Raw genomic sequence first — 114,174 nt, 5'->3', positions numbered from 1 at the left:
CAATGTTAGTCCGTTTTCTTCTTCGACCAAATAACAGTTCACCGGAAATAATCGCGGCATAAAAGTGAGCTGATATAGATTGTGCTGTTTTTGTATACGCATGTATTATCACTCCAAACTAATGGTATTAGTTAAAATATAAACTAATAGGATTAGTTTTACAAGGATTTATTTTCCATCTCAACCGAATGTATGTTACGGTGTAACTAAATCTAAGGGAAAAAGGAGGAGGAAGATGTATCGTTCTGGACTTCAGCACTGGGGAGTAGGGTTGATTTTATTTGCTTCCTCACTGCTATTGTTGGGAACAGTGTTACAAACGCCTATCCTGTTTATCGTCGGGTTTTTAGTACAGGTAGTTTCTCTTGTTTTACTGGCCATGTGTGCAGGAGATAAACACGCTTAAGGAAAGATCGTTAATCGGTCTTTCTTTTTTATTACAAATGTTTACCATCTTATGTACACTTAAAGAAAAGGAATTACCAAGGAAAAGAGGCTAACTCACATGCGGACAGTAAGCTGGAAAATATTTTGTTTAGCTCTGTTTCTTAGTATTGCTTGGTTCTTTTTGATTGATCTCTTTACCATTAAAACCAACCATGTGAGCGGGAATGGAAATTTGGGATTGCCCTTTTATCCACTAGCTTGTTTTTTTCTATTTGCAGTAATGTATTTCTTATTCGTAATTTATATTAATAAGCTGGGAAGTTCTTCATACCTGCTGCATGCAATTACAGTTCTTCTCACCGGTGCATGCATTTATCTTAGCCTTACATTTGCTATAAAGAAGTATGAGCTGCGAATTGCGGAGCTAGAACGGACAATGGCTGTAAGTAAAACGTTTATACAGGATTATGGTTGGCTCGACATCCATTTGAACAACTTATACTTCAACGTATACACGTACATAGCTGCTGTTTCCCTGGCCCTACTACTAACCGGGATATATTGCATCGTCAGGAGGAAACTACAATGAAAAGACAGATTATCGCTCTTGGCGGCGGTGGGTTTTCAATGGAACCGGATAATTTAGCGCTTGATCGATATATACTTTCTCAGAGCTCTGAAGACGAGCCGCGTGTTTGTTTCATTCCCACAGCCAGTGGAGATAGTGAGGATTATATCCAACGTTTTTATAAGGCCTTTCATCAATTGCCATGCAAGCCTGGTCATCTATCTTTATTCGAGCCGTCGTTTCTAAGTCTGCGTGATTTTGTGATGGAGCAGGATATCCTGTATGTCGGAGGGGGAAGCACCCGAAATATGCTCGCACTTTGGCGTGAATGGAAGATGGATAATATATTAGCTGAAGCTTACCGGAATGGAGTCATCTTGGCAGGACTAAGCGCAGGGGCCAATTGCTGGTTTGAGGAGGGGCTCACCGATCCTTTGAACGGTCCGCTTTATGCAATAAATGGACTTGGTTTTCTATCAGGCAGTGTATGTCCTCATTTTGATGGAGAAGCGAAGCGCAGACCAAGTTACCTAGAAGCAGTCGGAGGAGGAAGTATGAAAGAAGGTTATGGAGTGGATGATTATGCTGCCTTGCATTTTGTGAATGAACAGCTGAGCCGTGCTGTTTGTTCTCGGAAAGGTGCTGCTGTGTATAAAATAAACAGGCAAGAAGACGGAAGTTCTGAAGAAGCAATTCCGACTGCTTACCTGAATTAGATTCAGCAGTTACATTTCAACAATAAACCAGTGAATATGGGAAGCGGTTTCGGAGATCAGCTGCTTTTTCATCAATTCGGCTTCTTCCAACGTATCGAATAACTTGCACATTGTACTGCCAGTCTCTTTCAGGCAGCGAATGTCATCCTTCTCTTCACGCATGATCACATACGCCAATATCCATCCCTCATTTTATAGTTTTCTAAGATGTGTTTTGTTTAGAAGATTATATATCGAAGAGGAACTGTTGTATAGCAGTTTTTTGTAAAAAATTGAAAAAACCAAGGAAAATTATACTAGGAAATAAAAAAACCTTACAGCTAAAATGCTGTAAGGTTTTTTTGCTTAGCGGAAGAAGGGAAGATCTGTTGCCCCGACTAAACGAGCATAAATGAACAACTGACCTTTGTGATGCAGTTCATGATCATACATAGCTTGAAGATAAAGTTCTTTCTTACCTTTCATACTCGGTATCTTCGCTTCGTTTTCTTGTGCTAGTTCATCATCAGTGATAGTATCAAAAGCTTGTGCTGTTTGGTCTGTAAATTGCTTGACAGCTTGCTTTAGATCTTCCATCGTATGTACTTCAGGGAGGTTTGGAGGTGTCATTGCTTCCGTTTTCACCATATTTACGAACATATTGCTTGAGCCAGCTACATGGAGAACCAGTTCGCGAAGCGTCATTGCATCTTCCCATGGTTTAAAATCCAGATGGCCATCTTCGATTTGGTCAATCAATTGGATCAATACATTGCGATGCTGAAGCCAAATTTCTTTCCAGTGCTTTGTTTTATTCATGATGAACGCTCCTTTTTGGTAGTTTCTTCTACACTATAAACAAAAAAGTTATATGTTGTCATTTCTTAGAGACTGGATAAATCTGAAGCCTTTTTTATTCACACGCATAATCATCCTTGTCCCGGTCAAATTTGCGTTGATAGGCAGGCTGAGTGCTTGGTACACCCTCTGGATATGTTTTTCTCAGTTCGGTGCAATTGGCATATTGTGTTGATTTATTTGATGAGCTGTCTACTGGTGTTTCGGAAGTGTCCTGACTAGTGGCACAGCCGTCGAATCCGCGATCTGTCACATAGCCATTTTGCTGCCAAACTGCTTCATCATCTTTTTTGGCAGTTGCTAGTGCTTTCTCGAAAGTATCAAGGTATCTTGTATTTGGCGGGTATACATAAGCTACACGTGCCAATCCTTCTTCCAGTAATGTCTGCTGCACGCTCACTCCATCAGCATATACATAGGCAAGCAAGCGACCATACTTGTCCGTTCTTGATTCAACATCGAATTCCAGCTTCAGCTTTTTCGCATCCGCCACTGGTTCTTCGTTGCGTTTGCTGTCATCCTTACTATAGGGCTGAACACATTTGTTCGGCGCTTTCGTCTCAGGAGTATCTACAAGCAAGTACCGGACTGTTTCTTCCTGTCCGTTATAGTTCACTTTTATTGTGTCGCCATCCACTATTCTGATTAGGGTAACTTCTATTTTGTCAGTTGTACCTGACGTGATCGTGGGTTCGGATTTCGTATCGGTCTGTTCTGTTTGGATTACACCACAGCCACTGATTAACAGTATTACAATGCCCATCCAAACAATAGGGTATATTTTTTCTCATGATGTACGATAACTCTTTCTAGCTGCATTATATTTATCATAAGAGGGAAGATATCGTTTCACAAGGGCAAAAAGCAGGGCATCGGATAGATGCCCTGCTTTTTTATTCTGGTATATAAGGAAGATCCAATGCATCGGGCATATTGATGACATGTGTTTCGGCGTATGCAAGCAAACCTTCTTTGCCATACTCGCGGCCAATACCGGATTGTTTTACGCCGCCAAATGGAAAGCGAACGTCCAAGCCTTGGATGGCAGCAGTATTGATCATCGTCGTTCCGGCTTGAATCCGCTTGGCTACTTTAATCGCATGCTCTTGCTTGCCCCAAACCGAGCTAGTCAGGCCATAGATGCTTTTATTGGCAAGATGAATCGCATGCTCATCATCCTTGAACGGTAAGATAGGGACAGTCGGACCAAACTGTTCTTGTTCGACAATCGGATCATCATAATCCGCACCAAGCACAAGCGTTGGCTGCATAAAGTATCCTTGTTTGAATAGATCTTCATCCATTATTTTACCCAGTTTGATGACTTCAGCCCCTTTTTGTTTACTGTCATCAATCAGCCCCTGGACAAATTCCATCTGCTTTTTGTTATTTACCGGACCAATCGTAACGTCTTCTGCGAAGGGGTCACCAACGCGAATCCACTTGTCAGCAGCTTCCCGATATTTTTCAATAAATGATTCGTAAATAGATTCATGTACGTAAACACGCTTGGCAATCATACAAATCTGGCCTGCCGTCAGGAAGTTCGAAATGACAATTCGGCGCATTGCTTTTTCATCATTCACATCAAAGTCATCCAGGACAACGGCAGCGTCATTGCCGCCGAGCTCCAATGTCATATGCTTGATTGTATCGGCCGCTGCTTTCATAATGTGCTTTGCTGTTTCTGTTCCGCCAGTGAATGCAATTTTAGCCACTTTAGGATTGGAAGTCAGTTCGACGCCAACTTCGGCTTCGCCATGCACGAGATTCAAAACGCCGGGCGGAAACTCTTCGGCAATTATCTCGGCAACTTTGCTGACTGCCAGCGGGGCAAGAGGGCTTGGCTTCAGGACCATCGTATTGCCTGCAAGTAAGGCAGGGGCAATCTTAATTGTGGAGAGTGAAATCGGATAGTTCCAAGGAGAAATGGCGCTGATTACCCCGATTGCATCACGAGCTATGATTGTTTTACCGCCATCATGCTCGTTTACTTCATCTTGAAGTACTTCCATGACATTATCACAGGCAAACTCCATCCACATCAGGGACACAGCGATTTCGCCCTTCGCATCATATAATGCTTTCCCGTGTTCCCGGGATAGGAGAGCGGCGATTTCTGACGTGTTATCTGTTATCTTTTGGATAGCTCGGCGCATACGCGTGATTCGATCCTCAAATGAAGACTGCCGCCACTCGGTGAACGCTTGATCAGCGGCATCGATTGCCTGGATAGTTTCGTCTTTCGTATTAAGCGGGGCATAGCCAACCACTTCTTTTGGATTGGCTGGATTTTCTCTAGGAGCTTGTTTTTCGGCTTTATGTTTTTTTCCATTAATGATGCTATCAATCACAATTGGTTCTGCAGACATGTCAAGCACTCCGTTTCTATTGAATTGGTTTTACTATACCCAAAAGAGAAGACAATAATTATAGGCGGTGGTTATGCGTCACAAAGAGAGGGAATGCTATAGTAGGTATGTTAGGAACAGGAGGTCTTTTATATGGATTTAAAGGGTAATAAAGTATTGATTACGGGCGGAGCATCCGGTATTGGCTTTGCTTTCGCAGAACGTTTTTTGCAGGCTGGCAATGAAGTGATAGTATGCGGCAGAAGAGAAAGTAAGCTGCAGGAGGCAAAAGACAAGCATCCGGAACTGATTACACGTGTATGTGATGTTACGGTTGAATCCGAGCGTACTGCGCTAGTTGAATGGGTAAAACAAGAGCATCCAAATGTAAATGTACTAGTCAATAATGCAGGAATCCAGCAGCGCTTCAATGTTTTAGAAGCAGATGCGGTAAATGACTGGGCATATTTCAATAAGGAAATATCCGCCAATATTGAAGCGCCATTCCATCTATCAATGCTGTTTGCTCCGTTCTTTGCTTCCAGCGGGAAGAAAGCAGCCATTATAAATGTGACCTCAGGACTTGCGTTCACACCAATGGCAATCGCACCAATCTATTCGGCAACAAAAGCCGCATTGCATTCATTCACGATGAGTCTCCGTTTGCAGCTTGCTGAAACGGAAGTAGAAGTGATTGAAGTTGCTCCGCCGGCTGTTAACACAGATCTGGGAGGAGCAGGCATCCATACATTTGGGACACCAGTTGATGAGTTTGCAGAAGGGATATTCAAAGGGCTGGCCGAAGGGAAGGAAGAAGTAGGTTACGGTACTTCCGCCAAGGCCTTGCGAATGTCACGTGATGAAATTGATGAAGCTGTAAAGAATATATACAGCAGAGTGAAGTAATGAGGAAAGAGCTGATCTCTTAAGATCAGCTCTTTTATTTATTTCAATTTTCCATATCCAAGATGATGCAAAGCATTTTTCAGATTCGAAATGGTAGTTATCGAGTTGAACTCGATGCCGAGTGATACCATCGTCTGTGCAATTTCCGGGCGGATACCCGTGATGATCGTTTTAATTCCGCTTACACGAAGGGATTGAACAATTTGGACAATCTGATTGGCTACCATTGTATCAATCATCAATACGCCAGAAACATCCAAGACAAGGTGATCCAATCCCAAGGCATTGCCTTGTGTCAATGCAGTCTCCATGATCAATTTGGCCCGATGTGTGTCGATCTCGCCGACAATAGGTATAACAGCCAATCCTTCGTAAATCGGCACTACCGGAACTGACAATTCTTCCAGCGCACTGTAGGCAATACTAACCATCTTCTTATTATGTCTCTCAAACTGTCTTCCAATTTCGAAGCTGACTACCTCCAGCATCGGATCGATGATTTTTGAAACATCCAGCATGGTAATTGCAGCAAAATGCCGCTCCTCCAGTTCAACCGTGAATATATCCCAAATAACACTGCGAAAGCTGGAAACGTATTGCAACGTAGCAGTCAAAGAAACATTCATCTCCGTAGCAGCTTGTCCAGCCCACGAACCCCAAGCTAAAAAGCTCTTTTCCACTTCTTCCTTGTTATCTTCAGCAAAAAGAATAGCCCCGATATTAGATACAAGTTTCGCATTGAATTTGGATAACTGCTCTTTCGGGAGAGATAAAATACGAAGCTCTTTATTTAATGTCGAATCGAGGTTTAAAAGTACAGATTCGGCAATGATGTCCTGGTTCTTCTGTATCTTCTCCCCTATATATCTCAATTCGTCTTTCATACTGATGTCCCCTTTTATTGTGTGTACTACTTTAAGAATAATCTAAGACCGAGTGGAATGGAAGTTAAAAGTGGTATAAATAATACTCCTTTTATTAGGGATTTGTGGCTAACTATCTTCATCTAAAATTATTATGTACATCTGTCATTCGTCTTATAAGGTTACAAAGAGGAAGTGGCTTAGTAGTAAGAAAAAATAATAAAAATGAACATATCCCAGTAATAACTAGAATACGTTCATTGATTAAAGAATTTATCCTGCATTAATAACTATTAAAAGGCTTTCCTTCTATAAATGAAGGTAGTAAGTCCCCAGGAGGTTCCATAAAATACAATACCAAGAACCAAGGCACTAGTATAGAAAATCGATACGGGCAGATTAACTAGGAAATCTGTGAGTGACGTCAACCTTTCCCCGAAGTAGGACACTATAGGAGGAACTATACCTGCTAAGACTAGGAAGCTGACTAACGCAAATGGAGAACTATAACCTGGTTTAATGATATATGACATCGGCAGGTAAAGAGATAACAGTAATAAGGCAATACTGCTGCCTATGGCAATGTCTGGGATTGAAAAAGGTCTATTGAAAATATACATTAAGGCACTCGTCACCCCTGTTGCCAAAATGATAAATACAATTGCGCCGAGAAAACGAGAGGCAATAATTTCGTTCCGTGTATAAGGCAGCGAATTCAATAGAATGTTTGTCTCTGGCTTTTCATCATAAGCAATCGTATTAACTGGAATTATGATGCTGGCAAGCAGAAATATAAAAGCTGGGTCATGTTTGCCCATTAAGACAAAAAATAATATTAATAATAGAAATACTAACAGTTGTCTTTTTAGTAGGATAAAGTCACGCTTGATTAAATTAAACATGCTGTATACCGCCTTTCAAATGAAACATGATATCTTCAAGTGAGGCCCGCTCAATTACAACACTATCTCCAAAAGTACTTTTCACAATATTAACGTTTTCCGTTAATGCTTCAAACCCAGTTGATAATCGGTTTATATGGACGAAAGCCTTCTCTGTATCGCTATCCAGATACTCTGTTCTTCCTTTAACAAGTGCGTAATTCTCCGTAATATCGTGTATGGAATCATTAAAAACTAATTCCCCGCCATTTATAAATGCTATGTAATCTGCGATGCGATTCAAGTCTGTGGTTATATGCGTGGAGAAGAAGATGGTACGATTGCCGTCTAGCATTAATTCTTGTAAGACTCCTAGCAGCTCACGTCTGAAAATAGGATCCAAACCTGCTGTCGGTTCGTCCATGATGATCAGTTCTGCATGGTGTGACAATGCGATTGCTAAGGATGCCTTCATTTGCATTCCTTTGGAGAAATGTTTAATCGACTTATTAAGCGGAAGCTCAAATTGTTCCGCATATTGGGAGAATAGAGCATTATCCCAATGTTTGTACGCTGGTGCGACAATACGTTTTATATCTTTTAAATTCAGATTTTCGAAATATACATTAGCATCGTAAACAAAACCAATTCGTTCTTTGATCGCTTTTTCATGTGTCTTATAGTCCAAGCCAAATTCCTTCACTTCACCAGCATCTGGCTGTAAAAGATTCATCATCAGCTTTATCGTTGTCGACTTACCAGCGCCATTGGCACCAATGAATCCATGCACAAAGCCCCGCTTTACTTGCAGGTTAATATTTTCTACAGAGAAATCTTTAAATTTCTTTGACACGCTTTTGAATGCTACTACGCTTTCCACTGTTTCACTCCTCATATAAAATCCTTATCAATTGCTGCAAGTCATCAAGGGATAAACCGATCTCCTTGCTGTTCGCAATGACTGCACTTAGCTGCTCTTCAATCACTTTCAGTTTTTTCTCTTTTATAAATTCTAAATCTTGTTCGGCAACAAATGAGCCTTTGCCGACAATAGAGTATATAAATCCGGCCTTTTCCAATTCCTCATAAGCCCGTTTCGTGGTGATAACGCTGATCTGTAAGTCCTGTGCGAGTTTGCGCATGGAAGGAATAGCATAGCCCTCCGGCAGTTCACCTGATAAAATGGACGATTTAATTTGATTTGTAATCTGCTCATAAATCGGCTCCTTTGAATTGTTGGAAATAATGATTTGCATGTGATCCCTCTTATTCTATTTTTTGGAGATAAGTCTCTCGATGATTTCTGAGATTGCCACAATAAGCAGTGCAACGGTGTGGACAGTCATGATCATATTGAAGTATGGGTAGGTGTAAGGTGTTATCCATTCGGAGAAAAGTGATGAGTCTAGGATACTTCTGAACATTCTTGGAATAAAGCTATCGCCATCGTTTATTCTCGGTTCCCAGGACGTACCATCAACCAGTATAAAAACTACCTGTACAAGTAGGAAGATACCGAGGATGGTTATCCAGCGCCGCAACGGAGTTAAAGTTGGGGCTTTTTCCGTGCCATTCATTTTAAAGTTGCCTCCTTTTAATATTTTGTAGAATACCTAATATTGTATATGTAATATGTATACAATATATACAAAGATGAGGATGGATGCAACCATTATTGTAAAAATAAGGATAATAATTAGAGGTTGATTTGTTCCATTGCGACTTATTAAAGAGCTCTTACAATCTTAAGCCTTTGGCACATAGGCTTCTCTATAATTGAATTAATAGATTTAATAGAGCTTTTAATAGAATGATAGGTAAGTTAAAATTTAATATATTCAGAAAAATTATCCTGTATAGTATGGATGAGAGAAGAAGTGAATCAATTCCTGATGGAGTATAAATAATTTTTGGTAGGGTGAATAAATCATGAAATCAGTTACGGTTTACCATTATGATGCATTTAGTAAAGAACCTAATAAGGGAAATCCTGCTGGTGTAGTGTTAAATGGAGATGAATTAACAGATGCTGAAATGCAAGAGGTTGCTAACAAAGTGGGTTTTAATGAAACTGCTTTTTTGATTGAATCTGATGCAGTTGACTTTAGGATACGTTTTTTCACACCGGTTAATCAAATTGGTATTTGAATAAGTATTCATATCGGTTCCACCAAAGTAAAAAAGCCCCCCAAGAGGGAGCTTTTTAATATTATTTTAGGTTATATAGGCCTGTTTTTGTTCCAAATATACCTTCTTGTACTTGTAATTGAAGCCCATCTGCTTCTGCAACTTCTGGTGCTACTTCAAATACAACTTTACCGCTGATCTCAGAATCAGGGTTTACTTCTTGTAGGAAGAAGGAGTTATCAATGCTGCCGTCTTCTGACTGGTTAGCAGACATTGAAGCTTCCGAGCTTGCTTCATATGTTTTGTCACCATTTTTAAGCTTTAGGTAACTGCTATCAAAAGTAACTGCTTCATTTCCGTTGTTTTTGAAAGTTACATCAAGAACGATAAATTGTTGATCAGTTTCGGTTGGTAGAACGGATGGTCCAACAGATTGTGTAGTCTCGAAATTATCCACTGTATAAGTTACTGCACCAACTTCAGCAGTATCACCAAGACTAAATGTTTCTTCTTCGTTACTGGCTTTTTTCTCACTATTATTAGAGCTATCAGATCCAGATGTTGAAGATGTATCATCTCCACCGCCACTTGCTACACCTATAATAATTCCTATAACTACAATGATACCAATAATTGATAGACAACCAATTCCAAACTTCTTCACGTTGTGTTACTCCTTTGTATGTGTATTGCGATACCAAATAACCAAACTATTGAACTTATATAGTGCCAAATATGTATGCGTAAGTTTAAGTGCTAACAAAGTTTGGTTAAATGTACTCAGCATAAAAGATTATATACTATACATAGATACAATGCACTATGTTTTTGATGAAATTGTATATTTATCTTTAATGTGGGATTCAATTTATATCTTAGAAAGTATTATGGCTCTTTAAATAAGCAGGCTAACCAATTATTGAAAGATTTGTAGTTGAATTATAGAGTATTTGGAATTAAAAGGTAATGTGTTGCATTGTAAGGCTGTCACCAACAATCGTTAACAATTCACGAATTCCGTTCACCCTCCGACTCTGGTTTACATAAGCTACATGGACTAAATAAATACCTGACGCAGCAACCCTGAAGAGAGCAAGGAGGGGTTAACTTTTGAAGGATAATGACTACAGGCCAAAACAATTACTCACCAAACGAGAAAAAGAAGTCTTTGAACTATTGGTTCAAGATAAGACAACCAAGGAAATCGCCCAAGATCTGTTTATATCAGAAAAAACAGTGCGGAACCACATATCGAATACGATGCAGAAACTGGGAGTAAAGGGACGGTCTCAGGCTGTAGTGGAGCTCCTTCGCATGGGGGAACTGAAGCTATAAACAGGCAAGAGCTCTGCCTGTTGATGCACATAGCTGTTGTAAGCAGATATAGAGTACCGGCTTGCTGTGACGGCTATTTTAAAACCGACTGTGATGGTCGGTTTTTTTGTTTCTGCAGAAAATGTTTAAGCCCTAAAACATTCACTAACTCATGCAAGAGTAAATCGCTTACAATGTAATTGTTAGATACATAAGCGAAGGAGATAATATGATGAATTACATAGAGAGAATACGCTATAGTGAAGTGCCTGCACCCGCTGAAACAGCTGCAGTGTTACCAGTGGATCTGAATGATGAAACGATGCGGCTTCATAAAGAGAAGATTGTTGCTCAGATGAAAGACGCCGGACTGGATGTTCTTCTTGTTTACGGAGATCGTGAACATGGTACAAACTTTGGTTATCTTACAGGTTTTGAGCCGAGATTCGAGGAAGCTGTATTGGTTTTGCATCGTAATGAGAAGGCTTACTTGTTATTAGGCAATGAGTCTCTTCGAATGCAACAATACAGCCGTATAGAAGCAGAAGCTATTCTTGTACCGTACTTTTCACTGCCGAATCAGCCGATGCCGACTGAAAAGACATTTGCAGAACTTATTGCATCCTCGGGTGTGAAAGAAGGTATGCGTGTCGGTATAGCAGGATGGAAAATGTTTACGAGTCCTTATGAAGACAATCATCAGCTGTTTGATACGCCGTATTTTATCGTCAGCGCTATAAAAGAGTTAGTGAAAGATTCCGGAAGTGTTTTAAATGCCACTTCATTATTCATTCATCCAGGTTCGGGGGCCCGTACTTTAATGAATGCAAACGAAATCGCTCATTATGAATTTGGCGCGTCACTTGCATCATCCCGAATTTTACGAGTGCTGGATAATATAGAGCCTGGAAAAACAGAGATGGAGCTCGCGGATGGACTGGCTGCCTATGGACAGCCGAATAATGTCCAGACGATTTGTGCTACGGGTGATCGTTTTACGAACGCAGTAGTGGCGCCAAGAGCGAAGAAAGTAGAGATTGGTGATAAGTTTTCAGTAACATTAGGCTACAGAGGAGGTCTTACTAACCGTTCAGCATATATTGTATCATCTGCGGAAGAGCTGCCAGCGGATGTGTCTGATTATATGGAGGCAGTTGCTAAGCCTTATTATGCAGCCAGTGTAGCTTGGTATGAAAATGTGAGGATCGGTATGACTGGCGGAGAGATGTATGAGTTAATAGAATCAGTCCTGCCTAAAACAGAATACGGATGGAAGCTTAATCCTGGTCATTTGACTGCTGGTGAAGAATGGATGTCTTCTCCTATATACCCCAATTCAGAAATGCCACTTGCCAGCGGCATGATGCTCCAAGTGGATATTATCCCTAGTATTCCAGGCTACGGCGGAGCGAATGCCGAAGATGGTATTGCTCTAGCGGATGAAAAACTACGTACAGAACTGTCCGATCAATACCCGGAATTATGGGAGAGAATCCAAAAACGCAGAGAGTATATGATCCACACGCTCGGTATTCAGCTTCGCCCAGAAGTGCTTCCAATGTCTACGATTAACGGTTATTACCGTCCTTATTTATTGAATAAAAAGCATGCTTTCACAGTAAAGAATCAGTAGTTAAATACAATTTTAGTCTTCTAAAAAGAACTTTCTAAAAAGGAAGTTCTTTTTAATTTGGATTTTATTGCTTATGACAAGATAGAATTATACATATCACTTTCTTAACTGTAGGGGTTAAAGAAAATAAATTTATGTTATCCTGTAAAAACAAGAAAATTTTATCTGGCAGAAAATGCTATTTATTTTTTAAAAGGAGTGAAGTAAGTACTAATGAATGAAATAACGATCAACAATAGTATTGCAATTAATATCTTTATAGGCGTAATTATTGTACTGATAGCAGCCGTAGTAATTGCTTTAATAGCGATCCGTAAGAAAAAGCGGGATGAAGATCAAGGTCACACGCAATCTAAAAATCACGCCCAATCCAAGAGTAAAACAGATAGTGATGGAAACTCGTCCTTATATACGCATACGCCATTGATGGGCGCAGATTCAGAAAATGATAGCAATCATAAACGATACCACGACACAGATTTAAGTTCCCAGTCCTATGATTCCGGTCCGAGCAGCCCTTCCTATGATGGTGGAGGTTCTGATGGCGGTGGGGGCGGCGGAGGAGAATAATTACATATTGTTTTCCCCTCTATATTAAAACCGGCTAACGAGCCGGTTTTTTTGATGGCGGCAGGTTTCTTCGTTATTTGTCGAAACTGTACAACAGATTGGCTAATTGTGGTAAAAGTGTAAAGGGAGAGGAGCAGAGCGTTTCGGAACAGTTACTGAGGAGGAATAATATGAATGAAAATAGGAAAGTGTTTCTCATAAATACTGTTATAAGTGGTTTCTTTGCTTTTTTCATTGCAGATTTTTGTGCTGCAGGTACGATCGGTGAAAATCCTACCGACCAAAAGTACGTAGCCCCAGAGTTCTTCGTAATCTTAGTGATATGGGGGATCGGTTTCTTATTTGGATTGATAACCTCACTTAAAATTCCATCTGAGCAATTCCATGTTTTCGCTCTTGTTATGATTTGGGTTTCCATACCGCTTGGCTTTGCAATTGGAATGCAATGGGCTTTATGGGCTAATGAATTGAGTGCAAATATTTTCGATTCAACAAGTTATAGTTGATAGACAATGTAACACGTTTTATTACGAATCCTAATTCAGATTATACTTGCAAAAGCAGGTATCCCTCCGAATCTGTCGAAACTGTACAGAAAAGGAGGGTTTTCCATGGAAATTGTGAAAAGTCCGTCTGTCGCTCCAGTCATTGCGTCGCTGCCGAGTTTGCAGCAGCAGATTTACAGGGATGTTCGAGAAGCTTTTGTGCGTGTTACTGAAGCAGGGGAATATTATATGGCCGATGAAGATGATGAGATTGTAATGATGCCGTTCGCTGAGATGCATCAGTTGTCGATCGCTGAAGTAGCTTCACATTATAGCGCAGCGGAGTGCACTATCGCACAATTCCAGGCAGCACATTTGGGAAGCTCTCCGCCGGCGGATTTTGAGAAGTGGGCGATGAAGAAGGGGAATACGGTTGTCAGCCGATTTGATGATGTACAGAAGTGCACCATGGTCAGCATCAATGGATGCAAAGCCATACCTTATCATGAACTGCCGGTGTCTTCTTTCTCTGAGTTGTTTCGATCCTATACATTCAGCGCTTTGTTTAAATAAAAGGTAGCGAATAGCCGACTCCGATGAGTCGGCGTTTTTTATACGTTGAGCTTTGGCGAGGGCGAATTACATGCAGTACAGCGTTTTTAACTGTATCATTAAGGATAGGATAGAAAAGTCAGATATCGATCGACACCTTGTAGGGGGATGTACATGCACGATTATATGGTAACGAATCAGTTCATTTTTCTCTTCGCGCTGCTGCTTATTGTAAGTGTAGTGGTGACGAAGTTTTCGACGAGGCTGGGTGTCCCGGCACTTGTCTTATTCATCGCGGTCGGAATGATTGTAGGAAGTGATGGGTTCGGTCTTGTTTATTTTGATAATGCGCATTTGGCGGAGGCAATTGGTATCTTCGCACTGATAGTCATTTTGTTTGAAGGCGGTCTTCATGCAAATTGGCATTCAATGAAGCCGGCGCTTGCCCCGGCAATCACCATGGCGACAGTAGGGGTGCTGCTGACAGCGGCAATCGTCGCTGTTGCTGCGCACTATATCTTCGATTTGGCATGGCTTGAATCTGTTTTGATTGGATCAATTGTCGGGTCGACAGATGCAGCTGCGGTGTTCTCTGTCTTGAAAGGACAGAATGTTAAAGAAAAGCTTGCAGCGACATTAGAGGCAGAATCCGGTACGAATGATCCGATGGCTATGTTCCTGACAATCACTTGTATTGAACTAATCAGCGGCCATGGCTCCAGTGTCCTTTCCATGATCGGCAGCTTTATATGGGAAATGGGAGCAGGCGCAGCAATGGGACTGCTGATCGGATTCATAGCTGTAACAGCAATCAATCGGATCAATCTCGATACGAGCGGTCTTTATCCGCTGTTCGCGCTCTCATTCGCTTTGGCAAGCTACGGTTTGACATCTGTTATCCATGCTTCCGGATTATTGGCTGTGTATGTGAGCGCCTTGTATATCGGGAATGCGGAAATCACTTACCGCCGTTCGATCATACGTTTCAATGAAGGCTTCGGCTGGCTGATGCAGATTTGCATGTTCGTCCTGCTTGGCTTGTTCGTTTTCCCTGGGGAGTTATTCACACCGAGCCTGATGATTAAAGGCTTCTTGCTGTCACTCGTATTGATCTTCCTGGCACGTCCATTAGCAACCTTCCTTTCCATGTTACCTTTCAAGTATACAGCCAAAGAGAAAGTGTTCATTTCCTGGGCAGGCCTGAAAGGTGCGGTCCCAATCGTGCTGGCACTCTTCCCGCTCATTGCGGGTATCGAAAATGCCCAGCTGATCTTTAATGCTGTTTTCTTCGTCGTCCTTTTATCGACTGTTCTGCAGGGCTCTACAGTCACAGCGCTTGCGTCGAAACTTAAATTGGTGGACCCACCGACAACGAATGAAATTGAGACACTCGAACTGATCAGTATAGGACGGAACAATCTTGAGATGGTAGAATATAAACCAACGGAACTGAATGAGATATCAGGCAAACGGCTGGAGGATCTCAGCTTCCCTGAGACGACGCTGATCAATGCCATTCTCCGCAGCGGCGAGATTATTTCACCGAACGGACAGACAGTCATCAAAGCAGGCGACACATTATATATAATGGTTGCCTTGCAATATAAGAAACAACTTGCAAAATATTTGCGCAGGAATAAATTAAAGGAAGAATAGCAGGAGGAATGAATGGTGCACGACACACTGACAGCCGAAAGAATTGCAGCGATTGAAAAGGAGCTGCGACATATTGCCGCAATCATCAAGCAAAAAGGACGGGAGATTCTCCTGCAGTATCCGATTACGGCACCGCAGTTCGTCGCGCTGCAATGGCTGGCGGACAAAGGGGATATGACGACTGGCGACCTTTCCCAAACAATCAGGCTTGCAATCAGTACGACGACTGATATCGTTGACAGGCTGGAGAAGAATGAGCTTGTGAAACGTGTGCGTGACGAAAAGGACCGGCGTATCGTACGTGTGCATATCCTGGAAAAGGGAGAGCTGATTATCTCCGAAGTGATCAAAAAGCGTCAAGCATATCTGCAAGAGCTGCTGGAAACTTTTTCTTTGGAAGAGGCAGACCAGCTGCAGTTGCTCTTACATAAATTACACGGTAAAATGAATGATTACGAACAGCTAGAGGCTAAAACAGAGAAGAAAAAGAGGAGATAAACGTGGATTATCCGATTGGTGTCATTGATTCAGGAGTAGGCGGCTTGACCGTTGCAAGGGAGCTGATGCGTCAGCTGCCAAAGGAAAATCTTATCTATGTCGGGGATACACTGCGCTGTCCATACGGTCCAAGACCGGAGGGAGAAGTAGTGGAATTTACATGGGACATGGTGAATTTCCTCCTGGAAAAGAACATCAAGATGCTTGTCATCGCCTGTAATACAGCGACAGCTTTTACATTGGAGGAGCTGAAGCAGAAGCTTGATATACCGGTTGTCGGTGTTATTGAGCCAGGTGCCCGTGCAGCAATTAAAACGACAAAAACAAATCACATCGGTGTACTCGGTACAGAAGGTACGACCCGCAGCCATGCGTACCGTAAAGCGCTTAAAAATATCAATAGTGAGCTAGAAATCGAAGGGCTCGCTTGTCCAACATTCGTTCCGATGGTGGAAAAAGGTGTTGTGTCCGGCCCATTGGCTCGACAGGTCGTCCAAGACGCATTGACTCCATTAAAGGATTGGAAAGAGATGGACACACTCATCCTTGGGTGCACGCATTATCCGATCATCAAACCAGTGATTGAAGAAGTGATTGGTGAATCGGTGGAAGTAATCAGTTCCGGAGATGAGACAGCCCGTGAAGTAAGTGCAATTCTAGGCTTCAAACGAAAGCTCTATGAAGGAGATCGTCCTGTCAATCATCAATTCTATGCATCAGGAGATACGCATCTGTTCATGAAGATCGCGAATATGTGGCTGCAGCGTCCAGTTAATGAAGTCGGACGTATCCAGCTCGGCAGCAAACAGTCTATTTGAAGAAATATGGTCTAAAACCTTTGATGGCTCGTATACATGATAGTACAAACCATCAAGGGGGAAGAAGTGCGTATGAACAAAAAGATTGCAGGTCTTTTCACTAGCGTAATAGGCCTTTCCATTTTATTGGCCGGATGCTCCTTGAAAGGAGAACAGGCTATCGACGAAGTGGATGTGCCGCAGGATACAACTTATGTGGACGAGCTGGAGGAAAATGCGCTTGAGCCTGGCGCAGCGGAAGCACCAGCCGAAGGTGAAGCACCGGCTGAAGGAGAGGCACCAGCAGAAGGTGAAGAGAAACAGCCTGAAGAGGGTGCGAAAGAAGGCGAATCCGCTACCGCAAAACGTCAGTTGTTCCTGATGGATGCCAATGGAATGGTTGTACCGATGACATTCGAATTGCCGCAAACAAATGAAGTAGCAAAAGAAACGCTGGAATACCTTGTGAAGGACGGTCCAGTAACGGACATGCTTCCAAATGGCTTCCAAGCCGTTTTACCGGCGGGAACAACGATCAATGGAATTGATGCGCAGGAAGACGGCACACTGATTGTCGACTTCTCGAAGGAATTCAATGAATATGAAGCAGCCAGTGAGAAGAAGATCCTTGAATCCATCACGTACACATTGACACAGTTTGAGAATGTGAAAAATGTGAGCATCCGCGTAGAGGGACAAGACCTGGCGAAAATGCCGGTTGATGGCACACCTATCGGGAAAAGTTATTCCCGTGCTGACGGTATCAACTTGATGGATAATGGCATCACTACGGTGAACAGCCAGTCAGTGACGCTCTACTTCCCGGCAGAAGCAGTAGATGGCACACCTTATGAAGTGCCAGTCACAGAGCGAATGAACAGCAATGCGGAAAACGACTACGAAGAAATCGTCAATGCATTGATTGACGGCCCAGCAATGGACAGCAATCTGTCCAACGTCTTCAATACAGGCTCTGCACTAGCTTCTGAGCCAACACTGAAGGATGGCGTCCTCAACCTGGAATTCAACACAGAAGTGTTGAGCAACGTGGATGAAGCGGCGATTACAGATCAGCTTATGGAAACACTCGTCATGAGCTTGACAGAGCTTGAAGAAGTCGAAGCTGTATCTGTTAAAGTAGAAGGCGTGGAAGAAGTGTTCAACGAGCATGGTGAAGCATACGCTGAGCCTGTCTCAAGAGAACAGTACGTTCCAGCTGAAAAATTGTAAAATGGGAAAGCCCGGTCATTTGACCGGGCTTTTTTATTGCAGGTAAAAGGATGCTTTCTGTTGATATCAGTTGGGAGGGGTGTATACATACTGATGACCGGATTATCCAAGAGGGAACAAACGATGTTCCATCAGAGAAAGTGGAGCAACTAAGAAGCTGGCTGGGTAATAGTACCATCCTGGCAGGGTGATTTCGAATCAATTGCTGGTTGCAAACATTGTCTATTTGGATGTTAATCATCTCATCGCGTTCAGGAAATCGATAAGCAGTTATTGTTTGACAGGTAAAGTCTAAGTAGTTATCATAGATACGTAAAGTCTATGATTGGAGTGCAGCAAATGAAATTCACCAAAGCGACGAATTACGCTCTGCATACGATGCTTTATTTAGCCAAAGAAGGAGCGAGTCAGCAGCCGATCGGAGTACAGCAGCTTGCCAATCATCAGCAGGTTTCACCGACTTATTTGTCTAAGATACTCACCAAGCTGGTGAAAGAAGGCCTTATTACATCTTCTTCGGGAGCAAATGGTGGATATAAGCTCAGAAACGGATGGCAGCAACTCTCCTTTTTTGATATTATCCAAGCGATAGAAGGGAAAGCCTCGATCTTTGAATGCAGCTTGCATGACGAGCCTGCTTGTGTCGTGAAGCGAGTAATGGAAAAAGCAGAAGAGCAGATGGAGCAGGAGCTACGTCAGACAACTATAGCTTCTTTGCTAGAGGGTAAAAGCAGCAAATAAAAGCTGTTTTTTCTTTCGTACAATCATAGACATTATAAGTCTTTTAAATCTGTGAAGGAGTGTGGACAATGGAAAAATGGGATTGCGGTATAGTTGGCGGCGGTGCAGCAGGGATGAGTGCAGCGCTTCAACTTGTGAGAGCCAGAAAGAATGTGATTATTTTTGATAATGATACCAACCGAAACCAGGTGACTCAAGAATCACATGGATTCTTAACGAGAGATGGTATCACACCAGCTCAATTCAGGGAAGAAGCCAGACGTGATCTGGCAAAATATCCGAATGTCACATTTATTTCAGCTGATGTGACTAATATAAAGCAAAATGATGCAGCTAGTTTTGTGATAGAAACACATGACAGCCCTTACTTAATAAAAAAGATCTTACTGGCGACCGGTATTAAAGAATCTTTCCCGGCAATCCCTTCCATTGCTTCATTTTATGGTAAGAGCATTTTCTCCTGCCCATATTGCGACGGGTATGAACGAAAAGATGAGCCGCTGATTCTGTTTGCTGAAACAGAGTCTGGTATTCGCCATATGGGGAAATTGCTGCTGAACTGGACAGGGGATCTTGTCATTGCATCAAATGGATATGAAATTGATCAAAATACTTTTTCTTTGTTCGAAAAGCATGGTGTAATAATCGAGGAGGCAAAGATAGTGGACCTTATTGGAGAGAATGGGATCCTAAAAGAAGTTGTCTTTGAAAACGATAATCGAATGAAAAGGACAGGTGGCTTTGTTGTCCCGGAATTCGTCCGCAAAGATAGACTGGCTGCCTGTTTGGGGTGCTCATTTGATGAACAAGGCAGACTGATGGTGAACGAACTCGGACAAACAAGCGTGCCGCATATCTATGCCGCTGGTGAATATGTAAATCAAGCACCTTCTTCTCTTTTGCTGGCAGCAGCTGACGGTGCAAGAGTGGCGGCAAATATGAATATGCACTTTGTTGAGTCCCGTTTTAGCTGATTTTTGAAAAACGTTGAAAGGCGAGCTATACTTTAATAGAAGCTCGCCTTTTTTCATACATATTAATATTTGGGTACTATCTAGGGTAATAGACATACATAAGATTTGAATGGAGTGATTACAATGGAAAAAATCATCATCGCGACAAAAAACGCAGGAAAACTGAAGGAATTCAAAGCCTTTTTCGGAGAATACGATATTACAGCTTACGGACTTGATGAATTATCAGAGCAATTCGATGATATCGAAGAAACAGGCACGACATTCGAGGAAAATGCCGCGTTAAAAGCAGAAACAATGGCTGGCCACTTGCAGGTTCCTGTACTTGCGGATGATTCCGGTCTGGAAATCGATGCACTTGAAGGTCGTCCGGGCGTCTACTCAGCTCGTTATGCCGGAGAAGAAAAAAGTGATCAAGCAAATATGGATAAAGTGCTGGAAGAGCTAAAAAGTGTACCGAAGGGGGAGCGTACGGCTCGATTCGTTTGTGTATTAGCACTTGCGCAGCCGGGGGAGGAAACATTCTATGCGAGAGGCCATGTGGAAGGTACGATCACGGAAGAACCAAGCGGCGAACATGGCTTTGGCTACGATCCCGTCTTTCAGCCAGAGGGCTATGATAAAACGATGGCCGAGCTAAAGCCGGAAGAGAAGAATCAAATCAGCCACCGGAAACAGGCAATGGTTCACTTGGAAAAATGGCTGAATGACCAAGCGAAATGAGGGCAGAGGATGAAGATACTGATAACGAGTGACAGCCACGGACTGACAGCAGAAGTAAACATGCTGAAGCAGCGACATGAAGATGACGTTGCCGCATTTATTCACTGTGGCGACTCTGAATTGCCTTTTGATGCGCCGGAAATGGAGGGCTATTACCGGGTCGCGGGGAATTGTGATTATGACCGAGCTTATCCGGAAGTGGAGGAGCTGACAGCATCTGAACTGCCGATCCTTATCACGCATGGTCATCTATATGGAGTGAAAGCTAGTCTCCGTCCTTTGGAAAAGCTGGCAGCTGAGAGAGACGCCAAGATTATTTGCTACGGCCATTCCCATGTGGCAAGAGCCGATGTAATCGACGGCAGGCTTTATATCAATCCAGGCAGCATCCGTTTGCCGAAGCAGTCACCATATCCGACCTATTGCATTCTGTCCTACGAAGACAAAATTGCAACGGTACGATACTATACTTTGGGTGGCGAAGAAGTGCCGGAATTGGAGAAATCCGTGACCTTTAAATAAGCCCGGACAAAAAATTGTAACGTTTTTATTGCCGAATCACCTCACACTTACGTTATACTAGTGTTTGAATGAATTGAGGTGATTTTGTATGAATGAAGCCGATTTCGGTTACAAACCAAACCATAAAAAACGCAATTATCGTCCGCTAGTTATTTGGCTGACCATCATCATTGATGGATTGGTTGTCGTACTGAGCGGCTTACCGCCAGTCGAAGGCTTTGACCTGTTCGACGTACACATCCTGCCAATGCTGAACGCTATCTTCAACAGCTTTACGTTCATCTTCCTATTGTTGGCACTGATCTTCATTATGAAGAAGAATATAATCTGGCATAAGCGCTTTATCTATTCGGCTTTTGTAACAACAACTCTATTCCTGATTTCTTATGTGGCTTATCACTATCTGTCAGGAGATACAAGCTTCGGAGGCGAAGGCATCATCCGTCCAATCTATTTCTTTATCCTGATTACGCACATCGTGCTGGCAGCTGTCATCGTACCGCTGGCTCTTGCATCGATTACACGTGCTTGGAATATGGACGTGCCTAAACACCGGAAGATCGCCCGCTGGACAATGCCATTATGGCTATATGTCAGCCTTACAGGCGTCATCGTTTACTTGATGATCCGCCCGTATTATTAAGGAGTATGCTCCGGGAAACCGGAGCAATTTCTTAATTTCAAAAAAACTGTTGACTATCCATTGATTATCATGTAGAATAAATCTTGTCCTTAAGAGAGGGCAGCATACATAAAAGAAACATGCGGGTGTAGTTTAGTGGTAAAACCTCAGCCTTCCAAGCTGATGTCGAGGGTTCGATTCCCTTCACCCGCTCCATGTCCCAATAGCTCAGCTGGATAGAGCAACAGCCTTCTAAGCTGTGGGTCGGGGGTTCGAATCCCTCTTGGGACGCTACTAAGTTAAATGAAAAGAGGAGTCACTCACAACATTGAGTGATTCCTCTTTTTTTATATGCCTGAAAGATTTAATTGCTAGAAAAATAATTAATATTGAAGGAAAAACAGATAATCCAGCGAGAAGTATTTAAATACAAGTCTCGAAGGGAAGTGAGAATACATGGAAGAAGTAATGACCTTTGCTTCTATTATCAGTCCCATTGTAATTGCATTAGTGCAGCTGATAAAAAAGACAGTGACAGTAAATAAAAGGTACTTGCCATTGATCAGCTTTCTCACCGGTCTTTTTGTAGGATTTCTTGCTTGGCCATTCACTGAACTAGACATTGTATTGCGATTATGGGCAGGAGGCTTCGCTGGTCTTGCTGCCTCTGGTTTGTACTCGTTAGGCAAGAAAACAATTTCGCATAATAATAATGATAAGGCAGCTTGAGGAGAGTAACGGGTTCGGTTGGTGAGGAGAAAAATGCTAATAGCAATAGAATTCGCAAACTTATTAGCGTGGAATTCAGCAATGAATCAGCATATTAAATAGCAAGCAAAAACGCTCAGAGAAAATCCGAGCGTTTTTGGTGATATATTATCATCCATATTTAACGTGTTTAGTTAAATAGCTTAGTTTTTTGTTTATTGTATGCCTTAATTATTGACCATAACATAGCAAACAGCACAAAGGTTGTTCCACCGACTAACAACGCCAATAATCCTAAAAATGAATAATCCTTTGAGTCAATAAATACACTATGCATTTCTGAACCTGTGAAATATGAACTGTATAATTTACTCATAAGAGGATTATCGTAAGTTGTGTATTCATATACGACCTCATTTCCATTTAAATAGTTTTTAACTACCACCGTCCCAACAGAAAAATTTGCATCCTCCAAAATTCCTTCTATCTCGATTTTATTTGCTTCAGACAACTGCCCATCTGTCGGAATGATTTCAAAAATATCGTTAACAATAGCAGTTTGTTCTTTGTGAATATCACTGACTGGAATTATTGTAATAATAAAGATGATGAAAGAAAGAACAAAAATACCTAATCCAGCATATAATAGTCTTTTTCCGAATTTTTTTTGTGTTTGAAATACCTGATTTATCAGTGATCGGAGTTCATTCTCTTTACCAAATCGTTCAATAGCGATATCAACTGCTTCATCTTCATTTTTTCCCTCGGATATTAATTCGTGAACAGATTCGAGTAAATGACTTTTCATTTCACTTTTTAAATCTTGAATTTCATCTTTGTTGCCTTTCGCATTCCGATAAACCTTGTTAACGTACTCTTCAACTTGTTTCAATTATTTGCTCCCCTTTCAAGAAACGAATCCATCATATTTTTTACAAATCCCCATTCTATGCGCTTTTGTTCAAATCCCTCTTCACCCGATGGAGTTAATCGATAATATTTCCGCCTTCCTCCTGGTCCTTGCTCATCTCCCCAATAGGACTCTATCCACATGTTTTTCTCTAGGCGCTTTAATGATAAATAAAGTGTTCCTTCTTTCAATTCGAATTGTTCTTCGCTCTTTTCTCGAACCAACTTGGCAATTTCATATCCGTACAAATCCTCATCGCTTAACAAGGAGAGAATGATAGTATCAATATGACCTTTTAAAACCTCTTTGTTTATTTTCAAATATACCACCTCTTAACCATACTATAAAAAACAATACCTAATAATGCAAGGTATTAACGGATAGTGGTACAAGGAACATTTCAAAATCCATTCATCTTATCAATTTCACTAAGATTAAAATTTTGAGAACTTCTTTTTTCTCCTTGAAACTCGATAAAAGAAATAATTAATTGCTGCAAAAGCTATTAAGTTGAACAGAACTACTATTAAATGAACACCCTGATCTGTGCTCGAGAGGCTAACAAACATTAGATAACCTGTAATAATATTGGAAGGCTGTTTCCGTCATTCATTATCTTTGTTAGACCTATTTTTCCTCATGTAATTACCCGGTGTTTGTTTTGAATATAACCTGACCATTTTTGAGGAATTATTTCTTTTCATCAAATAGTGTAGCGTTTACGTGTCTATGTTCATTCCAGAAATTTTATCTCCAGAAAAACTATCAGCTTTCATTCAATAATTCTTCCACTACTTTTTAAACAATCACCCCTGTTTTCTATATACCACTAATTCCCAAACCTCTGATAAAATCATAAATGTAATCGCTTACATTAAGTCTGGGGGGATTGGATATGAAAAGAAAATCGCTTCTTTTGGTTTTTGGAATGATTTTGGTCTTATTGCTTGCTGCTTGCAGCAGTGAGGGAAGCAGTTCAGGTTCAAATGATGGGAAGGTAAAGCTGCGGATTGCGTGGTGGGGCGATCAGCCGCGAAATGATTATACGACGAAGGTTATTGAGATGTATGAGGAACAAAATCCGGATGTGCAGATCGAGGCAGAGTATGCGAGCTGGGATGATTATTGGCAGAAGCTTTCTCCTCAAGCGGCAGCAAATGAATTGCCGGATATCGTCCAAATGGACGTTAGTTACCTTGCTCAATATGCACAAGGAAATAAATTGGCTGATTTGACTCCGTTTTTAGGGGAGCAAATCGACACGAGTAAAATGACAGAGGATTACGTGAATGGCGGAAAAATAGATGACGGTATCTATGGAATGAACACGGGAGTGAATGCGGTTGGATTCCATTACAATCCTGAGCTGTTAGAAGAGCTAGGTCTTGGTAGTGAAATTCCGGAAGACTGGACGTGGGATGATTATAAGAGCATGTCTGATAAAGCTGTTGCACAAGGCGTTTATTTCGATACACATCTAAGACCTGATGTCTTCTTCGATTATTACCTTCGCAGCCAAGGCTCACGTTTATACGCGGAGGATGGCGGCGGCTTAGGGTATGAGGACGATAAATTATTTGTGGATTATTGGAGCATGATCGCAGAGCAAGTGGAAAAAGGAGCTACACCGACGCCGGACACGCTTGCACAGATTACTGGGATTGAAGATGATCCAGTTGTAAAAGGAGAAGCAATCGGGATTTTCCAATGGTCCAATCAGTTTGTAGGATTGAAGCAGGTGGCTGAGAAGCCGCTTGAGATCGCACCGATGCCTGGCCCTGGAACCTCTGATGGACTTTATTTGAAGCCGGGTATGTTCTTCTCTATTTCACAAAACTCCGAGCAGAAAGAAGCTGCTGCTGACTTCCTGGATTTCTTTATGAACGATATTGAAGCGAATAAATTGATTCTCGGAGACCGTGGTGTACCAGGATCCTCTGAAGTAAAAGACGCGTTGAAAAATGAAGTATCCGAAGCACAGAAGCAAGTCTTTGAATATGTGGAATGGGCTGAAACAAACAGTTCTCCAATGGGAGCTCCAGATCCAGCTGGTGCCGGAGAGGTCATAGAATTACTAGAAACGTTAGCCGAACAAATCAGTTATGGTCAGCTTGCTCCTGAAGAAGCTGCTGAAAGCTTCAGAACGCAAGCAGAAGGCATGCTTGGACAATAGGAGATAAGATAATCAAAACGGCAGCTGAGCAGCTGTCGTTTTGATTACACCTGCAAAAGGAGAGGAGTAAAGTCATTGAGCTCACGTCTAAGAAGCAATTTGTGGGGATATCTTTTCATTGGACCGTTCATCATCGGCTTTTTAGCCTTTACGATCGTACCGATGCTAGCTTCCTTATATTTCTCATTTACGGAGTACGGTCTATTTGATGCCCCAAAGTGGATTGGCTTTGAGAACTATATAAAAATGTTCACGGAAGATCCTCGTTATATCAATTCATTGAAAGTCACCATCATCTATGTATTCGCTGGCGTCCCATTGCGCCTTGCTTTTGCTTTATTGGTGGCCATGCTGCTGAATGTCGGATCACGAGCTGTCGGCTGGTACCGGACGCTTTATTATTTGCCATCACTAATCGGCGGCAGTGTGGCAGTTGCAATCATGTGGCGTAATATTTTTGGTGATGATGGTATTGTTAATTTAGCTCTTAAGAGTATGGGGATTGATTCGATCCGTTGGTTTGGTGAACCGACAGCAGCATTGTGGATGCTGATTTTTCTTTCCATCTGGCAGTTTGGGTCATCGATGCTGATCTTCCTGGCTGGTTTGAAATCCATTCCTGCAAGCTTTTATGAAGCAGCCAGTGTGGATGGCGCAAACTTCTTCCAGAAATTCTTCCGCATCACTTTGCCGATGCTGAGCCCTGTTTTGCTGTTCAACATCATCATGCAGACAATCTCTGCTTTTATGACCTTTGTACCGGCCTTCATCATTTCAAAAGGGACTGGTGGTCCGCTGGACGGGACGCTTCTTTATTCTCTGTACTTGTTCAAGCAAGGGTTTGAGTACTTCAATATGGGCTATGCGTCGGCCATGGCTTGGGTCATGCTGCTTATTGTAGCCGTTTTGACAGGAATCATCTTCTTGACGTCCAAGTATTGGGTGCATTACGAGTCGGAGGGGAAGTAGAATGACTAAAAAACGACCTCGTTATTTTCTCTACCATATTCTTGTCGGAGGCTTTGCCATCCTGTTGCTTTACCCGGTCATTTGGCTGTTTGTCAGCTCTTTCAAAGAGAGCGGCGATATTTTTATTACCGCTGGATCGCTTATCCCGAATCCCTTTACGTTACTGAACTACGCGCAAGGGTGGGAAGGATTTGGCGGATACGGTTTTGGTACGTTCATTAAAAATACGCTTGTTTTTGTGATCTGGATGCTGCTTGGTCACTTGATTTCGTGTTCACTGATTGCATTTGGCTTTGCCAGACTGAAGTTCGTTGGCAGAGGGTTTTGGTTCATGATCATGCTTGTGACATTGATGCTGCCTTATGAAGTCGTCATGATTCCGCAGTACATCATCTTCTCTGAGCTTGGCTGGCTGAATTCACTGAAACCATTGGTTGTACCGGCATTCTTTGGACACCCATTCTTCATCTTCCTGCTTGTCCAGTTCATCCGAACCATACCGAGGGAGCTGGATGAGGCCGCGACAATTGATGGGGCGAATACGTTCCAAATCTTCTACAAGGTAATCTTGCCGCTTATCGTTCCTGCTCTAGCAACGACAGCGATTTTCACTTTCTATTGGACGTGGGATAACTTGCTTGGACCAGTTCTTTATTTGAACAGTCCGGAGAAATATACTGTCTCGATGGCATTGAACATGTTTCTGAGTAATGAAACAGTTTCAAATTGGGGAGCAATGTTCGCGATGTCGATTGTCACACTCGTACCAGTGTTCGTGATCTTCTTCATCTTCCAGCGCTATGTAGTGGAAGGTATCAGTACAACCGGTCTGAAGGGATAGAGAGGAGGATCTTTAATGGCTGCTATAAATAAAGGTCTGGAATGGATCACAAGAATGGCATATGTAAATATTCTTTGGCTCGTTTTCTTGCTGCCAGGGCTGGTGGTTTTCGGGTTCTTTCCCGCTACCACTGCCCTCTTGCATGTGATGAATCAATGGGTGCAAGGAAAAACAGACTTTCCTATTTTCCAGACTTTTTTACAAACGTATAAAAGAGAGTTCATAAACAGCAATAAGCTGGGATATATCTTCGTGCTGTTAGGATATATCCTCTATCTGGACTTCCTCTTCATCACTTCTGCTGCGAATGCTGCTTTGTACTTCACGATTCCGTACCTCATTGTCACATCTATTGCCTTTTCTGCAAGTTTATATGCGTTTCCGATGCTTGTGCATTATGATATGAAGCCGTTTCAAATCGTGAAGCGTTCTTTCTTCCTTATGATGCTGAATCCGAGCCAAACGTTTGTCATGCTCGTCGGAACGATCGGAGTAGGTTCGATTTTATGGTATTTCCAAGGTCTGGCGTTATTTTTCAGCTTCAGTATTCTTGCATTGATCGTTATGATGCCAGCTGCCAAAGCATTTGAGAGGACAGAAAAGAAATCATCAAAAATCCTGGCTAAAGAATTAAAGTCAGTCCCAGCAAACTAAGAGCATAATCAAGGGAGGTTCCTGCAGTGAAAAAGTATGTACTCGTTGGAACAGGCGGCCGGGCGGAATTTTATTATGGTGCAATGGCAAGGGATTTCAAAGACACCTGTACGCTAGCTGCTTTTTGTGACATCAACGAAACGAGAATGACTTATGCAAACAAGCTGCTGGAGGAAAGATATGAGCATACTGCTATCCCGACGTATCACGCAGCTGATTTTGAACAGATGATTCAACAGGAGAGGCCAGATATCGTCATTGTCACGACCATTGACCGGACACATCACACATACATCATCAGAGCATTGGAGCTTGGCTGTGATGTGGTCACGGAAAAACCGATGACGATGGATGAGACCAAGTGTCAGGAAATCTTGGATGCTATTGAAAGGACAGGAAGAGAAGTCCGTGTGACATTCAATTACCGATATGCCCCACATAACACTAAAATAAAGGAATTGATCAGCTCTGGTGTCATCGGAAAAGTGAATTCGGTGCATTTTGAATGGGCATTGGATACGACGCATGGTGCCGATTATTTCCGTCGATGGCATCGGGATAAACGAAATAGCGGCGGCTTACTCGTGCATAAATCCACGCATCATTTTGATTTGGTGAATTTTTGGCTGGATACGACGCCCCAGCGTGTGTATGCAACCGGTGATCTGCTTTTCTACGGAAGGGAAAATGCTGAACAGAGAGGGCAAACAAAATTCTATCAACGAGCATATCGAAACGAGCACGCAATAAACGATCCCTTCGCCCTTGATTTAGAAAGCAACGAACACCTGAAATCGATGTACTTGGATGCGGAGAAAGAAGATGGCTATCAAAGGGATCAAAGTGTTTTTGGCGATGGCATAAGTATTGAGGATACTTTAGGTGTGCTGGTGAACTATAAAAGTAATGCAATCCTGACATACAGCTTGAATGCTTACTTGCCATGGGAAGGTTTTATTGTCTCCTTTAATGGAACCAAAGGACGAATCGATGCGCGGATCGTAGAGAAGTCTTATGTGAATTCGGGAGGAAGCAAGGCCGAGGAAGGACAGCTGGAGCAATTATCGATCGTCGTAAGCCCTGTGTTCGATCAACCTTACAATGTAGAGGTGGAAAACGGAATAGGTGGACACGGTGGAGGCGATACAGCAATGCTGCAAGATTTATTCGGTAACCCGAAGCCTGATCCATTCAAACGTGCAGCTTCCCACATAGATGGAGCGATGTCCATTATGACTGGCATCGCAGGTAACCATTCCTTAAGAACAGGAAATGCGGTCAACATAAACGAATTAATAGATCTATAAAAACCGTTTGCTTGAATGGAGGATATCTTGGTGGAGAAAACGGCCATCATTTCTGGCGGAGCTTCTGGAATTGGGAAGGCAGCTGCACTGAAGCTTGCCGATGCCGGATTCCGGGTTTGCCTGCTGGATGTGAATGATACGAAATTGAAAGAAGTCAAAAAGGAAATGGAAGAAAAAGATTTCAAGGTAATGACAATCCCTTGTGATATGTCTGCATACGAACAAGTTGAGACGGCCGTGAACAACATGATGGAACAGTGGGGCAGGATCGATGTGGTGTTCGCCAATGCCGGTATAGTTGGTCAAGTTTCGTCCATCGAGTCGATGGGCATAGACAACTGGAAACAAGTTCTCAGCATCAATCTGGACGGAACCTTCTTCCTCGTAAAAGCAGCTATTGTTCATATGAAGCGCCAAGGCGGGAGCATCATCATTACAAGCTCTGTCAGCGGAAACAGAGTCTTTTCCCAAGCTGGATTCACCGCTTATTCCACGTCAAAAGCAGCGCAGGCAGCCTTCGCCAAAATGGCTGCATTGGAGCTGGCTAAATACCATATACGTGTAAATGTCATCTGCCCAGGCGGGATAGAAACCAATTTCAGTGAGTCGATTAAACGTTCCCCGGATTTGGAGGAAATCAAAGTACCTGTTGAATATCCGAAAGGAAGCAAACCTTTGGATAACCGATCAGGTAAGCCAGAGGAAGTGGCGGATCTTGTTAAGTTTCTGGCTTCTGATGCGTCCAGTCATATTACAGGAACGGAAATCTTTATAGATGGAGCGGAGTCCTTATTGATCGGATAAGTTTCTTGGGCTTTGTATGAACAAACACCATGATCACAGTCATGGTGTTTGTCTAGTCTCTAGTAAAGGAGAGCAGCTGAATGATTATAGACGCCCACCAGCATTTCTGGCATAAAAAGGATGACGTCGATCATGGCCCTGGCAGCAGAAGTCGTTCCTATTTACCTGACCAGTTAGAGCCCATCTTACATGAACGGAATATAAACAAAACAATCGCTGTGCAAGCATTACCGACATTGGAAGAAAATGATTTTTTATTGAATATTGCTAGTGACAGAGAAGAAGTTATCGGAGTTGTAGGCTGGGTGGAATTGGATGATTCACAGGCTATACAGATATTAGCTGCGTATAAGGAGGATCCTCATTTTGTAGGCATCCGGCCAATGATCCAAGACTTACCTTCAGAGTGGCTGTTAAAAAGTACAGTGCTCGACAATCTGAACAAGTTAGCGGATGACGGTTTTCCTATTGATTTACAAGCCAACCCAAGGCATTTACCTGTAATCATTGAGCTGTTAGAAAGAATACCCCATATACATTGTGTAATTGACCACATTGCAAAACCCTCTATTAATACTGGACAAATAGAGCCTTGGGCAAGTCATATGCGTAAAATTGCGGAATACCCTAATATCATGTGCAAGGTTTCTGGTCTAGTACCTGAAAAAGTCGGTGCCAGCTGGACAACGAAGAGCATCTATCCTTATGTGGAGCACGTATTAGATATCTTCGGATCAAAACGAATTATGTTCGGCAGCGACTGGCCGGTATGTTTAAAGTCTGCTTCTTATCCAGAGGTGGTTCAGCTGTTTGAGGATACAGTCACCAGTCAACTGTCTGAGAGGGAAGATGTTTTTTACAATAATGCAACGCGTTTTTATAGATTGGAAGATAAGCTATGAATGAAAGAGGATATTAATTCCATTACAGAGAAGTAAACGATGAGGAAGCTAAAAGTAAACGAGGGAGTGACAGCATGAGAAAACTCAAGAACTTATTTTCTAATTTAAAGCTGAAATATAAGTTGTTCAGTTTACTCTTACTCATTTTAGTTTCTTTTAGTATAGGCGGATTAGTCCTTCTGCAATATGTCCTCGTGACGTACAATGATGAAATCCACCGTCAGTCCGCGCAGTCACTGAAGGTATCGTCTGCTTTGATTGAAAACGAGATCGAAAAAATGAAAGGGTTTTCATATCGTTTGTCCACGGATCCTTACTTACAGTCTTATCTATACAATTTAAAAGAAACGGAAGATGATTATGAGGCATATTTAATCGGAGTCACCATAAAAAAGAGGCTTGTTGACTTGGGAGCCTTCGAAGATTCGATAGATTCCATTCAGCTATATGATACAACGGATCGAGGCTATAGTGCGGGGAATCGAGTCATCACCATCGGTAACGAACGGCTGCTTCAGTTTAAACAAGGAACGAGCCAAAAAGATGGGGGAGCTGCATGGTTTGCTCCTGATGAGCAAGATGGATCGTTTGTCGTTGCTCGGGAAGTAAATGCTTATCCCGATCTTTCATTCGAGAGACTGGGATTGATTGTCGTGCGTTTTGATATGCAGGATATAGTTTCTTCCTTCAAAAGTAGTCTGGATGAAAAAGAGATGCGATTGTTGATCGCAGATTCCGCTGGAGATATTATCTTCCCGCAGGAAACGACGAAAAAAGATGCGCTGCTTATGGCCAGTGTCCAAGGGGATGATGGATATCAGCTAGTAAATTATGATACGGAGAAATATTTCGTGACGTATTCTGCTGCTGCGTATACGAATTGGACGTATATGATTGCTTCTCCCTACAGCCAATTATTTCAGGCTGTTACATTGGTGAAAAGTACTGTTTTGACCATTTATGTTCTGTTATTTGTGATATTACTGATTCTTGGCATCCGTTTCATCAAGGGAATCACCAATCCGATTGAAGCATTGAACAGAAAGATGAAGAGAGTGCAAAAAGGGGAAGTCGAGGATTTTAAGGTGGAAAGTCACATCAGGTTCTCAAAGGATGAAGCGGGCCAAATGCATGAAAACTTCAATAAAATGATGAATCAGATTCATTCATTGATTGAAGAAAATTATAAAAAGCAGCTGGTGATCAAGGATGCCGAATTTAAAACGCTTCAAGCGCAGATTAATCCGCATTTTCTATATAACACATTGGAATCGATCAATTGGTCGGCGAAGCTTGGTAAACATCAGGAAACATCACGTATGGCAACGTCGCTTGGTTTTATTTTACGATCGTCATTGGAAACGAAAGAAGCTCTCATTCCGCTTGCTGACGAACTGGAAATTGTGCATCACTATATCACGATTCAAGCTTATCGTTTTCAGGAACGTCTAAGCTTCCATACTGATATCCCGGATTATCTGCTTTCTTGTAAGGTGCCTAAATTCAGTCTCCAGCCTCTCGTTGAAAATGCAATTAGATACGGACTGCAAGAGATTATTGGTGTATGTAAGATAAAGATTGAAGCCTTCCATGAAGGAGGGAATACGTTTATTGCGGTAACGGATGATGGCCCTGGAATGGATAAAGAATTTATCCATAAATTAGCGAGCGGTGATTATCGGCCGAAGGGCACGGGATTGGGTATCAGAAATATAGATAATCGACTAAAAATCCTGTTCGGACCTACTTTCGGAATCCAAGTGGTGAGTGAAACGGATGCAGGCACGAAAATCATGCTGACGATTCCTTATGAAGGAGGAAGTGAAAGTGTTCAAAGTTCTGCTGGTAGATGATGAGCCGATGCTTCTGGAAGGAATATCTTCTATTGTAGAATGGGAGCAGCAGGGAACTGTCTTACATGGTGTCGCCAGAAATGGACTGGAAGCTTTGGACTTCATTAAAGAACATACCCCTGATATCGTGATTACGGATATCACCATGCCGGGTCTGGATGGGATGGGATTGATTGAACAGGGAAGACAAGTAGCTCCATTGATCAAATGGATATTGCTTTCCGGATATAACGAATTTGAGTATGCCCAAAAAGCCATGCGATTTGGTGTGAAGCATTATTTACTGAAGCCTTCGAGTGAAGAAGACATCCATGAAGCGTTAGAAGAAGTCGTACTGGAACTTGGTCAAGAAAACAGAGAGAGAAGTATGGCTATACAGACAGAAGCGACGACACATTACTCCTCAGTCGTTAACAAGATAATCGATAGCATAAAAGATAATATCGAAAACCCGGATTTATCATTGCAGTGGATAGCCAATGAAATCTTATATATGAATACAGATTATTTAGGAAAATTATTCAAAAAAGAAGTAGGTGAGAAATTTTCTGCATATGTGATGAAAAGCAAGATTGATAAAGCAGTAGAAATTATGGGTAAGCAGAAGGATATCAAGGTTTTTGAGCTGGCAGAGCAATTAGGCTATGGAAATAACCCGCAATATTTCAGTCAAATTTTCAAAAAAAGTAAGGGATGCAGCCCTACTGACTGGATCAAAAACCGGTAGCGGCTATTATGAAGGAGGTATTCAGATGGGTCAAAGATGGGTTTTTATTGGAGACAGCATCACCGAATGCGGAAGATTTGAGGATCCACAGGATATCGGCGATGGTTATGTAAAAATGATCCAGGATGAACTAGCAAAGAAAAAAGATACTGTAATCATTAATAAGGGAGTAGGAGGAAACCGAGTCACCGATTTAGCGGAGAGGTGGGAGCAAGATGTGATCTCGTTACATCCTGACTTAGTATCTATTTCAATTGGAATCAATGATGTATGGCGACAACTGGATCAGCCTCAAATAGAACAGGTATATCCGGATGAATTCAAAGCAATCTTAGATAAGCTTTTGTCTGCTACACAACACACGGGCGCGACGCTTGTACTTATGGAGCCGACAATTATTGAGGAAGATAGTGCTTCGAAAGGAAATCAAATGCTAATCCCATATGTAGAGATTGTCAGAGAACTGGCTGCAAAGTATGATGCGACGCTCATTCCCACGCATAAAGTCTTTTTACAAACGACGCAAACGGATTTGACAACAGACGGGGTACACATGTCAGAAGCTGGTAATAGACTGATGGCTGATACGTGGCTGGAAGCATATCTTGCGGCAGGACACGATTGATTTGGACTTGGAAACAGAACGGGAAACCCTTCTTACAATGGGTTTCCCACACGCTTTACTGAACTGCTTTATTTTTTTCTGAAAATAGCTGTATTCTCAATGCGTATGGAATCAACTTCTCCGCACTCCAAGCAAAACGAATATATTTTATTTCCGCCACTCAAAGCCATTTTATTCGGTTTGATTGGCATGAAATCTGTACCTTCAGCAAATTCACTTGCACCGCATTTATGGCATTTTTTATTATCCATATTCGTACGACCTCATTTCAATTGAATGGTTTTTACTATTTCTGAGTTATTTCTTGACTCATTAATATATGTACTTCTATAAAACCCCGGTTTTTACCTTTGACTAAACCCTTCCTTCGAGAAATATATAATTTTGCATACATAGGACGGAGCCTTCCTTTAATACAATGACTTGAAAGAGAGCTTTATTTCATACGCTGTATTGGGGTGATAACATGGCAAGAGTACAATACAATAGTTCAGACATCGACTTGATGGCCAGAATGATGCGTGCGGAAGCTGAAGGGGAAGGACAGCTGGGAATGCTGTTTGTAGGGAATGTCATTGTAAATCGTGCTGTAGCCGACTGTTTGGATTTTGGAGACGTACGAACGATCAATGATGTCATTTTTCAAGTGCAGGGCGGGAACTTTTCATTTGAAGCTGTTCAAAAAGGAAATGTCTTTTATCAACGAGCTCGAGAACAGGAAAGAAGATTGGCAGAAAGAAATTTGAAGTCCTGGAGACAACAACCTGCTGCGTACGCGCTTTGGTATTTCAATCCATATGCACCATGCCCTCCGACTTGGTATGGCCAGCCTTTTGCAGGGCAATTTAAGGATCATTGCTTTTATGAGCCGCAGCCTGGGACATGTGACAGTGTTTATATGGGGTAGGTGAATCTCGCAAACACAAATCATCGTGGTTATAAGCATCTTGCCATTATCGGCTGGATGCTTACTTTTCTATTGAATAGTTCATTCACTTGGTTTTTAAATTATTGACCAATGACATTAAGTACCATATAGTAATAGTTAACAGAATATTCTCTTATCAAGAGAGGCGGAGGGACTGGCCCTATGAAGCTTCAGCAACAGACTGTATGTACTGTGCTAATTCCAGACTAGATAAGAACCGGACTACATAAAAGTAGCGAACCTCTTCTTATTTAGGAGAGGTTTTTTTGTTTTTTCCAAACTTGCTAATGAGGTGATTTGTTATGTCAAATGAGTTGAGTAAAGCATTGGAAGTGTTAAGAGAAAAGAAATGGGTGGATCTGACGCATACATTTGGTCCAGAGTCTCCGCACTTCTCGGCCTTCAATCCTGCAAAGTTCGAAACGCTATTTTCCCATGAAGATGGCTTCTTCGCCCAGAGCTTCACTTTCCCGGGACAATACGGAACGCATCTGGATGCGCCGATTCACTTTGTGCGGGATAGACGATACTTGGAGGAGCTCGAGCTGAAAGAATTGGTATTGCCGCTCGTTGTTATCGATAAATCCAAAGAGGCAGCTGCCGATCATGATTTCTCATTGTCTGTAGAAGATATTTTGGCGTTTGAGTCAGAGCATGGAAAAATCGAGCCTGACACCTTTGTAGCCTTACGGACGGACTGGAGCAAACGCTGGCCAGATCAGGTACAAATGGATAACAAAGATGAACAAGGAAACAGTCATTCTCCTGGCTGGTCGCTGGAAGGGTTAAAGTTCCTTTATGAGGAGCGGAATGTTAAGGCGGTAGGACACGAAACATTTGATACGGATGCAGCGGTCGATTTCCAAAAGAATGGTGCTTTGCTTGGTGAGTATTATGTGCTGGAACAGGATTCTTATCAAGTGGAGCTTCTGACGAATCTGGATCAGCTGCCAGCCAAAGGGGCTTTCATCTTTAATATCGTACCGAAAGCAGGAAAAGCGTCAGGTTTTCCTGTTCGATCATTCGCTGTCTTGCCATAAAAGTAACCCGATATGATTAAAGGCTCTCCAATTCGGTTAATGGGTAAAATACGCATTGATAGGAGGCCTCCAGGATGGATAATCAACGAAAATTATCAGCTGTATTCTGCCAATTGGCAGAAACGCTCCGTGACATTAGCCGTAATAGCAATCATTTAATCGAAGAGTTAAGTCCAGCGCATACGGTAGTAGCAACAGATCACCCACTGGTCAGAGCTGATGGAAGACATGATGATGCGAAAGGAATTCAGCAGCTTCTGAACTTGGCTGATCGCAAGAAGGGCATACATATTGTCTTTCCGCCAGGGCTTTACACGCTGCGCAGGCCACTGCGGCTCAAGCAAAACACCTTCCTTGAGGCGGATGGCAATTCCATTTTTCGAAAAATGCATCACGGACCGATGCTGCTTAATTTACGCCGATGGGACAGAATGCGTGCCTATCGCGGAAATGGCAATATAATCATTCGCGGAGGACAGTGGGATGCAAATTACCCAGCGTACCGGGGCGGTACAAGCTTTGTAATAGCACATGCGGAAAACGTGATCATCGAACAGCTGCAGCTGCTGGAGCATGGCGGGGGACATGCAATTGAACTGAATGCTATGCGAAATCTTGAAGTGCGAAACTGCAAGTTTCTGGGTTATGATGATCGGGGCGGAGAGCGCGCATACAGTGAAGCAATCCAGCTTGATTTAGCCAAAGCACGCAGGGTTTTTCCTTGGGGAGGCTCCGTATTCGACCATACTGCTTGTCAGGATATCTGGATCCATCATAATGATTTCGGTCCGTCTGACAAGAAGGGAAGCTGGGGAAGAGCAGTTGGATCGCACTCCGCTACCTCAGGCAGATGGCATGAACGCATTTTCGTGACAGACAATGTAATGAAGGAAACACTTCAATGGGCTGTGCGCGCTTATTCATGGCGGGATGTTGTTCTCTATAATAATCGAGTGGAATCATGCGGTGGTGGGATTGCGATACATCCAAATTATGTGGACGGCAGAAATGACACGGACAGCAAAAACCGTCCTACAGGGCGCAGTAACCCTATCAGGAATTTCCTTATCATAGGAAACAAAATCGTGGGCGGCGGAACTTATGCTTCAGCAATAAGGCTGAAGGGCGATGAGCAGTCGCCTATAACCGGAGCATACTTACGGACTAATCATGTGGAATCTTATCCGGGGAGAGGGATCCTTGTTACAGGTACAAAAACAGGCAAAGAAACCGCACTTTCTCGATAGGTCACCCCGATTATAGACTGCATGTTTAAGTAAATGTAAGTTTTCTGTATATTATGGAGAAAATATGCATATGGGTGTCGATACATGCTACACTTTTCTTGGAGGTGGCCTATGTATTTAGATGAGACGAAACGTTATCGATTCATTGGATCCGTTCCTTTCGGGAAATACTTCATGGTCCGCATCTTTGACCTTGAACTGCAGCAGGAATATACCATATCCGATCGGCTTTTGAGTCAATATACGGATAAGCCCCTGAAGGAGTTTTACCTTCAGATCAAGCGTAATATCTATGACTTGGAAGGTAATGAGAAAAGCATGGCCTCGGAGCTTGGGGATATGGAGCAGCGGTTGTTTGATTTTATTGATGAAGAAGAGGAAGATAGCGACGAAGCTCCTATCCCTATGGGAAATGTCGTGGCTTTTAGCAGACCACGGCCCGAGGATCCAAAAGAAAAGTAAGGAATAGAATCATGAGGCTGTGAATGGCATGGATTCACAGCTTTTTGCCATATAAAAGTTGCAATCTGCGTTTTCTTTGTTACATTTAAGGGTATAGCTGTTATCAGGTCTCAAACTGAAAATCTAATGAGGATGTTGCCGATGGATAAAGAGAATAATGTTGTCCTGTTCCCAGGTCTGAAGACGCGGCTGGAGCGGGAAGGGATGAAGGAGCTGCAGGAGAAGAATTACACAGATGCGATTAATAAGTTTGAACAGCTTCTGGATTATGGCTACCGTCAGCCGGAAATTCTGACTGGGCGCTTGATATGTTTAATGGAGCTGGGCAGGCATGAAGAGGCGGAAGAGATGTCCTTGCAGCTGCTGGCTGCCAGGGATAAGGATTATCTGCAATACTTACATATACATTTGACGCTGTTGTTCCAGCTTGGACGCTACGACGAAGTAGTCGAGCTGCTGGATGAGGTGTATGCTACGGAAACAATACCGACACCGCTTAAGACATCGTTTGACCAGCTGCAGAAGGTAAGCCGTAAAATGGCAGAGGATAAGAGCCAGACGACTGCAGATCAGCTTATACATAATTTTGAAAAAGCACGCCAAAGCAAGGATGCTGCCCTGCAATGGCAGCTCATACAGAAATGCCACTCGCTTGATATCAGTCCGCATGTACAAAAGATGGAAGCATTCCTGCTAGATGAAGAATCTGATCCTGTTGTACAAACAGCCGTACTGGAATGGCTCGTTAAGCAAGAAATCGAATTCCCAGTCACGATACATAAGATGAAAGAAACAATGACAGTTGTCCCGGAGAACCTGGCAACAGTTGATAAATCAGAAGGTATGGAACGGGTATTGCAGCATTTGCATCTTCTCGAGCAGCAAAATCCATCATTTTATGACCTGGTGTATAAGCTTTTGCATCGTTATATGTATGTAAGATATCCAATGGTGCCAACGGAAGAAGACGGTGCTGTCCTGGCTGCCGCGCTGCAGAAACTCGCAAGCAGCTATCTGCAAATCGATCAGCCTGCTGTCACCGAGGAGGAAGCGCAGAAAATCGCTTCCATGATGGAAGAAATCATCACATTGGAAGCGAAATATCTGACTGTCGCCGAGGAATGACGGACTTCGCATCGTTAGTGTTGAAAGCGACTATGAATATGTTATAATAAGATGGTTGTAAACCAGTACTAGTTAATAACTTATATTATGCTAGAATTGAGAACGATTAACATGTAACAAACGATAGATGTTGGAGGGAATATTATGTCAGCAAAATTCGAAAGAACAGAAGGCAAGAACGAGGGTATCTTAACAATCACCCTAGCTCCTGAGGAATTGGACGCAGCACTGGACAAAGCGTTTCAAAAAGTAGTTAAACAAGTTCAGGTACCAGGTTTCCGTAAAGGCAGAGTACCACGTAAAATCTTCGAACAACGCTTCGGTGTAGAATCTTTGTACCAAGATGCGATCGATATCGTTCTTCCAGAGGCTTACATGAACGCTGTTGAAGAAACTGGCATTGAGCCTGTTGCGCAGCCGGATGTAGATCTTGAGCAGATCGAACAAGGCAAAGAACTTATCTTCAAAGCTACTGTAACTGTTAAACCAGAAGTAGAGCTTGGCGACTACAAAGGTCTTGAAGTAGAAGCAGAAGATACTACTGTAACAGACGAAGATGTTGAAAAAGAAATCGACGCACTTCGCAACAGACAAGCTGAATTGGTTGTTAAAGAAGAAGGAACTGCAGCAGAAGGCGATACAGTCGTTATCGATTTCGAAGGTTTCGTTGATGGCGAAGCATTCGAAGGCGGCAAAGCAGAAAACCACTCTTTGGAAATCGGTTCTGGCAGCTTCATCCCTGGATTCGAAGAACAGCTAGTAGGTAAAGAATCCGGCAGTGAGTCCGATATCAACGTGACATTCCCTGAAGAATATCATGCTGCGGAGCTTGCAGGTAAAGAAGCAGTCTTCAAAGTTAAAATCCACGAAATCAAAGCGAAGGAACTACCTGAGCTTGATGATGAATTCGCAAAAGACGTAGACGAAGAAGTAGAATCTTTGGATGCACTTCGTGAAAAAACGAAAAACCGTCTGCAAGAAGAAAAAACGAACGCAGCTGAAAACAACAAGCGTGAGCAGTTGATCAACCTTGCTACAGACAACGCGAAAGTGGATGTTCCTGATGCAATGGTAGATACAGAGCTTGACCGCATGGTTCGTGAATTCGAACAACGTTTGCAAATGCAGGGTATGACTCTTGAAATGTACGCTCAGTTCTCCGGTCAGGACGAAGCTGCACTTCGCGAGCAAATGAAAGAAGATGCTGGCAAACGTGTGAAAACGAACTTGACACTTGAAGCGATCGCGCAAGCGGAAAACGTGGAAGTGACTGACGAGGACGTTAACACAGAGCTTGAAAAAATGGCTGAAATGTACCAAACAGACAAAGAGCAATTGACTCAAATGCTTGGCGGCAACACAGACGCTATCAAAGATGATCTGAAGTTCCAAAAAGCTATCGATGTATTGGTAGACAACAGCAAAACTGCATAAGACATAACGGAAAAACAAGGCAGCATTCACTGTGCCTTGTTTTTCTAAAAAATAAACGTATTTCCAGAAGGTATTGTCAGCCTCTCTGTGGAATTACGTGCATGAACGGCTTTTTCGTTTACATATACTACATACATATGATTTGACTTTTACAAAAAAAACTCCATAATAAAACGTACCTCTTTTTTCGCGTATGCAGGATTTGCCAATTTAAATAAGGGGAGAAATCTTCCTTTGCAGGGTTTACCTGCGTGTATTTGGCTAATACTGTTGGAAAAAGTGTTTTGCTTTTTAATACTGCTGTTATCTGATATGATTGGCTAAAGGAAGGCTGGGCGCATCCAGAATGTGTTTGATCTTTCGAGATATCATATATAGATATTACATTCGAGGGGTGAAATGATGTTTAAATTTAATGAAGAAAAAGGGCAGCTTAAATGCTCCTTCTGCGGCAAAAGCCAAGACCAAGTACGTAAATTAGTAGCCGGACCAGGCGTCTATATATGTGATGAGTGCATCGATTTGTGCACAGAAATCGTGGAAGAGGAACTTGGGAACGAAGAAGAAGTTGAGTTCAAAGAAATTCCGAAACCACAGGAAATCCGCGACATCCTAAATGATTACGTTATCGGTCAGGATAAAGCGAAGAAAAATCTTGCTGTAGCGGTTTACAACCACTATAAGCGTATCAACTCCGGTAAGGGCTCAGATGACGTAGAATTGTCTAAGAGTAATATTGCCATGATCGGACCGACTGGTAGTGGTAAGACATTGCTGGCTCAGACATTGGCACGTATCCTGAACGTACCATTCGCAATTGCGGACGCAACTTCTTTGACAGAAGCTGGTTACGTTGGGGAAGATGTTGAAAACATCTTGCTTAAATTGATTCAAGCTGCTGACTACGATGTAGAAAAAGCTGAAAAAGGTATCATTTACATCGATGAGATTGATAAAGTGGCACGTAAATCCGAGAACCCATCCATTACGCGTGATGTTTCCGGTGAAGGTGTGCAGCAGGCACTTCTTAAAATCCTGGAAGGTACTGTAGCAAGCGTTCCGCCACAAGGCGGCCGTAAGCATCCGCATCAGGAATTCATCCAGATTGATACGACTAACGTCCTATTCATCTGTGGTGGCGCATTCGACGGAATCGAGCAAATCATCAAACGCCGCCTTGGTAACAAAGTTATCGGCTTCGGTGCGAATGATGGCAACCAAACGCTTGATAAAGGCGAATATCTTTCCAAAGTACTACCGGAAGATCTATTGAAATTCGGTCTGATTCCAGAATTCATCGGCCGTCTGCCTGTTATCGGCAGCCTTGAGCCGCTTGATGAGGAAGCTTTGGTTGAAATCTTGACTAAACCTAAAAATGCATTGGTGAAACAATACCAGAAGCTCTTCCAGATGGACCAAGTAGAATTGGTTATCGAGGATGAAGCACTTAGCGAGATCGCTAAATTGGCAATCGAGCGTAAAACTGGTGCACGTGGCTTGCGTTCTATCATGGAAGGTATCATGCTTGACGTTATGTATGAGCTTCCATCCCGTGATGACATCAAACAATGCATCATAACAAAAGATACAGTACTGCTTGAAAATGGCCGTCCTAAGTTTGTACTGCATGATGGTACCGTAACAGATGAGAACCAGCAATCTCCAAAAGAGAGTGCATAATCTCTATCTGACAAGCAGATGATCATGTACAGCAAATCCCTTGTTACAGTTGGTGGCAAGGGATTTTTTTCTTGATTTTCACAAAGTATGGGTACAGTACTGAGGTTGTGTATATACTTTAAGAAAGACTGAAGAAGACAGACATTTGGAGGTGTCACGATGGAAAAAGAGAAGACACTGGTAACGCCTCTTTTACCCTTAAGGGGTTTGCTTATTTTTCCGACAATGGTGTTGCATTTGGATGTAGGCAGGGAAAAATCTGTTCATGCATTGGAGCGTGCGATGCTTGAAGGAGAAACAATCTTTCTGGCTGCACAAAAAGAAGTAGATTTGGATGAACCTAAGGAAGAGGAAATCCATCATATAGGTACGGTAGCAAAAGTCAATCAAATGATGAAGCTTCCGAATGGTACAATGCGTGTCTTGGTAGAAGGATTATACCGTGCAGAAATCATCCGCTTCCTGGAGGATGACAAGCAGTTCATGGTGGAAATCGAGGAAAGACCAGACAAGCATGGTACGAAAAATGAGGAAGAAGCATTGATGCGTGCGCTTTTGGAACAGTTTGAGCAATACATAAAGGTTTCAAAGAAAATTGGCCAAGAGACATTCGCGACTTTGACGGATATCACAGAGCCAGGACGCATGGCAGACATGATTACTTCTCATCTAACGCTGCGTTTGGATGATAAGCAGGAAATTCTTGAGATGCAGGATGTGAAAGAGCGTCTGCGTCATATCATCACGATCATTACGAATGAGCGGGAAGTACTTGATCTTGAGAAGAAAATCGGTCTCCGCGTCAAACAATCAGTCGAGAAGACGCAAAAGGAATATTATTTACGGGAGCAGATGAAGGCAATCCAGAAGGAGCTTGGTGATCGCGATGGCAAGTCTGGAGAGATAGAACAATTCCGGGCTGATATCGAAGCATCCGATATGACAGATCACATGAAGGAAGTTGCTGAAAAGGAATTACGCCGTTATGAGCGTGTACCTCAGAGTTCTGCAGAAAGCTCTGTTATCCGAAACTATCTTGAATGGCTGATCGCTTTGCCGTGGAAGAAGCAGACAGAAGATAATCTGGATATTCCGCATGCTGAAGAGACACTGAACGAAGACCATTATGGATTGGATAAAGTGAAAGAACGGATACTGGAATACTTGGCTGTTCAAAAACTGACCAATTCCTTGAAAGGTCCGATTCTCTGCCTTGCTGGACCTCCTGGAGTCGGAAAGACAAGTTTGGCAACAAGCATTGCCAAAGCAATCAATCGGAAATTTGTTCGGATTTCACTGGGCGGCGTACGTGATGAAGCGGAAATCCGCGGACATCGCCGCACTTACGTTGGGGCAATGCCTGGACGAATCATGCAGGGCATGCGCCGTGCAGGTACAACGAATCCAATTTTCCTGCTTGATGAAATCGATAAGATGTCCAATGACTTCCGAGGCGATCCGTCTTCAGCTATGCTCGAAGTGCTGGATCCGGAACAGAACAGTTCATTCAGTGATCATTTCATCGAAGAGACGTATGATCTTTCCAATGTCATGTTCATTGCGACGGCGAATAACTTAGGTTCCATTCCAGGACCACTACTTGACCGGATGGAAATCATCAGCATCGCAGGTTATACAGAAGTAGAAAAATTGCATATTGCCAAAGAGCATCTGCTGCCGAAGCAAATCAAAGAAAATGGTCTGAAGAAAGGCAACATTCTTGTGAAGGATGAGGCACTCGAACATATCGTGCGCCGATATACAAGAGAAGCGGGTGTACGCGGTCTGGAGCGGCAGCTGGCAGCAGTTTGCCGTAAAGTTGCACGTATCATTGTTTCCGAAGATAAGAAACGTGTGACAGTAAGCGCGAAGAAAGTGGAAGAATTGCTTGGACGCCCACGCTTCCGGTATGGTTTAATGGAAGAGGAGAATCAAGTTGGCGCAGCGACAGGTCTTGCTTATACGACTGCTGGCGGAGATACACTATCGATTGAAGTTTCCTTGTCTCCAGGGAAAGGAAAACTGACACTGACTGGTAAGCTCGGTGATGTAATGAAGGAATCAGCTCAGGCTGCATTCAGCTATATCCGTTCCAATGCCGAAGAACTAGGCGTTGATCCATCCTTCCATGAGCACTATGATATCCATATCCATGTGCCTGAAGGAGCAACACCGAAGGATGGTCCATCTGCAGGAATAACGATTGCCACCGCTTTGACGAGTGCACTGACTGGCAGACCGGTACGAAAGGAAGTCGGCATGACTGGTGAGATCACCCTTCGCGGACGTGTCCTGCCGATCGGCGGACTGAAGGAGAAAAGCTTGAGTGCGCACAGGGCAGGTATTACGACAATCCTCTTCCCAGCCGATAATGACAGGGATCTGGAGGAAATACCGGATACAATCAAGCAAGACATGACGTTTATAAAAGTCAGCCATCTTGATGAGGTATTAAAATACGCATTGGTGGAAGATAAACATGAAAGTAACTGAAGCAGAAATAGTAATTAGTGCGGTATCGAAAAAGCAATATCCGGAGACACATATGCCGGAGATTGCTTTAGCGGGCCGCTCGAATGTAGGGAAATCATCTTTTATCAATAAGATGATCAACCGGAAGAACTTGGTCCGCACATCCCAGAAGCCAGGGAAGACGCAGACATTGAACTTTTACAAGATCAATGACCGCTTCCATTTCGTCGATGTGCCGGGCTATGGATATGCCAAGGTCTCAAAGAAAGAACGAAATGCTTGGGGCAAAATGCTCGAGGAATACTTCACAGAGCGTGAAAATCTGAAGGCGGTTGTACTGCTTGTCGATATCCGGCACGAACCGACGAAAGACGACGTCACGATGTATGATTTCTTGAAGCATTATGAACTGCCTGTTGTTGTAGTAGCAACAAAGCTGGATAAGATTCCAAAAGGGAAACGTGTGCAGCATATCAAGCGCGCTGCAGATAAACTGCAGCTGGAACAAGAGGATATCATTCTTCCATTTTCCTCTGAAACAGGAGAAGGAAAAGAGGAAGCATGGGGAGTATTGAAACAATTCCTATAAAAAATAACCGTACAAGCTATAGCTTGTACGGTTATTTTTTTCGGAAAAGAAGGTATGCACCAGCTAAGATCAGCAAAACGGGCCAATAATTACTTATAAAGCCTGCAGCCCTGTCGAGCCAGCCGAACCAAGCAGGCTGCTGCGGTGCTGCAATGGCGAAGGCTCCAAGTGCCAGCAATAATATTGCCCATACATAGCCTTTTTTGGTTTTCAATGCGCTAATGAACAAAGCGGCACCAGCTAAAAATGGATACGCTCCCCAGCTATCGGTCCAGAAGCCATAATGTTTCAGTCCATGGAAATGGATACCCAAGCCAAGAATAAAATAGCCAGCGAATAAGTTTTTATGATCTTTCGCAAGATAAGCATGCAATAGTAGTGCGGCGCCAATGATAATTAATAAAGTCGGCCACGAATAGAAGTCGACAAACAAGGGAACACGTAACTGGCGTAATAGGAAATAAGCGCCGATTCCCAGCAGCAGGAACCCAACAAAAGCATTTTTCTTCGTCATAACATCTCTCCACATAATAATTATTATTAAATAAGATTAAATCGTTGATTATCATGACTAGCTGTGTTAACTTGTTATATGTACTTATGAAATCATTCACAAACATTTAAATAAACACACACTCTATCCTAACACAATTGTTTACGATTCTGTTCACAATTTTGAATAGGACAGAAATACCATAGTGTTATACTAGTTAGAGCGACATGTTTTCAAGGGGGAAAAGGGAATGTACATGTTAGTTGCTGGAATCAATTATCGCACAGCCCCGATTGAAATAAGAGAAAAACTAAGTTTCAAGGAAGAAGAGCTTGGCTTAGCGATGCAAGCACTCTCCAACCAGAAAAGCATGCTCGAAAACGTCATTGTTTCGACATGCAACCGTACGGAGATTTATGCAGTGGTCGACCAGATGCATACTGGCCGCTATTATATAAAGAAATTCTTGTCTGAATGGTTCGGTATCGAAAAAGACGAGATTGCATCTTATCTTACATTTCACGAGGATGAAAGAGCTGTGGAGCATCTGTTCAAGGTAGCAAGCGGACTGGACTCCATGGTTGTGGGAGAAACACAGATCCTTGGTCAGTTGAAACGCGCGTTCCAAAAAGCACAGGAGCTGCACACATCCGGAACGATCTATAATGAATTGTTCAAACAGGCTGTTACGGTAGCGAAGCGTGCACATACAGAGACTGGAATCGGAGAGAATGCTGTCTCTGTCAGCTACGCAGCGGTGGAATTGTCCAAAAAGATCTTCGGTGATATTTCTTCTAAACGAATCGTCATCCTAGGCGCTGGTAAAATGGGGGAACTGGCAGCGAAAAACCTGCATGGTTCAGGCGTCAAAGATGTTACGGTTGTCAATCGTACGAAAGAAAAAGCAGAACAGCTGGCCGCTTTGTTCAATGGCAAAGCAGCTGGATGGGATGAACTCGACAGTGCATTGCATGATGCAGATATTGTAATCAGTTCGACTGGTGCACCAGGATACGTACTGGATAAAGAAATGCTTCAAGCAGTTCATAAGGAACGCAAAGGCCAGCCATTATTCTTAGTCGATATTGCTGTGCCGCGTGATATTAATCCGGATGTGGATGAACTGGAGAGCACGTTCTTATACGATATCGATGATTTACAGGATGTTGTCGATGCGAACTTGGCTGCACGTCAAGAAGCAGTTGAGAAGATCGAAATCATGATTGAAGGCGGCATCGTCGATTTCAAAGTATGGCTGCAGACATTAGGTGTTGTACCAGTCATTTCTGAACTTCGCCGTAAAGCAGCAGCAATCCAGGCTGAGACGATGAAGAGTTTGGAACGGAAGCTTCCTGATCTTAGCGAACGAGATATGCGAGTGTTGAATAAGCACACGAAAAGCATCATCAACCAGCTTCTGAAACAGCCGATCACACAAGCAAAAGAGTTTGCCGGCCGCGAGAACAGTGACGAATTAATCCAGCAGTTCGCAGAAATTTTCGGGATTGAAAAATCAGTGCTGGATAAACAGAATAATCTTATCAAACTGGAGCGCACTGAGTCACAGAAGCTTCAGTCTGTACCAAGTGCTTCCACAACCAGATAAAAAGAAGGGCTTATAGATGCAGGTACCGGCTTATCTTTACGAAATTATTTTAGTTCTATATGCAACCAGCATTTTCAGCTATTTTATCGATTTTATACAAAAGAATCGGAAGGCGAATGTTTTCGCCTTCCGTTTGCTTACTTTGGTATGGTTCTTCCAGAGCCTTTTTTTATTGCAGGAAATGATTGCGCATGCTGGACTGCCGGTAAAGGACGTATATGAAGGGTTATACTTCTATGCTTGGGTCCTTGTATCACTATCCTTATTCATCAATCGCATCTACAAAGTCGATTTTCTCACCTTCTTCCTGAATGTGGTCGGCTTTTTTATGATGTTATTATACATTGCAAGCTCTGCTTATGAGCGGGAATGGACGCAAACAATTCCATTCATGGATGAAGTGCTGATCGCACACATTACGCTTGCTATCCTGGCGTATGGATTTTTTACACTTTCTTTTGTCTTCGCTGTCATGTACTTATTCCAGTTCCAGCTTTTGAAGCAGAAAAAAGGGTATAGGTGGTGGACAAGGCTTGGTGACTTGGGCAAGCTAGAGACATATACCTTCACTTCCATCACAATTGGGACTCCTTTATTATTATTGTCGATTGTGATGGGGATTGTATGGGCATATACGACATCAGCTGTCTTCTATTGGTATGATTGGAAGACAATCGGTTCACTGACGGTACTGGCCGTTTATGCGGTTTATCTGTTCCTGCGTTTGGCAAGAGGTGTCAGGGGGAAAGGCCTGGCAATATATACTATTGCAGCCTTTCTTATCCTCATCATTAATTTCTTCTTGCTGAGCACGTATTCATCATTTCATTTTACTGGGTAAATTTGTAGTTTCTTAGGAGGTAGAGCAATGCGGAAAATTATCGTTGGTTCAAGAAAAAGCAACCTGGCGCTCACACAGACAAAGTGGGTTATCGAGCAATTGAAACAAGCTGGGGCGCCATATGAATTCGAAATCAAGAAAATCGAAACAAAAGGAGATAAAATCCTCGACGTTACGCTTTCAAAGGTTGGAGGAAAAGGGTTGTTCGTCAAGGAAATAGAGCAAGCTATGTATGACGAGGAAATCGATATGGCCGTACATAGTATGAAAGATATGCCATCCGAGCTTCCTGTCGGTCTGACGATTGCCAGCGTACCGGTTCGGGAGGATTACCGAGACGCCTTGATTTCTAAGAATCACGTATCCTTAAGAGAATTGCCGGAAGGTGCAATCGTCGGAACAAGCAGCCTGCGCCGTGCGTCACAGATTCTTGCTATTCGTCCGGATATCGAGATCAAACCTATCCGCGGAAACATCGACACGCGCATGAAAAAGCTTGAAAATGAAGATTTCGATGCAATTGTTCTTGCTGCGGCTGGCTTGAAGCGCATGGGCTGGGGCGATGAAATCGTCACGGAATTTCTGGAAACAGATCTTTGCCTGCCTGCTATCGGCCAAGGCGCACTTGCAATAGAGTGCCGTGATACCGATATGGAACTGATTGAGCTCTTAGCGAAGATCAACGATTCTTACACGCAGCAAACGGTAGCGGCTGAGCGTACTTTCCTTTATCTGATGAATGGCAGCTGCCAAGTGCCGATTGCCGGTGTAGCGCATATGGAAGAAGATGATGTTGTCCTGACGGCTTTGATCGCTTCTGCGGATGGCAAACAAGTATTCAAAGAAGAAGTACGCGGAGCTGATCCACAGGAAGTTGGTAAGCTTGCTGCTGAAAAGATGCAGGAACAAGGCGCGCAGGATATCATCACAAAAGCGATTCAGGAGTCTGAATCCAATTGAGCCGGCTGCCGGCCGTGAAGGTGCTCGTCACGCGCCCGAAGCAGCAGGCTGTCCGATTGGCGGAACAGCTGGCCCAAGCAGGTGCAAGACCGATTACGGTGCCTTTACTGACATTTCGAACGAGAACGGATAATGAAAACCAAATGCTTAGCCAGCAAGGCAATCGCTTTGACTGGCTGTTCTTCTCAAGTATCAATGGTGTAGAGCACTTCCAGGCACTAGTGGACAAGTTTTCCAATTTAGAGGAGTGGAAGCATTGTCAAATTGCTGCAGTCGGACAGAAAACTGCGGATGCGCTGAAAAGAGTGTTTGGCAGGAAAGCCGATATAGTGCCGGCAGCATATACTGCTGATTGCTTAGCAAAGGAATTCAGCGCAGCATATGACCCGGCCAGCAGGATATTGCTGATTCAAGGTAATTTATCAAGGCCGGCATTGGCAAATGGATTGAAACAGAATGGCTATGCATTTGAGAAAATGGTCGTCTATGATACGGTAGAAGAGAAAGGTAATCAAGAGCTCCTGTATAAAGTTCTGCAAAAGGACCAGCCGGATGTACTGACATTTACAAGTCCATCATCTATAGAAGCTTTTCATTCTTTTATCGGCCAGGCTGAAATGGAAATGGACCAGTTGGATAAGCTTTGTCTCGTCATCGGACCGACAACAGAGGAAGCAGCCAAGCGGCATGGCTTCCATAATATCCTAGTGCCTGCACAATTCACGACAGAATCAATGATTGATGCATTATTACATTACTATGAACAACAAAGGACAGGTGAATGACAATGGCAGAATTCAAACGCCACCGCCGTTTGCGTACATCAGCAAACATGCGGGCTTTAGTAAGAGAAACAGAAGTAACAGTGGATGACTTGATTTACCCAGTTTTCGTGGTTGAGGGCGAAAACGTTCGTAATGAAGTTTCTTCCATGCCGGGTGTGTTCCAGCTGTCTTTGGATAATTTATCAGCTGAAATGAAGGAAGTAAGCGAATTAGGAATCAAATCAGTGCTGTTTTTCGGTATTCCAGCTGAAAAAGATGAAGTAGGAACTGGTGCTTTCCACGACCACGGCATCGTACAGCGGGCAATCAGCCAGACAAAACAGGAAGTTCCTGAGCTTCTTTTGATTGCGGATACTTGCCTTTGTGAATATACATCCCATGGACACTGCGGCATCGTACATGACGGAATAATCGATAATGATGAATCACTAGGCTATTTGGTAGATACTGCAGTGAGCCAGGCAAAAGCAGGAGCTGATATCATCGCTCCATCCAACATGATGGACGGCTATGTACAAGCTATCCGTAAAGGACTGGATGAAGCCGGCTTTACGAACATTCCGATTATGGCTTATTCTGTCAAATACGCCTCTGCCTTTTACGGTCCATTCCGTGAAGCAGCTGAAGGTGCTCCGCAATTCGGGGACCGTAAAACATATCAAATGGATCCTTCCAACAGAAGAGAAGCACTGCGTGAAGCAACATCTGATATCGAAGAGAATGCGGATTTCCTTATTGTGAAACCAGCACTTGCTTACTTGGATATCATCCGTGATGTACGTAATCAATTCAATGCACCGATCGTTGCCTATAATGTCAGCGGTGAATACAGCATGGTAAAAGCAGCTGCTTTGAATGGCTGGATAGATGAGAAAGCCATTGTCATGGAAAAAATGATCGGCATGAAACGTGCGGGTGCTGATTTGATCATGACTTACTTTGCGAAAGATGTGGCAAGATGGCTGAAGGAAGATAACTGAACGAGGAGGAATTATGATGAAAAGCTTTGAAAAGTCGATAGCAGCATTCGAAGAAGCGAAACAGCATATGCCTGGCGGAGTTAACTCTCCCGTACGTGCATTCCGTTCCGTAGGGATGGATCCCATTTTCATGGATAGCGGCAAAGGATCAAAAATTACAGATATCGATGGCAATACGTACATCGACTATGTACTAAGCTGGGGACCGCTAATCCTGGGACACGCGGATGACCGTGTTGTAGAAGGTCTGAAGAAGATCACAGAAAAAGGGACAAGCTTCGGCGCGCCGACTGTAATCGAGAATAAGATGGCAGCTTTGGTGAAAGAGCGTATTCCTTCCATGGATATCGTCCGTATGGTGAACTCTGGTACAGAAGCGACGATGAGTGCGCTTCGTTTGGCACGTGGATTCACTGGACGTGACAAAATCCTGAAATTTGTCGGCAGCTACCACGGCCATGGAGATTCCCTTTTGATTAAAGCAGGTTCTGGTGTGGCAACACTTGGACTTCCGGACAGCCCGGGTGTACCGGAAACAATTGCCCGCAATACGATTACAGTACCGTACAATGATTTGGAAAGCGTGCAATATGCTTTCGAACAGTACGGTGACGATATCGCAGCTGTCATTGCTGAGCCAGTCTGCGGAAATATGGGTGTTGTACCGCCGCAGCCAGGATTCCTGGAAGGACTTCGCGACATCACGAAGGAGAACGGTGCTTTGCTTATTTTTGATGAAGTCATGACCGGTTTCCGTGTTGGCTATCATTCTGCACAAGGCCACTTCGGCGTTGAACCAGACTTGACTTGCCTTGGTAAAATCATCGGAGGAGGTCTTCCTGTCGGAGCTTATGGCGGCCGTAAGGAGATCATGGATCGTGTGGCACCAGCAGGTGATATTTACCAAGCAGGAACATTGTCTGGAAATCCGCTTGCTATGACTGCTGGATACGAAACATTGGCAGCGATGGATAAAGCGGCTTATGAACGCATCAATGCTCATGCAGACCGTCTTGCTGAAGGCTATGAAGCAGCTGCAGAGGAATATGGTATCCCGTTGCAAGTGAACCGTGCTGGCTCGATGGTAGGGGTCTTCTTCACGGATACTCCTGTCATCAACTTTGATACGGCGAAGACATCCAATTTGGATCACTTCTCCATGTACTATCGGGAAATGATCGAAGCGGGCATCTTCCTGCCTCCTTCCCAGTTCGAGGGACTGTTCCTATCAGCTGCCCATACGGATGAGGATATCGAAGCAACAATTGAAGCAGCTAGACAAGCATTCAAAAAAATAGCAGCATCTTAATAAGAAAGCCCAAGCTTATGCTTGGGCTTTTTTTCATGGGGACAAAGGATTTTCCTTACATATGTGATTGGGCGTAAGCATAGGTTTTAGTACAGAGGAACGCTTAAATCTTGGAAGGAGGATTCCACATGTCTTCAAATGAGACAACACCTTTTATGTTTGATATACAAGAATCACTCAGTTTCCGTGCCGACGCACAGCTGCAGGACTTAATAGGAATCGCATTGGAGCCGGAGATCAGTATCCAGGAGTTTGAGCATGAAATTTCTGTTCGAGGTGTCATCGAACTTACAGGTGAATATTACCCTCTCGAGGAGGTTGCCGAAGGAAGTGCAGTCGCGGTAAGTCCTGGTACAAGGGAAATGGAAAATGTCGAGAAACAGGAAGCAGGAACAAATACATTTTATCATCGTTTCCCTGTTGAGATATCTGTTCCGAAGAATCGTATCAAGCAGCTGAATGATGTATATGTCACTATTGATAATTTTGATTACGAAATACCTGGCAGCAATGTACTTGAACTGCATGCAACGGTGGCAATCTACGGTGTGCTGGAAGAGAGAAAGCAAGCACAGCCGCAAGCACCACAGGAACCTTACTTCCCGCCGCAAGCTTTCCAGCAAGCAGAACAGGCTGAGTCTTATACTGATGAAATCGCTGATCAGATCGAAGCCCAAGCAGGAGACAATCAGCAATATGAGCAGCAAGGCTATCAATTTGCCAAAGAGGAACCAGCAGAAGCAGAGACAGTAAAAACAACTGCATATCCGAGGGAAGAGCTAGATGCAGAAAATCAAGGCTATCAATTCTCTCAAGAGGAATATGCAGAAGAAGCAGATATAGAAGTGAACCGTGAGGAAACAGAGGCGGATAGTTCTGACGATCAGCAGATTGGGAATCAAGGCTACCAGTTTTCTCCAGAAGATTATACGGAAGTAGGAGATGTAGAAGTAAATCGGGAGGAAACAGAAGCTGATGTCCGTGAAGGTGATGAGACGGAGCAGCAGAGCTATCAGCTTGCACAGGAATATGAGGAGTCAGCAGAAGCAGCGTTCCGAGACGATCAGGATACAGAAGAGCAGGGCTACCAATTTGCTCAAGAGTATACAGAGCAAGCCGGGACATACGCCAATATTGATCTAAATGATGAGCAGCAAAGTTATCAGTTTGCACAAGATGATGAGGAGTCAGCAGAAGCAGCGTCCCGAGACGATCAGGATAGAGAAGAGCAGGGCTATCAGTTTGCACAAGATGATGAGGAGTCAGCAGAAGCAGCGTCCCGGGACGATCAGGATAGAGAAGAGCAGGGCAACCAATTTGCACAAGAGTACATTGAGTCAGCAGAAGCAGAGTCCCGGGACGATCAGGATAGGAAAGAGCAGGGCATCCAATTTGCACAAGAGTACATTGAGCCAGCAGAAGCAGGGTCCCGGGACGACCAGGATACGGAAGAGCAGGGCTATCAATTTGCACAAGAGTATGCAGAGTCTCAGGCATATACGGAAACAGAAGCAGAATTAAAAGCAGAAACCCGCGATCAGAAGATGGAGGAGCAAACCATTGCATTTGCTCAGGCAGATCAAACGCAGGCGGAAGCAGAATTGGAAGATTCAGAGGCTTCTGCAGCAACTGAGGAATATGCAGAGCCACGTCCTTCCGAAGAGGATCGGGAAGAGCCGCGGATTCATGCACAGGATGATGCACCTGCTTCACCGAAGGTAACGATTCAAGCAGAGAAGAAGGATTCAACTCGTGAAGAATCATACGTACAAAACGACTATCAATATCCTGGAGCAGGTAAGCTGCCTGAAGAATTTTTTGTTCTCCCGGATGAGCTTGAGGATGCGTATCAAGCAGCCGATTTCCGTCAGGCGCATATTCAGGATGAAGACGTGTATTATTTAGATCGGGAACTGCCGCATGAAGAACCATCCGATACACCTGATTTCACCTTTACTTATCAAGCAAAGCATACAGAAGAAGCGCCTCCTGAGCCAATCAGATTCGAGGCACCCCCTCTTTTGACACCTGAAGAGGATGACAGATGGAAATATAAAGAGACGAAGACATTCAGTGAGTTTTTCGGCAGTAAGCCAGTCGAGCCGAAAGAAGTACCGCAAGCAGAGACAGCTGTGGAAGAGATTGACACAGAAGAATCCTATGAAGATGCTTATAATGACGTGTCACTCCAATCAGTGCCAATCAATCAGGAGCTGCAGCCGGAAGATCTGCCGGAAGTGGTGGAAGAAGAGCAAAAAACCGAAATAGAGGAAGCAGTGGAACGCAGTGACAGCAGCAATTTCTTAGTCCATATGTTTGGAGCAAAAGAGGAAACATATACGAAGGTTCGTGTCTGCATCGTCCAGGAGCGGGATACGTTGGAGAAAATTGCTACTCGATATGATGTGCCTGTCAGTACAATCGCCAGCTCCAATAACTTGGAGGAAGAGACAGTATCGGAAGGTCAGCTGCTTGTCATTCCGCAGCGACGTCCAAGAAAGAACTAAAAAGAATGAACGGGGTGTGCTAGATGGAAAATATCGATCGAATACTAGCTGCCTATGGCATCACGCCAGCCTCGGTTCAAGCCATAACCAGCCGCCTGTCTAAAGTGCAAACGCACCAGGCGGCTTTTGCTTTAAAAAGGTCATCCCTCCATCCGGAGCGGCTCGACCGCTGGCTGATGGTCGTCCAAGGCAAGCATAATTTCTACCGGGAAGGTGTTCCGCCTGTCTATCAAACATTGCAGGAGAACTTCTATGTAGTGGATGAAGGGGAAGTGTATTATCTGATGCCGTGGCTGGAGCGGCATCGAACGGATGAGCCTGATCATCCTTATGAAATGCTGTTCACTACACTTGGGAAAATCCATGCTTCGTCCAGCAAACGTTATCCAATCGATTATGAAGCTTACGCAATGGCTATACGAAAACAAAAAGAAAAACTCCAACAGGACAGGGAGGAGCTGCTCGGGATAGTGGAGCGTTTCGAATCCCAAACCTATATGGGGGTTGTACCATTGCTCGTTTGTACGCATTATAAGGATTTGGAGCATGTGTCTGCCATGCTGGATAAGTGGTATGACCATTATGATGCAGACCTAAAAGCTGATCCCGAAATGGAGCATAGTGTTTTGCATGGCGGCTTGCGCCCTTCGCATGTACAAGAGGGCAACCCGCTGCATCTGCTTAATTGGGAAAGGACCAAGCTTGGCAATCCCAGCTTGGACCTGGCTGCTTACTATAAGGAAGAATGGCGCTTTGTCGATAGCAATGTGACGAATGCACCTTATTACTTGCATACGTACGAAGAGCATCGGCAAATGAAAAAGAATGAAGAAAGCCTGTTCATGCTGCATTTGCTTCATCCGGGCCGGTATTTGAAGCAGGTCAGAGAGTATGTAAATGCTCCGCAAAAGGCGGATACCCCTGCTGTCGTATTGGAGTTGACCCAGACACATCGGCAGCTGATGCAGGCTCTCCAGGCACAATCCTATTTTCAGGATCTGCGGGATCAGGAAGAACAGGAAGGCGCAGAGGCTTGATTAGATTGATTTTGTCTGGAAGCTGAAGTAAAGGGCGATCAAGCCGCCAAGTATAAGAATATCCAAAATCGATGGAAACAAAAGTGTCCGGATGAATTGGAACACGATCAGTGGAATCACTGCCTTCTCGGTGACATTTATCCAGTACCTGAGGAAACCCGGCATGTTGTTGCGGTTGATTTTACTCATTGTCATCCCTCCTATAAGCAGTATATGAACGGGAAAAGCTAGGCGTTTACCCTTTTTTGAAAAAAATATGCGACTGCATTGACTTTTTCCCTGTCAAGTGGATACAATAAGCTATACATGATACAAATGCTTTGACAGGGAAGAGTATAGTGTAAGGATCCATACTAGAGAGGGAAGCAAAACTGGTGGAAGTTTCCCGGATACCTGCAGTAGAAGGTCGCCCTGTATGCAGCGACCCCGAATGTGACTTGTTAGTCAGTAGGGGGAGCCGGTGAAGAGCCGTTATCTCCCTCGAGTGTGCGACATGTATTTTTGGTGTCGTAAATGAAGGTGGTACCACGGAAACTAACCCTTTTCGTCCTTTTGGATGAGAAGGGTTTTTATATGTCACCAAAAGCATTGAAGGAGGAACCTGGCATGACAACAGACAAATCACAAGAAACAAACGCACTGCCATCCAAATACGATCCGGCCAGCATCGAAGCAGGCCGCTACCAGTTCTGGCTTGATGGCAAATATTTTGAAGCAACCGGCGATGAAAGCAAACAGCCATACTCTATCGTAATCCCGCCGCCAAACGTAACAGGAAAGCTGCACTTAGGTCACGCTTGGGATACAACATTACAGGATATCCTGACACGTATGAAACGGATGCAAGGCTACGATGTACTTTGGCTTCCTGGAATGGATCACGCTGGTATCGCAACACAGGCAAAAGTAGATGCCAAGCTGCGCGAGCAGGGTATCAACCGTTACGACCTTGGCCGGGAAGGCTTCTTAGAGAAAAGCTGGGAGTGGAAAGAAGAATATGCGAGCTTCATCCGCAAACAATGGTCGAAGCTGGGACTTGGTCTAGATTATTCACGTGAGCGTTTCACATTGGATGAAGGACTATCTGAAGCAGTTAAAGAAGTATTCGTTACATTGTATGAAAAAGGCTTGCTTTACCGCGGCGAATATATCATCAACTGGGATCCAGCAGCTAAAACTGCACTTTCCGATATTGAAGTAATCCATAAGGATGTGCAAGGTCACTTCTATCATATGCGGTATCCGCTTGCTGACGGAACAGGTCATATCGAAATTGCGACAACTCGTCCGGAAACATTCCTAGGGGATACAGCGGTAGCTGTTCACCCGGATGATGAGCGCTACCAGCACTTGATCGGCAAAACGGTCATCCTGCCGGAAGTAAACCGTGAAATCCCGATTGTAGCGGATGATTATGTAGACATGGAATTCGGCTCTGGAGCGGTGAAAATTACACCTGCACACGACCCGAATGACTTTGAAGTAGGTAACCGCCACAATCTTGAACGCATTCTTGTTATGCATGAAGATGGCAGCATGAATGAAAATGCTGGCAAATATAACGGCTTGGATCGCTTTGAGGCTCGTAAGCAAATCGTGAAGGATCTGCAGGAGCAAGGCATCCTCTTCAAAATCGAAGATCATATGCACAGCGTTGGACATTCCGAGCGCAGCGGTGCAGTGGTAGAGCCGTATCTGTCCACACAATGGTTCGTAAACATGGAACCATTAGCGAAACAAGCTTTGGAATTGCAAGGAGGCGAAGATAAAATCAACTTCGTTCCTGAAAGATTTGAAAGAACATATTCTTACTGGATGGAAAACATCCGCGACTGGTGTGTTTCCCGGCAGCTTTGGTGGGGTCACCGTATTCCTGCTTGGTATCATAAGGAAACAGGCGAAGTATATGTTGGCAAAGAAGCACCGGCTGACATCGAGAACTGGGAGCAAGATCAAGACGTACTTGATACGTGGTTCTCTTCTGCGCTATGGCCCTTCTCCACAATGGATTGGCCAAATACAGAAGCAGCTGATTTCAAGCGCTACTTCCCGACAGATGTACTAGTCACAGGATATGACATCATCGCCTTCTGGGTGAGCCGGATGATCTTCCAGTCCAAGGAGTTCACAGGTGAACGCCCATTCAAGGATGTACTGATCCATGGTCTTGTACGTGACGGGGAAGGCCGTAAGATGAGTAAATCTCTAGGCAACGGCGTCGATCCGATGGATGTCATCGAGAAATACGGTGCCGACTCCCTGCGTTACTTCCTATCCACTGGTTCATCACCAGGTCAGGATTTGCGCTTCCAATGGGATAAAGTAGAGTCCACTTGGAACTTTGCCAATAAGATCTGGAACGCATCCCGTTTCGCATTGATGAACATGGAAGGCTTACAGTACAGCGATATTGATTTGTCCAAAGAGAAGAGTCTTGCAGATAAGTGGATCCTTACTCGCTTGAACGAAACAATCGAAGCTGTCACATACAACGCGGAGAAATACGAATTCGGTGAAGCAGGCCGTCATTTGTATAACTTCATATGGGATGATGTGTGTGACTGGTATATCGAAATGGCGAAGCTTCCGCTATACGGCGAAGACGAAGCAGCCAAGCAGATGACACGATCTGTGCTTGCACATGTGCTCGATCAGACAATGCGCATGCTGCATCCATTCATGCCTTTCATCACGGAGGAAATCTGGCAGCAGCTTCCGCATGAAGGGGAATCCATCACTGTTGCAACATGGCCGACAGTGAACAAAGATTTACATGATGAAAAAGCAGCAGAAGAGATGAAACGTTTGGTAAGCATCATCCGCTCTGTTCGTAATATCCGTGCGGAAGTGGATACACCGATGTCCAAACAAATTCAGCTGCTTATCCAAGCGGAAGACAATACAATCGAAGCAGAGCTGAAGGCACAGCAGCATTATATCGAGCGCTTCTGTAACCCAAGTGAACTGACGATTGCAACAGCAATCCAAGCACCAGATAAAGCGATGTCAGCTGTTCTGACTGGCGTAGAGCTTTACTTGCCGCTTGAAGGGCTGATTGATATCTCCAAAGAAATCGAACGCCTGGAGAAAGAACTCGATAAATGGACAAAAGAAGTAGATCGTGTTGTGAAGAAGCTTTCCAACCAAGGCTTCATCAGTAAGGCACCGCAAAAGATCGTGGACGAAGAACGTGCCAAGCAAGCAGATTATGAAGATAAACGCGCACGTGTACAGCAGCGTATAAACGAACTAAAAGGCTAAACACACCACAAGACGCACTAGAATTTTGCTAGTGCGTCTTTTTTTACATAGGAGAGATGAAATATGCTGACATTCCAGAAGCTTGAAACCGAAAGGATAGTATTGGATGAAGTAAAGATGCAAGATGCTCCATACGTATTTGCCGCGCTGTCCGACCGCGCTGTAACGAAGTTTTATGGCATGGAGCCGCTCCAGTCAATAGAAGAAGCAGAGCGAGTCATTTCCTCCTTCCGCTGCGGCCTGAAGGAAGGCCGCGTTATAAGATGGGGTATGTTCTGCAAGGAAGCAGGCCGTTTCCTAGGAACGATTGGCTTGCACCAAGTCAATCGCAGTAATCGCCGTGCCGAAATCGGTTATGAATTGCATCCGGATCATTGGAAAAAAGGGTTTGCGAATGAAGCGATGGGAGCAGTGCTGGATTATTGTTTCAATGAATTGGATCTTCTGCGTATCGGAGCAATGGTATACCCGGAAAATCAAGCATCTGCTTCACTATTAAAGAAACAAGGGTTCGAAAGAGAAGGACTTTTACGCAGTTATTATTATCATGGCGGCAGGACGCATGATGCTAACGTATATGCATTGCTGCGGGAAGACTGGGCAAGTAAGCAAGATAGCATTGCAAATTAATAATACGTACACCAATAAAATTATAAAGTAACGCAGAGGGTGCATCACCTCTGCGTTTTTTTTGAATGAAAGAAATGATAATGGAAGTTTACCATTTAAAGAAATAGAGAATTTATAGAACAGGAGCGATAGTCAAAGTTATTATTCTTTGAACTTCTATGACAGCTTATAAACAGCCAGCAAAGGAGATTTTAATATGTCAGAACAACGTAAGCTTGCAGTGATTACTGGAGCTTCTTCAGGCCTTGGTCTTGAACTAGCAAAACAATTTGCACAAGATAATTATGATATAGCCATATCCGGGTCAAGCGATCGAATTTTTGAAGCAGCAGATACTATCCGTGATTTAGGAGTGGAAGCTTATCCTCATAAAGCTGATGCAGCAACTTATGATGGTGTAGAAAGCTTTTGGAACTTTATCAGTGAACTGAAACGGCCGATTGAGGCAGTGGTCCTAAACGTTGGAATTGGACTTGGCGGAGCATTTACGGATACAGATCTTGAGGAAGAATTAAGACTGATCTCAATCAATATTTCTGGAACAGTCCACATGGCCAAACGAGTGGTGCACCATATGGTTCCAAACGGCAGAGGCCGAATACTGATTGTTTCATCCATCTCTGCAACGCAGCCAACACCTTATGAAACCGTATATGGTCCATCGAAGGCATTTGGGTATATGTTCGCAGAATCCCTGCGCGAGGAGCTGCGTGAAACAGGTGTTACGGTCACAGCCTTGCTCCCGGGACCAACAGACACCAATTTCCATTCAAACGCAGGAATGGATTCCAGCAAAATTGGTTCGTCTAAGAAAAATGATAAAGCACTAGTAGCGAAACAGGGCTATGAAGCACTCATGAATGATGAGGATCATGTCGTCGGTGGAGATGAAAAAACGAAACAGCAAGCAGAAGATAATAGAACAACACCGGAGCCTGTAAAAGCAGCAAATCATGCGGAGAAGGCCCGTCTGCAGAATTAAAATACAATACGAAAAGAGGCCAAGCTCTAAACTGGAGCTTGGCCTCATTTTGGTTATATCATCTTAAGAGTCAGAGATATCATATAATCTTTTAACTTCGCGTGATGCAAGATAAGGTTCACTCAATTCCCGATATGCTTTGTAGTGTTCGGTTTCAAGATGTGCCTGGAATGCAGCATCATCTTTCCATTTCTCAAAGAAAATAAAGGTACCATCATGCTCTTCTGATTCAAGTACAGCATAAAGCATGCAGCCCTCTTCTGAGCGTGAGGGTGTCACAACGTCAGCTAAAACTTTTCTGAGCAGTTCCTGTTTACCTTCTTTTGCCGATAAAGTAGCTAAAATGGTGATCATTATATTACCTCTTTTCTGCAAGTAGTATGAATGTTGTTGCTTACATTATCACACTAGGCTATATATAAATTAAAGTGAAGTGTTCAGACTGCTATGTCTCTACGGAAGAACATTCTATATATATCTGAGTTACTCACAATTCTCCATTATTTGAATACATCATTCTCAAGGAAAAGGGTCTGTCTCTTTTAATCCAAATTTCTGATAGAAAGAAGTATATTTGGGGAAACTAATCTATCATCTGCAAAAAGTCCGCAATACTTACAATCATTATAGAAGAATTCTTATAGGTGTTAAAATACCAAAAGGACACCCTGAATAATGGATGTCCTTTTAAGAAGCAGAAGAATTATGTTAGGGTTGCTCGATCTATCTAAAAGTAGGTGCATCAATATTAAAACGTTCTTCTACTAATGCTTTCACATCAGAAGATGCTTGTTCATATGATATATCCTTGATTACTTGTATTTCACCAATCAGAAATTCTTCTGCAGTCTTATAGGCTTTTTTATCCGACTGAGATAAACGACCTTCCGAAGTATGGAAGTGCATCAAGTCTCTGATAATTTGACTGATTGCCAGCGTCGTACCTGATTTCATCTTACCGTCCAAGACTTTTGATCGTTCACTTACTGAAGAAGGCAAAGGAACACCAGTATCATAGAAATCTAATTTTACCAGTTCTAATTGTTCTAAAGATATGATGGGACGAAGACCATTTTGGTTTTCGCTTTGACTAGGTACAAACACATGCAGCTTTCTGTACGGGAAAAATATTTTGAAATACTCTCTTTCCCTCATAATTTCTGTTGATTCTATGGTCCCTGTTCCGTGAAAAGGATAGAATACACTATCTCCGCCTTTAAGCAAATTAACAATCTCCCTTCAAAGATACCTCTATTATAACACACTTGTCTTGTGCATTTTTTCAGGGCTTGCAAGACAGTTATAATATGCAAATAAAGCGAACGAAAAAGCAGTACTGGTTCCGTTTTGTTAACGGTTTTGGTACCAACACTTGAGAGCTCTACAAAACAAATTAACAAAAAATATATTGATTTTTCATTTCATTTCCTGTAGGATACTCAATATATTAATAAATGAACGTTGAATGGATTGCAGTAGTGTATGTTCTCCCTGCTAAAGAGAGCTGACGGGTGGTGTGAGTCAGTGTAAAGAACAGCATGAATTACGATTCAGGAGTATCTTCTTCGAAACCAGTCAGGTGAGGGGAAGACGGTGATGAGCCGTTATGATGAATGAGATATCGACATAGTATCTATGTCGGTAATTAGGGTGGTACCGCGTAAAATCACGTCCCTGCTGATTATTTTCAGCAGGGATTTTTTGTTTTCAGTAACCAAATAATTTGATAAGCGATGAATGGATTATAGTAGTGTATGTTCTCCCTGTGGCAGAGAGCTGACGGATGGTGCGAGTCAGAACAAAGAACAGCATGAATTACGATCCAGGAGCTTTCTTCTTCGAACCGGGTGGTAAGGGGAAGACGGTGATGAGCCGTTATGATGAATGAGATATCGACTTAGTAACTACGTCGATAATTAGGGTGGTACCGCGTAAATCACGTCCCTGCTGATACTTTTTCAGCAGGGATTTTTGTTTGGTTAGACAGTTAAGGAGGTGGTTAACCATGGATGATGACTATTATTATACAACATCAATCAGAGCAGGATTTGATATAGAAAGAGGAGAAGAAAATGAATCAAAATGGTTTGCGGAAAGAGCTTTTACCTAGACACGTACAGTTTTTAGCATTAGCAGGTATGATTGGTACCGGAATTTTTAAAGGGAGCGGTGAGACGTTAGGAATTGCTGGACCAGGTGTAGTTGTTTCTTACTTGTTAGGCGGGGCCTTGCTGCTGATCGTAATGGTTGCTTTGGCCGAAATGGCGGTTGTGTATCCGAATCATAATGTGCAGCATTTAGTTCATAAGGCATTTGGGTTCCATATTTCCTTTATTGTTGGGTGGCTGTACTGGATTAACTGGACACTTGTTACCATCGTGGAAATATTAGCAGCTGGATCATTTCTTCAGTTTTGGTTTTCAGATACGCCGCTTTGGCTGTTAAGCGCTATTTGTGCGGCACTTATTATTGGAATAAACAGCTTGCAAGTGAAGTTTTACGGTGAGATGGAATTTTGGTTTGCCAGTATCAAGATTATTGCTCTTGTACTATTCATCCTATTGGGCGGGGCAGTTTTACTCGGATTGACGGACTTTGCCCCTGATTCACCAACACAGCATTTGCTTGGACATGGCGGCTTTTTCCCGAATGGTATGCAAGGTGTATTTGCAGCCTGCTTGATTGTCATGTTCTCCTTTGGAGGATCTGAGTTAATCGGGGTAGCGATATCAGAAACAAAAGATGTGAAAAAGGTGTTGCCGAAAGTAATCAAAGGTGTCGTTTGGCGAGTATTGCTGTTTTACATTCTTCCGATCACAATAATTGCTGGGCTTATACCATGGAATCAAGTCGCTGGAACGGAAAGTCCTTTCATTCAAGTCATGGACGCAATTGGTATTCCAGGAGTTGCGCACGTAATGAATTTCATCCTGTTGACTGCAGTTCTTTCCGCTGCAAACTCCGGAATGTTTGCAACTTCCAGAACAATGTTTTCATTGGCTGAAAAAGGAGAGGCTCCACAACTATTGACGAAGACTTCCAAATCAGGTGCTCCGATTAACGCAATCTCATTAAATGGAGTTCTATTATTGGTAGGTGCTGGACTGGCATACTTTGCTCCGGAAAGTATCATTGGAACAATGATGACAATCCCCGGATTCACAATGCTCCTTCTATGGCTGAGTATTTGCGCAGCACAGCTGAAATTACGCCGGGGATACAAAGAAATGCCCCACTTTAAAATGAGACTGTTTCCTGCGACAACAATTATTGGGATTGCAGGGCTCGGTATCATATTGATCGGATCAACATTCAGTAAAGGTATTTCAGTCGGAACGGTAGTTTGTTTCACAGCTTTAGCAGTACTGATTGTACTGGCTTTGATTATGGGGCGGAAGAAAAGAGAAGAAAAGACTGAATTAAAAAATGCACAATAAACAAGATCGTTTGAAGAGTCACTTATGTGGCTCTTTTTTTATGTGATGTACAACTGTTTAAAGAAAGAACAAAAAACGTCAATTTTCTCCAAATAGTCTAAAAAGTAGTAAAAAAGCCTTGATTAAATAATATAACTAATTGTATCATTGATAATGAGAACCAATATCAATTAGAAAGGGTTAACAGATACATAATATCTTAGCTTAAAAGTTTATAGCTCTAGCAAGATTGTTTTGCATAATAGATAACTTACATATAAAAAAGGGGAGAAAAACAAATGGTCAAGAAGCATAAATCCTTACTAAAGATGACGATTTTTTCAGTATTATTCCTATTGGTTTTATCCGCGTGTTCCGGTCAGTCGAATACGGAGGAGAATTCAGAAGGAAGCAATTCATCTGGCGGAGATACATCTGAAGGCTATCCAATCACGATTGAACATGCTTTCGGGGAAACGTTGATTGAATCCAAGCCTGAACGAGTAGCAACTGTACAATGGGGCAACCAGGACGTTGCACTTGCACTAGGTGTTGTTCCAGTAGGTTTTTCTGCAGCAAACTTCGGTGTGCAGGATAACAGCGGCCTTCTTCCTTGGACAGCTGAAAAACTGGAGGAGTTAGGTGAAAGTGATCCGAATGTTTTTCAAGATACAGATGGATTGGATTTTGAAGCCATTGCGGACTCACAGCCGGATGTCATTCTTGCAGCTTACTCAGGTCTGACTGAAGAGGATTATAATACACTAAGCGAAATCGCGCCTGTGGTAGCTTACCCGACTTCTCCTTGGACAACGTCTTGGCGTGACCAAGTAACAATGAATGCAAAAGGCATGGGAATGGAAGAAGAAGGCGAGCAGCTGATTGCGGATACAGAGAAAACAATTGAAGAAAAAGTAAACGAGCATTCAGATATTAAAGGCAAAAAGGTTGCTTGGGTCAACTTCTCTGCAACAGATCTATCTGAGTTCCACCTTTATACACCAGCTGATTCCCGCGTTGCTTTCTTAGAGGAAATGGGATTGGAATTCCCTGATAGTATTTCTGATTTGATTGAAGATGATGCAGCTTACTCTCTAAACTTGAGTGCAGAGAATGCTGACGTCCTTAATGATGCAGATATCATCATTGGTTATGGGGATGACAGCACGTATGAAGCGGTTAAAAATGATGCACGTTTGGGACAGATTAAAGCAATTCAAAACGGTTCTGTCGTGTTTATCGCAAATAATTCTGATCTGGCAGCTGCCGGAACCCCAAATCCACTTGCAATCGAGTACACAATCGATAACTATGTAACTCAGATTGACGATGCTTTACGAAACAATGAACAGTAATGCTGCAAAAAGACCAGTAGGACATAGACGAAGCTACTATGCAGCCATCATGATTGTTTTCTTCTTATTGCTGTGTGTTAGTATCGTAGCTTCACTGGTTTTCGGATCAAGATCTGTGACGTTGGATGACTTAATGGCAGGATTATTTTTATCCAGCTCGGATTCATATGCTGCAGCTGTGGTAAGTGAAAGAATACCTCGAACGGTATTTAGTTTGCTGTGCGGAGGAGCGCTGGGTGTGTCTGGCGCTCTCATGCAAGCAGTAACCCGTAATCCATTGGCTGATCCCAGTATATTAGGGGTAAACACAGGAGCATCTTTGTTTGTTGTGATAGGTATAGCATTTTTCAATATCAGTACAGCTGGACAGTATATTTGGCTTTCTATAGCAGGGGCTATCATTACAGCTATCATTGTATACGGAATTGGTTCAATGGGGCGTACTGGCAATACGCCTCTTAAACTTGTACTGGCTGGTGCAGCAACAAGTGCCATATTATCTTCGCTGATCAGTGCTATCATGCTTCCTCGATCTTTTGTGATGGATCAGTTCAGGTTTTGGCAAGTAGGAAGTGTGGGTGCTGCAAATTGGGATTTCATCGTAATCTTTTTGCCATTGTTAGTTTCTGGAATCCTGCTGGCATTTATAATGGCGCCATCGCTTAATGCATTGCTTTTGGGAGATGAGATTGCAACTGGTCAAGGAGTCCGCACGGGATTATTGACATTGGTATCTGCTTTCACCGGCGTCATTTTATGCGGTGCGGTCACCGCATTGGCTGGTCCTATTGGATTTATCGGTCTGCTGGCTACGCATTTAATGCGGCTCATCTTTGGCCCGGATTTACGCCTCATAATACCTATGTCAGCTATTTCGGGTGCAGCCATACTGACGATTGCTGATGTACTTGGCAGATTGATAGGGAGTCCTGGTGAAGTGGAAGCCGGGATTATAACTGCTTTCATTGGTGCTCCTGTATTAATACTGCTTGCAACTAAACTGAAAGTGCGGTCACTATGATAAACAGCTCAACAACTTTTATAAAACAAGGCAGAAAACGACGATTCAGAAGATGGCTGGTCATTAATATCCTGCTTGCAGCAGTTGCTGTTGGACTTTGTATGGCTATGCTTCTTTTGGGTAATACAATCTATCCTATTTCAGAAGTTATCCAAGTGCTTATGGGTGAAAGAATCCCAGGAGCTTATTTTGCTGTCAATACAATTAGGCTCCCAAGGATGATAGCTGGTCTTTTTGCCGGCTTGGCTTTTGGTATGGGAGGACATATATTCCAAACAATGCTCCGGAATCCGCTCGCGAATCCCGATGTACTGGGTATCACCACTGGTTCCAGTGCAGCAGCTTTGTTCAGTATCCTTATCTTTCAAACGAGCAATACAGTTGTTTCTTTAGCTTCCGTAATAGCCGGATTAGTCACAGTTTTGCTTATTTATTTATTATCATCAGGCAGTCATTTCTCCATTGGAAGGCTTATTCTGATTGGTATCGGTATCCAGGCAGCTCTCAGCGCAGTCATTTCCTATCTATTGATGGTGGGCAGCCAGCAAGATCTGCCAGCCGCACTTCGATGGTTAAGCGGAAGTCTGAACGGCGCTAAAATGGAAACTTTATTCCCGCTTATTTGTACAGTAGTAATTTTCGCTCCGCTATTAATTGTTTTGGGAAAGCATTTAGACATATTGGAGCTTGGGGAAGAGTCAGCATTATCACTTGGATTGAGTACAAATAAGATCAGGCTGATCCTCATAGTGAGTGCTGTACTCATGATAGCTTTTGCCACTGCAACTACTGGGCCAATAGCGTTTGTCGCTTTCCTGGCTGGTCCGATTGCTAAAAGATTAGTAGGATCTGGGTTTTCAAACGTGCTGCCTGCGGGTCTTATAGGTATCAACCTAGTTCTCGGAGCAGATTTGATAGGGCAATTTGCTTTTGAAGTAAGGTATCCAGTTGGTATAATAACCGGATTGGTTGGGGCGCCTTATCTGCTTTATTTACTCATAAGGATGAATCGAAAGGGATATTTATGATGAAATCAACTCACAAACTTCAAACAGAGCAAATTGTTTCCGGCTATGAAAATAAAAAAATCCTGCACGGGATTGATGTGGAAATTCCCAACAATCAAATCAATGTTATTATCGGTCCGAATGCTTGCGGTAAATCAACTTTGCTCAAGACGATGGCAAGACTGATCAAGCCAGTGTCTGGGGAAGTCATTTTAGATGGAAAATCAATCCACAAAATACCTCCTAAGAAACTTGCAAAAGTATTAGGGGTGCTGCCGCAGTCGCCGATCGCCCCTGAAGGTATTTCAGTGGCTGATTTAGTCGGAAGAGGCAGATTCCCGCATCAATCCCTGCTTAGTGGATGGTCAGAAAAGGATTATCAAGCGGTCGAGGAAGCAATGGATATGATGGGGATTACCGAGCTTGCTAACAGACATTTGGATGAGTTGTCAGGCGGCCAAAGGCAGCGGGTATGGATTGCAATGGCACTAGCTCAGCAGACAGATATATTGTTCCTTGATGAGCCAACGACCTTTTTGGATATCACGTATCAGGTTGAGATTCTGGACTTGCTTACAGATTTAAACCGAAAATATGGTACGACGATAGTAATGGTTCTTCATGATATCAATCTCGCTGCCCGCTATGCAGATTACATCTTTGCTCTTCGTAAGGGAGAGCTGATGGCCGAAGGACGTCCATCTAAAATCATTACGGATGAATTAATCAAAGAAATCTTCGATCTTGACTGTACTGTTATGGAAGATCCGGTTTCTAAATCCCCAATGATAGTGCCGCGGGGGCGTTATCACGTGTTTAGTTAAATAAGATAACACAGGAAAGGAGCACGCATACTGCGCTGCTCCTTTCCTGTGTTTCCATTTTAATAATAAGACATCAGAAGCTCGAGTTAATAAATACTATCTAGGCTTTATCCTTGGTGATTTTTTTTATACGCTAACGGTGTCATACCAACAGCGCTGCGAAATTTTGCAATAAAATAACTGGTACTGTTAAATCCCGCTTGATAAGCTACATCGGTGACATTTGCATGCTGATCCTGGAGCAGGAGCAAGCTCCTTTGGATACGATAATCCGTTACGTAGCTCAAAGGAGACTGTTTTACCATCCGCTGAAAATACCGGCAGGTCTCTGAACGGCTTAATTGCCCGGCTTTGGCAATATCGGACAGGCTTATTTTCTCATTGAAATGAGCATGGATGTAATGAAGCATTTGTTTCATGCGCTGACTTTTTACAATGTCCGTTTCGCTGTATTCCAGCTGTAAGCCATTCATGATTAAGTTTTGCCATATAAGATTAAGGTGATGGATTACGCTGATTTCAAAATAAGGTGACCTTTCCCTGATTAAGTGATGAATTTCCAGAATGGCTCTTGATATATTTTTCTGCCAATCTTCATCTGTTCCTATTTTAAAGTAAGTAAGATTAGTTGCTTGGATGTAGGGATGTACATATTTAACATATAAGTCCTGTGTTAAAAGGGTACGGGGTGACGCATTTAAACAGATATAGACACAGTTTGATCCAGTTAGATCATCTGCTCTGTGCAGGCAGCCGCTGTTGATAAAAATTCCTTCCCCTTTTTGAACCTCCACTTTCTCTTCATTTATTTGGAATACAGCATTACCGTTAGTGATAAGCACAAGTTGAATCTCATTATGCCAATGAAGCGGTATATATCCATGTACATGATGATCAATCGTTGTTTCATAACATGCTACAGGTAATTCGACTGTCTTGTGTTGAGTTAGTTCTTCTAATTGCGGATTAATCAAGAAATCTCTTATTTGCATGCTGTTACCTCAATATTGTTTTATTTTTATATTCAAATTTAGTATAAAATTACTGTTTGTTTATTTAAGATGGCACTATTGTAACAGAATGAGGAGGATATCAGGTGAAGAACAATCGTGTGTTAGGAATCGTTTTGGTACTTACAGGTGCTACTTTATGGGGAGTATCGGGTACGGTAGCTCAATTTTTGTTCCAGGAGCAAGGGTTCAGTGCGGAGTGGCTTACAGACATAAGGTTATTAGCAGCTGGAGTTTTCATGTTGTCGATTGTGTACATAAAAGAGGGTAAGAAAGTATGGTCGGTCTGGAGAAGCAAGTATGACGCAATGTGTATTATTTTATTTGGTATCCTGGGTATGCTTGCTGTGCAGTATACATATTTTGCAGCAATTAAACATGGAAACGCAGCAACCGCAACCATCCTCCAGTATTTAGCGCCAGCACTTATTACGTGTTATTTGGCACTGCGTTCAAAACGTCTGCCGTCATTTACAATTATCATATCTGTTGTAATAGCTATTATAGGTACTTTCCTGCTGGTAACAGGTGGGAATCCCCAATCTCTTTCTATTTCCGGTTGGGCTATCTTTTGGGGTATTGCCTCAGCATTTGCTTTAAGCTTTTACACATTACAGCCTTTAAGACTGCTTGCGGACTGGGGTTCGGGTATAGTAGTTGGTTGGGGTATGCTGATTGGCGGTATCAGTTTCAGTTTCATACATCAACCATGGGAAGTGCAGGGGGATTGGTCATTAGCTTCTATAGCGGGGGTTTTATTTGTTATCCTTTTCGGTACAATTATTGCTTTTTATTTTTATTTGGAAAGTACAAGACATATTGCAGCGTCAAAGGTGAGTCTGCTTGCTTCTGTTGAACCATTGTCTGCAACATTTCTTTCTATCTTCTGGTTCCATATTCCGTTTGGACTAGCTGAGTGGGCGGGTACAATCTTGATTCTATGTACTATTTCGATTTTATCTATCGTGAAAGATGATAAAAAGTAATATGTCAGTTTCTTCACCTAAAATATATAATTAACTAATAGGGTATGTACTGACATGATTGATAAGTGAGGGAAGAAATACATGATGGATATTAACTTCACAGCGCCGCGTCCTGAGTATATAAAAGAACTGATGTACATAGAGAATTCAGGGTTTACACCAGATGAAGCTGCAACGGAAGAAGCGATGCTGAACCGGATTACAGTTATTCCTGACTCATTTATCGTTGCTAAAGATGAGCAAGCTAAGATAATTGGTTATGTAGTAGGCCCAGTGATAAATCACCGTTATATCACAGACAATCTATTTGAGCACTCATTACCAAATCCATTAAGAGGAGGATTTCAAAGTATCCTCAGTATAGCTGTGCACCCAGAGTATAGAGGGAAAGGTGTTGCTTCACAATTATTATGTGAGTTAGAAAGAGTCTGCAAAAGGAATAAGAGAGACGGAATCACGTTGACATGCTTAGATTACTTGGTTCCTTTTTATGAAACGAATGGGTACCGCAATGAAGGTAAATCAGATTCTGAGCATGCGGGTGAGGTGTGGTTTAATCTGGTCAAAGAAATGAAAACGGGAGATTGACTTATGTTGATGGATATATGAAAAAATACGCTTAAAAGGCGTCTTTTTTATGTGATTAGCTTATGCGAGGCAGCGCAAGGGCTTTTATCAAATCATCGATTCTCCTATTGCTCCAATTTTTATATTAAATTCCCGGTATAGCAAAGCCTATAAGTAAGTAATGTGACTGAGATTAGGTTTGATAGATTTGGTTAGTTTCTACGACAATTTTTGCTATTAAATGATATAAATAGGTATTTTATATTTCACATGATAAAATAAAGTGTTGAGTACATATATGTTAAGGAGATAGAGGGATGGGAACCGGAAAAAAACTGCAGATATCACCAGATAAAGGATTACACGAGTTTTTTCGCGATAACATAGGTCATCTTACTAATAAATGGGTTGGAGAACTTAATAGACCTTCGGGAGTATATGGTTCCAATGATCCAGCGGTCAGGGAATTGTTAACAAAGCAAATAAATGCTTTCTATGTACGATTTGCTGAGTTGTTCAATCCGGGAAATCCTTCTTCTTATCAACTGTTGGAAGAATGGGTATTGGAAATGACACAAGATGATCAGCATTTGAATACACCGATCGAGGATATACTTGATGAATTCAGCAGGTCGGAATCATTATACCTGGAACTCTTAGAAGATTTTGTCGCTGAACGTGATTTATGTGGGAAGGAAACGCTTAGACATACAAAGAACGTAACGGATGCTTTTAATCAGATTGTTGTCTGGTTTACAAGAGAGAACGCAAAGCAAGCTGAATTCAAGCTGGCCGCACAGCAAACAATGATCTTAGAGCTTAGTACGCCGGTCATTTCATTGACACCGGATGTTGCACTTCTGCCTCTTGTAGGTGATATTGATACAAACCGAGCGAAGTATATGATGGACAATGTGCTCGAGCAATGTGCAAAATTAGGAGTTGAATACCTGATCCTTGATATGTCAGGTGTGGTAATAATAGATACGATGGTTGCCCATCGGATCTTCAATATAGTCAATTCCTTGAGGCTGCTTGGAGTAGAAACAATATTGTCTGGTATCAGACCTGAAATAGCTCAGACTGCAACACAACTAGGAATTGGATTTGATGTGAAAACGACACATTCTTTGAGAGTGGCAATCGATCGCTATGTAATGAAATAAGCAAAAAAGAAACTCTCCACTTTCGATTGCAGAAAGAAGGAGAGTTATTTTTTTGCTTTATAATGGATCGCTTGTTTTAAAAGTGCAATATCTGCATTGATATGCTTTTTAATGGATTCTTCTGAGCATCTGTCGAAATCATGCATTAACCTGGCTAGCTCCCTATAAATTAATTTCTTTTCATTTAAGTACACGTTATTGCTGTCCCCCTCAACTAAACTACTATGCCCGATATTTCGACATTGTAAACCTTTATTTCTAACTGAGGAAAACTTTACATATTCAAGAGCAACTCAAAAAAATTATTATAAAAATAACAACCCAAATTGACTGGGTTGTTATATAGTGTCATTGCCTTAATTTGGTCCCACTACTGCATGAGGGATATAGGCTTCTTCCAGAAAAGCGATCTCTTCATCGGTTAGCTTAACGGCTAGAGAACCTACAGCATCTTCGAGATGGGATATTTTCGTAGCACCGATAATAGGAGCGGTTATTGTTTCTTTTGATAACAGCCAAGCCAGTGCAATATGGATACGTGGAACATCATGTTTCTCCGCTATTGCGGCTACTCTTTCTGCGACCACTCGGTCTGCATTGGCAGTTGCATCGTATTTTGATCTTTGAATTTCGTCTGTTTTAGAACGATGAGTTGTTTCCGACCAATCACGTGTCAGTCTTCCTGATGCAAGCGGGCTGTACGGAGTCACACCAATTTTTTCTTCTTTACAAAGTGGAAGCATTTCACGCTCTTCTTCACGATATATCAGGTTGTAGTGATTCTGCATCGATACAAAGCGTGTCCAATTATTTTTCTCGGCTGCGTGTAGTGCTTTTTGGAATTGCCAAGCGTACATAGCTGAGGCGCCAATATATCTTGCCTTTCCAGCTTTCACTACATCATGCAATGCTTCCATTGTTTCCTCGATAGGGGTATTGTAGTCCCAGCGATGGATGATATAAAGGTCTATATAATCTGTACCTAGTCTTTTAAGGCTTTTATCAATCTCACTCAAGATGGCTTTTCTGGAAAGACCTGCACCATTTGGTCCATCGTGCATCCGTCCATGGACCTTTGTTGCCAGCACTACTTCGTCTCGATTGGCATAATCCTTTAATGCTCGACCTAAGAATTCTTCACTCGTTCCCATTGAATATACATTTGCTGTATCAAAGAAATTGATACCAAAATCCAGTGCTTTTTTAATGATAGAGCGACTTTGCTCTTCGTCAAGAACCCATTGATGAATCCATTTTTCTGCTTCGCCAAAGCTCATGCATCCTAAACAAAATCTTGAAACATCCAAACCTGTATTTCCTAGTTTTATATATTCCATTTATATAATCCTCCTTTTATATTTTGTCTATTACTATCTCTTAGATTGTCTCATATAATTTAATCAGACATGAAACCCATTCGTATCAAGTTTTTGCCTGATCCTCTCAAAAGCTTTCCAAAGTAAAAAAATATCAATTAAAATGAACACATCCAATATAGAAGGGGACGGCAAATAAACATGATTAAGGATACTGAGAAGCAGCAAGTACTGGGCGGACTTATCAGCAAATATACCGGTCAAGATGGTGTTCATCCTACTTCTATCGAATCGTTATTTCTTATCCGTGAATCCATGGTCAGAGAACCCATAGCTAGAGTTAATGAGACCTCTTTTTGCATTATTGTCCAAGGAGAAAAAGAGGTATGGCTGGGGGAAGAATGCTTTAGATATGGACCAGGCAATTACATCGTGGCATCAGTAGAGCTGCCAGTAACCGGGCAAGTCATTCATGCCTCAAATGATTATCCCTACTTGGCCCTCAAACTTGAATTTACCCCAAAGGAAATCTTAGAAATACTTAATGAAGCAGACACAAAGTCCGGGAAGAAACGTGATACAAAGCGAGCCATGTTTATTGGTAAATCAGACTCCGCTTTGCTAGATGCGGTAATTAGATTAGCTAGCTTGTTGGACAGCCCGAAGCACATCCCGATACTCGCTCCATTAGTAAAGAAGGAAATACTCTATTGGGTTTTGCAGGGACCAAATGGGGACGCACTCGAACAAATGGCCTTAGAAGGCAGCAATGCCATCCGAATCAGAAATGTAATTGAATATATCATTTCTGATATTGATAAATCTTTCCGAATAGAAGATTTAGCGGAGATAGCGAATATGAGTGTCTCTTCTCTCCATCGGCATTTTAAAGAAGTGACGTCTATGAGTCCGATTCAGTTTCAAAAGCAGTTGAGATTGCAGGAAGCCAGACGTTTGTTATTAGCTGAGTTACCAGATATAGCGGAAGCTGCTTTTCGAGTTGGTTATGAAAGTCAATCTCAATTCACCCGCGAATATGCCCGGATGTTTGGTTTTTCACCTAGAGCAGATATAAAGAGACTCAGGGAGGAGCCGAAGGAAAAAGTCTGAGCTTCTGGGAAAGAAAAAAACAGGCTGTCGAGGTATTCCCGACAGCCTGTTCATTTAATTTGTGTTTAATCAATATCTTACCAAGGCTGGCTAGTTGGTCCGACTGTGAATTCGTTAATGTTCGTATCTTCAGGCTGATCCATTGCAAAAGCTACAATATTCGCAATTCGATCAGGAGTTATACCATATTGTTCGTACATTGCAGTCATGCCTTCTGAAATGTTCTTATCCGTGATGGTATCGAGCAATTCTGTGTTGATAGCCGCAGGATAAATAGTGGCTGTGCGGATATTCGTGCCTTCTTGAGCAGATTCCATGCGCAAGACTTCCATCAAATCACGGACAGCCCATTTAGTTGCACCATATACTGCCCCGCCTGGGTAAGCCTTGAGTCCAGCGACTGAAGAAGTAGTGATGATATGGCCGGACTTTTGTGCAGTGAAGGTAGGCAGTACTGCTGCGATGCCATTCAATACACCTTTAATATTAACATCAATCATACTGTTCCATTCGTCCGTTTTCAATGCGGATAGTGGTGAATTAGGCATTAATCCAGCGTTCAGGAAGATAACATCTACACCGCCAAAAGTGTCTTTTGCTAATTGTACAAGCTGTTGGCTGTCATCTGGATTAACCACGTCTGTGACGTGATAAGCAGCTTGACCGCCAGTTTTTTGAATTTCTTCAGTCAATGCTTTCAGTTTGTCTTCGCGGCGAGCTCCTAAAATAACTTTAGCTCCTTGGCTAGCCAATAATTTTGCTGTTGCTGCCCCTATTCCAGAGGAAGCTCCAGTGATGATAACTACTTTATTTTCGATGGTCATATTAAATCCTCCTTTGTGAATACGTTGAGTCTACACCCTAGAGTCAGCTCTAAAGCAAGAGTGAAGTTTCATATTTTTCAAGAGAGCATTTGTTTGATCTGTTTAGCTCGTAAGATTGATGATGCCAGAAGGGAGCATTAGGTATAAAAATTAGAGCCATCTGTATATTTACAATACGGATGGCCCTTTTTATTAAGTGGCAGCTGGAATTTCAATTTTATCGTTCTTATGTATATCTTCGGTTCCAGCTTCTAAGGCAGTTTTGTAATAAAAGCATTTATGCTTGATAAGTTTCATCGTTTCTTTTAGTTCTTCCATCTGTTTTTCCACCACAGATTTTCGTTCCATAAACATGTCAAATCTCTGCTGCAGCGTACCGTCCCCATCTGTACACCAATCAATGAAGGTCTTAATTTCCTTTATCGGCATACCAGTTGATTTCAAGCATTCAATGATGTTTAAAGCGGCAATGTCGGATTCTTTAAATAAACGTCGGCCGCTTGCTGTACGTTCAACAAAAGGCATCAGTCCTTCCTTGTCATAGTAACGCAAGGTGTATGCTGTAACATTCAATTCCTTTGCTACTTCACTGATTGTATATGTCTTCATCGTATCTCTCCTTTTCTATAAATATATAGACTTCGAGTTCACTCTATGAATAGGAAGGATTCTATCATAGGATTTGCTGAACGTCAAAGTGATGGAGATTTAAATATATATAAAGTGGTGTAAATATTTACTCACATGCTTGACTTAGAGTTGACTCTAAAGATTACAATTGTTTGCAAGAGAAGAAAGGATAAAGTCTGTCCATATTATTCTCTAAAACTATAAACTTCAATGGAGGTTTTTTAAATGGTAATCGCTAAAGCACGGGCTGTTGACGGTCCAAATAAATCTTTTCGAGCTGCTGAAATTAAAAGGCGTGAACTTGATAATCAAGATGTTTTAATCGAAATTAAATATGCGGGTATTTGCCACTCTGACATACATACTGCCCATGGAGAGTGGGGAGAGGTCAACTATCCGCTTGTACCAGGACATGAAATTGCTGGAATCGTTACAGACGTAGGTACCGAGGTCACGAAGTATAAAGTCGGTGATCGAGTAGGGGTAGGTTGTATGGTCGACTCATGCGGAGAATGTGAAAACTGCGTAAAAGGTGAGGAACAATACTGTCTAAAAGGAAATATCCCTACTTATGCGGGTGTGGATAAATATGGAGAGCCAACCCAAGGCGGTTATTCTTCGCACATCGTCGTAACAGAGGACTTTGTAGTTAGAATTCCTGATAATATCGAACTTGATGCTGCGGCTCCATTGCTTTGTGCCGGTATTACGACATTTTCACCACTTAACCACTGGGGAGCTGGACCTGGCAAAAAAATAGCGGTTGTTGGTTTAGGTGGTCTAGGCCATATGGCTGTCAAGATTGCTCATGCTATGGGTGCGGAAGTGACTGTCCTTTCGCAATCATTGAAGAAGAAAGAAGATGGTTTGCAATTCGGTGCAAGCAGCTATTATGCTACAAGCGATCCAGAAACATTCGAAAAACTTGCAGGATCCTTCGACCTAATCATTAATACTGTAAGTGCAAAGATCGATCTGAATGCATATCTTTCCTTGCTGAATTTAGATGGCACCATGGTTAATGTTGGTGCTCCGGCTGATCCGTTGTCACTGAACGTGATGACTCTCATCGGTCATCGTCGCTCTTTTGCAGGTTCCTTGATCGGAGGCATCCGTGAAACGCAGGAAATGTTAGATTTCTGTGCAGAACATGATATTGCACCGGAAATCGAAGTGATAGCTGCTGACCAAATCGATGAGGCATATGAACGTGTTCTGTCCTCAGACGTAAAGTACCGCTTCGTAATCGATAACAGCACGTTGTAATATAAGTAACCTTCAATCCAGGATGTCCTGATATGCAGTTTTAGGGCATCCTTTTCTCTTAAGCTCCCTTCAAAAGCAATATGTATCTTTAAAAGAGTTATTAACGGAGAAAGGTGGAAATATGCTCGTAACAAAGTTAACTGTAAAACTTCATCGTGGATTACAGGCAAGAAATACGGCGTTATTTGTGGATAAAGCATGTTCCTTTTCAAGTGATGTGATACTTGCCAAAAGGGGAGTATCCAGTGATGGAAAAAAGATCATGAGAGTGATGGATTTAAACGTAAATGATGGCGATGAGGTTACGCTGATGGTAAATGGGTGTGATGAGCAAGTAACTTTTGACACATTAAAGTGTTTTCTTTTAGATAAATAGACCTTGAAAGCAATAAATAAATAGGCTGCTTTTGTACAAAAATAATAGTCAGCCAGTCTTAAAGAGCAGTATAGTGATGGTTTATAAAAGAGCGGCCGCAAAATAAAATCGGAAATTGCTGTATTTTAAAATTTGAATATGAAAATAGAGAATTTAAGTTAGTGGAAATCATAAATCATGATTACAATAGCTCAAATGATGAATCTCACAACCTTATGGTTCCTAAATAAAAGACACTCTTAAGAGTGTCTTATTCAATTTCTTCTGTCTTTTCATTCTTCTGAGCAAGGATAATATAAACTGGCTGGTTTGCGATTTTCGTTGATGGAAAAACTTTATCTAAAATGGAAAAGCCAGCAGCATGGATTTCAGTTTCCATATCTGCAGAAGAAACTCTTGGTCCAGTTGAAGTCTCAGTTTTTTCTATCTCAATACATAAGAACAACCCTTTTTCGTTTAATGTTCTGTGAATTTCTTTCAGCGCTGCTGCAAGGGGCTGAACTTCATGCAAAGCAATAGAAGCAAGAGCAACATCAATCGTCTGATTTTCTAAGGGAATATCTTTAAAGTTTCCGGCAACGGTACTAATGTTTATGATGTTTCTTTCCAATGCTTTGTTATCAAGGTATGTCAGGATATCTTCATCATAATCGAATGCATATACATGTTTGACACGCTCAGCAATCGGAAGAGAAATATAACCCGTGCCAGCTCCAAGGTCCAGTACATTATCGTCCTTTGTTATATGTATAAATTCAAATAACTCACTTGCAGGAAATCTTTCGATATTTTCTAAGTTACTGATTTTCTTCTGTAATTTTTGATTCATACTAGCTCCTTTAATTAAAGATAAATAAACTCTATAATAACTATAATGGAAACCTAGCATGTTGTAAATAGTAATGCACTACGATTTTGTAAAAGCTTAAAACATAAAAAAAGCTGCCATTTGGCAGCAGATCAGAAAAAAATTGAAGTCGATTATAGGTAAGCTTCATTTAGGTCAATAGAAAGCTCCTCTAAAGTAAGAAAATCAAAACGAACAGATTGATCTCTTCCTTGGGGACTGCATGCAAATAATCCAGCTGAAATTGCTGCAGCATCAGGAATGTCCAAATGAGCGATGCGCATTTGCATCCATTCCTTGCCATCTCAGGAGAAGTCTATATAACAATTCTGAGCTATCCTGGATAACCGTAAGTATAAATCGATATCTTTATCTTTTACATATTGTGTTGACCAATCAGAGTAGCCTTGATTGGTAACTACAGCGCCTAATTTGCTTAAGCTATTTGTTATATATTCTAAGGAAGTTTTTACCCACACATCCTTTGAATAACGAATCATCAATCCTGCATGGTCATACTTTGAACTCGGCAAAGCCTTTACCTTAGTGGTCATTCTAAAGTTCTTATCTGTTTTCATATAAAGAAAATGTCCATTGTCATTTTCGAAACCATAATGAGTTTTTTGCCAGAAGTCTGTTTCTGGATCAGTTTTTAGAATCAATTGAGAGCTCTGTTTATCAATAAACCATTTTTGAGGTTCATAACGCCATTGGAGTAAGCTATTGAAATTTTCACTTTCAAACCTCTCATCTAGGAGCATTGATTTTATCACGTGAATCCCTCCAATTTCTGTATGTCCTTACCATTATACTTTTTTGTCAATACCATAAGAATATGATATAAATTCTTTTAGCACTCATATCTCTTTGATTTGATTTTTATGGTGTGACCTTATACAATGTAGTGAATTGAATATTGATAAATGTTTTCTAGGGTTCCGCAGCCGTGGCTGGTCTGGTCCGAGAGAAAACTCACAGTATTCACTGTGTCACGGAAGGATAAAAGCCTGGGAGAAACTGTTCAACAGTTACTCCCAGGCTTTTTTTATCTGGGACAGAATATATCTGGAGGTGGGAAAAATGAATAAACACTGGTTGATGGTTATTGTAGCAGCAGTTTTTGAAGTGTTATGGGTGATTGGATTAAAACACGCAGGTGGTGCTTTGGAATGGATTGGAACGATGATTGCAATCGTAATCAGCTTTTATCTAATGATAAGGGCTGGACGCTTTATACCAGTTGGAACGGTTTATGCCGTATTCGTTGGATTGGGAACCGCAGGTACTTTCTTCGCGGAGATTCTTTTCTTTGGACAGCCGTTCGTCCTGAATAAATTTTTGCTGGTAGTTTTGTTACTGGCAGGAGTGACCGGGCTGAAACTTGTAACAAAAGATAAAGAAGCAGAGGGGGCAGAGCAGTAATGGCGTGGACATTTTTAATTCTTGCTGGTTTGTTTGAAATGTTAGGTGTTGCTATGATAAACAAACTGCATAACGGTAAAAACTGGATACCAGCAGTCCTGCTGATTCTTGGATTTGGAGCGAGCTTCCTTTTACTTTCCATTGCGATGGAAAGCTTGCCAATGGGAACAGCTTATGCGGTATGGACAGGGATTGGAGCATCAGGCGGTGCTGTTGTAGGGATGTTATTCTTTAATGAATCGAAGGATTGGAGAAGGATCTTGTTTATCGCTATGGTATTGGGAGCAGCAGTTGGATTAAAACTTGTTTCCTAAAAGTCATCTCAGTTCAATTTGGAGCGGATCTATTTCTGAGATAGTAAAAGATTGATCTTACTAAGGTAAAAAGTGTTATCATACTAAGTAAGATTAAAATGCCGATTGAACAACAAAATTATTTATTTATATCTCATCAGAAGCAGGTGATACATTGAGTGACCTAATTCATAGATTGCAAAGCAAAGCATTTGAACTGACGGAAGCACAGCGAAGAATCGCTGATTATGTGGCCCAACATCCAATGGAAGTAGCATTTCTTACTGTGGATAAATTAGCTTCTGCTGTAGGAACGAGTACAGCTACCATTATGAGATTCTCTGCGGCAGTTGGCTATTCAGGGTTTTCTGAGCTTCAGAAAGAACTACAAGCAAGCATGAAACATAAAGCAGCTCCTCAAACCAGACTGGAAGCCAATTTAAAAGATGCAAATAAAAGTGAACTTTTGCAGCAGCATGTAGAGCTGCAATTTGATAATATCCAATATTCCTTGGACAATATCCCCGATGATACCTTACAAGAAATCATCAATAAAATAGCGGCATCAGAAAACATTCTTTGTACCAGTGTGCGGAGCGGGAGACCGGTGGGAGAATACATAGCTTTTGGTTTAAACAGGATCCTGGGAAATTGCAGATATATTGATGCAGATAAGAGTGAATGGGTCGACGAATCCGTAAGTCTTACCTCGTCAGATTTAATAATTGCTGTGAGTTATCCGCGATATGCGGAACGAATTGCAAATATGTTAGAAGTAGCCAAGTCCTGCGGTGCTCAAATCATCTTGATAACGGATAGTTATACTTCTCCGATGACTAAGTATGCTGATTTCATCTTACCTTGTTCTTCTGCAAGTGCAGCTTCTCATAATAGCATTGTTTCAGCTATTTTTATTGTAGATTACATTTTAAGTGCTTTAGCGATAAATTATCCTGAAAGAACCAAGCCTAGACTTGATAAAATCAACGATATTCTTACAAAAATGAGTTATCACACAAAACGTTAATTGTGTGATAACTCATTTTTATTTTGAATTAATTTTATGAAAGCGCTTTACCAATATCGAATAAAGTGATATGATCACACCATCAAAGTAATAAATATTACCTTAATAAATTTACGAGTAATAAACATTACTAAGGGGGATCAGCAATGGAAACCGTAACGTTATTACCAAATGAACTAATTGAGCGAGCTAAAAAGTTGAATACGACACTTCTTGCAGATGTTATGGGGTGTACAGGTGCGATGGATTACCGTATCAAACCAGTCAGCTCAGGTATGGAATTTGTAGGGACTGCTATGACGGTGAGCCTGAGACCTGGAGATAATTTATTCCTTCACCAAGCTATCTATTCTGCTAAGAAAGGGCACGTTTTAGTAGTTGATGGAAAAGGACATACAAATAATGCGTACTTAGGCGAATTAATGGCTAGTTCTGCAAAGGCTATTGGAGTAGAGGCTGTTGTGATTGACGGATTAGTAAGAGATAAAAAAGCACTGGAAGAGTTGAAATTCCCTATATACAGTAAAGGTTTTAATCCAAACGGTCCTTATAAAGACGGTCCTGGAGAAGTAAACAAAGTCATCTCTTGTGGAGGAGTCCGTGTTATACCTGGTGATTTAATTGTAGGCGACGATGATGGTGTGGTTGTCGTACCTGCCGATCGAATTGACGAAGTGCTTTATAAAGCTTCCGAAAAATTGGAGTATGAAGAAAATCGTCTCAAAACAATTGCACAATATGCGAATATGGAACAACCTGATCCGATGTCTTTGGCTCCAAAATGGCTGGAGAGCAAAATCAAACAATAGAAAGAATAGGAGAGGAAGAATATGAAACTAGGGTTTATTGGATTTGGGGAAGCCGCATATGAAATGGCATCAGGATTGAATCAAGAAGGTCTGGAAAAACCTTATGCATTTGATGCACTATTGAGTGATCCCAATTTCTCGGAACGAATCAGAGAAAGAGCATACGCAGCAAATGTGGAACTGATGCACAGAGCCAGTGATGTTTTACAAGCCTGCAGCATTGTCATTGCAGCCGTACCTGCCAATAAGACATTGGGAGTTGCTCAAGAACTTGCAGATAGCTACAAAGAAAATTTGGTTTATGTAGATGTATCTGCAGCAACGCCGGAAATAAAGAAGCAAGCAGCCCAAATAGTGGAAGCGGGAGGTTCTTTATACGTAGATGCAGCAATGCTTGGACCGCTACCTGTATATAAACACAAAGTTCCGATTTCAGCCAGCGGTAAAGGAACAGATCTCTTCATTCATAATCTAGCTGAATACGGTATGCAAATTTCCAAGATAAGTGACAACCCCGGTGATGCGTCAGCTCTCAAACTTATCAGAAGCATCTATATGAAAGGTATTGTTGGTTTGATGGTCGAGTTTCTGGAAGCAGCTAAGAAATATGAAGTGGAAGATGAAGCGATCAGTTCCATCGATGAAACGATGAACGCAAAAACATTTGTCGAAACGATGAATCGACTTGTAACAGGTAGTGCACTCCATGCGAAGAGAAGAGCAGTGGAACTAGGCGGCTCTATCGAGATGCTGAAAGGCTCCCATATAGATGCTAGTATTTCGATTGCTGCCCAAAAGAAATTGGAGAGACTGGCTGATTTGAATATCCCGGAAAAGTATGACGGAAACAAGCCGGAAACTTGGGAGGAAGTGCTGGACTTGTTGATGCAGGAGAAGGACGTGTATAACGCATAAAATGTAAGCGTTTAATTAAAGGCACGCAGAATTGGAGGGACATGAGATGACTGGTTTTATCGCATTAATAGTGTTCATTGCTGTCATTATCATCTGGAACGTTATCGTCAAGCGCAATATGGGCGAAGCAATGCTGTTAGGTTTCATTGCTACTGTCTTATTCGGAGGAATGGATGCTCCAAGATTATTTTGGGAAGGATTAGTTTTTGCGTCTACTTATGAAGTATTATATGCAGCTGTTGCCTTTGTTTTCATGGCTTTCTTAGTAGATCAGCTCAACTTGATTCAGGCTCTCTTGCGCATATTCAACTCACTTATCGGAAAGCTGCCAGGTGGTGCAGCATACATGAGTACGGTTGGTTCCGCTATCCTTGGCGCTCTTTCCGGTTCCAATTCAGCAAATACTGCAACCACTGGATCAATCACGGCACAGTGGATGATCAAATCCGGGTGGAGTCGTGAGACGACAGCGACAATCCTTGCTGGAAATGGTGGTTTAGGTGCCGCATTGCCGCCAAACTCTTCGATGTTTATCATGCTTGGATTTGCACCAATTGGAGCTGTTGTTGCAGAAGGCGACCTGTACATTGCGTTGCTGATTGGTGGAGGTTACCAGGTCTTATACCGATTGATACTAATATTCTTGCTTGTGAAGAAAGACGGTATCAAATCCTTGCCTTCAGAGGATTTGGTAGGGTTTAGGCAAGCTGTAAAACAAGGCTGGAAGTCCATATTCATCTTCGCTGGTGCTTTGATTCCGATTCTTGTTACAGTGGGGCCAATTGCCGAAGCTTTGACAAACAACCCTAATATAGGTCCGGAGGCAATGGATCAAATTTCGTTGATTACGTGGATACCTATCCTGATCATGCTTATCAGTTTGATTATCGGCTGGAGAAAGACGCCTGGATCTATAGCGAATTGGTCACGGATGTTATCCACTGCCATCCCGCAATTCACCACAATAGGAGCTTTGATGTTATTTGCAGTGGCAGCCAGTGAAGTGCTGTCACAATTAGGGCTTGCTGCTGATCTCAGTCAGATCACGTCTGCACTGGACGTACCAAAATGGCTGATGGTCCTGATGGTCGGAATATTGGTCACATTGGTAGCAGGGCCGTTGTCGTCTACCGCGACACTTACAGCAGTTGGTTTAGTTTCCTTTTCTGCTTTAACTGCCGCTGGTGTAGATCCATTAGTAGCTGTAGTAGCTATATTGGCATTCTCATCAACCGAGGGAGCTTCTCCTCCAGCTTCAGGTTCGATATTCATCGCCTCTGGTCTGGCAGGAGCAAAACCAGAAAAAACATTCATCCCGCTAATTATGTATTACATGCTGCCAATTGTCGGAATCGGTTGGCTGATCGGTATGGAGATCCTGCCAGTATAAAAGAGATAGGAGTTGATATTGATGCGAAAACTTGCAGAACTATTATTTAAAGTTTTTCTTGTAGCATTTCTGGCTTGTGGTACGCTGCTTGTATTTGGACAGATCCTTGGCTTGATTCTGCAGAATGGAGATATTATCATTCGCAGTGCAGAATGGTTCAAGAATCCTACAATTATATTGAGTGCATTATTCAGCCTTGTTGGTTTTTCTTTGAACTACTTGCCGAAACGGAAGGATGTAAATAGCGAAGAGAAGAGTATGTCCGGCAGCTGAATCTTCCCCCGTTGATACGGGTTTCATAAGTGAACAACAGTAAGGCTGGGCTTTCATGCCGCAGATCTTACTGTTGTTTTTTGTATTCTGTGAGTTTTTTAACAAAAGGAAGACTCCTCAATCATCCTAACCTCAATCATCCTAAAATGAAGTTTTATATCTATTTACGTACAAGTACTTCATCAATAATACCGTAATTCTTCGCTTCCTTCGCACTCATAAAATAATCACGATCTGTATCAGCAGCTACCTTTTCGATCGGCTGTCCGGTAAAGTCTGCGATCAGTTGATTGATGTGCTGTCTTTGTTTCATTATCCTCTTAGCAGTTATTTCAATATCGGCTGCCTGTCCTCTTGCTCCTCCAAGCGGCTGATGGATCATAATTTCACTGTTTGGCAGCGCATATCTTTTACCCGGAGTACCTGCAAGAAGCAGCATAGCACCGAAGGAGGCAGCCATACCTGTGCAAATCGTTTGTACATCTGGACTGATATACTGCATTGTATCAAGAATTGAAAAACCTGCAGAAATGGAGCCTCCCGGACTGTTGATATATAGCGAGATATCCTTATCTGGATCATCAGCGGCTAAGAATAACAGCTGCGCGACAATAGCATTGGCCATACTATCATTTATCTCTTCACTCACCATTATAATGCGATCCTTCAACAACCTTGAATAGATATCATAGGATCTTTCTCCCGTTTTCGATTGTTCTACTACGTAAGGTATTGCAGTCATACCATACACACCCCTTTCAGTTTTCATATGTATAACGAATGATGCGTGATATAAGATACGGGTAAAAAAATAACTGCAGCATTACGCTGCAGCCAGATAAAGAGTTGAGTTGGAAGGAAGAGAAGTCTTTGAAGTTCGTAGTATGTTTGGCAGAAAACGTATGAGTACTGCTGGATCTTCCCTGTTCAAGGAGACATCTACAAGTTCCAAAAGCTCTTCCTGATTCAAATCTTCCCAAGAACTTTGTACAAGCGGATGTATTGTTTCAGAAATGATATTTGTTCGTCCGCGATGTAAAAGGCTCTTTACTGCAGATTCGTTTGTCTGGAGCAGAGCTGCTATTTCAGCAGACTGAAACTGAAAAGCTTCTTTTAAGACAAATACAATCAGCTGTTTGGGTGTGAGTTTGTTTAACGGCTGTATTTGCCATTCGTTGTATTTCTTCCTTGCAGAAGCAAAATCCTGAATCTCAGAAACAAGCTTTTCTTTCTTTTGCTTACGGATTCGATCTATCCAAGCATTGTATGCAATTTTTTTCAGAAGGCTGACCGGCGGCGGGAAGGGCTCTTTGGAATATTTAGTAATTGTCTTTACTACAGCTTCTTGCATAACCTCTTCACTGTCCCATTTGTTCTTTGTAAGATACAAACAATATTGTGACAGCTTATCTAATACTTCCTCTAATGACAACTGACAATCAGCTTTCTTTGGCTGCTCCATAAATTCACCTCTTTATTGCTCATACGTTTTGTGCTTCTTGAAAGATACGGGTATTCATTTATTTTACTATTTACTTTAAAGTGAGTGCCAATATCGTTAGTGAATTCTTGTCACGTAGAAGCAGCGATAACGTTACTTTCTATAACTGCTGCATGTTATTGCTGATTGAAGTTTCATATAGTTATAGACAATTTTCGCATGTCTTCCTTCTTGTGTACGGGAATTGATTAGAGGACGAAGCTTATTCAAAAAAATCCGGTCGCATTCACACCGATTACCTTGTCTTCGATAGCACATATCATGCTGTTTGCATGCTGCATCTACTTTATTGACCGGAGAACCAGGACCGCTGCAGCCAGGACCGCACCAGTTATATCCAGGGAAAATACAGAAGCGGGCAAATCTTTGCGGCATTTTTATCCCTCCTAAAGTTAAACGATAGTCCAACCTATTCAGGCTGCATTCAAATTGTATATGCAGTTATCATATTGGAAGTAATAAAGGAACAAAAAAGCCGCTACTCAGAGCTTTGATTACTTGCCGGATATACTCTGGAAAGGAGTGGGCGATTCTGATTCCACATTACTTTAACGGGGATACCAAAGAATTCTGAGAGCTGTTCACTTGAAATCATGTCGTTTGTATAGCCAGAAGCAAAGATGTTACCGTCCTTTAGTAAAAGGGCTTGATCAAATGTGGGCAAAATCTCTTCAATATGATGGGTTACATAAATAATAGTAGGTGCATCAGGCTTCTTACTGATTCTTTCAATAGATTCCAATAATGATTCACGCGCTAGAAAATCCAGTCCGTTTGCGGGTTCATCCAGTATAAGCAGCGTTGGATCTGCCATTAGAGCACGGGCGATTAAAACACGCTGTCTCTCTCCGAGTGAAAGGGTTTCGTAGCGCTGATTGGCATAAGCAAAACAGCCAAGATCATGTAGCAGCTGTGCGGCTCTGTTTCTCATTTCATCTGTAGGTGTTTCATAAAGTCCGATAGATGCAAAAGCACCACTTAGAACAACTTCAAAGGCATTATTACCCAAGTCAAACTTTTGCTGAAGCGAAGATGAAACAAAGCCAATTTGGATCCGCAGTTTTTCGGCAAGGTAGGTCTTCCCAAATTCCATGCCCAGAACACGCATGTTTCCAGTTGTAGGGAAAGTGTAGGCATTCAATAAATTCAGCAGAGATGTTTTGCCGGAGCCATTCAAGCCGAATAATATCCAGTTTTGTCCCTTTTCTACCTTCCAATTTAGATTCTGCAATATCCATTTACCGGCTTTTTTTAATGAAACGTTTTCCAGCTCTATTATCAAATCCAATACCTCCTATACTGATTGCTATAACGATAATTAAATCAGATATACCACATAAATTCAAAATGTTCGAAAAACTCATCGTGTGGGGGGAGGCGTTACACTGCAAGCTGCCGCCTATAAGAAATTTACCTTTAATTCAATTACTGCATGTTCTGTAATTTGTATAAATGCAAGTTTTATCAAGCTTCCCGAAAAAGGTTCCAGCCTTTGCTGGGCTAGTTGCTGAACTGCTGACTGCTGATCCGGGTTCAAATGATTCGCGATCGTTATATGCGGAATCCAAATTCCCGGCGTATATAGAGAAGGTGCAGATTGCAGTGCTAGGACTTTCCTGTGTAACTCTGTCAATTCGTTATTCGAATCCGGAAGCAGAAGAAACGAATCACTTTTCATAAAACTGCCAAATAGCCGGAAGCGTAAGGGAACAGCTTTGGCTTGAGTCGATAATCGCTCGATTTCGTGCAGCAGATCTGGTTCAGGCTCAGTAAAGGAGGAGAAGGTGAGATGTGGGCGGTGCCCCTCGCGCTGATAAGGATAATCTGTGATGTCTTTGTCTCGCATTTCTTTCCATAAGCCTAATATCTTGCTTTCTGTTACCTGATCCACATAACCAACTATTGCGTACATCCCGCATCCTCCAGGCGTTTCTTGATAAACTCTAAATAAAGCCGCACAACATTCACATCGCTGACTTCACTAAGTGTTCTGCTTCCGACAACATCCTCTATCTCATTGAAAAGAAAGCTGCCGTTCTCATCGAAAAGAAAATCAATGCCGACAAAACCAAAATCATAATGATTGACGATACGTTGGACAAGTTGTCTTTCTTCTATATTCAATGTGTAAAACGATGCACTCCCGCCAAGAGAGTAGTTTGCTCGGAAATCCTGCTGACTGCTGCGAAGAACAGCAGCAATGATTTCTTTGCCAATCACAAAAACACGCACATCCTTACCGGGTGTCGGAGCTAACTGCTGCAAGAGGACAGACTGATTAGCATATTGCTGCTGCAGCACCTGGTACTGGGTGTCATTTTCGACTAGATGTACTTCTTTCCCACCCCGGCCACCGGCTGTTTTCCATACAAAAGGAAAGGCAAGCGGCGGGTGAGGCAGAGGGACATTTGTCTGGAATTGCATCTCCACCATCGGAATGGAAAGCTTTGCAAGTTCTAAATGTGTTTTGATTTTGTCGTTTGCAAGAGCAGCAATCTCGGCATTATTGAAGCAGATAATACCTGCTTGCTCCAGCTGTGCAGTCAATAAAGGGTCAATAGTGCGCACGATGCTGAAGTCTGGAAGCTCTTGTTTTTCTTTTGTATGTATAACTACTTTTCCATTCCGGAGTGTAATATGAATGCTGTCAGTATAGACTAACTGTAAATCTATGTTAAGAGAGCGGCTTTCTTCAAGGAACCAATCAATAAATGCGGCATTACGTTCTGCATCCAGTCTATGGTAGATCAGCCAGCCTCTCATGAAAGCACCTCTTTGATATGGGTGATGATGGCTTCTGTTACATCTACACCCGTGCACTCATATATGGAACGAATATGTGCATTCGAATTCACTTCACAAACAAGCGGTTCGCCTCCGGGACCGAATAACAAATCCACTCCTGCAAAATCAGTTCCCACGGCATCAGCAGCTGCAATAGCCAGCTCGGCCTCTTTATCTGTTGGTGTATACTGCTGCATATTGCCCCCGCGAGACACATTGGCCCTGAAATCCGTTTCAGATGTACGAATCATAGAAGCGACTATCTTGCCGCCGACGATATTGATCCGTATATCTCTGCCATGGCTTGTCTGGATATACTCCTGCAGAACGAATGGATTGGCTCCTATCTCGCTAATCTTTTGGTGTAATGCCTCTTTATTGTCGACAAGATATACTTGTTCTCCGAATGAACCAAAAGCCTCCTTGACAATCATCGGAAATCCTAGCTCCCTGATAGCAGGTTCAAAAGAATCAAGTTGCATCGGCATTGTACCAGGAAAAACTTTGGGTGCGATTATAGTTTTGGGAATCTTAATACCGGCTTGAGCCAGTGCTTGGTACATAAGAATTTTATTATCACAGACAGCGATTGATTTGCTGGAATTATACAGAGGGATTCCCATTGCTTCCAGCTGCTGGGCAAGCGGAATATCCTTGTCGCTGAAAACGACAAAGTCCGGCAGCTGCTGTTCTTCTTTTAGCAGGGAATTGTGTGTGCCAACCATGCCGAGCAATGCGTTATTCTTAATGATTTTCATGGTAATATCCTGGGCATTGGCGGCACGCTGTATCCACTCAGCGAAATCAAGAAATTTTTTACCGCCAAGATGGCCGTTATAAATAACCCAGCCAATTTTAGGTGTAGCCATAACTGTAATTCCTTTCTTTAGGTGATGCCCAACAAATGAAGAAATTATTTCTATAGTGGCAGCACAAACTAGTTTGATATAATAATCAATTATACATGGAAGGAGATGCTTTATGTTTGCAAACTTAGCACAAGCGGAAGCTTTTTTGACCAGCCGCAGACATCTTGGCATCAAGCCGGGGCTGCATCGGGTGCAGCAGCTGCTGCAAGCGTGCGGCAATCCCGAACGTCAAATGAAAAGTATACATATAGCTGGAACGAATGGCAAAGGCTCGACATCGTCGTATCTAGCTAATGCCTTAACATATAACGGATATAAAGCGGGTAGCTTCATTTCCCCAACTCCAGGCGGATTCCTGGAAAGTATCCAAGTAAACGGAAAATGGATATCGGAGGCAGAATTTATCACGGAATGTGATGCCCTACTTTCTACTATAGAAAAGATGGATCGACAGGACAACCATCCGAGTGAATTTGAAATACACGTGTGTATCGCTTTTTCTTATCTTGCGAAGCATGCGGATATTAGCGTGATAGAAGCTGGTATGGGCGGACGCGGTGACGCGACGAATGTCCTGGCGCATCCTTTACTCAGCATTATTACCAATATCGGGTTTGACCATCAACGATTCCTCGGGGATACGATAGAAGAGATTGCTGCGGAAAAAGCTGGGATTATTAAAGCGGGAGCTCCAGTGATCAGTGCAGTGACACAGGCCGGAGCAAGAAATGTTATAGAAAATCAAGCACAGGCAGCGGCAGTGCCGATAACTTGGATAGAAGCAAAGGATGCTGATCGGCTGCAAATAAATCCGCAAATGCAGGGAGCTCATCAACGAGTGAATGCGGCACTTGCTGCAGAGGCATGTCAACTGCTGCAGGAAATGGGAATTTCGTTGGAGTTGGATAAAGTGAGAGAAGCTATAAATCAAGTTCAGCTTCCGGGCCGTTTCGAACTCGTGGAAAAAGAACCTGTAATCATTTTGGATGGCGCTCATAACGCAGAAGGGATGGCTGCTTTTATAGAAACAGTCAAGCAAACCTATCGCGATAACAAAATTGAGATTTTATTCAGTGCTTTTCAGGACAAGCCATTTGCACAGATGATTCAGCAGCTTCAGGAGATTGCAACTGACATTACGATGACAACTTTCGATCATCTCCGTGCAGCGGATGTTGTGACGTTGTCAGAATCATACCCATCCGTGGAAGTTACAGCCGATTGGCAGGAATGGATAAAGCAGCTTTATGAAGATGACAAAACAGACACCGTCTATTTTGTGACAGGTTCCCTGCATTTTATCTACCAAGTCAGAAAGTATATTGTTCAAAATAGAAAAATGTGGTAGTTTAAATTATCTGAATCTTTATATGTACGGCTGATAGGAAGGAAGAAGCTAGATGGTGAACAGCAGCAAGAAACGATGGATCTGGGCAGCTTGGGCTATCATTTGGCCGGTTTCCCTTTTTTTAATCTATCAACAGACAAATTTGGAAGATTTGAAATGGCTTGATCTAGGGGCATTCACTGTGCTGGCTATCATTGTGGCGCTATTTCCAATCATGGTGAACCAAATTCCTGTCTTTTTCCTGAACGGTATCACGCTCGTTATCTATCTGAATTTCGGTTTGTTCGTAGAACTGGTCATCACCACAATCAGTGTCACAATTGTGCTGCTGCAAGTTCGCATGACAAAACAAGATCTGTTTCGTATTCCACTGAATTACGTCATGTTCTTCCTGATGAGTGTCTCAGCAGCGGGAGTATACAATCTATTTGATCTTCCTGGAAATGCTTCCCAAACATTGGAAACACCAATGCATATTATTGGCATCCTGGCTTACTCCATGACGCTGTTCATGATGAATCATATCCTCATAACGCTGACCAGAAGATATATCTATGGAAAAAGAGATAAATTTTTTGAGCGCAGCTTTTTCTGGGAATTCATGACGACGATCTATATCCTGCCAGCTGCGCTTCTATTGCATCTGCTGTATCATCAGATTGGTGCAATTGCAGTCGTCTTTATCGGTTTTTCAATTGTAAGTACCTCCTATATATTGCGACTTTATTACCGAAGCAGCAATATGAATGAACATCTTCGAAGCGTCAGTGAAGTAGGCCATGAATTGACCGCCCACTTGAATGTAAAAGAAACGTTGGATCTGTTTATGGAACGAATTGTATCGCTCGTCCCAGCTGATCAAGCCTACTTATATGATGTGACAGATGGCAAGGAGCTGAAATTGATCCGATTATATGATCCGAAAAATCGCTCCATATACCAACAAGGTGATAAAAAGAAAAAAGGCGAAGGTATAGCTGGTTTTGTATGGAAAAAAGGCGCCGGAGTCCGCTATGGAAAACGAATCCAATGGGCAGATAAATGGAAAGTGACAGCACCAATGGATAGCGAAAGTCTGATGTGTCTGCCAATTGAACGTGATAACGAGATTATTGGCATTCTCGTGCTTCTGTCAGAACAGAGAAACATATACGAGAAATATCAATTCATGCTTATTGAACTGCTGGCAAACTTCATGGCCGTAAGCTTGCTCAACGCTCAGCATTATGAACAAACAAAGCAAATTAGTGAGCGATGTGCATTAACCGGTTTATATAATTATCGTTACTTTGATGAAGCGCTCAAGGGACTATTTCATGATGGACCACCCGAGAACTCTGTGTCGTTGATCATGATGGACCTGGATCATTTCAAACAAGTGAATGACACGTATGGGCATGAGGCGGGTAATGATATACTGCGCGAGGTGGCGGTGAGATTGAGCCAGGAGGTAGCGGATGAGGACGCGATACTGGCTCGCTACGGTGGAGAAGAATTCGCTGTCATTCTACCGAATTGTGATTCCGCACGAGCTGCTCATGTTGCTGAAACATTATGGCGCAGTATAATCGTTCAACCTTTCCAGACGAAAAATACTTTGGATTCAGATCAGTCCGTCTCATTGAATATGACTGTCAGTATTGGAGTTGCATCTTATCCGGAAAACAGTGAAGATGACTTGGAATTGGTCCGGCATGCCGACCGTGCGATGTACGTCGGCGCCAAACAAAAAGGCCGAAACCGCGTAAGTATCTACCATGAACTGAATCAAAAGACCGAAAACATTCCTTCTTAAAAGGAATGTTTTTTTATAAAGTAATGCTTGACGTAACAAAGTGATTAATATATAGTTACTTACGTAAAGTAACTTGATAAAGAAACACTACTGAGGAGGAATAAACATGGCAGTTTTGAAATTGGATAAAGCACACAGCAGCATCTCATTTACGGTAAAACATATGATGGTTTCCAAAGCTAAGGGGAAATTCGAAGACTTCGACGTACAATTCAGCGGAGACTTGAATGATTTGGATAACTCATCCGTTACAGCAACAATCCAAGCAGCAACAATCAACACAGGCAATGCAGACCGTGACGGTCACCTGCAGTCCGGAGACTTCTTCGACGCAGCAAACCATCCTGTCATGACATTCAAAAGCAAATCCGTGAAGAAAGTATCCGATGACGAATTCGAAATCACTGGAGACTTCACAATCAAAGACGTAACAAACGAAGAAACATTCAAAGTAGAATACAACGGCACTTCCAAAAACCCAATGGACGGCAGCACAATCGCCGGATTCGAAGTAGAAGGCAAAATCAACCGTGAAGCATACGGCCTGACATATAACGCAGCACTAGAAACAGGCGGCGTATTGATCGGGAAAGACGTTAAGTTCACTGCTGACTTTGAGTTTGTAGTGGAGTAAGAGGTTTAAAGGAAAAGACCTATCCTAGGGATAGGTCTTTTATTTTTGGCATTTTTGGTTGTTGGAAAGGATTTTAATACCACTTGCCTTGTTTAGCTTGTTAATAGTTATTTCGCCTTTTGAGCAAATGATGCCGGCTCCATTATCAGAAGAGACAGTCCCTTTTATGTCAATATCGCCGTCTGAATAAAGTATTGAGCCTTTTTGAACTAAAAGGTCACCATTGATTACAATATTGTTTTTTGAATAAATGGAAGAACTGCCTTTTATTTCAACATTACCTTTCATAGTGGAACTACCACCTATTTCTACCTTTGCACTATTTTCCATTTTGACGTTACCACCAATGATCATGTCTTTTTCCATAGAAACATTAGCAAGGGAATACAAATTTAAATTATCAGAAATATTTAACGAGCCTCCAGATTTATAAGTACTAGAATTGTGAAAATCTATAGAACCATCAAATACTGCGTCACCGCCTGTACAAGTAGTTGTATCAGTATAAAAACCGCCGTTACCCGCTTTCAAATTTGTACGTACTAACAATAGAGTATAATTATCTAACCTAAGTAAGTTATTAACTTTTAGCTCATTAGTATCTAATGAGGTATGTGATAGCAATTTTAAATCTTTATTTACGGTGGTACTCTGATCAACGTTTACATCCGCTGTGTTCTGTAAATCAATAGAGCCTTTAGAAGATAAATCTTTGGTAACTTTGAAGTACTCTTTAAAAATAGATATATCGTTCAAGAATGTGGTATTACCTTTTACTATATTATATGTTCCTTGATTCCAAGAGGCATATTGAGATTGAGAATAATATAAATCACCATTATATATGCTAGCTGAATCTTTATTCTTTTCATTGCTGAACCCTTTCTCAACATCAACTGCTTTACAGTATCCTATCTCAGCTTCACCCTCTGGTTCTTCAGTAGGTTCTTGAAGTTTAATTGTTAGTTGTTCCGTTGAAATTTTTGAGAATGCGGTATCTACTGTATAAGACTCTGAATCTAAAGGCTCATTTTTATCTTTGGTTATAGTAAAATTTACTTGCAAAGTTTGCTTCTCTGATTGAGAATAAAAGCAATTAGGCTTAGTTCTGTCTGCCCCTTCATAAGAAAATTTAAGATCATGAAGCTCGTTTTGATGTGTTAAATCTAGCATAATTTCATTTTCCACAGACTTAAGCTTATAGATTTTGCCGTTTTGATTATTTTGATCTTCTTCTAAGCACATACCATCCAATGTTCCGTTTTCATATGCGGTACGCAAGACTTGTGTTACATATGTAGCATCATTTCGCAAGCTATTCGTTGCTTCTGCATTTTCACTATTATGCATTGATTGAACTACTAAGGACACTGCGGCTATTGTAACGATGCTAAATAAAAGCAACCCGCCAAGCAACTCAATGAGTGTGAATCCTTTTTCATTTGACATAATACAACACTCCTGAAGATTAATAGTAGAGGTGAGACTTTTGAAGTTATCTATACAAAGAGAGAAAGGTTTTACTTTGATTGAAATACTTGTAAGCTTGACGATTCTTGCTATCGTCATTATTACATTTGTTCCTATTTTTACCCAGGCAGCTATACACAACAAAATCAATGGAAACATGTTGAAAACTAATGAAGCTGCGCATGTGGTTGCATCTGAATATGAGAATTTATCTGATATTCAAGGGCCATTCACCCAGTTGCCAATCTGTAGTAAATCTTCTCATTCTCCCAGTATCCATCTTGGAAACAAAACAATAGGTGACTCAAACTATGATACAAGAGTTGAATTATGTAAGTTCGAAACTGGTGGTGTAAAAAATCTTGTACAAGCAGTCTTTATAACACAAGCACCTGGCAATCCAGAACAAGAAGGTGAAGCAAGAAAATTCCTATTAGAGGTGAACACCAATGCGCAAAATTAGAAATGATGAAACAGGCGCTGCCTTAGTTATGGTTCTCTGGATCATCGTCCTTTTAGTATTGTTAGGTACTATATTGTCTGCTCAATTGCTAACCACCACTAAACAAATGAAAAGACAAGAAGAATCCGCAATAGAGACAGATATTATGAATATGGCAACTGTTTATGTGAGTGCATATATCAAACAGAACGCTGGTACGGATAGTGTGAAGGAAGAAGAATTATCTACCTTGGTGAATAATGTGCCAAAGTCAATAAATATTGATGGCTATGACGCTTCACTTACCCCTAAGCTCCAACTAGATCAAAATCAAATAGAGCTTACTGTGAATGTAAGGATAAATGAAAAAGAGAGCAGTGAAATAAAATATATCCCAATTTCGAAGTAGTTCTAAAGCGCTATTTTGTTTCCTGTTTATGTTACTTTGGTATTGCTTTTGAATTTAATCTAAGACTATATTAATAGTAATCTAATAACAAGAGACAGAATTGATTTTTGCAGAAACTTAAGATAGGAAGTGGAAGTATGGCGAAAAGGAAGAAGCTGGGAGAATTGCTCAAGCGAGCAGGTCTCGTTACAGAAGAACAGATTGTCGAGGCAATTAAGGAACAAAGGCCCGGTCAGAAATTAGGGGATTTACTCCTTGAAAAAGGATACATAACCGAACAGCAGTTAATAGAAGTACTTGAATTTCAGCTTGGAATCCCACATGTTTCGCTTTTCCGCTATCCGTTCCAATTTGATTTAGTTAAGCTTCTGCCAATTCAGTTTGCAAGAAAGCATACCGTCATTCCTTTAAGCAGAGAGAATAACATTCTAACTGTTGCAATGCACGATCCGATGGACTATTACGCTATTGATGATATGGAGATGTATACTGGATTTTCAATAAAACCTGTTATTGCTGCCAAAGCAGATATATTGGAAGCGATAACGAATGTGTATAAGGAAGCTGAATCTGGAGATTCTCGCTCAGAAACAGCAGCAGAAGCTGCACCTGCTATACGTATTGTGGAGCAACTTATTAGTTCTGGAGTGCAGTTGAAAGCTAGTGATATACATATGGATCCATATGAAACAGAAGTTCAGGTGCGATATCGAATCGATGGTGATCTTCGTCGAGAAAGAACATTGCCTAAGTCCATTCAGGCAGCTGTAGTTGCTCGTGTCAAAATACTAGCTAATATGAACATCACTGAAACACGTCTTCCACAAGATGGACGGATAAAGCTTAAAATGGAGAATACACATGTTGATCTTCGAATAAGTGTCCTGCCAACAGTGTTTGGCGAAAAAGTAGTTATTCGTATACTTGATCTAAGCAATGTGATTAAAGGATTAGATGAACTAGATTTTAGTGAGGAAAATTATCAGAAATACTGTCGGCTAATTGAACAACCTTCTGGATTAATTTTGTTTACTGGTCCAACAGGGTCAGGTAAATCTTCTGGATTATATGCTTCTATTAATCATTTAAATAGGGAGCAATTTAATATTATAACAGTTGAGGATCCTGTCGAATTTGAGCTGCAGGGTGTGAACCAGATGCAAGTGAACAGCAGTATCGGACTTACCTTCGCAACAGGCTTACGCTCTATCCTTCGTCAAGACCCGAATATCATCATGGTCGGGGAAATACGTGATAGCGAGACGGCAGAGATCGCAATTCGTGCTTCACTAACTGGTCACCTTGTTTTTAGTACGTTACATACAAACAATGCCATAGCCTCGATTCCCCGTTTGATGGACATGAACATAGAACCGTATTTAGTTGTGTCTTCTGTGACAGGTGTTATCGCACAACGGCTTGTTAAACGAATCTGTCGTGATTGTAAAGAAGCTTATAGACCGACTAACGTAGAAGTCGATCTGCTGGAGAAGCATGGGTTAGAAAGTGATACGTTGTACCGTGGTCGAGGTTGCAACAGCTGTAAGCAAACAGGTTATAAAGGACGGATGGCTGTTCATGAATTGCTTATTGTGGATGATAAAATTCGAGAATTGCTCATTCAGCAGAGTTCAGTAGATGCAATAAAACAAACAGCTCTAGAAAATGGTATGAAAATGCTTGTAGATGATGGATTGAAAAAAGCGGTACAAGGAATGACCACTGTGGATGAAGTTCTACGAATAACGGTTGATAGTTAAGGAGAGGCAAGATGAAAGAGACATTTGATCAATTATTGAGGACAGCAATGGAAATGAAAGCATCAGATATTCATTTAACCGTTGCAGTTCCTCCAGTATTTCGTGTTCATGGTGTGTTAAGACGGCATCAGGGAGAAAATCTGAAACCTCAGGATACCGAAGAAATGGCAAAGACCATTCTTAGCGATAAATTGTGGAATCGCTTTAAAGAAGTAGGTGAGGTGGACCTTTCTTATAGTATACCTGGTATTTCCAGATTTCGTATAAATGCATATCACCAGCGTGGGTGTGTCTCATTGGCTGTCCGTGTAGTGCCTACAAATGTACCTACTCTTAGCGATCTTGATCTGCCGGATGTCTTGAAAATGCTATCTGGAAAACCACAAGGCTTGCTATTAGTTACAGGCCCGACTGGGAGCGGGAAAAGTACGACGTTGGCAGCAATGATCCATCATATGAATACAAGTATGCAGCGTCACATTATCACGCTTGAAGATCCAATTGAATATCTGCACAAGCATAATCAATGTATCATCGACCAGCGGGAAGTAGGTCTTGATACAGATAATTTCGCTAATGGATTGCGTGCCTGTTTGCGCCAGGATCCAGACGTTATTTTGGTTGGAGAACTTCGTGACTTGGAAACAATCTCTACAGCTATAACTGCAGCTGAGACCGGACACCTTGTATTAGCAACGTTACATACAAGTTCTGCTTCACAAACAGTCGATCGGATCATCGATGTGTTTCCTGCTGAACAGCAGCCACAAATTCGTATCCAATTGGCTAGTGTTCTGACAGCGGTATTGTCCCAACGGCTTGTACGCCGGGCAGATGGCAAAGGACGGAAAGCCTTAACGGAATTACTCGTAAACACATCCGCTATTAAAAACTTGATCCGAAACGGTAAAATGCATCAAATACCTAGTATCATGCAAACCTCGCGTGATCAAGGCATGCATACGATGGACATGAGCATCCGCAAAATGATCGCTTCAGGAACAGTGGTGATGGATCAAGTGGCACCATTTTTGGAAGAACGAGGTGTATAAATGCTTTACTATCAATACAATGCCAGAGACATGCTCGGCAAACCAAAGCGAGGGAAAGTCCAAGCTGAAACTAAAGCCGAGGCTATAGAGAAGTTACAAGCACAGCAGTTGATTGTCTTTGAATTGCGTGAATTAAATCGGACCTTGAATAAAGAATTGTCATTCGGTAAACGAGTAAAAAAGAAAGAGTTTATCATTTTCCTGCGCCAATTATCCACATTGATCGAGTCCGGGGTACCTTTGGTAGAAGCTACTGGTTTGCTGCAGGAGCAGACTAAGGACAAGTTTTTAAAAGAAACCCTCAAGTATGTGCGGACTGATCTAATTGAAGGTGTTCGTTTCTCAGACGCTGTTGAAAAGCACCCAAAAATATTTCCAGAGCTTTTTGTGAATATGATACGAGCCGGAGAAGCAAGCGGGGAACTGGATGATGTTCTCAATAAGATGGCTGTTTATTATGAAAAGCAATATGATATGCGGCAGAAAGTCATTACAGCTATGAGTTATCCATTTTTTGTAGCAGTAGTTGCTGTAGGTATTTGTGTGGCGCTTTTAGTTGTTGTCTTTCCACAATTCACGGGAATGTTTGCTAGTATGGATACTGAACTTCCTGTATACACAGCATTTGTCCTTAGCTTATCAGAGGGAATGCAGAAATATTGGTATTTAGGGATCTTGTGCTTGCTGCTTTTGGTGGTTTTATACAGATTAATTGTATCCAAGCCGCAGGGGAAACTATTTATGGACACAATAAAATTGAGGGTACCAGTAATGGGAAGTCTCTATCAAAAAGCCATATTAGCTCGAATGACAAGGACAATGAGTTCTCTTTTGGAAAGCTCAGTCCCGATTTTAGATACTTTACGGATATCAAGTCGAATCTTACAGAATAAAGTAATGGAGCAAGTAATACAAAACTGCTATGAAACAATTGAAAAGGGTGACTCGTTGGCTGGACCTATGGAGGCACACTGGGCTTTTCCACCCATGATTACACAAATGATACGAGTAGGAGAAAAGTCTGGATCTCTGGACGATTTACTCCACCGTGCAGCTGATTTTTACGAGCAAGAGCTCGATTATGCCGCTGAAAGATTAAAAGCAATGATTGAGCCAGTCCTTATTCTCATCTTATCTGCAATGGTAGGCAGCATCGTCACAGCTGTGGTTATCCCGATGTTTTCCATGTATGAGAATATCCAGTAATAAAGAACTAAGAAAATGACAAAATAAGTGTAAATATTTCTTATTGTGGGTAGATTTTCTATTAGTATTTGATATAATTTTACTAGATTAATAGGAAGCGATGATAAAATAACTTTACGTGGGCACTTTGTTATTTTGGAGCTAGTAGTGCAACCGGCCAAATTGATCGATACTGTTTCCCTATGGCCGGAAACAACTACATAACGGAGGAGTGTCCACGATGAAAAAGTTTTTAAGTAAGAAACTGAAATCGGAGAAGGGTTTCACGCTTGTTGAGCTACTTGCAGTTATTGTTATCTTGGGTATTTTAGCTGCGATTGCGATTCCAGCAATTTTAAATCTTATTGGTGATAGCCAGGCTAAAGGTTATAATTCTACAGCTCAACAAATGATTGAAGCTACCCGTTTGGCAGAAGCACAGTCAGAAACAGGTGCTAAATTAGGTAATAACATAACATTAAAAACGTTAATCGATGAAGATTATATTAGTGTTCCTGAAGCGCCAAATGACGGTAAATATGATACTACGAAAAGTAAAGTGACAATTGAAGGCGGACAAATGACAGCTGAGGTATGGCTAGAAGGCGGTAGTGAAGCTGTAGGTACTGCTGGAGCAAGCGCAGAATAAGTTTATATTGTTGGTGAAAATCTCTCATTTTTGAGAGATTTTCGTCTTTACATACGCAAGGAGAGAATGTAATGGAGATAATTTTATCTATCTATTTCATCATACTTGGTTCCGTCCTCGGATCCTTCTACAACGTCGTCGGAATGCGTGTCCCAGAAAAGAAAATGTTCCAATCCGAACGCTCTTACTGTCCAAACTGTCAGAAGCAAATTAAAGCTTATGACCTAATTCCAGTAATCTCTTACATAGCACTACGAGGGAAGTGCCGCAACTGTAAACAGAAGATTTCTCATCTTTACCCTTTTACTGAGCTGGCGACCGGCCTATTGTTCGGATATAGCTTTTATATGATCGGACTGCAGTGGGAACTGGTTACAGCATTCGTATTAGTATCGATGGCAGCGATTCTATTTGTAACGGATATGCGATTCATGCTTATTCCAAATAAGATATTATTCTTCTTTCTTCCTCTATTCATCATTCTCCGTTTCATCACTCCATTAGATCCATGGTGGGATTCGATTATTGGAGCTGCTGTAGCATTTATCTTGCTTTTCCTCGTCATATTACTCAGTCGGGGAGGAATGGGCGGCGGAGATTTGAAGTTGTTTGTAGTGCTTGGTGTCGTGCTGGGATGGAAGGGTGTATTGCTCACTTTCTTCCTATCTTCTGTTATAGGAGCTGTGATAAGTTTAGTTCTTCTATCAGCGAAGGTACTCAAGAGGAAACAGGCTATACCGTTTGGTCCGTATATTTTGCTGGGCGCATTGATCACTTATTTTCATGGTGATGCAATGATTAGCTGGTACATTAATTCATTCTTTTAAATGAGGGAAGAGTATGTTTAAGAAGCAAAGCAAACAATTGTACATCATCATACAGGAAGCGGTTTTGCGTTATATGGCAGGGGAACCGGCTGGATTCCGTAAAGGGAATACTTTCGGCAGTGTAGAACTGCCGGACGGTACAATTCGCCAAGGTAAATTGGAGAATGCAGAACAGCTGACGAAGACTGTTCGGAAATTAGTTGAGGAAAACAGCTGGAAAGGCCGTGACCTATTATTCACGCTGCCTGATCAAGCTGTAACGCTTCGTCAGCATCAGGTTCCGAAACAATTGAAGCGTGAGGAAATCAAGCCGTTTCTGTATACGGAGCTAGAGCATACAATTCAGTTGCCGTTTGAAGATCCGGTTTTGGATTTTGAAGTGCTGGAGGAGGGCGAAGAATATAACACCATCCTGCTGGTTGCTTATCCGGGACAGCGCGTGGAGGCTTATCAACAAGCTTTTAAAGAAGCAGGGCTTCAGCCTGTTGCTGCTGATTTGGCTTCATTATCTCTTTATCGTTTATACATAGAACAGTACAAGGAAACAGCAGAGGATCATTTGCTTCTTTTGCAATGGAATCACAGCGGCTTAATCCTAACAGCATTCCATCAGGATATGCCGTTATTCATTCGTCAGCCACAGACGAGTTTTGGTAATTTGCAGGATCATATGGAGCAGGATTTGTTTTATCAAGAGGAAGCAGACCGTGCTCGAGCGTATTTGGAAGAGCAGCTTACCGAAATCGAGCGGTTCATGGATTTCTATCGTTATTCCGTGATGAATGGTGAAGCTGGTATCACAAAGCTGCTTGTATCCGGCGATTATGAGGAATTGAGTGATGTGATGAACGAGCTTCGGCAGCGGCTGCAGATCGAGACGATCACATTCAGGCAAGAAATGATGGACGAGCTGCCTTTGGCTTATGCTGATGCGCTTGGCCTTTCCATGAAGAAGCTATAAAGGGGACAGAAGAAATGCTCGAAATCAATTTACTTCGAAAACAATCAGAAACGCAGCGTTCCCCGATTCTGTTCCTATGTATCCTTGGCGGACTGATCCTCATTTGTGCTGTGCTATTCACATGGCAATTGCTGGCTGCGAAAGGTCAGCTTTCCGATCTGGAAGCGAAGCAAGCTTCCAATCAGACTCTGCTGGACGCACAGACTACAAATTTAGCCGGTGATAGCGGTACAGCACTGCCATATAGTGTGGAATTGATGGACAGATTGCAATCGCTGGCACCAAAAGAAACAGACTTGATCAGCTACACCAGCCCTGGCACGGAGCCAATTACGGTTACACTGCTGGTTAACAGCACCGATGCTGCTGCGGATTATATTCAACAGGTTCAAGACACAGGGTATGTATCTCGGGCTTCCCTGCAATCCCTGACGCCTCAGGGAGCAGATAGTTTTCAAGCTGTCTTTACGATTACAATCGATCAAGCTGCATGGACAAGTGAGGTGAGTGGAAGATGATGAACTGGTCGGATGCATCCCAGCGTCGCAAAATCATGCTATTTTCCTTTCTGCTTGTCATCTTGCTTACAGTGTTGTGTTTAGTTTTGTATGTTATGCCTTTGAAGAACGAAACAAGCATAGCAGAGACAGCAGTCGCGAACCAGGAAAGACTTCTTGAGGCTTCAGTAGCTCCTGCTGAACAAGGGGAGGTACCAGAGGCACCGCTTGAAAATGAACTGCTGAAAGATTTAGCGAAAATAGCTAACACAAATGATACAACGATCACGTCCATCAATAACGAATCGGAAACTGATTCTGAGGGAACGTACGTTTATCAACTAAGCACCACATCTTCTGATTACAAAGCATTGCACAAGTTCCTTATCGAAGTCGATGGTATGAAACGTAAAGCCGAAATAGAACAAATTGACGTGACAAATGCTTCGGAAAACAGCTATATTGCAACGATAACTTTAAGGGTATTTTATAATCCTGCTTCTTAATTCGTAGAAAAGCGTGTTTGATAGGGTCATCCTGTCGAACACTCTTTTTTTGTCTCGACAGCATTTCTCTTACTTCTATTTTTAGCTGTGCTAGAGTTAGCCCTATCAATAATAAAAGAGGTGCCAGGATGGAAGAGAAAAAGGGATTTTCCGTCAAGATTGGCGGTAAAAAGCAGAAGAAGCAACCGCAGGAGTCAAAAGAAGAGATGATCGGTGAGGGAAGCTACACACTTTATGAAGAAGAAGCTGCTGCAACGGTCGAAAAGGATGTTCCTGTTTTGGATCAATTGAATAAGAAGAAATCAGAAAAAAATGCAGTATCTTTGTCTCCTTTTGCAAAGAAGCTTGCTGCAGCTGCCTTGGGTGCTGCGATCATAGGTGTCGTGCTAGGATTCCTGCTGCTGCGATATACAGCGGGTATTGAATCTGAGACAAGTGGTGTGGCAGCCCCTGTAGCCACAAAGGAAGCCGCGGCTAACGCTGGAGCGTTTAGTGATCTGACAGCTTATGTTGTGCAGGGTGGCGTCTATAATCAGGAGGACATCGGACAGGAAGTCGTCCAAAAGTATGCCGATGCTGGTATTCCAGCAGTATTGTGGGAAAAAAACGGACAATTCTTCTTGCTGACAGGTATGGCTGGATCGCAGGAAGAAGCTGATACACTTGGCTCCCAGCTGCAGGCACAGGGCTACGAAAGCTATGTAAAGCAATGGGATCCTGGAGTCGAGACTGCTAGTGGTGCTTGGCTGGACGAGCTGGCGGTTTTGCTTGCTGCAGGGGATAATCAGGATCCGGCTCTTTGGAAAGCTTGGCAGGAGAAAATTCCGGCGGAAGCAGAGAGTGTGAAAACGGTATCTGATGAAGCAGTCAGTGCTATGGAGTCAGGCACATTTACAGCTAGTATGATGCTGCCGGTATGGCATGAAGCTGCCAGTCTTGCTGCGAATGGTCAATGAAGTTCATTTTTTTGATCTAATTTCTACATTATCTTACAGATAGAATCGGTAAATTTTCTATTTACCAATTTGAATAGAGAACCGTCTTTCGATAAGCTTCTCGTAACCTGTCTGCCACACAGGAATCCGAGTCAGAAGGAAGGCGGTTTTTTGCTGCATACTGAAATGGCGATAAAATCGGTGCCGAAGGAAGATCGTCCCCGGGAAAGGCTGCTTGAGCTTGGGTCTGCTCATTTATCCAATGCAGAATTGTTTGCTATCCTTTTAGGTAGCGGAACGAAGGATGAGTCTGTAACATTGCTTGCGCAGCGGCTTTTGATGCATTTTGAGGGGTTGCAGCTTCTGCGTGATGCAACCATCGAGGAGCTGACAGCTATCAAGGGAATCGGAACGGCCAAAGGAGTGCTGATTTTGGCTGCAATTGAGCTGGGTCAAAGGCTGTATCGGTACAAGCCAGCAGAGCGCTATACGATCCGAAGCCCGAAGGATGGGGCAGATTATGTCATGGAAGAAATGCGTAATCTCAGCCAAGAGCATTTTGTCGTCTTATTTCTCAATACAAAAAATCATATCATCCATCGTCAGACAATCTTCATTGGCAGCCTCAATGCCTCCATTGTTCATCCCCGCGAGATCTTCCGCGAAGCGGTCCGTCGTTCTGCAGCAAGCATCATCTGCGCTCATAACCATCCTTCTGGAGATCCATCCCCCTCCCAGGAAGATATCCATGTTACAAAGCGTTTGCTGGAGTGCGGCAAGATGATCGGAATTGAGCTTTTGGACCATCTAGTCATCGGTGATCGAAAGTTTATATCATTGAAGGAAAAAGGATATCTGTAATTACTATCTATTTTTCTTGTTTTCTCGTATAATTGGAACTAGCTTTGTAGAGAAGCGCCTAGCATGGTACACCTTACTAGCTGGCGCTTCTTCTGATGGTATGCTTTATTACCTTGCAACTATGTCTATTGGATATGATATCTGATATGATAAAGTACAACATAATGAGACAATATATGAAAAGTATGCACTGCTGAAAAGCAGCTTTGCGGAAACACGAACGGACTCGGAAAAGGAGAATTATTGTGGCGAAATTCAGTTTTTCACAAGACCTGGGCATCGACTTGGGCACAGCAAATACATTGGTTTTTGTAAAAGGTAAAGGCGTAGTCGTCCGTGAGCCTTCTGTCGTGGCGACAAATGTAGAAACAGGACAGGTTGAGGCAGTTGGCGGCGACGCTCGCAATATGATTGGCAGAACACCAGGAAATATCCGTGTTATCCGTCCGATGAAAGATGGTGTCATCGCGGATTACGATACAACAGCTACAATGATGAAATATTACATCAAGCAAGCACAGCGTAATCGTTCTTCCTTTGCGAAGAAGCCAAACGTCATGGTATGTGTACCGTCTGGTATCACAATGGTTGAGGAACGTGCTGTTATCGATGCGACAAAACAAGCAGGTGCAAAGGATGCTTTCCCAATTGCTGAGCCTTTCGCTGCTGCAATTGGTGCAGGACTTCCTGTATGGGAACCAACTGGCAGCATGATCGTTGATATCGGCGGCGGTACAACAGAAGTTGCTATCATCAGCTTAGGCGGTATCGTAACGAGCCAGTCTATCCGCACAGCCGGAGATGATATGGATGAAGCAATCATCCAGTACATCCGTAAAACATACAACTTGATGATCGGGGAACGTTCTGCTGAGCAATTGAAGATGGACCTTGGTCATGCTGGAGTACCAGAGACAGATGAAGAAACAGAAATTCGCGGACGTGATTTGCTTACAGGCCTTCCGAAAACAATCAGTGTGAGTGCGAAGGAAATTTCCGGCGCTTTAGCGGATACTGTCAGTGCGATTGTGGATGCGGTTAAGCTTACACTGGAAAAAACTCCGCCTGAATTGGCTGCTGATATCATGGATCGCGGTATTGTCCTATCAGGTGGCGGCGCATTGCTTCGCAATCTGGACAGCGTTATCAGCGAAGAAACAAAAATGCCAGTTTTTGTTGCGGAAAATCCGCTTGACAGTGTAGCTATCGGTACAGGTAAATCACTGGAGTTCATCGAGCATTTCCGTTCACATCCACATGTGTTTTCCAAAGCTACTAAAAATTAAGTTGGGTGAATTATGAATTTCTTTAAGAAAAAAAGGATGTTCTTATTCCTGATCGCAATCATCATCCTTGTCGGACTGATTGGCTTTTCTACCAGGGATAGGAGCAGCCAGACATTACCAGAACAAATAATCAGTGATACCGTAGGGTTCGTGCAGAATATCTTCTCCAAACCTGCACAGTTCACCTCTACGGTAATGACAAATATTAAAGATCTTAAGAACACCTATGAAGAGAACCAGGTACTTAAATCGAAGGTGGACGATTATAAAGGCTTGATGTCCCGCAATCAGGAACTGGAACACCAGTACGATGAATTGCAGCAGACAATTGACAAGTTCAATCAGTACACGTCGATGGATTACAACCCGATTCCGGCTGATGTAATTGTCCGCAGTCCTGAGGGATGGTTCGACCAGCTTACAATCGACAAAGGATCCGACGATGGTGTTGACACCAACATGGCCGTCATGACAGCGAGCGGTTTAGTTGGTAAAGTCGAAGATGTGAGTCGCAGCACAGCATCTGTTCAATTATTAAGCGGATTTAATGAGACGAACCGTATTTCCGCTAGAATTGATGGCGGAGAGAATGAAGACGGCGACGCTCAGGATCCAATTTTCGGTTTGATTGAAGGTTATGATGAGAAAGATGGTATGCTGCTCTTTACAGGTGTAAAGCCCGATTTAGAAGTCAAAAAGGGATCTTTGGTCACATCCTCTGGTCTAGGTGGAGTATTCCCCGAGGGTCTTTCTATCGGTGAAGTGGACTCGGTCGAACTGGATGAGTATGGTTTATCTCAAACGGTTCATGTCAAGCCTACTGCGGACCTGTATGACATCGATAAGGTTTTAGTTATAGATGCTGCATCGGAAGACGCTTCGTCAAGCAACGGAGATGAGGGTCTGTGATGAAGAAGCTATATCTGCCATTGATCATGCTCTTGATCGTTTGTTTTGAAGGAGTTGCCACCGCCATGCTGCCAGAGCAGTTCATTGGCGGTGACACTTGGCTTATTCCGCATTGGAGTCTTTTATTCCTTGTACTGATCGCTATGCTGTATGACTTGGATAATTCGTATTACAGTCTGTTATATGCACTTATCTTCGGGCTCCTGAAAGATATCGTTTATACAGATATGCTTGGTGTTTATATGTTCACATATGGTTTCAGCATCTACTTGATCCTGGAACTGCGCAGAGTGCTGCATGGCAATATACTTGTAGCAGCATTGCTCGGAATGCTGTCGATTGTTTTTGCCGATATGATCGGCTATTTTATCTATCATTTGATTGGCATCACGCCGCTGGGATTCGGTACGTACTTACTGCACCGTCTCTTGCCGACACTCGGTGCCAACCTTATCATGCTTGTAATCTTGTATCTGATTTTCCACAAGCCTCTGCAGAAATGGTCCGATTCGCAGCTTAGAAGAACGACTAGCTTATAGAGAAGAAAATCAGACGACGAACGGAGGTGACCATCTTGATTGGAAACAAACAAATCATCACGATCAAAGGTACCCGGGAAGGGTTGTCCTTGCATATGGATGATGCCTGCTCTTTCGAGGAATTACTGAAGGAATTGGAAGAGAAGCTTGCTGCTAATCGTATTGATTCGGCTGATCACCTAGTAGGTGTACATATTCAATTGGGCAACAGGTATTTGTACAAGGAGCAGGAGGAAATCCTCCGTAAGATGATTACGAGTAAACAGCGCCTAAAAATTGAATCCATCCATTCTGATGTCATAACGAAACAAGCGGCACATGAGTGGAAGGAAGAAGCAGAAGTGAAGGCTGTCAGTCGCGTCGTCCGTTCTGGTCAGGTACTGGAAGTGAAGGGTGACTTACTGCTGCTTGGTGATGTGAATCCCGGGGGGCGTGTGACAGCTACCGGAAATATTTTCGTCATGGGGAATCTGCTCGGGATAGCGCATGCCGGCAAGGAGGGCAATGCTGATGCTGTCATCGCTGCTTCTTACATGAATCCGACGCAGCTTCGGATAGCGGACTATATCAGCCGCGCGCCCGATCATGAGACGGATGGTGTTTATATGGAATGCGGACATATCGATGATGAACAGGAAAAGATCATCATTGACCGTTTGCAGTCAGTGATTCGCAAACGTCCGGGCATCAGCAGTTTCGAGAGGAGAATGTTAAATGGGTGAAGCAATCGTTATTACATCCGGTAAGGGAGGAGTAGGAAAGACAACTACTTCTGCCAATCTGGGAACAGCGCTTGCACTGATGGAGAAAAAAGTATGTTTGATTGATACGGATATCGGTCTTCGGAATCTGGATGTTGTGATGGGTCTTGAAAATAGAATCATCTATGACATCATCGATGTAATTGTCGGCAGATGCGCGCTGAAGCAGGCGTTGATCAAAGACAAGCGTTTCGATCATCTTTACTTACTGCCAGCTGCCCAAACAAGCGATAAAACGGACTTGACACCTGATGGGATGGAAAAAATCGTAGCCGAGCTGAAGCCGGAATTCGATTACATCATCATTGATTGTCCGGCCGGTATCGAGCAGGGCTATAAAAATGCTGTAGCAGGAGCGGATAAAGCGATTGTCGTCACCACACCGGAAAAACCGAGTGTACGTGATGCGGACCGTATTATCGGCTTGCTGGAGCAGGAGGATATCGAACCTCCTAAACTGATCGTCAACCGGATCCGTAACCATATGGTGCAAGAAGGCGATATGCTGGAAGTGGATGAAATTGTCCAAGTGCTATCGATCGACTTACTTGGTATTGTTGCGGACGATGAAGAAGTCATCAAAGCTTCCAATCATGGAGAGCCGGTTGCTTTTCATCCGAATACGAAAGCGAGTATTGCCTATCGCAATATCGCACGGCGAATTCTTGGTGAATCAGTACCGCTTATGAGCTTTGAGAGTGAAAAAGGCATGTTCAGCCGTCTGAAAAAACTTTTTTCCAAAAGTAAATGAACTTATGGTAAACTCGTAGCTCTGGTAGAGTTACGAGTTTTTTTATGTCCATTACAAACAAGGGGAATGTACAACATGACATGGGATATTTTCAGTATTATAGGTACTGCAGCATTCGCAATTAGTGGTGCCCTCGTCGCTATGGACGAGAAGTATGATGTATTCGGCGTTTATATTTTGGGTTTTGTGACTGCATTTGGCGGAGGAGCAATCCGTAACTTGTTGATCGGCTTGCCGGTCTCTTATTTATGGTCCCAAACGACTTTATTTTATATATCACTTATCTCCATTACTATCATCCTGATCTTTCCAAAGCTCATGAGTTATTCATGGAAAAAAGCTGGTTTATATGCGGATGCAATTGGACTGGCGGCATTCGCTATTCAGGGAGCACTGCATGCTGCCAGTCTTGATCATAGTCTGCTAGCCATAATGGTTGCTGCTTTCCTGACAGGAAGCGGAGGCGGCATACTTCGGGATGTACTGGCTGGCAGGAAACCTTATGTGTTCAAAGCGGAAATTTACGGAAGCTGGGCAGCTTTGGCTGGACTTGTTATTGGGCTTGGAGCATCTGATCATCCCATCTTGCTATATGTTTTGTTTGCCGCGATCATTTTCCTGCGTATTTTTTCTTTCCATCGGAAATGGCAGCTGCCAGTACCGAAGATGCATTATCAATGAAGATCAGCAAATTTGCTGATCTTCTTTTGCTATAATAAGGAAAAAGGGGGATGACAATGAGCGGGGAGCATCATCCATAACAACAGGGCGAGTACAATATACGCTCTCCTCCCGCTTTACTTGAATGCTAGCTAACAAGTAAAAGGAGGAGATACGATGGAACTATTTGATCAATTGTTAGAAGACAGCAATAAAGCCTTTACAGGTTGGGACTTTTCTTTTATTGAAGATACCGGCCGGGTTCAAAATGAACTTTTGCCATGGTCATATGGCAGTAAAGCACGGAAATATCTGTTCGGAGCAAAAAGCATGCTTGATATGGGAACAGGCGGCGGGGAATTTCTGTCTAAGCTGCTGCCGCTGCCAGATTACACTGCGGCGACAGAGGGCTACTTGCCGAACGTGCCAGTTGCCAGGAAGAGGCTGGCTCCATTAGGAGTGGACGTCATTCAAATTAAAGAAGATGATCAATTGCCATTCGTGGATGGGTCATTTGACATCATCTTGAACAAACATGAATCTTACGATGTAAGCGAAGTAAGACGAGTGCTGAAACAAAATGCTGTCTTTCTAACGCAGCAGGTAGGTGGAACAGATTGCACAGAACTAAATCAGCTGCTAGGGGCGCCGCTCAATCCCATGTATCAGAATTGGAACTTGCAGGCAGCGGTCGCAGAACTGGAAGGTCGTTTTAGCCTATTAGAGTCAGCAGAAGCTTTTCCCTCTATGCGCTTTTATAGGGGCAATCATATATTATCTGAAGGCAATTCCATGGCAAGTGCCTCAATTCACAGTGGATTCTCACCGTGAGGCTTTATATGACTTGCATCTTTTTATTGAGAAAAATGGGTTCCTGGACGTTCGGCAGCATCGTTTCCTTTTAGCTGCCAGACCGAAGTGATGTATTGCCTCCCTAACTGGGAGGCTTTTTAAGCTTGTTTTAATAACTCGTCCTCTTTCTTCATAGACTTGTACAAAGAAGGAGAGAGGGGTTCTTAATATGGGCAAGAATCTGCATTCGGTACGGAAAGGGATTGCTGAACGGAAACGTCTGAAAGGGGAACAAATACAAAAAGGGATGGCTGATTCGGTCAGGTCTTTTACAGTGGATGATGAGGAATCTCATGGATTTCCGCCGCATCCAAAATATGAACCGCCCAGTTCGACGGATAATTCCAAGTTCGCTTCACGATTTATGTTTCGACTGATTGTATCTGCCAGTCTGTTCTTCGGTACAGCAATTTATTTGCAGGCTGACCACCCGATGATTGAAAAAACAAAGGGTACCGTACTGACAGCATTGACGGAGGAATTTCCCTTTGCTACCGTCAATAGCTGGTATCAGGAACGATTCGGCGATCCAGTAGCGCTTAGCCCTGGAGGAGATAGTGCAGATACAGCAGAAGCTCAGGCAATGCCGGTAAATGGAACAGTTGTGCAGCCATTTGAAGAATCAAAAGAAGGTATACTGATCGAATCAGCTCAGCAATCGGATGTGGTGGCAGTGGATGAAGGGATTGTTATTTTCGCAGGAAATGACCGGGATACAGGGAAAACGATCATTCTTCAGCATGCAGATAAAAGCAAAAGTATATATGGGCATCTGCATGCTATAGAGGTAAATCAATACCAGCGGATCGGGGCCAATGAAAAGATCGGTGAATTTGTACCGAATGCGGAAAATGCCCAGTCTGTTTATTTCGCCTTGCAGCAGGGGAATGAGTATTTGAATCCAATCCAGGAGGCACAAGTTGACGCGCCGTAATTGGCTCCCGCCTATTCACTTACATCCGGTTTTCTGGGGTTTCCTGCTGCTTGCTATATTGACAGGGATGCTAATGGAAGTACTTATTCTATTCATCATCGTACTGCTGCATGAAATGGGGCATTATATGGCGGCTCGCCATTTTCGCTGGCGTATCCGCCGTATCATGCTATGGGTTTTCGGAGGTGTGATGGAAACCGATGAACAAGGAAATCGGCGTCCCCTGGAAGAAGCAATCGTCATTTTATCAGGGCCGGCAGTCCATCTTTTTATATTCGCAGTTTTATATGGCCTTCATGCCTTCTCAATACCGGAAGCAGTGCTGGAGACAGCTTATATGTACAATACAACCATACTTCTTTTTAACTTGCTGCCCATCTGGCCGCTTGATGGCGGCAAACTTATCGGATTACTGCTGTCTTTGCAGCTGCCTTATCGTAAGGCCCATACAATTCTTATCCTAGTCAGCTGGACAATTGGGGCAGCTGTGCTTCTGTATGTGTGTATGGCGATGCCTTTCACTTTAAGTACAGTCAGCCTTCTCTGTTTTCTATTATGGGAAAATCGGCTAGAATGGAAACGACGCTATTATGTGTTCCTGCGTTTCCTGCTGCAGCGTACTACGTATGGTGCGAATGCTGGAATCAGCACGCCGATCTTTGCTGCACCGGAAACGGCTCTCCTGGATGTTCTGTCCCAATACAGGAGGAACAGGCGGCATATAATTGTAGTGAAAGGGAAGAATGCATTGTTGGACGAACAGCAATGCAGTGATATGTATTTCAAGCGGAAACAGGCACATTGCACAGTGGCGGATATTCTGCAACAAAACAGACAGTGAGGAAAGCAATGCTATCATTATATATGTTTTTCAAAGGAACGGAAAAAGCAGCATTAACCGTTAAGCGCGGCCAAGTACAGGAAGTATTCTTGGACCGGCCGGGTACAGGTTCGAAAGTAGGAAGCATTTTTAAAGGGATCATACGGCATGTGGATCAAGGACTGCAGGCTGCTTTCGTTGATTTTGGGGACGAACGCCAAGGTTTTTTACAGCGAGACGAGGTCCCGGCATGCAAACAAGATCAATCGCTTCGTATCGAGCAAGCGGTTCAAGAAGGACAGACGCTTTTTGTTCAGGTCCAAAAAGACGCTTATGGGACAAAAGGGGCGAAGCTATCTGCTATCATAACTATTCCGGGTAATGCAATCGTCTATTTGCCTCAAGGAAACTACGTAGCGGTCTCTAGGAAATTGCCGGAAGATAGAGCAGCGAAATGGAGGGAGCAAATGACCGACCTTCTGTTGCAAGGAGAAGGTGTCATTGTCCGTACGGAAGCAGACAAATTGCCAAATAAAGCAATAGTGGAAGAACTGGAAAAGCTTCGTGCAAAATGGCAGGCTTTATCAGTAAAAGACGTATCTGCCCCAGCGGTAATTTACCAGGATGCCCTCATTCCAGATCAGCTGCTCCGCCGCCTGCCAGCAGGAACTGTAGATGAAATCGTGGTAGATGATGGATTCGAAGCGAGACAGCTCCGTCAGCAGTATCCAGAGCTTAGCGAGAAGATCAAATGGGAACGGGAAGCAGAAACACTCCTGCCCCAGCCGCTGTCAGCACTTTGGGAGCAGCTGATTTCACCGGTCACGAGCATTGACAGGGGAATCACATTGCATATTGATCAAACAGAAGCATTGACAGTGATTGATGTGAATAGCGGCGGCTACACAGGACATTCCGACAAGAATCAGACAGCGCTCATGGTCAATCAGCTAGCGGCAAAGGCAATTGCCCGGGAAATTCGGTTGCGCAATTTGTCCGGCATCATCCTGATAGATTTTGTATCCATGAAAAGGCCGGAACAGCAGCGTGCTGTTCTGCAGACTTTCCGTCAAGCACTTCAACAGGACACACAGCGGACAGAAGTCTATGGTTTTACGAAGCTCGGTCTTTTGGAAATGTCGCGAAAACGGGAACGGCCGTCCTTAATGGAGCAGCTCCAAGCGCCGATTCGCAGGAATTTGTCCCTTGAGACAATATGCTATCAGCTTGAGCGGGAGATCACTGGTCTGTCAGCAGACAAGACGTATATACTTTCAGGCAGGAAGGAACAGATCAAGCATTTTCTTAAGCTTACTGGCAGTAACTCTGCCTATGCAGCTGTATTTGTGAAATTCCAGGATACATATGAACTTAAGCTGACGGAAACAGATATGGAAACTGTAAGAAGAGATAAGTTAGATAGTCTTGACAATCTTTTTTGATTTGTGATAACATCAGTATGTTACACGAGGTTAGCACCCGTGCTACAACCGCGCAGATCAGGTTTCAAGCTTATAAGCGCCTGTGATGGCG

General features: G+C 42.6%; 121 protein-coding genes, 2 tRNA genes, 3 pseudogenes, 3 riboswitches and 4 other annotated features (2 of these 133 cut by a window edge). Of the genes and pseudogenes, 94 read left to right on the top strand and 32 right to left on the bottom strand.

Annotated features, from left to right (window positions below):
• Positions 1-102, bottom strand: the 5' portion of a protein-coding gene (locus tag SFC25_RS06525) for an MBL fold metallo-hydrolase (protein WP_411214487.1). 597 nt of this gene lie to the left of the window's left edge; 102 of the gene's 699 nt are visible here — the first part of the coding sequence; the start codon lies at positions 100-102; its stop codon lies off the left edge, out of view.
• Between the two features lie 133 nt (positions 103-235).
• On the opposite strand from SFC25_RS06525, the gene SFC25_RS06520 reads away from it, so the two are divergent.
• Both SFC25_RS06520 and SFC25_RS06515 read left to right on the top strand, forming a co-directional pair.
• Positions 236-406, top strand: coding sequence for a hypothetical protein (locus SFC25_RS06520; protein ID WP_411214486.1), 171 nt, complete (start codon positions 236-238; stop codon positions 404-406).
• A 566-nt stretch (positions 407-972) separates the two neighbouring features.
• Entirely contained in the window at positions 973-1,671 is a 699-nt protein-coding gene (locus tag SFC25_RS06515) for a Type 1 glutamine amidotransferase-like domain-containing protein (RefSeq protein ID WP_411214485.1), read from the top strand.
• A gap of 9 nt (positions 1,672-1,680) precedes the next feature.
• Here SFC25_RS06515 and SFC25_RS06510 read toward each other — a convergent pair whose 3' ends face one another.
• The 4 genes from SFC25_RS06510 to SFC25_RS06495 all read right to left on the bottom strand — a co-directional run bounded on the left by SFC25_RS06510 (position 1,681) and on the right by SFC25_RS06495 (position 4,880).
• The gene (locus SFC25_RS06510) at positions 1,681-1,848 is read right to left on the bottom strand and encodes a hypothetical protein (protein WP_366247347.1); all 168 of its coding nucleotides are present in this window, start codon (positions 1,846-1,848) and stop codon (positions 1,681-1,683) included.
• 168 nt (positions 1,849-2,016) lie between these two features.
• On the bottom strand, positions 2,017-2,469 hold the full coding sequence (locus tag SFC25_RS06505; RefSeq protein WP_411214484.1) for a DinB family protein: 453 nt from the start codon (positions 2,467-2,469) through the stop codon (positions 2,017-2,019).
• Between the two features lie 94 nt (positions 2,470-2,563).
• Positions 2,564-3,271 (bottom strand): thermonuclease family protein, encoded by a 708-nt coding sequence (locus SFC25_RS06500; protein ID WP_411214483.1) that lies wholly within the window; start codon positions 3,269-3,271, stop codon positions 2,564-2,566.
• Between the two features lie 130 nt (positions 3,272-3,401).
• Entirely contained in the window at positions 3,402-4,880 is a 1,479-nt protein-coding gene (locus SFC25_RS06495) for an aldehyde dehydrogenase family protein (RefSeq protein WP_411214482.1), read from the bottom strand.
• 132 nt (positions 4,881-5,012) lie between these two features.
• Here SFC25_RS06495 and SFC25_RS06490 point away from each other — a divergent pair, with 132 nt between their 5' ends.
• Entirely contained in the window at positions 5,013-5,765 is a 753-nt protein-coding gene (locus SFC25_RS06490; protein WP_411214481.1) for an SDR family oxidoreductase, read from the top strand.
• Between the two features lie 38 nt (positions 5,766-5,803).
• On the opposite strand, the gene SFC25_RS06485 is transcribed toward SFC25_RS06490, so the two are convergent.
• The 5 genes from SFC25_RS06485 to SFC25_RS06465 form a co-directional block, all read right to left on the bottom strand.
• Positions 5,804-6,649 (bottom strand): STAS domain-containing protein, encoded by an 846-nt coding sequence (locus SFC25_RS06485; protein ID WP_411214480.1) that lies wholly within the window; start codon positions 6,647-6,649, stop codon positions 5,804-5,806.
• A gap of 272 nt (positions 6,650-6,921) precedes the next feature.
• Positions 6,922-7,530, bottom strand: coding sequence for an ABC-2 transporter permease (locus tag SFC25_RS06480; RefSeq protein WP_411214479.1), 609 nt, complete (start codon positions 7,528-7,530; stop codon positions 6,922-6,924).
• Positions 7,523-8,389 (bottom strand): ABC transporter ATP-binding protein, encoded by an 867-nt coding sequence (locus SFC25_RS06475; RefSeq protein ID WP_411214478.1) that lies wholly within the window; start codon positions 8,387-8,389, stop codon positions 7,523-7,525. The genes SFC25_RS06480 and SFC25_RS06475 overlap by 8 nt, the downstream gene beginning before the upstream one ends.
• A 4-nt stretch (positions 8,390-8,393) precedes the next feature.
• Entirely contained in the window at positions 8,394-8,765 is a 372-nt protein-coding gene (locus tag SFC25_RS06470) for a GntR family transcriptional regulator (protein ID WP_411214477.1), read from the bottom strand.
• 15 nt (positions 8,766-8,780) lie between these two features.
• Positions 8,781-9,086, bottom strand: coding sequence for a YfzA family protein (locus SFC25_RS06465; RefSeq protein ID WP_411214476.1), 306 nt, complete (start codon positions 9,084-9,086; stop codon positions 8,781-8,783).
• Positions 9,087-9,438: 352 nt separating this feature from the next.
• On the opposite strand from SFC25_RS06465, the pseudogene SFC25_RS06460 reads away from it, so the two are divergent.
• Positions 9,439-9,648 (top strand): annotated as a pseudogene (locus tag SFC25_RS06460) (PhzF family phenazine biosynthesis isomerase); the annotation flags it as partial.
• A gap of 70 nt (positions 9,649-9,718) precedes the next feature.
• On the opposite strand, the gene SFC25_RS06455 reads toward SFC25_RS06460, so the two are convergent.
• Positions 9,719-10,300 (bottom strand): DUF4352 domain-containing protein, encoded by a 582-nt coding sequence (locus tag SFC25_RS06455; RefSeq protein ID WP_411214475.1) that lies wholly within the window; start codon positions 10,298-10,300, stop codon positions 9,719-9,721.
• Between the two features lie 446 nt (positions 10,301-10,746).
• Between SFC25_RS06455 and SFC25_RS06450 the strand changes: the two genes are divergently transcribed.
• From SFC25_RS06450 to SFC25_RS06370, 17 genes are all read left to right on the top strand, one after another.
• Entirely contained in the window at positions 10,747-10,971 is a 225-nt protein-coding gene (locus SFC25_RS06450; RefSeq protein ID WP_366247326.1) for a helix-turn-helix domain-containing protein, read from the top strand.
• Between the two features lie 208 nt (positions 10,972-11,179).
• Entirely contained in the window at positions 11,180-12,583 is a 1,404-nt protein-coding gene (locus SFC25_RS06445; protein ID WP_411214474.1) for a M24 family metallopeptidase, read from the top strand.
• Positions 12,584-12,796: 213 nt separating this feature from the next.
• On the top strand, positions 12,797-13,153 hold the full coding sequence (locus SFC25_RS06440; RefSeq protein ID WP_411214473.1) for a hypothetical protein: 357 nt from the start codon (positions 12,797-12,799) through the stop codon (positions 13,151-13,153).
• Positions 13,154-13,323: 170 nt separating this feature from the next.
• Positions 13,324-13,659 carry a hypothetical protein gene (locus SFC25_RS06435; RefSeq protein ID WP_411214472.1) on the top strand — a complete coding sequence of 112 codons (336 nt, stop codon included), beginning with the start codon at positions 13,324-13,326 and terminating at the stop codon, positions 13,657-13,659.
• 105 nt (positions 13,660-13,764) lie between these two features.
• The gene (locus SFC25_RS06430; protein ID WP_411214471.1) at positions 13,765-14,211 is read left to right on the top strand and encodes a hypothetical protein; all 447 of its coding nucleotides are present in this window, start codon (positions 13,765-13,767) and stop codon (positions 14,209-14,211) included.
• 153 nt (positions 14,212-14,364) lie between these two features.
• Positions 14,365-15,846 (top strand): potassium/proton antiporter, encoded by a 1,482-nt coding sequence (locus SFC25_RS06425; RefSeq protein ID WP_411214470.1) that lies wholly within the window; start codon positions 14,365-14,367, stop codon positions 15,844-15,846.
• Between the two features lie 12 nt (positions 15,847-15,858).
• On the top strand, positions 15,859-16,344 hold the full coding sequence (locus SFC25_RS06420) for a MarR family winged helix-turn-helix transcriptional regulator (RefSeq protein ID WP_366247320.1): 486 nt from the start codon (positions 15,859-15,861) through the stop codon (positions 16,342-16,344).
• 2 nt (positions 16,345-16,346) lie between these two features.
• Complete coding sequence (racE, locus tag SFC25_RS06415) at positions 16,347-17,162, top strand: glutamate racemase (RefSeq protein WP_411214469.1); 816 nt, start codon at positions 16,347-16,349, stop codon at positions 17,160-17,162.
• A gap of 72 nt (positions 17,163-17,234) precedes the next feature.
• Positions 17,235-18,371: a GerMN domain-containing protein gene (locus SFC25_RS06410; RefSeq protein WP_411214468.1), complete on the top strand. Its 1,137-nt coding sequence runs from the start codon at positions 17,235-17,237 to the stop codon at positions 18,369-18,371.
• A 339-nt stretch (positions 18,372-18,710) separates the two neighbouring features.
• Positions 18,711-19,112, top strand: coding sequence for an RrF2 family transcriptional regulator (locus SFC25_RS06405; protein ID WP_411214467.1), 402 nt, complete (start codon positions 18,711-18,713; stop codon positions 19,110-19,112).
• 68 nt (positions 19,113-19,180) lie between these two features.
• Positions 19,181-20,086: an NAD(P)/FAD-dependent oxidoreductase gene (locus tag SFC25_RS06400; protein ID WP_411214466.1), complete on the top strand. Its 906-nt coding sequence runs from the start codon at positions 19,181-19,183 to the stop codon at positions 20,084-20,086.
• 123 nt (positions 20,087-20,209) lie between these two features.
• Positions 20,210-20,809 (top strand): XTP/dITP diphosphatase, encoded by a 600-nt coding sequence (locus tag SFC25_RS06395; protein ID WP_411214465.1) that lies wholly within the window; start codon positions 20,210-20,212, stop codon positions 20,807-20,809.
• Positions 20,810-20,818: 9 nt separating this feature from the next.
• Positions 20,819-21,331: a metallophosphoesterase gene (locus SFC25_RS06390; RefSeq protein WP_411214464.1), complete on the top strand. Its 513-nt coding sequence runs from the start codon at positions 20,819-20,821 to the stop codon at positions 21,329-21,331.
• A gap of 88 nt (positions 21,332-21,419) precedes the next feature.
• Positions 21,420-21,974: a DUF420 domain-containing protein gene (locus SFC25_RS06385; RefSeq protein WP_411214463.1), complete on the top strand. Its 555-nt coding sequence runs from the start codon at positions 21,420-21,422 to the stop codon at positions 21,972-21,974.
• Between the two features lie 121 nt (positions 21,975-22,095).
• A tRNA-Gly gene (locus SFC25_RS06380) sits at positions 22,096-22,169 on the top strand.
• A gap of 1 nt (position 22,170) precedes the next feature.
• Positions 22,171-22,244: transfer RNA gene (locus tag SFC25_RS06375), tRNA-Arg, on the top strand.
• 165 nt (positions 22,245-22,409) lie between these two features.
• On the top strand, positions 22,410-22,682 hold the full coding sequence (locus SFC25_RS06370; RefSeq protein WP_411214462.1) for a holin: 273 nt from the start codon (positions 22,410-22,412) through the stop codon (positions 22,680-22,682).
• A 169-nt stretch (positions 22,683-22,851) separates the two neighbouring features.
• Here SFC25_RS06370 and SFC25_RS06365 read toward each other — a convergent pair whose 3' ends face one another.
• A complete protein-coding gene (locus SFC25_RS06365; protein WP_411214461.1) occupies positions 22,852-23,553 on the bottom strand; it encodes a permease prefix domain 1-containing protein in 702 nt (233 codons plus the stop codon).
• Positions 23,550-23,891: a PadR family transcriptional regulator gene (locus SFC25_RS06360; RefSeq protein ID WP_411214460.1), complete on the bottom strand. Its 342-nt coding sequence runs from the start codon at positions 23,889-23,891 to the stop codon at positions 23,550-23,552. Before SFC25_RS06360 ends, SFC25_RS06365 begins: the two co-directional genes overlap by 4 nt.
• A 575-nt stretch (positions 23,892-24,466) precedes the next feature.
• On the opposite strand from SFC25_RS06360, the gene SFC25_RS06355 reads away from it, so the two are divergent.
• The 10 genes from SFC25_RS06355 (at position 24,467) to SFC25_RS06310 (ending at position 34,426) form a co-directional block, all read left to right on the top strand.
• The gene (locus tag SFC25_RS06355) at positions 24,467-25,744 is read left to right on the top strand and encodes an ABC transporter substrate-binding protein (protein ID WP_411214459.1); all 1,278 of its coding nucleotides are present in this window, start codon (positions 24,467-24,469) and stop codon (positions 25,742-25,744) included.
• A gap of 75 nt (positions 25,745-25,819) precedes the next feature.
• Positions 25,820-26,713 (top strand): carbohydrate ABC transporter permease, encoded by an 894-nt coding sequence (locus SFC25_RS06350; protein ID WP_411214458.1) that lies wholly within the window; start codon positions 25,820-25,822, stop codon positions 26,711-26,713.
• A gap of 1 nt (position 26,714) precedes the next feature.
• Entirely contained in the window at positions 26,715-27,554 is an 840-nt protein-coding gene (locus SFC25_RS06345) for a carbohydrate ABC transporter permease (protein ID WP_095220281.1), read from the top strand.
• Positions 27,555-27,569: 15 nt separating this feature from the next.
• A complete protein-coding gene (locus tag SFC25_RS06340; protein ID WP_411214457.1) occupies positions 27,570-28,208 on the top strand; it encodes a YesL family protein in 639 nt (212 codons plus the stop codon).
• 26 nt (positions 28,209-28,234) lie between these two features.
• Positions 28,235-29,515, top strand: coding sequence for a Gfo/Idh/MocA family protein (locus SFC25_RS06335; protein WP_411214456.1), 1,281 nt, complete (start codon positions 28,235-28,237; stop codon positions 29,513-29,515).
• A 15-nt stretch (positions 29,516-29,530) separates the two neighbouring features.
• Positions 29,531-30,319 (top strand): SDR family oxidoreductase, encoded by a 789-nt coding sequence (locus tag SFC25_RS06330; protein ID WP_411214455.1) that lies wholly within the window; start codon positions 29,531-29,533, stop codon positions 30,317-30,319.
• Positions 30,320-30,399: 80 nt separating this feature from the next.
• The gene (locus SFC25_RS06325; RefSeq protein WP_411214454.1) at positions 30,400-31,221 is read left to right on the top strand and encodes an amidohydrolase family protein; all 822 of its coding nucleotides are present in this window, start codon (positions 30,400-30,402) and stop codon (positions 31,219-31,221) included.
• 74 nt (positions 31,222-31,295) lie between these two features.
• Positions 31,296-33,074: a cache domain-containing sensor histidine kinase gene (locus SFC25_RS06320; RefSeq protein ID WP_411214453.1), complete on the top strand. Its 1,779-nt coding sequence runs from the start codon at positions 31,296-31,298 to the stop codon at positions 33,072-33,074.
• Positions 33,049-33,801 carry a response regulator transcription factor gene (locus SFC25_RS06315; protein ID WP_411214452.1) on the top strand — a complete coding sequence of 251 codons (753 nt, stop codon included), beginning with the start codon at positions 33,049-33,051 and terminating at the stop codon, positions 33,799-33,801. Before SFC25_RS06320 ends, SFC25_RS06315 begins: the two co-directional genes overlap by 26 nt.
• 25 nt (positions 33,802-33,826) lie before the next feature.
• A complete protein-coding gene (locus SFC25_RS06310) occupies positions 33,827-34,426 on the top strand; it encodes an SGNH/GDSL hydrolase family protein (RefSeq protein WP_411214451.1) in 600 nt (199 codons plus the stop codon).
• Between the two features lie 68 nt (positions 34,427-34,494).
• Here SFC25_RS06310 and SFC25_RS06305 read toward each other — a convergent pair whose 3' ends face one another.
• Positions 34,495-34,677 (bottom strand): hypothetical protein, encoded by a 183-nt coding sequence (locus SFC25_RS06305; RefSeq protein WP_411214450.1) that lies wholly within the window; start codon positions 34,675-34,677, stop codon positions 34,495-34,497.
• Positions 34,678-34,892: 215 nt separating this feature from the next.
• Here SFC25_RS06305 and SFC25_RS06300 point away from each other — a divergent pair, with 215 nt between their 5' ends.
• From SFC25_RS06300 to yihA, 9 genes are all read left to right on the top strand, one after another.
• On the top strand, positions 34,893-35,333 hold the full coding sequence (locus tag SFC25_RS06300) for a cell wall hydrolase (RefSeq protein ID WP_411214449.1): 441 nt from the start codon (positions 34,893-34,895) through the stop codon (positions 35,331-35,333).
• Positions 35,334-35,484: 151 nt separating this feature from the next.
• Positions 35,485-35,571, top strand: a riboswitch (SAM riboswitch).
• Between the two features lie 85 nt (positions 35,572-35,656).
• Positions 35,657-36,394 carry a cyclase family protein gene (locus SFC25_RS06295; RefSeq protein WP_411214448.1) on the top strand — a complete coding sequence of 246 codons (738 nt, stop codon included), beginning with the start codon at positions 35,657-35,659 and terminating at the stop codon, positions 36,392-36,394.
• 74 nt (positions 36,395-36,468) lie between these two features.
• Positions 36,469-37,641: a glycosyl hydrolase family 28-related protein gene (locus SFC25_RS06290; protein ID WP_411214447.1), complete on the top strand. Its 1,173-nt coding sequence runs from the start codon at positions 36,469-36,471 to the stop codon at positions 37,639-37,641.
• Positions 37,642-37,752: 111 nt separating this feature from the next.
• On the top strand, positions 37,753-38,103 hold the full coding sequence (locus SFC25_RS06285; protein WP_411214446.1) for a hypothetical protein: 351 nt from the start codon (positions 37,753-37,755) through the stop codon (positions 38,101-38,103).
• Positions 38,104-38,244: 141 nt separating this feature from the next.
• Positions 38,245-39,228, top strand: coding sequence for a tetratricopeptide repeat protein (locus SFC25_RS06280; RefSeq protein ID WP_411214445.1), 984 nt, complete (start codon positions 38,245-38,247; stop codon positions 39,226-39,228).
• Positions 39,229-39,372: 144 nt separating this feature from the next.
• Positions 39,373-40,662 (top strand): trigger factor, encoded by a 1,290-nt coding sequence (tig, locus tag SFC25_RS06275; protein WP_411214444.1) that lies wholly within the window; start codon positions 39,373-39,375, stop codon positions 40,660-40,662.
• Positions 40,663-41,064: 402 nt separating this feature from the next.
• Positions 41,065-42,342, top strand: coding sequence for an ATP-dependent protease ATP-binding subunit ClpX (gene clpX / locus SFC25_RS06270; RefSeq protein ID WP_411214594.1), 1,278 nt, complete (start codon positions 41,065-41,067; stop codon positions 42,340-42,342).
• A 159-nt stretch (positions 42,343-42,501) separates the two neighbouring features.
• Positions 42,502-44,835, top strand: a complete 2,334-nt coding sequence (gene lon, locus SFC25_RS06265; protein ID WP_411214443.1) for an endopeptidase La — start codon at positions 42,502-42,504, stop codon at positions 44,833-44,835.
• Complete coding sequence (gene yihA / locus SFC25_RS06260) at positions 44,822-45,403, top strand: ribosome biogenesis GTP-binding protein YihA/YsxC (protein ID WP_093727659.1); 582 nt, start codon at positions 44,822-44,824, stop codon at positions 45,401-45,403. The genes lon and yihA overlap by 14 nt, the downstream gene beginning before the upstream one ends.
• Positions 45,404-45,434: 31 nt before the next feature.
• Here yihA and SFC25_RS06255 read toward each other — a convergent pair whose 3' ends face one another.
• Positions 45,435-45,917 carry a LiaI-LiaF-like domain-containing protein gene (locus tag SFC25_RS06255; protein ID WP_411214442.1) on the bottom strand — a complete coding sequence of 161 codons (483 nt, stop codon included), beginning with the start codon at positions 45,915-45,917 and terminating at the stop codon, positions 45,435-45,437.
• 229 nt (positions 45,918-46,146) lie between these two features.
• On the opposite strand from SFC25_RS06255, the gene hemA reads away from it, so the two are divergent.
• The 8 genes from hemA (at position 46,147) to SFC25_RS06215 (ending at position 55,921) form a co-directional block, all read left to right on the top strand.
• On the top strand, positions 46,147-47,502 hold the full coding sequence (gene hemA / locus SFC25_RS06250) for a glutamyl-tRNA reductase (RefSeq protein ID WP_411214441.1): 1,356 nt from the start codon (positions 46,147-46,149) through the stop codon (positions 47,500-47,502).
• A gap of 16 nt (positions 47,503-47,518) precedes the next feature.
• A complete protein-coding gene (locus SFC25_RS06245) occupies positions 47,519-48,343 on the top strand; it encodes a cytochrome C assembly family protein (RefSeq protein WP_411214440.1) in 825 nt (274 codons plus the stop codon).
• Between the two features lie 27 nt (positions 48,344-48,370).
• Entirely contained in the window at positions 48,371-49,303 is a 933-nt protein-coding gene (hemC, locus tag SFC25_RS06240) for a hydroxymethylbilane synthase (RefSeq protein ID WP_411214439.1), read from the top strand.
• Positions 49,300-50,088: a uroporphyrinogen-III synthase gene (locus SFC25_RS06235; RefSeq protein WP_411214438.1), complete on the top strand. Its 789-nt coding sequence runs from the start codon at positions 49,300-49,302 to the stop codon at positions 50,086-50,088. The genes hemC and SFC25_RS06235 overlap by 4 nt, the downstream gene beginning before the upstream one ends.
• Positions 50,085-51,068, top strand: coding sequence for a porphobilinogen synthase (hemB, locus tag SFC25_RS06230; protein ID WP_095222353.1), 984 nt, complete (start codon positions 50,085-50,087; stop codon positions 51,066-51,068). The genes SFC25_RS06235 and hemB overlap by 4 nt, the downstream gene beginning before the upstream one ends.
• Before the next feature lie 16 nt (positions 51,069-51,084).
• Entirely contained in the window at positions 51,085-52,377 is a 1,293-nt protein-coding gene (gene hemL / locus SFC25_RS06225) for a glutamate-1-semialdehyde 2,1-aminomutase (RefSeq protein ID WP_411214593.1), read from the top strand.
• Between the two features lie 128 nt (positions 52,378-52,505).
• Positions 52,506-54,884: a LysM peptidoglycan-binding domain-containing protein gene (locus SFC25_RS06220; protein WP_411214437.1), complete on the top strand. Its 2,379-nt coding sequence runs from the start codon at positions 52,506-52,508 to the stop codon at positions 54,882-54,884.
• A 23-nt stretch (positions 54,885-54,907) separates the two neighbouring features.
• Positions 54,908-55,921 (top strand): hypothetical protein, encoded by a 1,014-nt coding sequence (locus SFC25_RS06215; protein ID WP_411214436.1) that lies wholly within the window; start codon positions 54,908-54,910, stop codon positions 55,919-55,921.
• On the opposite strand, the gene SFC25_RS06210 is transcribed toward SFC25_RS06215, so the two are convergent.
• Complete coding sequence (locus SFC25_RS06210; RefSeq protein ID WP_411214435.1) at positions 55,922-56,110, bottom strand: hypothetical protein; 189 nt, start codon at positions 56,108-56,110, stop codon at positions 55,922-55,924. It lies immediately after the preceding gene.
• A gap of 122 nt (positions 56,111-56,232) precedes the next feature.
• Positions 56,233-56,476: a binding site (T-box leader), on the top strand.
• Between the two features lie 51 nt (positions 56,477-56,527).
• Here SFC25_RS06210 and SFC25_RS06205 point away from each other — a divergent pair.
• The 3 genes from SFC25_RS06205 to SFC25_RS06195 all read left to right on the top strand — a co-directional run bounded on the left by SFC25_RS06205 (position 56,528) and on the right by SFC25_RS06195 (position 60,794).
• On the top strand, positions 56,528-59,182 hold the full coding sequence (locus SFC25_RS06205; RefSeq protein WP_411214434.1) for a valine--tRNA ligase: 2,655 nt from the start codon (positions 56,528-56,530) through the stop codon (positions 59,180-59,182).
• Between the two features lie 63 nt (positions 59,183-59,245).
• Entirely contained in the window at positions 59,246-59,812 is a 567-nt protein-coding gene (locus SFC25_RS06200) for a GNAT family N-acetyltransferase (RefSeq protein WP_411214433.1), read from the top strand.
• A gap of 196 nt (positions 59,813-60,008) precedes the next feature.
• On the top strand, positions 60,009-60,794 hold the full coding sequence (locus tag SFC25_RS06195) for an SDR family NAD(P)-dependent oxidoreductase (RefSeq protein ID WP_411214432.1): 786 nt from the start codon (positions 60,009-60,011) through the stop codon (positions 60,792-60,794).
• Positions 60,795-60,857: 63 nt separating this feature from the next.
• On the opposite strand, the gene SFC25_RS06190 is transcribed toward SFC25_RS06195, so the two are convergent.
• Both SFC25_RS06190 and SFC25_RS06185 read right to left on the bottom strand, forming a co-directional pair.
• Positions 60,858-61,148 carry a putative quinol monooxygenase gene (locus tag SFC25_RS06190; RefSeq protein ID WP_411214431.1) on the bottom strand — a complete coding sequence of 97 codons (291 nt, stop codon included), beginning with the start codon at positions 61,146-61,148 and terminating at the stop codon, positions 60,858-60,860.
• A gap of 369 nt (positions 61,149-61,517) precedes the next feature.
• On the bottom strand, positions 61,518-62,018 hold the full coding sequence (locus tag SFC25_RS06185; RefSeq protein ID WP_411214430.1) for a CarD family transcriptional regulator: 501 nt from the start codon (positions 62,016-62,018) through the stop codon (positions 61,518-61,520).
• Between the two features lie 228 nt (positions 62,019-62,246).
• Positions 62,247-62,473, top strand: a binding site (T-box leader).
• Positions 62,474-62,518: 45 nt separating this feature from the next.
• Positions 62,519-62,743: a binding site (T-box leader), on the top strand.
• 123 nt (positions 62,744-62,866) lie between these two features.
• On the opposite strand from SFC25_RS06185, the gene SFC25_RS06180 reads away from it, so the two are divergent.
• From SFC25_RS06180 to SFC25_RS06160, 5 genes are all read left to right on the top strand, one after another.
• A complete protein-coding gene (locus tag SFC25_RS06180; protein ID WP_411214429.1) occupies positions 62,867-64,231 on the top strand; it encodes an amino acid permease in 1,365 nt (454 codons plus the stop codon).
• Positions 64,232-64,509: 278 nt separating this feature from the next.
• On the top strand, positions 64,510-65,565 hold the full coding sequence (locus SFC25_RS06175; RefSeq protein ID WP_411214428.1) for an iron-siderophore ABC transporter substrate-binding protein: 1,056 nt from the start codon (positions 64,510-64,512) through the stop codon (positions 65,563-65,565).
• 49 nt (positions 65,566-65,614) lie between these two features.
• A complete protein-coding gene (locus SFC25_RS06170) occupies positions 65,615-66,586 on the top strand; it encodes a FecCD family ABC transporter permease (RefSeq protein WP_411214592.1) in 972 nt (323 codons plus the stop codon).
• Entirely contained in the window at positions 66,583-67,614 is a 1,032-nt protein-coding gene (locus tag SFC25_RS06165; RefSeq protein ID WP_411214427.1) for a FecCD family ABC transporter permease, read from the top strand. Before SFC25_RS06170 ends, SFC25_RS06165 begins: the two co-directional genes overlap by 4 nt.
• Entirely contained in the window at positions 67,614-68,417 is an 804-nt protein-coding gene (locus SFC25_RS06160) for an ABC transporter ATP-binding protein (protein WP_411214591.1), read from the top strand. The genes SFC25_RS06165 and SFC25_RS06160 overlap by 1 nt, the downstream gene beginning before the upstream one ends.
• 107 nt (positions 68,418-68,524) lie before the next feature.
• Here SFC25_RS06160 and SFC25_RS06155 read toward each other — a convergent pair whose 3' ends face one another.
• Complete coding sequence (locus SFC25_RS06155; RefSeq protein WP_411214426.1) at positions 68,525-69,409, bottom strand: AraC family transcriptional regulator; 885 nt, start codon at positions 69,407-69,409, stop codon at positions 68,525-68,527.
• Positions 69,410-69,513: 104 nt separating this feature from the next.
• Here SFC25_RS06155 and SFC25_RS06150 point away from each other — a divergent pair, with 104 nt between their 5' ends.
• The 3 genes from SFC25_RS06150 to SFC25_RS06140 all read left to right on the top strand — a co-directional run bounded on the left by SFC25_RS06150 (position 69,514) and on the right by SFC25_RS06140 (position 72,146).
• The gene (locus tag SFC25_RS06150; RefSeq protein WP_411214425.1) at positions 69,514-70,413 is read left to right on the top strand and encodes a DMT family transporter; all 900 of its coding nucleotides are present in this window, start codon (positions 69,514-69,516) and stop codon (positions 70,411-70,413) included.
• An 81-nt stretch (positions 70,414-70,494) separates the two neighbouring features.
• Entirely contained in the window at positions 70,495-71,001 is a 507-nt protein-coding gene (locus SFC25_RS06145; RefSeq protein WP_411214424.1) for a GNAT family N-acetyltransferase, read from the top strand.
• 296 nt (positions 71,002-71,297) lie between these two features.
• Positions 71,298-72,146, top strand: coding sequence for an STAS domain-containing protein (locus SFC25_RS06140; RefSeq protein WP_411214423.1), 849 nt, complete (start codon positions 71,298-71,300; stop codon positions 72,144-72,146).
• Between the two features lie 356 nt (positions 72,147-72,502).
• Here SFC25_RS06140 and SFC25_RS06135 read toward each other — a convergent pair whose 3' ends face one another.
• Positions 72,503-73,483: an aldo/keto reductase gene (locus SFC25_RS06135; protein ID WP_411214422.1), complete on the bottom strand. Its 981-nt coding sequence runs from the start codon at positions 73,481-73,483 to the stop codon at positions 72,503-72,505.
• A 180-nt stretch (positions 73,484-73,663) separates the two neighbouring features.
• On the opposite strand from SFC25_RS06135, the gene SFC25_RS06130 reads away from it, so the two are divergent.
• Positions 73,664-74,572 (top strand): AraC family transcriptional regulator, encoded by a 909-nt coding sequence (locus SFC25_RS06130; RefSeq protein WP_411214420.1) that lies wholly within the window; start codon positions 73,664-73,666, stop codon positions 74,570-74,572.
• Positions 74,573-74,649: 77 nt separating this feature from the next.
• On the opposite strand, the gene SFC25_RS06125 is transcribed toward SFC25_RS06130, so the two are convergent.
• Positions 74,650-75,396, bottom strand: a complete 747-nt coding sequence (locus SFC25_RS06125; RefSeq protein WP_411214419.1) for an SDR family oxidoreductase — start codon at positions 75,394-75,396, stop codon at positions 74,650-74,652.
• Between the two features lie 192 nt (positions 75,397-75,588).
• Complete coding sequence (locus tag SFC25_RS06120; RefSeq protein ID WP_411214418.1) at positions 75,589-76,005, bottom strand: MerR family transcriptional regulator; 417 nt, start codon at positions 76,003-76,005, stop codon at positions 75,589-75,591.
• Between the two features lie 246 nt (positions 76,006-76,251).
• Here SFC25_RS06120 and SFC25_RS06115 point away from each other — a divergent pair, with 246 nt between their 5' ends.
• A complete protein-coding gene (locus tag SFC25_RS06115; RefSeq protein ID WP_411214417.1) occupies positions 76,252-77,292 on the top strand; it encodes an NAD(P)-dependent alcohol dehydrogenase in 1,041 nt (346 codons plus the stop codon).
• Between the two features lie 121 nt (positions 77,293-77,413).
• Entirely contained in the window at positions 77,414-77,668 is a 255-nt protein-coding gene (locus SFC25_RS06110) for an HPr family phosphocarrier protein (RefSeq protein WP_411214416.1), read from the top strand.
• Positions 77,669-77,918: 250 nt separating this feature from the next.
• Here SFC25_RS06110 and SFC25_RS06105 read toward each other — a convergent pair whose 3' ends face one another.
• Complete coding sequence (locus tag SFC25_RS06105) at positions 77,919-78,497, bottom strand: class I SAM-dependent methyltransferase (RefSeq protein ID WP_411214415.1); 579 nt, start codon at positions 78,495-78,497, stop codon at positions 77,919-77,921.
• A 152-nt stretch (positions 78,498-78,649) separates the two neighbouring features.
• Positions 78,650-79,276 (bottom strand): annotated as a pseudogene (locus SFC25_RS06100) (DUF1349 domain-containing protein).
• Between the two features lie 158 nt (positions 79,277-79,434).
• Positions 79,435-79,531, top strand: a riboswitch (guanidine-I (ykkC/yxkD leader).
• A gap of 64 nt (positions 79,532-79,595) precedes the next feature.
• On the opposite strand from SFC25_RS06100, the gene SFC25_RS06095 reads away from it, so the two are divergent.
• From SFC25_RS06095 to SFC25_RS06065, 7 genes are all read left to right on the top strand, one after another.
• A complete protein-coding gene (locus SFC25_RS06095; protein WP_411214414.1) occupies positions 79,596-79,937 on the top strand; it encodes a DMT family transporter in 342 nt (113 codons plus the stop codon).
• A complete protein-coding gene (locus SFC25_RS06090) occupies positions 79,937-80,251 on the top strand; it encodes a DMT family transporter (RefSeq protein ID WP_411214413.1) in 315 nt (104 codons plus the stop codon). The genes SFC25_RS06095 and SFC25_RS06090 overlap by 1 nt, the downstream gene beginning before the upstream one ends.
• 154 nt (positions 80,252-80,405) lie before the next feature.
• Positions 80,406-81,257 (top strand): MurR/RpiR family transcriptional regulator, encoded by an 852-nt coding sequence (locus SFC25_RS06085; RefSeq protein WP_411214412.1) that lies wholly within the window; start codon positions 80,406-80,408, stop codon positions 81,255-81,257.
• 146 nt (positions 81,258-81,403) lie between these two features.
• On the top strand, positions 81,404-82,066 hold the full coding sequence (locus SFC25_RS06080) for an RraA family protein (RefSeq protein ID WP_411214411.1): 663 nt from the start codon (positions 81,404-81,406) through the stop codon (positions 82,064-82,066).
• 21 nt (positions 82,067-82,087) lie between these two features.
• Positions 82,088-82,981 carry a prephenate dehydrogenase/arogenate dehydrogenase family protein gene (locus SFC25_RS06075; protein WP_411214410.1) on the top strand — a complete coding sequence of 298 codons (894 nt, stop codon included), beginning with the start codon at positions 82,088-82,090 and terminating at the stop codon, positions 82,979-82,981.
• Between the two features lie 46 nt (positions 82,982-83,027).
• Positions 83,028-84,371 carry a TRAP transporter large permease subunit gene (locus SFC25_RS06070; RefSeq protein WP_411214409.1) on the top strand — a complete coding sequence of 448 codons (1,344 nt, stop codon included), beginning with the start codon at positions 83,028-83,030 and terminating at the stop codon, positions 84,369-84,371.
• A 21-nt stretch (positions 84,372-84,392) separates the two neighbouring features.
• On the top strand, positions 84,393-84,644 hold the full coding sequence (locus tag SFC25_RS06065; RefSeq protein WP_411214408.1) for a hypothetical protein: 252 nt from the start codon (positions 84,393-84,395) through the stop codon (positions 84,642-84,644).
• Between the two features lie 160 nt (positions 84,645-84,804).
• On the opposite strand, the gene clpP is transcribed toward SFC25_RS06065, so the two are convergent.
• The 7 genes from clpP to SFC25_RS06030 all read right to left on the bottom strand — a co-directional run bounded on the left by clpP (position 84,805) and on the right by SFC25_RS06030 (position 89,798).
• Complete coding sequence (clpP, locus tag SFC25_RS06060) at positions 84,805-85,386, bottom strand: ATP-dependent Clp endopeptidase proteolytic subunit ClpP (protein WP_411214407.1); 582 nt, start codon at positions 85,384-85,386, stop codon at positions 84,805-84,807.
• A gap of 81 nt (positions 85,387-85,467) precedes the next feature.
• Entirely contained in the window at positions 85,468-86,106 is a 639-nt protein-coding gene (locus SFC25_RS06055; protein WP_411214406.1) for a sigma factor-like helix-turn-helix DNA-binding protein, read from the bottom strand.
• A gap of 132 nt (positions 86,107-86,238) precedes the next feature.
• Entirely contained in the window at positions 86,239-86,520 is a 282-nt protein-coding gene (locus tag SFC25_RS06050) for a phospholipase (RefSeq protein ID WP_411214405.1), read from the bottom strand.
• Positions 86,521-86,623: 103 nt separating this feature from the next.
• The gene (locus tag SFC25_RS06045; RefSeq protein ID WP_411214404.1) at positions 86,624-87,427 is read right to left on the bottom strand and encodes an ABC transporter ATP-binding protein; all 804 of its coding nucleotides are present in this window, start codon (positions 87,425-87,427) and stop codon (positions 86,624-86,626) included.
• A gap of 117 nt (positions 87,428-87,544) precedes the next feature.
• Positions 87,545-88,057 carry a 2'-5' RNA ligase family protein gene (locus SFC25_RS06040; protein WP_411214403.1) on the bottom strand — a complete coding sequence of 171 codons (513 nt, stop codon included), beginning with the start codon at positions 88,055-88,057 and terminating at the stop codon, positions 87,545-87,547.
• Entirely contained in the window at positions 88,045-88,908 is an 864-nt protein-coding gene (locus tag SFC25_RS06035) for an ATP-grasp domain-containing protein (RefSeq protein WP_411214402.1), read from the bottom strand. Before SFC25_RS06035 ends, SFC25_RS06040 begins: the two co-directional genes overlap by 13 nt.
• On the bottom strand, positions 88,905-89,798 hold the full coding sequence (locus tag SFC25_RS06030) for an ATP-grasp domain-containing protein (RefSeq protein ID WP_411214401.1): 894 nt from the start codon (positions 89,796-89,798) through the stop codon (positions 88,905-88,907). The genes SFC25_RS06035 and SFC25_RS06030 overlap by 4 nt, the downstream gene beginning before the upstream one ends.
• A 112-nt stretch (positions 89,799-89,910) precedes the next feature.
• On the opposite strand from SFC25_RS06030, the gene SFC25_RS06025 reads away from it, so the two are divergent.
• The 3 genes from SFC25_RS06025 (at position 89,911) to SFC25_RS06015 (ending at position 93,575) form a co-directional block, all read left to right on the top strand.
• On the top strand, positions 89,911-91,146 hold the full coding sequence (locus SFC25_RS06025) for a bifunctional folylpolyglutamate synthase/dihydrofolate synthase (RefSeq protein WP_411214400.1): 1,236 nt from the start codon (positions 89,911-89,913) through the stop codon (positions 91,144-91,146).
• A 52-nt stretch (positions 91,147-91,198) separates the two neighbouring features.
• Positions 91,199-92,941, top strand: coding sequence for a sensor domain-containing diguanylate cyclase (locus tag SFC25_RS06020; RefSeq protein ID WP_411214399.1), 1,743 nt, complete (start codon positions 91,199-91,201; stop codon positions 92,939-92,941).
• Between the two features lie 106 nt (positions 92,942-93,047).
• The gene (locus SFC25_RS06015; RefSeq protein ID WP_411214398.1) at positions 93,048-93,575 is read left to right on the top strand and encodes a YceI family protein; all 528 of its coding nucleotides are present in this window, start codon (positions 93,048-93,050) and stop codon (positions 93,573-93,575) included.
• 39 nt (positions 93,576-93,614) lie between these two features.
• Here the strand turns inward: SFC25_RS06015 and SFC25_RS06010 are convergent, their stop codons facing one another.
• Positions 93,615-95,024: a type II secretion system protein gene (locus SFC25_RS06010; protein ID WP_411214397.1), complete on the bottom strand. Its 1,410-nt coding sequence runs from the start codon at positions 95,022-95,024 to the stop codon at positions 93,615-93,617.
• Positions 95,025-95,064: 40 nt separating this feature from the next.
• Between SFC25_RS06010 and SFC25_RS06005 the strand changes: the two genes are divergently transcribed.
• From SFC25_RS06005 to SFC25_RS05900, 22 genes and pseudogenes are all read left to right on the top strand, one after another.
• Positions 95,065-95,508, top strand: a complete 444-nt coding sequence (locus SFC25_RS06005) for a pilus assembly FimT family protein (RefSeq protein ID WP_411214396.1) — start codon at positions 95,065-95,067, stop codon at positions 95,506-95,508.
• Positions 95,495-95,896, top strand: a complete 402-nt coding sequence (locus SFC25_RS06000) for a hypothetical protein (RefSeq protein WP_411214395.1) — start codon at positions 95,495-95,497, stop codon at positions 95,894-95,896. The genes SFC25_RS06005 and SFC25_RS06000 overlap by 14 nt, the downstream gene beginning before the upstream one ends.
• 137 nt (positions 95,897-96,033) lie before the next feature.
• Entirely contained in the window at positions 96,034-97,656 is a 1,623-nt protein-coding gene (locus SFC25_RS05995) for a GspE/PulE family protein (protein WP_411214394.1), read from the top strand.
• A gap of 11 nt (positions 97,657-97,667) precedes the next feature.
• Positions 97,668-98,708 (top strand): type IV pilus twitching motility protein PilT, encoded by a 1,041-nt coding sequence (locus tag SFC25_RS05990; protein WP_411214393.1) that lies wholly within the window; start codon positions 97,668-97,670, stop codon positions 98,706-98,708.
• A complete protein-coding gene (locus SFC25_RS05985; protein WP_411214392.1) occupies positions 98,709-99,914 on the top strand; it encodes a type II secretion system F family protein in 1,206 nt (401 codons plus the stop codon).
• An 85-nt stretch (positions 99,915-99,999) separates the two neighbouring features.
• Positions 100,000-100,082: riboswitch (cyclic di-GMP riboswitch) on the top strand.
• Positions 100,083-100,134: 52 nt separating this feature from the next.
• Entirely contained in the window at positions 100,135-100,542 is a 408-nt protein-coding gene (locus SFC25_RS05980; protein ID WP_411214391.1) for a prepilin-type N-terminal cleavage/methylation domain-containing protein, read from the top strand.
• A gap of 71 nt (positions 100,543-100,613) precedes the next feature.
• The gene (locus SFC25_RS05975) at positions 100,614-101,369 is read left to right on the top strand and encodes a prepilin peptidase (protein ID WP_411214390.1); all 756 of its coding nucleotides are present in this window, start codon (positions 100,614-100,616) and stop codon (positions 101,367-101,369) included.
• Between the two features lie 13 nt (positions 101,370-101,382).
• Positions 101,383-102,330 (top strand): type IV pilus biogenesis protein PilM, encoded by a 948-nt coding sequence (gene pilM, locus SFC25_RS05970; RefSeq protein WP_411214389.1) that lies wholly within the window; start codon positions 101,383-101,385, stop codon positions 102,328-102,330.
• 14 nt (positions 102,331-102,344) lie between these two features.
• Positions 102,345-102,848, top strand: a complete 504-nt coding sequence (locus SFC25_RS05965) for a hypothetical protein (protein WP_411214388.1) — start codon at positions 102,345-102,347, stop codon at positions 102,846-102,848.
• Entirely contained in the window at positions 102,845-103,333 is a 489-nt protein-coding gene (locus tag SFC25_RS05960) for a hypothetical protein (protein ID WP_411214387.1), read from the top strand. Before SFC25_RS05965 ends, SFC25_RS05960 begins: the two co-directional genes overlap by 4 nt.
• Positions 103,334-103,461: 128 nt before the next feature.
• Positions 103,462-104,289, top strand: a complete 828-nt coding sequence (locus SFC25_RS05955) for an SPOR domain-containing protein (RefSeq protein ID WP_411214386.1) — start codon at positions 103,462-103,464, stop codon at positions 104,287-104,289.
• A 165-nt stretch (positions 104,290-104,454) separates the two neighbouring features.
• Positions 104,455-105,129 carry a RadC family protein gene (gene radC, locus SFC25_RS05950; RefSeq protein ID WP_411214590.1) on the top strand — a complete coding sequence of 225 codons (675 nt, stop codon included), beginning with the start codon at positions 104,455-104,457 and terminating at the stop codon, positions 105,127-105,129.
• 245 nt (positions 105,130-105,374) lie between these two features.
• Complete coding sequence (locus SFC25_RS05945) at positions 105,375-106,415, top strand: rod shape-determining protein (RefSeq protein WP_411214385.1); 1,041 nt, start codon at positions 105,375-105,377, stop codon at positions 106,413-106,415.
• A 12-nt stretch (positions 106,416-106,427) separates the two neighbouring features.
• Positions 106,428-107,324: a rod shape-determining protein MreC gene (gene mreC / locus SFC25_RS05940; protein ID WP_411214384.1), complete on the top strand. Its 897-nt coding sequence runs from the start codon at positions 106,428-106,430 to the stop codon at positions 107,322-107,324.
• A complete protein-coding gene (gene mreD / locus SFC25_RS05935; protein ID WP_411214383.1) occupies positions 107,324-107,863 on the top strand; it encodes a rod shape-determining protein MreD in 540 nt (179 codons plus the stop codon). Before mreC ends, mreD begins: the two co-directional genes overlap by 1 nt.
• Before the next feature lie 35 nt (positions 107,864-107,898).
• On the top strand, positions 107,899-108,585 hold the full coding sequence (gene minC / locus SFC25_RS05930; protein WP_411214382.1) for a septum site-determining protein MinC: 687 nt from the start codon (positions 107,899-107,901) through the stop codon (positions 108,583-108,585).
• Complete coding sequence (minD, locus tag SFC25_RS05925) at positions 108,578-109,375, top strand: septum site-determining protein MinD (protein ID WP_411214381.1); 798 nt, start codon at positions 108,578-108,580, stop codon at positions 109,373-109,375. The genes minC and minD overlap by 8 nt, the downstream gene beginning before the upstream one ends.
• A gap of 75 nt (positions 109,376-109,450) precedes the next feature.
• On the top strand, positions 109,451-110,056 hold the full coding sequence (locus tag SFC25_RS05920; protein ID WP_411214380.1) for a trimeric intracellular cation channel family protein: 606 nt from the start codon (positions 109,451-109,453) through the stop codon (positions 110,054-110,056).
• 156 nt (positions 110,057-110,212) lie between these two features.
• A pseudogene (locus tag SFC25_RS05915) lies at positions 110,213-110,957 on the top strand (class I SAM-dependent methyltransferase).
• 99 nt (positions 110,958-111,056) lie between these two features.
• Positions 111,057-111,821 (top strand): peptidoglycan DD-metalloendopeptidase family protein, encoded by a 765-nt coding sequence (locus SFC25_RS05910; protein ID WP_411214379.1) that lies wholly within the window; start codon positions 111,057-111,059, stop codon positions 111,819-111,821.
• A complete protein-coding gene (locus SFC25_RS05905) occupies positions 111,808-112,662 on the top strand; it encodes a M50 family metallopeptidase (protein ID WP_411214378.1) in 855 nt (284 codons plus the stop codon). The genes SFC25_RS05910 and SFC25_RS05905 overlap by 14 nt, the downstream gene beginning before the upstream one ends.
• Before the next feature lie 8 nt (positions 112,663-112,670).
• Positions 112,671-114,083, top strand: a complete 1,413-nt coding sequence (locus SFC25_RS05900) for a ribonuclease E/G (RefSeq protein ID WP_411214377.1) — start codon at positions 112,671-112,673, stop codon at positions 114,081-114,083.
• 36 nt (positions 114,084-114,119) lie between these two features.
• Positions 114,120-114,174: a sequence feature (ribosomal protein L21 leader region), on the top strand; it runs 15 nt beyond the window's last position.

Origin of the sequence: Terribacillus saccharophilus, assembly GCF_046592595.1 — a bacterium.
Lineage (GTDB): Bacteria > Bacillota > Bacilli > Bacillales > Amphibacillaceae > Terribacillus > Terribacillus saccharophilus_C.
This window is presented reverse-complemented; position numbering and strand designations above follow the sequence as displayed.

What these genes read in the sequence shown, in the direction of transcription:
- SFC25_RS06520 (WP_411214486.1), top strand. Translation starts at nt 236, where the DNA reads ATGTATCGTTCTGGACTTCAGCACTGGGGAGTAGGGTTGATTTTATTT.
- SFC25_RS06515 (WP_411214485.1), top strand. Translation starts at nt 973, where the DNA reads ATGAAAAGACAGATTATCGCTCTTGGCGGCGGTGGGTTTTCAATGGAA.
- SFC25_RS06505 (WP_411214484.1), bottom strand. Translation starts at nt 2,469, where the DNA reads ATGAATAAAACAAAGCACTGGAAAGAAATTTGGCTTCAGCATCGCAAT.
- SFC25_RS06500 (WP_411214483.1), bottom strand. Translation starts at nt 3,271, where the DNA reads ATGGGCATTGTAATACTGTTAATCAGTGGCTGTGGTGTAATCCAAACA.
- SFC25_RS06495 (WP_411214482.1), bottom strand. Translation starts at nt 4,880, where the DNA reads ATGTCTGCAGAACCAATTGTGATTGATAGCATCATTAATGGAAAAAAA.
- SFC25_RS06490 (WP_411214481.1), top strand. Translation starts at nt 5,013, where the DNA reads ATGGATTTAAAGGGTAATAAAGTATTGATTACGGGCGGAGCATCCGGT.
- SFC25_RS06485 (WP_411214480.1), bottom strand. Translation starts at nt 6,649, where the DNA reads ATGAAAGACGAATTGAGATATATAGGGGAGAAGATACAGAAGAACCAG.
- SFC25_RS06480 (WP_411214479.1), bottom strand. Translation starts at nt 7,530, where the DNA reads ATGTTTAATTTAATCAAGCGTGACTTTATCCTACTAAAAAGACAACTG.
- SFC25_RS06470 (WP_411214477.1), bottom strand. Translation starts at nt 8,765, where the DNA reads ATGCAAATCATTATTTCCAACAATTCAAAGGAGCCGATTTATGAGCAG.
- SFC25_RS06465 (WP_411214476.1), bottom strand. Translation starts at nt 9,086, where the DNA reads ATGAATGGCACGGAAAAAGCCCCAACTTTAACTCCGTTGCGGCGCTGG.
- SFC25_RS06445 (WP_411214474.1), top strand. Translation starts at nt 11,180, where the DNA reads ATGATGAATTACATAGAGAGAATACGCTATAGTGAAGTGCCTGCACCC.
- SFC25_RS06440 (WP_411214473.1), top strand. Translation starts at nt 12,797, where the DNA reads ATGAATGAAATAACGATCAACAATAGTATTGCAATTAATATCTTTATA.
- SFC25_RS06435 (WP_411214472.1), top strand. Translation starts at nt 13,324, where the DNA reads ATGAATGAAAATAGGAAAGTGTTTCTCATAAATACTGTTATAAGTGGT.
- SFC25_RS06430 (WP_411214471.1), top strand. Translation starts at nt 13,765, where the DNA reads ATGGAAATTGTGAAAAGTCCGTCTGTCGCTCCAGTCATTGCGTCGCTG.
- SFC25_RS06425 (WP_411214470.1), top strand. Translation starts at nt 14,365, where the DNA reads ATGCACGATTATATGGTAACGAATCAGTTCATTTTTCTCTTCGCGCTG.
- SFC25_RS06420 (WP_366247320.1), top strand. Translation starts at nt 15,859, where the DNA reads ATGGTGCACGACACACTGACAGCCGAAAGAATTGCAGCGATTGAAAAG.
- SFC25_RS06410 (WP_411214468.1), top strand. Translation starts at nt 17,235, where the DNA reads ATGAACAAAAAGATTGCAGGTCTTTTCACTAGCGTAATAGGCCTTTCC.
- SFC25_RS06405 (WP_411214467.1), top strand. Translation starts at nt 18,711, where the DNA reads ATGAAATTCACCAAAGCGACGAATTACGCTCTGCATACGATGCTTTAT.
- SFC25_RS06400 (WP_411214466.1), top strand. Translation starts at nt 19,181, where the DNA reads ATGGAAAAATGGGATTGCGGTATAGTTGGCGGCGGTGCAGCAGGGATG.
- SFC25_RS06395 (WP_411214465.1), top strand. Translation starts at nt 20,210, where the DNA reads ATGGAAAAAATCATCATCGCGACAAAAAACGCAGGAAAACTGAAGGAA.
- SFC25_RS06390 (WP_411214464.1), top strand. Translation starts at nt 20,819, where the DNA reads ATGAAGATACTGATAACGAGTGACAGCCACGGACTGACAGCAGAAGTA.
- SFC25_RS06385 (WP_411214463.1), top strand. Translation starts at nt 21,420, where the DNA reads ATGAATGAAGCCGATTTCGGTTACAAACCAAACCATAAAAAACGCAAT.
- SFC25_RS06370 (WP_411214462.1), top strand. Translation starts at nt 22,410, where the DNA reads ATGGAAGAAGTAATGACCTTTGCTTCTATTATCAGTCCCATTGTAATT.
- SFC25_RS06355 (WP_411214459.1), top strand. Translation starts at nt 24,467, where the DNA reads ATGAAAAGAAAATCGCTTCTTTTGGTTTTTGGAATGATTTTGGTCTTA.
- SFC25_RS06345 (WP_095220281.1), top strand. Translation starts at nt 26,715, where the DNA reads ATGACTAAAAAACGACCTCGTTATTTTCTCTACCATATTCTTGTCGGA.
- SFC25_RS06340 (WP_411214457.1), top strand. Translation starts at nt 27,570, where the DNA reads ATGGCTGCTATAAATAAAGGTCTGGAATGGATCACAAGAATGGCATAT.
- SFC25_RS06330 (WP_411214455.1), top strand. Translation starts at nt 29,531, where the DNA reads ATGGAGGATATCTTGGTGGAGAAAACGGCCATCATTTCTGGCGGAGCT.
- SFC25_RS06325 (WP_411214454.1), top strand. Translation starts at nt 30,400, where the DNA reads ATGATTATAGACGCCCACCAGCATTTCTGGCATAAAAAGGATGACGTC.
- SFC25_RS06320 (WP_411214453.1), top strand. Translation starts at nt 31,296, where the DNA reads ATGAGAAAACTCAAGAACTTATTTTCTAATTTAAAGCTGAAATATAAG.
- SFC25_RS06310 (WP_411214451.1), top strand. Translation starts at nt 33,827, where the DNA reads ATGGGTCAAAGATGGGTTTTTATTGGAGACAGCATCACCGAATGCGGA.
- SFC25_RS06305 (WP_411214450.1), bottom strand. Translation starts at nt 34,677, where the DNA reads ATGGATAATAAAAAATGCCATAAATGCGGTGCAAGTGAATTTGCTGAA.
- SFC25_RS06300 (WP_411214449.1), top strand. Translation starts at nt 34,893, where the DNA reads ATGGCAAGAGTACAATACAATAGTTCAGACATCGACTTGATGGCCAGA.
- SFC25_RS06295 (WP_411214448.1), top strand. Translation starts at nt 35,657, where the DNA reads ATGTCAAATGAGTTGAGTAAAGCATTGGAAGTGTTAAGAGAAAAGAAA.
- SFC25_RS06290 (WP_411214447.1), top strand. Translation starts at nt 36,469, where the DNA reads ATGGATAATCAACGAAAATTATCAGCTGTATTCTGCCAATTGGCAGAA.
- SFC25_RS06285 (WP_411214446.1), top strand. Translation starts at nt 37,753, where the DNA reads ATGTATTTAGATGAGACGAAACGTTATCGATTCATTGGATCCGTTCCT.
- SFC25_RS06280 (WP_411214445.1), top strand. Translation starts at nt 38,245, where the DNA reads ATGGATAAAGAGAATAATGTTGTCCTGTTCCCAGGTCTGAAGACGCGG.
- tig (WP_411214444.1), top strand. Translation starts at nt 39,373, where the DNA reads ATGTCAGCAAAATTCGAAAGAACAGAAGGCAAGAACGAGGGTATCTTA.
- clpX (WP_411214594.1), top strand. Translation starts at nt 41,065, where the DNA reads ATGTTTAAATTTAATGAAGAAAAAGGGCAGCTTAAATGCTCCTTCTGC.
- lon (WP_411214443.1), top strand. Translation starts at nt 42,502, where the DNA reads ATGGAAAAAGAGAAGACACTGGTAACGCCTCTTTTACCCTTAAGGGGT.
- yihA (WP_093727659.1), top strand. Translation starts at nt 44,822, where the DNA reads ATGAAAGTAACTGAAGCAGAAATAGTAATTAGTGCGGTATCGAAAAAG.
- SFC25_RS06255 (WP_411214442.1), bottom strand. Translation starts at nt 45,917, where the DNA reads ATGACGAAGAAAAATGCTTTTGTTGGGTTCCTGCTGCTGGGAATCGGC.
- hemA (WP_411214441.1), top strand. Translation starts at nt 46,147, where the DNA reads ATGTACATGTTAGTTGCTGGAATCAATTATCGCACAGCCCCGATTGAA.
- SFC25_RS06245 (WP_411214440.1), top strand. Translation starts at nt 47,519, where the DNA reads ATGCAGGTACCGGCTTATCTTTACGAAATTATTTTAGTTCTATATGCA.
- hemC (WP_411214439.1), top strand. Translation starts at nt 48,371, where the DNA reads ATGCGGAAAATTATCGTTGGTTCAAGAAAAAGCAACCTGGCGCTCACA.
- hemB (WP_095222353.1), top strand. Translation starts at nt 50,085, where the DNA reads ATGACAATGGCAGAATTCAAACGCCACCGCCGTTTGCGTACATCAGCA.
- hemL (WP_411214593.1), top strand. Translation starts at nt 51,085, where the DNA reads ATGAAAAGCTTTGAAAAGTCGATAGCAGCATTCGAAGAAGCGAAACAG.
- SFC25_RS06220 (WP_411214437.1), top strand. Translation starts at nt 52,506, where the DNA reads ATGTCTTCAAATGAGACAACACCTTTTATGTTTGATATACAAGAATCA.
- SFC25_RS06215 (WP_411214436.1), top strand. Translation starts at nt 54,908, where the DNA reads ATGGAAAATATCGATCGAATACTAGCTGCCTATGGCATCACGCCAGCC.
- SFC25_RS06210 (WP_411214435.1), bottom strand. Translation starts at nt 56,110, where the DNA reads ATGAGTAAAATCAACCGCAACAACATGCCGGGTTTCCTCAGGTACTGG.
- SFC25_RS06205 (WP_411214434.1), top strand. Translation starts at nt 56,528, where the DNA reads ATGACAACAGACAAATCACAAGAAACAAACGCACTGCCATCCAAATAC.
- SFC25_RS06200 (WP_411214433.1), top strand. Translation starts at nt 59,246, where the DNA reads ATGCTGACATTCCAGAAGCTTGAAACCGAAAGGATAGTATTGGATGAA.
- SFC25_RS06195 (WP_411214432.1), top strand. Translation starts at nt 60,009, where the DNA reads ATGTCAGAACAACGTAAGCTTGCAGTGATTACTGGAGCTTCTTCAGGC.
- SFC25_RS06190 (WP_411214431.1), bottom strand. Translation starts at nt 61,148, where the DNA reads ATGATCACCATTTTAGCTACTTTATCGGCAAAAGAAGGTAAACAGGAA.
- SFC25_RS06180 (WP_411214429.1), top strand. Translation starts at nt 62,867, where the DNA reads ATGAATCAAAATGGTTTGCGGAAAGAGCTTTTACCTAGACACGTACAG.
- SFC25_RS06175 (WP_411214428.1), top strand. Translation starts at nt 64,510, where the DNA reads ATGGTCAAGAAGCATAAATCCTTACTAAAGATGACGATTTTTTCAGTA.
- SFC25_RS06170 (WP_411214592.1), top strand. Translation starts at nt 65,615, where the DNA reads ATGATTGTTTTCTTCTTATTGCTGTGTGTTAGTATCGTAGCTTCACTG.
- SFC25_RS06165 (WP_411214427.1), top strand. Translation starts at nt 66,583, where the DNA reads ATGATAAACAGCTCAACAACTTTTATAAAACAAGGCAGAAAACGACGA.
- SFC25_RS06160 (WP_411214591.1), top strand. Translation starts at nt 67,614, where the DNA reads ATGAAATCAACTCACAAACTTCAAACAGAGCAAATTGTTTCCGGCTAT.
- SFC25_RS06155 (WP_411214426.1), bottom strand. Translation starts at nt 69,409, where the DNA reads ATGCAAATAAGAGATTTCTTGATTAATCCGCAATTAGAAGAACTAACT.
- SFC25_RS06145 (WP_411214424.1), top strand. Translation starts at nt 70,495, where the DNA reads ATGATGGATATTAACTTCACAGCGCCGCGTCCTGAGTATATAAAAGAA.
- SFC25_RS06140 (WP_411214423.1), top strand. Translation starts at nt 71,298, where the DNA reads ATGGGAACCGGAAAAAAACTGCAGATATCACCAGATAAAGGATTACAC.
- SFC25_RS06135 (WP_411214422.1), bottom strand. Translation starts at nt 73,483, where the DNA reads ATGGAATATATAAAACTAGGAAATACAGGTTTGGATGTTTCAAGATTT.
- SFC25_RS06130 (WP_411214420.1), top strand. Translation starts at nt 73,664, where the DNA reads ATGATTAAGGATACTGAGAAGCAGCAAGTACTGGGCGGACTTATCAGC.
- SFC25_RS06125 (WP_411214419.1), bottom strand. Translation starts at nt 75,396, where the DNA reads ATGACCATCGAAAATAAAGTAGTTATCATCACTGGAGCTTCCTCTGGA.
- SFC25_RS06120 (WP_411214418.1), bottom strand. Translation starts at nt 76,005, where the DNA reads ATGAAGACATATACAATCAGTGAAGTAGCAAAGGAATTGAATGTTACA.
- SFC25_RS06115 (WP_411214417.1), top strand. Translation starts at nt 76,252, where the DNA reads ATGGTAATCGCTAAAGCACGGGCTGTTGACGGTCCAAATAAATCTTTT.
- SFC25_RS06110 (WP_411214416.1), top strand. Translation starts at nt 77,414, where the DNA reads ATGCTCGTAACAAAGTTAACTGTAAAACTTCATCGTGGATTACAGGCA.
- SFC25_RS06105 (WP_411214415.1), bottom strand. Translation starts at nt 78,497, where the DNA reads ATGAATCAAAAATTACAGAAGAAAATCAGTAACTTAGAAAATATCGAA.
- SFC25_RS06095 (WP_411214414.1), top strand. Translation starts at nt 79,596, where the DNA reads ATGAATAAACACTGGTTGATGGTTATTGTAGCAGCAGTTTTTGAAGTG.
- SFC25_RS06090 (WP_411214413.1), top strand. Translation starts at nt 79,937, where the DNA reads ATGGCGTGGACATTTTTAATTCTTGCTGGTTTGTTTGAAATGTTAGGT.
- SFC25_RS06080 (WP_411214411.1), top strand. Translation starts at nt 81,404, where the DNA reads ATGGAAACCGTAACGTTATTACCAAATGAACTAATTGAGCGAGCTAAA.
- SFC25_RS06075 (WP_411214410.1), top strand. Translation starts at nt 82,088, where the DNA reads ATGAAACTAGGGTTTATTGGATTTGGGGAAGCCGCATATGAAATGGCA.
- SFC25_RS06070 (WP_411214409.1), top strand. Translation starts at nt 83,028, where the DNA reads ATGACTGGTTTTATCGCATTAATAGTGTTCATTGCTGTCATTATCATC.
- SFC25_RS06065 (WP_411214408.1), top strand. Translation starts at nt 84,393, where the DNA reads ATGCGAAAACTTGCAGAACTATTATTTAAAGTTTTTCTTGTAGCATTT.
- clpP (WP_411214407.1), bottom strand. Translation starts at nt 85,386, where the DNA reads ATGACTGCAATACCTTACGTAGTAGAACAATCGAAAACGGGAGAAAGA.
- SFC25_RS06055 (WP_411214406.1), bottom strand. Translation starts at nt 86,106, where the DNA reads ATGGAGCAGCCAAAGAAAGCTGATTGTCAGTTGTCATTAGAGGAAGTA.
- SFC25_RS06050 (WP_411214405.1), bottom strand. Translation starts at nt 86,520, where the DNA reads ATGCCGCAAAGATTTGCCCGCTTCTGTATTTTCCCTGGATATAACTGG.
- SFC25_RS06040 (WP_411214403.1), bottom strand. Translation starts at nt 88,057, where the DNA reads ATGTACGCAATAGTTGGTTATGTGGATCAGGTAACAGAAAGCAAGATA.
- SFC25_RS06035 (WP_411214402.1), bottom strand. Translation starts at nt 88,908, where the DNA reads ATGAGAGGCTGGCTGATCTACCATAGACTGGATGCAGAACGTAATGCC.
- SFC25_RS06030 (WP_411214401.1), bottom strand. Translation starts at nt 89,798, where the DNA reads ATGGCTACACCTAAAATTGGCTGGGTTATTTATAACGGCCATCTTGGC.
- SFC25_RS06025 (WP_411214400.1), top strand. Translation starts at nt 89,911, where the DNA reads ATGTTTGCAAACTTAGCACAAGCGGAAGCTTTTTTGACCAGCCGCAGA.
- SFC25_RS06020 (WP_411214399.1), top strand. Translation starts at nt 91,199, where the DNA reads ATGGTGAACAGCAGCAAGAAACGATGGATCTGGGCAGCTTGGGCTATC.
- SFC25_RS06015 (WP_411214398.1), top strand. Translation starts at nt 93,048, where the DNA reads ATGGCAGTTTTGAAATTGGATAAAGCACACAGCAGCATCTCATTTACG.
- SFC25_RS06010 (WP_411214397.1), bottom strand. Translation starts at nt 95,024, where the DNA reads ATGTCAAATGAAAAAGGATTCACACTCATTGAGTTGCTTGGCGGGTTG.
- SFC25_RS06000 (WP_411214395.1), top strand. Translation starts at nt 95,495, where the DNA reads ATGCGCAAAATTAGAAATGATGAAACAGGCGCTGCCTTAGTTATGGTT.
- SFC25_RS05995 (WP_411214394.1), top strand. Translation starts at nt 96,034, where the DNA reads ATGGCGAAAAGGAAGAAGCTGGGAGAATTGCTCAAGCGAGCAGGTCTC.
- SFC25_RS05990 (WP_411214393.1), top strand. Translation starts at nt 97,668, where the DNA reads ATGAAAGAGACATTTGATCAATTATTGAGGACAGCAATGGAAATGAAA.
- SFC25_RS05985 (WP_411214392.1), top strand. Translation starts at nt 98,709, where the DNA reads ATGCTTTACTATCAATACAATGCCAGAGACATGCTCGGCAAACCAAAG.
- SFC25_RS05980 (WP_411214391.1), top strand. Translation starts at nt 100,135, where the DNA reads ATGAAAAAGTTTTTAAGTAAGAAACTGAAATCGGAGAAGGGTTTCACG.
- SFC25_RS05975 (WP_411214390.1), top strand. Translation starts at nt 100,614, where the DNA reads ATGGAGATAATTTTATCTATCTATTTCATCATACTTGGTTCCGTCCTC.
- pilM (WP_411214389.1), top strand. Translation starts at nt 101,383, where the DNA reads ATGTTTAAGAAGCAAAGCAAACAATTGTACATCATCATACAGGAAGCG.
- SFC25_RS05965 (WP_411214388.1), top strand. Translation starts at nt 102,345, where the DNA reads ATGCTCGAAATCAATTTACTTCGAAAACAATCAGAAACGCAGCGTTCC.
- SFC25_RS05960 (WP_411214387.1), top strand. Translation starts at nt 102,845, where the DNA reads ATGATGAACTGGTCGGATGCATCCCAGCGTCGCAAAATCATGCTATTT.
- SFC25_RS05955 (WP_411214386.1), top strand. Translation starts at nt 103,462, where the DNA reads ATGGAAGAGAAAAAGGGATTTTCCGTCAAGATTGGCGGTAAAAAGCAG.
- radC (WP_411214590.1), top strand. Translation starts at nt 104,455, where the DNA reads ATGGCGATAAAATCGGTGCCGAAGGAAGATCGTCCCCGGGAAAGGCTG.
- mreC (WP_411214384.1), top strand. Translation starts at nt 106,428, where the DNA reads ATGAATTTCTTTAAGAAAAAAAGGATGTTCTTATTCCTGATCGCAATC.
- mreD (WP_411214383.1), top strand. Translation starts at nt 107,324, where the DNA reads ATGAAGAAGCTATATCTGCCATTGATCATGCTCTTGATCGTTTGTTTT.
- minD (WP_411214381.1), top strand. Translation starts at nt 108,578, where the DNA reads ATGGGTGAAGCAATCGTTATTACATCCGGTAAGGGAGGAGTAGGAAAG.
- SFC25_RS05920 (WP_411214380.1), top strand. Translation starts at nt 109,451, where the DNA reads ATGACATGGGATATTTTCAGTATTATAGGTACTGCAGCATTCGCAATT.
- SFC25_RS05910 (WP_411214379.1), top strand. Translation starts at nt 111,057, where the DNA reads ATGGGCAAGAATCTGCATTCGGTACGGAAAGGGATTGCTGAACGGAAA.
- SFC25_RS05900 (WP_411214377.1), top strand. Translation starts at nt 112,671, where the DNA reads ATGCTATCATTATATATGTTTTTCAAAGGAACGGAAAAAGCAGCATTA.